The following is a 115,343-nucleotide window of genomic DNA, read 5'->3' on the forward strand; positions in this document are numbered from 1 at the left end:
AAATTAACCATTTTATAGCCATTGACACTTTACGGTCTGGTCTAATTTGCATTGGAATTTGAAATGTTGCCCCACCTACACGACGGCTACGCACTTCAACTTGAGGCATTACATTACTTAATGCATCTTTCCAAATTTCTAAAGATGTTTTCTCTTCATCTTGTTTCTTTTGTTCTACGATATCTAAAGCATCGTAAAAAACTTTAAAAGCTACAGATTTTTTACCATCCCACATTAAGTTATTCACAAAACGCGTCACTAACTGATCGTTAAATTTTGGATCTGGTAAAAGAACTCTTTTTTTCGCCTTTCTTTTTCTCATGTCTTTACATTAAAGTTTTTAAATTACTTTTTAGGTGCTTTTGTACCATACTTAGAGCGGCGTTGTGTCCTTCCATCAACACCTGCAGTATCTAATGCTCCACGCACTATATGATATCTAACTCCTGGTAAATCTTTAACCCTTCCACCTCTAACTAATACTATCGAGTGCTCTTGTAAATTATGTCCTTCTCCAGGGATGTAAGCATTTACTTCATTACCATTTGTTAACCTTACCCTTGCAACTTTACGCATTGCTGAATTAGGTTTTTTAGGTGTTGTAGTGTAAACACGTGTACATACTCCTCTACGTTGAGGACATGAATTTAAAGCAGCCGATTTACTCTTCTTAGTTATTTTGGTTCTTCCTTTTCGTACTAATTGCGAAATTGTTGGCATACTAAAATCTTGTTATTAATTATTTTATAATCTCTTAGGTTATTTCTAAGAGTGCGCAAATGTACAAATAATTTCTTGTTAATCAAATATGTAAATATTTTATTTTTACAATTTGTTTTTCATCATATATATAATGTATCTTCACATTATAATTTTTAATGATTTGAAACCGTATTTAAAACTTCTACTTTTAATAGTATTTACCACTATTTCTTACACACAAACACTTGCTCAAAGCTTTGAGCTAAAAATTCATTCAAAAAACAAAATAAATATACATTTAATAGACTCTATCAATTATAAAACCAAGCATTACAACAAAGAATCCATTTATAAAGAAATTGAAAATATTTCTAATTTATTATCAGCTAAAGGTTTTATAAATAATAATTACAACATCAAAGAAAACGATAGCATTATAAACTGCTATTTTGCATTAAACAAAAAAACAAATAAGATACATATATATTATAGCCACTTACACCTTCAGACAGAATTACTAAAAAAAATATCACCACACTATAACAATCAATATTTTGAAGCTACTACAGCAACAATAGAAAACAAACTAAACATTATAACAAACTATTATGAAGCTCAAGGATTTTCTTTTGTAAAAACCTCTTTAAAAAAATTAATATTAAAAAATAATATTATTGAAGCTAAACTAGACATAAAAACATCGCATAAAAGAAAAATTAACAACACCATAATAAAAGGATATGATAAATTTCCAAAAAAATATTTAAAACATTATTTAAATATTAATAAAAATACCATTTTCAACACAGAGTTCCTTGAAAAAACAACACAAGAAGTTAACACAATACCTTTTGTAACACAATTAAAAAACCCCGAAGTATTATTTACAAGAGATTCTACCAACTTATATCTTTATTTAAAGAAGAAAAACACAAATCAGTTTGATGGTATTATTGGTTTTTCAAATTCGGAAAATAATAAGTTTACAATTAATGGCTACATAAACCTTTACCTTAATAATATATTTAATAGCGGAGAACAAATTAACTTTAATTGGAAAAATAACGGAGATAAAAAAACAACATTGAATTTAGACTTAAACACACCCTATATATTAAAGAGTAAATTTAGCCTAAATGGAAATTTCAACATCTACAAACAAGATACATTATACAGTACAACAAACACAAAAATAGCTTTAGCATATAATTTCAATAAAAATCAATCGATAAGTGGTATTGCTTCTTTTGAAAAATCTAATGTATTGAGCTCTGAAAATTATAATGGAATTGAAACATTTGACAAAAATCTTTTCGGAATATCATATTTGTATCAGCCAAAATCGTATTTCTTAAAAAACAAACTAAAAATAGAGTTAAGTTATTTAATAGGAACAAGAAAAATCTATTCTACAAAAAACAGCCAATCTAAAGGTTTAACAATAGCTTCTTATTTATTTAACCTAAACACAAAAAATAAGATATTTATAAAAAACACTACTGAATTCTTAAACAATTCTAATAACAACAATCTATTAGAAAATGAATTATTTCAAATTGGAGGCGTTAACTCTATTAGAGGATTTGAAGATCAAAGCATTTTAACATCTTCTTACAACCTTACTAATTTAGAATATAAATTTTATACAAATTCCTCAAACTATCTATACACTGTTTCAGATCTAGGCTTAATTAAAAATCAGCTAAACAACACTTCTAACACACTTGTAGGATTAGGTATTGGCTATAATTTTAAATCTAAAAACAGTATTGTTAACCTAAATTATGTTCTTGGAAAAACAGAAAACACGCCTTTTAAATTTAATAATGCCAAAATCCATATTAAAATTTCTTATAATTTCTAAAAAAACTCGTTACTAAAACATTCTAATACTTTAATTTTAATAAAAATTCATCTAAAACTCGTTTTCTTTAAAAAAAGATCAATCATTTATATGCTATCTTAACATATCACTAAGGTATTTTAACATTATTTAAGAATTTATTACATAAAAGTTTGGTTTATTAACAAATTATTAAGATTTTTGAGCTAATTAATTCAAATAATTATATAATGAAAACAAAGTTTAATGGTTTATTAACACTACTAGTGTTAATAGTGCAATTTTCGTTTGCGCAAAAAAAAACTGTTACTGGAAATGTGTCTGATGCAAGCGGACCGTTACCAGGTGTAACAGTTATAATTAAAGGTACCAATACAGGTACTCAAACAGATTTTGATGGGAATTATTCAATCAACGCTAAAGAAGGCGACTACCTTAAGTTTAGCTATATTGGTATGGATACTGCTGAAAAGCTGGTCGGCACATCAAATATTATAAACGTTATAATGACGGAATCAGCACAAGCACTTGAAGAGGTTGTTGTGACAGCTCTTGGTATTCAAAGAGAAAAAAGAGAGGTAACTTATCAAACTCAAAAAGTTTCTGATGAATCATTAACAGCTGTCTCACCGACAAGAGCAGCATCTGCTTTAGCAGGGAAAGTTGCTGGTCTTCAAATTAATGTACAAGATAATGGTGTAAATCCAAGCTCTCAAATAATATTACGTGGATTACGTTCTATTAGTGGAAGTAACAGTGCATTAATTGTAATTGACGGCTCTGTATCAACTCAAGGAGCTTTTGATGATTTAAACCCTCTTGATATCGAAACCATTAGTGTACTAAAAGGAGCTACAGCTGCTGCACTTTATGGTTCTAACGCAGGTAATGGAGCTTTAATTGTTACTACCAAAAAAGGTAGCTACGGTGGTAAATTAAAAATAGGTATCAACACTTCTTATACTGCTGAGACTGTAGCATATCTTCCAAAATTCCAATCTGAATATGGAACTGGATGGGAAGGTGCTTATGACAATGTTGAAAACACTAACTGGGGACCTCGTTTTGACGGAACTTTACGTCAAATTGGACCAACATTCCCAGATGACTATGGTTTAGAAACACAAATGGTTCCTTATGCTCCTGTAAAAGATAACATGTTAGATTTCTACGAAACTGGAGATACTTTTAATAATACAATTTATTTGAGCGGAAGTAATGATGATAGTTCTTTCTACGTTTCTATTGGAGACCAAAGATCTGATGGTATTGTACCAGATGACACATACAAAAGAAATACTTTTAGAGTAAATGCTAGTAAAAAAATTGGTGAGGTTACTTTAACGGCAAGTACAAGTTTCTTTACCGATGAAACTGACGTTGTAGGTAGTACTATTGGAGATCAAGACAGACCTCTTTATTGGTTTATTTTAAATACTGCAACAAATATTCCTTTATCAGATTATAAAGATTGGGAAAACCCTTTATCATATGGTTACGCAGATAATTACTATAACGCATATTACCAAAACCCTTATTGGGCTATTGGAACAAATAGAAATACAGATGAAACAAGTCGTTTTGTAGGTAACTTCAATATTTCTTGGGACATTAAAGAATGGTTAAACTTTACTGCTAGAATTGCAGCCAACAACGCTTGGGGCAGTGGTAAAAACTGGAGAGCAGCACAAACTTATGATCCTGTTTTACAATCTGCAGCTGGTGCAGTTTCTTCTTTTGTTACTGATAGCGAATTTCAAAGTTCAATATACAATGGAGATTTCTTATTTAGCGGTAATTTTGAATTTGGAGACAACTTTACATTAAAATCTATACTTGGTGGTAATGTTTACCAATCTGAATACAGAACTAGTGCAATTAGAGCTAACAATTTAAGTATTCCTGATTTTTATGATATCTCAAACGGAACAGGTACACCTGTAACATCCGCTGATGGGTACGAAAAAAGAAGTTACGGTTTCTTTGCTGATTTAACTTTTGGCTATAACAATTACCTGTTTTTAAATTTAGCAGGTAGAAATGATTGGACTTCAACTCTTGCTTCAGATAGCAATAGCTACTTCTACCCATCAATAGGTCTATCTTTTGTCTTTACAGATGCAATTGAAGCTCTTCAAAATAATGATATATTAAACTATGGAAAATTAACATATAGTAATTCAACTGTATATTCAGATTTAGACCCATATAGAATTAACGAATCTTATTTTCAAGCTGATGGTTTCCCTTACGGCAGTGTAAATGGTTTTGAATTAACCAATACCTCTATAGATGCTAACATTGCAAAGGAGAGAATAAACACAAATGAAATCGGTTTAAATTTAGGTTTCTTTAACAGTAGAGTTTCTTTGGATGTATCTTACTTTAATACTATAACTTCAGACTTAATTACATTTACAACACCTTCTGTAGCCTCTGCTTCAAGTAGTTTTTTAACAAATATTGGAGAGTTAGAAGGAAATGGTATTGAAATATCTTTAGGTGGTACTGCACTACAAGCTAAAGATTTTAGCTGGGACATAAACGTAAACTATAGTAGCTCTGAAACTGTTGTTAATAGCATTAAACCAGGTCTAGATGAAGTTGCAGTTTCAACAACTGGACAATATGGTATATATGCCGTAGTAGGTGAAGCATTTCCACAAATAAAAGCAAATGTATATCAATATGATCCTGATGGAAGAATTATTGTAGATGCAACAAGTGGTCATCCTTTAGTTGAAACTGAACTTAAAAGCTTAGGTAAAACTACACCAGACTATATATTAGGGGTAAACTCTGTTGTTAACTATAAAGGATTTACACTTAGTGGTACTTTAGATTACAGAACTGGCCATGTTTATTACGAACAAGGATCTGATGCTATGGAATTTACAGGTAGATCTATTGCAAGTGTCTCATCAAATAGACAAGATTTTGTTATTCCTAATTCTGTAATAGAAACTAGCCCAGGAGTGTATACAGAAAACACAAATGTACAAGTATCTGGTGGACGTCAAAGTTACTGGACTGATGTTTATAATGATGTTAAATCTAATTATGTTAAAGATGCAACAGCTTTAAAATTAAGAGAGATTTCATTATCTTACTCATTACCTAATGCTATTTTAGAAAAAATAAAATTAACAAGAGTTACTTTTGGTCTAATTGGTAGAAATCTTTTTACCAAATTACCTGAAGAAAATAGATTCTCTGATCCAGAATTTAATAATACAAATAGTAATGCAATTGGTATTGGTGGATATTTCCAATCTCCTCCAACAAAATCTTTTGGATTTAATGTAAACGTGGAATTCTAAAAAAAGATATTAAAATGAAAAAATATATAAAATATGCAAACTTGTTAATAGTAATATTACTATTAACTTCGTGCGACGATTTTTTGGATGTAAATGTTGATCCAAACAACCCAACAGTAGTAACTCCAGAACTTGTGCTACCTGTTGCTCAAAAATACACCGCAAACCTTATTCAAGGAACTGACGCAGGAGGTAGAAGAGCCAATACAATTGGAAATATGCTAATGTATAATTGGAGTCAATCTGATGGCTTTGCTTGGTATCCAGATGAATTCAAATATAATGTAAGTTCATCATTTTATTCAGGAATCTTTTCTAATTCTTATACGCAAGCTCTTAAACAATATCAAATTCTTGCTGAATTAGATGAAACATACGATAATTATAAAGCTATTGCTATGATAATGAAAGCATATCATTTTCAATTACTAGTAGATTTTTATGGAGATATTCCTTACACTGAAGCCTTACTAAGAAAAGATAATGCTACACCTATTTATGATGATGCTGCATTTGTCTACAGCGATTTATTAGTGCAATTATCAGCAGCTATAGAACTTATTAATAACACAGGAAGCTCTGTAACACCAGGAACAGATGATATTATCTTTGGTGGAGAAATGTCTGATTGGGTTCGTTTTGCAAATACTTTAAGATTAAGAATTGCAGTTCGCGAATCAAATGCATCAGCTATTTCAGAAGCATTTGCTCAAAGTGAAGGTTTTATTACAAGTGATGTTTTAGTTAATCCAGGATACTCATTAGACGCAGGGAAACAAAATCCATTCTGGAATTTATATGGTGCAGACGAATCTGAAACAGTAACACTAACAAGTAAAGCAACATGTGCAACTGATTATGTCATTTCTTATTTACAAAATACAAATGATCCTAGAATTGACTATATCTATGAAAAACCAGAAACTGGACATTTAGGTGTGGTTCAAGGTTTATTAGATTATGATACTCCAATAGTAGATGCCTATGTTCCTGAAAATGTTTCAAACATTGGACCAGGATTACTTAAAAACGCATCAATGGGAGCTTGTATTTTCACTTTAGCAGAAAGTTATTTCAACCAAGCAGAAGCTTTGTTAAGTCAAGGTGGAGATGCAAAATCTTTATATGAAAGTGGTATTGAAGCATCTTTTGATTATTTAGGTGCTAGTGGTGCTTCAAGTTATTATTCACAACCTTCATCAAATGTAAGTTGGGATAGTTCTAGTAATAAATTAGAAGCAATTATAACTCAAAAATGGATTGCTACAAATGGTATCACTGCTGAGCAATCTTGGTTTGACTATACTAGAACAGGATACCCTTCTAATTTACCTATTTCAAGTCAAGCAAGTACAAGCGACAGACCTGTTCGATTATATTACCCAGCAAGTGAATTATCTTCAAATGGTGGAAATGTACCTTCTCAACCAGATGCATTTACGGCTAAGATTTTTTGGGCAAATTAATTTTTTAAAACATAGAATATTATGAAAAAAATAAAATATATATTAATTTTTATGATGAGCTTTGCGTTTTTGACGTCTTGCTTTGATGATGAAACAGGCCTTGAACTAAATGATGAAGGTAATAATGTAGCTGGTTTCACAAATACAACTGAAAATGTTTCTAAAATTTCCAGCGGTGAAGAGTACCAAATTGAATTACAAATGAAAGTATCGGGACCTACAATTTTAGATTTAACAAGTGATATTACTGTATCTTACGCAGCTACAGATGCCTCAACAGCAATAGAAGGTGTTCATTATAGAATTGACAATCCAACAACTACACTTACAAAAGCCAATAACTATTTAGGATACGGAAGTATTGTTATGTTAACAGAGGGTATTGATGCTCCTTTAGACGGCCCAAGTCCTATTTTGGTTTTACAAGCCACAACTACTTCAGGTGATGGCACAGTTGTAGCAAGTGGAAAACCTGTATCCGTAACTTTAAATTATGCGTGTGATTCTAATTTAGATGGAACTTATACTGAAACACAAGAATATTGGAGAGCAGGAGCTTTCGTAAGCTCAACCACAAGAACAGTTACTTTTACAAAAACTGGTGTTGGAGAGTATAGAACATCAGAAGTTGGACATTGGTCTCAAGCAAGCCTTGGCTACACTCCTGGATTTACATTTTACGATGTTTGCGGTGCCATTACCATTCCTGGACAAAATTTAGTTGATACTTATGGTAATTGGGTTGTAGGAGTCGCTGGAGCATCATCGGTAGATGACATAACAGGTGATATTTACATGGAATATGAAATCGAATACCCAGAAGGTACTGATGATAGGGTATATTACGTAACCTATGTTAAACAATAGTTTAATTATTAAATTTTAATAAAAATGAAAAAATATAAAATATATAATATATTGGGGTTATTGTTAGTTACATCGATATTCACATCTTGTGATTTTGAAACTGCAGAACAAGACCCTAGCGACATCGTAAGCCCTTATAATAAACCAACTGTAACAATAACAAGTGACGCAGGTACGGTAATTAATGAAGGAGAAACTGTCACCTATACAATTACATTTGACAAACCAATTGAGCGCTCTGTAACATTTACTCCATCTATTGGAGGAACAGCAGATGACCACGATTATAGTTTAGAAGCTGTTACCTTACAGCCCTACACTACTTCCGTTGAAATGCCAATTGAAGTTTTTGAAGATTACGAAATTGAAGGACAAGAAAGCTTATCAATTCAAATAGAAATTTTAGGAATAGCGGAAAGATACTTAGTTCATCCTGATACCGTAATTGAACCAATCGAATTACAAATCAATGACTATGTAGATACTAATAAATTAATTATTAATTTTGCTTGGGGCACTGAAGATGATTTTGATATTTTAACATATAGTGATACATCAACTTATCCTGAAACCCTTTGGGGAAATGGTGGCGCTACAAGTGCAAATCCTGAAATAGACTCATCTATTTGGTTAGACGATCCTGCAGGAACTTATTATGTAACAATTTTAGATTGGGGAACAGGAACTGATTGGGATTATACTTTTACTTTAGGTTTTCCTGACGGAAGTGTAGAAACAATTACAGGTACTTTTGATGGTACAAACTACCCTTATTCAAGTTTTATGGGACCTTCAGATTGGGGTTCACCAAATGCATATAAAATACTTAAAGTTGAAAATAATGGATCTAGTTTTGTGGTAACAAAGTTATAAAAAAACCATCTATACAAAAAAAAGGCTTTCCTCACGGAAGGTCTTTTTTTTATTTATAAATCTGTCCCGTCCTGAAATAGCGATACACTAAAACACAAGTGTAATGAAAACATCAGACAAATCAGGTACAGCAAAGCGAACTCAAAAAGATTACTCGCTTTCTTTTAAACTTCAATTAGTTGAAGAAGTAGAACAAGGATTTTTAACAAAAACCCAAGCCAAGCGTAAATATGGTATTCAGGGAGACGCTACAGTAACCAAATGGTTGCAAAAATATGGTAACTTTGATTGGTAAAACCAAGTTCCAAAAACGATATCAAAAACTCCAGAACAAAAAATACTTGAGCTTGAAGCTAAAATAAAGCTCCTTGAAAAACAGAAAGCTAGAGAGCAGAACGTGCTGATAAAAAGGTTATTATTTTCGATATGCTTGTTGATATGGCAGAAAAGGAATATGATATTCAAATAAGAAAAAATTACACACCCGACTTATCGACATCTTCAAAGAAGAATATAAAGAAACTTTAGTTTCTACCTGTGATTTGTTCGGGGTAAACAGACAGGTTTACTATAGATCCATAAAATCAGGACTTCATAAGCAGACTGTAGCACAAAAAGTTATCGTTTTGGTTCGTGATATTCGGATGCTAATGCCAAGATTGGGTGGTAAGAAATTATACTTTCTGTTAAAGGATAAATTATCACTATTAAAAGTAGGAAGAGATAAATTGTTTAGAATACTAAAAGCTAACCATATGTTAATAATACCTCAAAGAAGCTACCACATAATTACAGACTCTCATCATAGATTTAGAAAGCACAGAAACCTGCCTAGTATGACTGAAAAATATGATCCATATGAAAATGCAATTGCAGAGCGAATAAATGGAATTTTAAAACAGGAATTTAGTGTAGCACAGAAGATTCAAGATTTTAAAGTATAAGGAGAAACTGGTCAAAAATGCAATAGAAATATACAACAATATAAGACCTCATTTATCTAACAAAATGCTAACACCAATACAAATGCACGCACAAAAAAAAATTAAACCAAAACAATACAAATCAAAAAAGCTGAACAATGATGTCATTATTCAGCTTTAATTTTTAACTTTTATCCTTTTATAATCTGTATCGGTTATTTAGGACTAGACAAATCTTAACATATCTATAATTAATTTTAAAATAACCATATTCTTATTAAATAATTAATTAAATTTGAATATCTAAAAACCAGTATCTCATGAAAAATCTTAAAACTATTTGTTATTTAATTTTAATATTTATAGCAATACCAATGTATTCACAAGAAAACTGTAAAGTATTAAAAAAGGATATAAATTCAGAATACAGTGGTGAATGCTCTAAGGGACTAGCGCATGGTATAGGTATCGCTAAAGGAATAAATACTTATGAAGGCCAATTTAAAAAAGGATTACCTAGCGGAAAAGGTACTATAACCTATGCAGACGGAAGCTCATATACAGGAGAATGGAAAAAAGGAGAACGAAGCGGAGAAGGAAAATTTATAATAACTAGTAAAGGAAAAGACTCAATTGTAGATGGTCTTTGGAAAAAAGATAAATATGTTGGTAAAAAGAAAGTTAAAGAATTCGATGTAATTAAAAAAATAGCTGTAAGTAGATATACAATTCGAAAAATAAGTGACAAAGGTAATCAAGTAACCGTAAGAGTAAAAAATAACGGTATGTATGTAGCCACAACAAGTAATATTAATGGTTCAAGTGGTAATTTAGTTTTTAGCCAAGGAAGAGCTATTTTTGAAAACATAACTTCATACCCTTTTACATGTGATATGAACTATGAAACACCTAGCAAAATAGGAACCACTTCTTATACAGTTGAATTTCGATTTAAGATTTTAGTTGAAGGGGATTGGTTAGTTGAACTTTATCATTAATAGAATATAAGTTAAAACTAAATATAATTATCAATCATACCTATTTAAACAATACAATTAACTTAAAAATAAATTTAATTTAATATTATTCTCAGTTTTATAAATTATAAATACAAAAATAAATCATACATCATTTTTTTATTAAAAAAAGTTAATTATCCTTGGAATTAATTTAAAAACAAGTAGTTACGGAGACTATTCAGCCTGTAATTTTTAATCGTTCTAAATAAATCACCGTTTTTTTAACAATTTTAGAAGCAACCATACATTAAAAAAAACATCTAAACAGTGATAAAACCTCATAAAATTAATGAAATAACAACCTTAAATTAAAAATTTTATTATATTTGAGGCTTTTAAAATTTAATCTAAACAATTATACAATGAAAACAAAGTTTAATGGAATTTTAACGCTTTTATTAGCGCTTCTTGTACAAATATCGTTTGCACAAGATAAAACAGTTTCAGGTACTGTTTCTGACGAAACAGGTCCATTACCTGGAGTAAATGTTATTGTTAAAGGTACATCCAATGGTACCCAAACAGATTTTGATGGTAAATTCAGCTTAAAAGCAACTACAGGTGATGTACTTGTTTTTAGTTATGTTGGAATGACAACAATAGAAAAAACAGTTGGCTCGTCAAATACTATTAATGTAACTATGGCTGGCTCTAACCTTTTAGAGGAAGTAGTAGTTGTAGCTTATGGATCTCAAACAAAAAAATCTATTGTAGGTGCAGTTACAGTTGTTGACTCAGACATTATTGATAAGCAACAAGTTACTTCAGTAACTTCCGCATTACAGGGTAGTGTACCAGGAGTTAACATTATTAGTTCAGGTGGACAACCTGGAGACAATGCTACTATTAGAATTCGTGGTATTGGATCTATTAATGCATCACAAGACCCATTAATTGTTGTTGATGGTGCCGCTTTTAATGGTAACTTAAACACAATTAGCCCAGACCAAATTGAATCTTTAAACGTATTAAAAGATGCTTCTTCTACTGCGCTTTATGGATCTAGAGGTGCAAATGGTGTTATCTTAATTACTACAAAAAAAGGTAGATTAGGTACTCCAACAAAAATTAGTTTAAAATCATCCGTTGGTATTTCTGACCAAGCGGTTGACTATCATGACTTGATAAGTGCTGATGAGTATGCAACTTACACTTGGGAAGCTCTAAAAAATGCTTCACAGTATGTAGATGGTAACAATGCTACAGATGCTGCAGCTTATGCATCAGCAAATTTAGTACAAGAATTTGGTGGTTATAATCCTTGGGGAATAGCTAATCCTGTTGATACAAATGGAAACTTAGTTTCTTCAACTAAAAAATGGGAAACAGATTGGGCTGAACACTTATTTAATGATGCTGCAATTAGACAAGAACATGCATTAGCAATCTCTGGAGGTAGTGAAAGTACAACATACTATGTTGGTGCAAACTACTTAAATCAAGAAGGTTCTATTGAAACTTCAGAATTTGAACGTATTTCCACAAGAGTAAACTTAGATACAAAAGTTAACGAATGGTTAAATGTAGGGTTTAATACATCTTATTCAACTTCAACTCAAAACTATCCAGAACAATCAGGTAGTGCTTACCAAAGTGCTACAGCTTGGATTTTTGCGGTACCTTCAATTTACCCTTTAAATAGAAGAGATGCAAATGGGGATTTAGTTTTAGATAATTTTGGAGACACAATTTACGATTACGGTAATACTTTATTACAAGCTACAAATGGATCTAGACCTGCTTTAAGTGGTGAAAATGCAGTTGGAGCATTATACAGATATGATGTACAATATAAACGTGATAACTTTACTGCTAATGGTTATGCTAAAGTTGATCTTACTGAAGATTTATACTTTAAAACAAACCTTTCATATGAAAAATATTTATATGATTCATTTGAATATGCACACAATGAATACGGTTACGCTTCAAACGTAAATGGTAGAGTTTCTCAAGATAGAAACATTACATCTACTATTAACTGGATCAATCAATTAAATTACACTAAATCTTTTGATGACCACAATATTTCTATTGATGCAATCCACGAGTCTTATAAATTAAAAATTGATGCATTAGGAGCTCAAGGAACTGGTTTTTTACCAAATGTACAAGTATTAAATGGTAGTACTACTCCTGAAAGTGTTAGTGGTTACTTATCTGAAGAACGTTTAGAAAGTGTATTAGGTAGAATTGCTTATAATTACCAAGATAAATACTACCTAGAAGGTACATTTAGAACAGATGGTTCTTCAAGATTTGATGAATCAGTACGTTGGGGTAACTTTTTCTCTGTAGGTGGTTCTTGGGTAGTCTCTGATGAAGAATTTTTAGCAAATAATGATGTTATTAGTTTCTTAAAACTAAAAGCTTCTTATGGAGAGTTAGGTAACAACCGTGGTATTGGTTATTTCCCATACAAACAATTATTTAATACTGGTTGGAACCAATTAGATAATACAGGTGTTTTATTAGGCGGTGTAGCTGATCCATTTTTAAAATGGGAAAAAACAGCATCAACAAATGCAGGGTTTGATATTAGATTTTTACAAGATAGATTTTCTTTAGGTGTTGATTATTACTCTAAAGAATCTGTAGATTTAATTTACGATAAACCTCTAGCTCCTTCAACAGGGAATTCAAGCATAACAACAAATGTTGGTTCTATTAAAAATTATGGATGGGAATTTATGATTAGCTCTAGAAATATTCAAAAACAAAACTTTGAATGGACTACTAACTTAAACTTTTCTTTTGATAAAAATGAAATTACTGAGTTAACACAAGAAAGTTTTATTAGTGGAACAAAACGTTGGGAAGTTGGTAAATCTTTATATGAATTTTACATAAGAGAATACGCTGGTGTAAATCCAGATAACGGTAAAGCTATGTGGTATCAAGATGTTTTAGATGCTAATGGTGATGCTACTGGAGAACAAGTTACTACAGAAGTTTATGCTGATGCTTCAAGAAATTATACAGATAAATCATCTTTACCAGATGTAATTGGTGGTTTAACAAACTATGTTAGAGTTGGAGACTTTGACTTAAACATATTATTTAACTTTAGCTTTGGATCCTATATCTACGATTCTACTTATGCTGGATTAATGAGTGGTTTTGAAGATGTAAGGTCTGCATCTCCAGATATTGCAGATCGTTGGCAAAACCCTGGAGATATTACAGATATCCCAAGATTAGAAGCAGCTTCAAATGACTATAACTCAACTTCAGATAGATTCTTATTTGAAAACAACTATGTAAGATTAAAAGCACTTAACTTTGGTTACAATTTACCACAAAATGTTATAAATAACATTGGTTTATCTAAGTTAAGAGTATTTTTCCAAGGAGATAATTTATTAACTTTTGCAAGCCACGAAGGTATTGACCCTGAACAAAGTATTTCTGGTACTACAGATAATAGATCTTTTAATCAAAGAACTGTTTCGTTAGGTTTAAATTTAGAATTTTAAAAAAAAAGTAAATCATGAAAAAAATATTTATAAAATTTACAATTGTATGTCTTATTGCTATAACTGCTGTTAGTTGTGGTGATGACTACTTAAACGACCCTGTACCAACAGATGCTGTTACATCTGATGTTATATTTGGATCAAGAACTGGAGCAGAGGCTTTTATGTCTGGTATGCTTAGATTATTTAGAGCTCAGTACACTAACAATGATTCTGCTGGATTAAACTCAATTTATTACGCTCGTACAGTAAAAGGTAATGATGTAATACAAGGACCAACTTGGTTCCTTTACGACTACGAAAATGCTAATAGAGAACCTACTTACAGAAGAACTACATTTACTTGGAACTTCTGCTACGATGTAATTAATCAAGCAAACTCTTTTATTAATGGTGTTGAAGCTAGTGAATTGTCTGAAATTGATAAAAAAGAATTAATAGGACAAGGTAAAGTAATTAGAGCTTTATTCTATTTTCAACTAGCTATGGAATTTCAACATGCCTACAATTATGATCCTTCTTTACCAGCTCCTCCAATCTACACAGAGCTATCTTTAGATGGAAAACCAATGAGTACTTTACAAGAAATGTACGACTTAATAATTTCTGATTTAACAACTGCTGTAGCTGATTTACCTGATACAAGATTAGGAAAATCATATGTTAACAAAGCTGTTGCAAACGGAATATTAGCTAGAGTATACCAAACTACAGGAAACTGGAGTGGTGCTGAAAGTGCGGCCAATGCAGCTTATGGAGGAAACCCTTCAAGTGTACTAGATGCTGCTTCTTACCAAAACGGATTTAATGATATAAGTAATGTTGAATGGATTTGGGGAAGCCCTCAAAGTGCTGATCAAAGTAATTACTACTGGGGTGCTCCACATTCACATGCAGATCACTATACAACATCTTACCAAGGAACATTTTTTAATAATGATTTTGTAGATTTATTTTCTCCAACCGATGTTAGAAATATGTTTGAAAATGGATATGGAGTTTCTGAAGATAGCTACCAACATTATATTACAACTAAATTCTCTTTTACTTTTGATGCAGATCATCCAATTATGAGAACAGCTGAAATGATTCTAGTTGAAGCAGAAGCAAAATACTATAATGGTGATGAAACTGGTGCACACGATTTATTATGGGCACTTCAATCAAATAGAGATGCAAATGCAGTTAAATCTTCAAACACTGGAACTGATTTATTAGAAGAAATCTTAGTGGAAAGAAGAAAAGAATTGTATGCTGAATTAGGTGTAGAATGGTTTGATGCTAAACGTTACAGAAGAGGTATCACTAGAACTGGAAACCATAGAGTTGGTTCTTCAGCTAATTTATTACCTGATGATAAAAAATTCTTCTTAAAAATACCTCAAGAAGAAATTGACGCAAACGAAAATATTGATGCTAGCGTAAACGCTGACAGATAATATTTAAATAACTATATTTTAAAACCACCTCCTTCGAGGTGGTTTTTTTATTCAAACAATATACCTACATTTGCAGCATGGAAAACGAAGTTTCAAAAATATTTGGTATTAGAGCTGTTATAGAAGCAATTAATTCTGGAAAAACAATAAGTAAAATTTACCTTCAAAAAGGTTTAAGCGGTGCTTTATTTTCAGAATTAAATACACTTATAAAAAAACATAATATTGCTACAAGTTATGTGCCCATTGAAAAATTAAATAGGTTTTCTAAAAACAGCAATCACCAAGGTGTAGCAGCACAAATATCTCCAATAGATTTTATAGATCTTGAAACTTTAATTTCTACTTCTTTAGAAAAAACAGCTACTCCTCTATTTCTTTTATTAGATCAAATATCTGATGTACGAAATTTTGGTGCCATAATTAGAACTGCTGAATGTACTGGAGTAAATGGTATAATAATTCAAAAACAAGGAAACGCTCCTGTTAGTGCAGATACTGTAAAGACTTCGGCTGGTGCTGCTTTTAAAATGCCTATTTGTAAAGTTAACCATATTAAAGATGCTGTTTTTCAATTGCAAGCTGAAGAAATTCAAGTTGTTGCAGCTACAGAAAAAACTGACAATTTAATTTATGCTATTGATCTAAAATTACCAACAGCAATAATTATGGGTTCTGAAGATAGAGGAATCAATCCATCAATTTTAAAAATTGTAGATCAAAAAGCTAAATTACCGCTTTTAGGAGAAATTCAATCATTAAATGTTTCTGTTGCTTGTGGAGCATTCTTATATGAAGCTACTAGACAAAGATTGTAGTTAATAACTAAGAAGTTTTACTGTTTAATTTCAACTATTTATTCTTCTCTTTTGTAATTTTATATTCATAATTCACCGTTAATTTTTCATCAGTTACAGGTTCTTCTTCTGGTGGATTATAATTACCGTGTTCATCAAATAAATTTTCAAAATCTTTATTTTCCGTAAATTGAAATTTTTCTGGTTGTGGACCTTGCTTCCTAAAAAAGTAAGAAAAAATAAGCCCCACTAAAAAACCTGATAGATGTCCTTCCCAGGATATTCTTTCTTCTGTAGGAAAAATATACCAAACCATACTTCCATATAAAAAAACTACAATTAAAGACAATGCCGTTAATCTGTAGTATTTTCTAAAAATTCCGCTAAAAAATATAAAACTAACTAATAGATAAACTACGCCGCTTGCACCAATATGATATGAAGGCCTTGCAAAAGACCAGGTTAACAAACCTGTAAGTAACAAGCCTAAAATAAGTACCTTATTTGCAATGTTTCTATAGAAATAATATAAGCTCCCCAACATTACAAATAATGGAATGGAATTGTTAAATAAGTGCTTTGTAGAGCTATGTATAAAAGGCGAAAACAAGACACCTTTTAATCCACTTAAGGTTTGTGGATATATACCAAATTTATTAAAATTATAACCAAATTTAATCTCAATAAAATAAATAAACCACAACAAGCAAATTATTAAAATAGGAAATACAACTACTCCCCTATTATATTTAAAATTCTGTTGCTCCATAACTTATAAATAACAAATATAAGTCCATTCTATTTTAATCTGAAATATTGTCAGTAATTCTTATAAATGTTGAATTGTTTAATTATAGTTGAAAGGTTTAAAGGTTGGAAGGCTACTAAATTAGAAAGTTACGTCACTGCGAACGGAACTTTTGTGAAGTGAAGCAGTCTGTTTGTTTAGACCTAGAAATAACATACTAAATAAAGTTGATGAAATTGCTTCTGTTATACCGCCCTCTCAATTGATCTGTGTTTAATGTGTAATTGTTGTTCAACGTACCTAAACGAAATTCGAAAATCATAATTAAAAAATGCTACATAATTAGTATTTTTACAGAATGAATGAACCATTAGCTGAACGCATACGACCAAAAACTTTAGATGACTATATTAGTCAGCAACATTTGGTAGGTAAAAACGGTGCTTTAACGCAACATATTAAAAGAGGTATAATACCTTCATTAATTTTATGGGGACCTCCAGGAATAGGAAAAACTACCTTAGCAAATATTATTGCACAAGAATCTAAAAGACCATTTTACACACTTAGCGCCATTAGTTCTGGTGTAAAAGATGTAAGAGATGTTATTGCTAAGGCAAAACAAAGTGGTGGATTATTTACAGATAAAAATCCTATTTTATTTATTGATGAAATCCATAGGTTTAGTAAATCTCAACAAGATTCTTTACTAGGTGCTGTAGAAAAAGGTTGGGTTACTTTAATTGGTGCAACTACTGAAAACCCTAGTTTTGAAGTAATTCCCGCATTGCTTTCTCGCTGCCAGGTTTATATTTTAAATTCCTTCAGTAAAAAAGATCTAGAAGAATTATTAGAACGCGCTTTACAAACAGATATTTATATTTCAGAAAAAGATATAAAAATAAAAGAAACAGAAGCTTTGTTACGAGTTTCTGGTGGCGATGCTAGAAAATTATTAAATATTTTTGAATTGGTAGTAAATTCTGAAGAAGAGCCTATTGAAATTACTAATGATATGGTACTTTCAAAAATTCAAAAAAACACGGTTTTATACGACAAAACCGGCGAGCAACATTACGACATTATTTCAGCATTTATAAAATCTATTAGAGGTAGCGATCCTAACGGAGCTGTTTATTGGCTTGCAAGAATGATTGAAGGCGGAGAAGATGCCAAATTTATTGCTAGAAGATTGCTTATTTTAGCGAGTGAAGATATTGGAAATGCCAATCCTACTGCTTTAATTATGGCAAATAATACATTTCAGGCAGTAACTACTATTGGTTTTCCAGAATCACGAATTATATTAAGTCAGTGTGCGGTTTATTTGGCAAGTTCGCCTAAAAGCAATGCTAGTTATGAAGCCATAGGGAAGGCTCAGGCGTTAGTTAGAGAAACTGGCGACTTATCTGTACCATTGCATTTAAGAAACGCTCCTACAAAGCTAATGAAAGAATTAGATTATGGTAAAGAGTACAAATATTCGCATAACTATGAAAATAATTTTGCAGAACAAGAATTTTTACCCGACGACATAAAAAACACTACATTATTTGAACCAGGAAATAATCCAAGAGAAAATAACCTTCGAGCATTTTTAAAAACTAGGTGGAAAGATAAATATGGGTATTAGTTAATGGTTGCTGGTTATTAGTCAACAATCGAAATGTAATTAAACCTACATATAACATTTAAAAATTTTAATTTTATACCTATACAGATTAGAATTTTAAAACCTTACAGTTTTAAACCAATAGATTGCTGCAGTCGCATTTTCCATAACATTTGAAACTCACCATAGCAATAGCAATTAAAATAAGTTATTTAAAAATTCTTCAACCTTAAACCTCACAGTTTCAACTTTGCTACTTTAAACCTTTATAACCTTTTAAACTACTCAACTAAATACGTTTATATGTTTTTTTACCGTTAACCGTGTCTACATTTAAATTTCCATTAGCATCAACTTCAACTAATTGTGGTTGTTTAAAAGCACGCCATTTTATAATGTAAATATTTGGTTTTGAAGTTGTGTAAATAGTAGCAAGCTCTACATTTTCATCACCACCAGTAACAATATATTCATTGTTGCTTTTAGTAATATTACTTTTTCCCCAAGTATCAAGTAAATAGGCTCCCACTATTGAAGAAGCACGCTCTTTTTCTACTGTATCTACATTATATTTTGCCTTAATTTTTTCGCTAGTTAAGGTAGCTGTTGCTACAGTTTTATCTGTTTTTACTTCTTCAGAAATTTTTGATTCAGTTACTTTTGGCAATACTTCTTTAACTTCAGTCTTTTCTACTTCTTTAGTCTTTAAAGTTTTAATGGTACTACTACTTTCTGCTATAGAAGAAGTGGCATTATAGCTATAATTTAATGCTTCAATATCTACAAATGCCTCTCTTATAGTTGCATGATATGCTTTTTTATATTCTTTAATTTTAGATTTTGCCTGGTGTGTTGAAAAAATAGTATTATTATAACAATCTATTAAATCAATACTTATTGTTGTACTAAACATTCCAGAATCATCTTTTAAAATTGCTTTTAAAGCCATACATCCATTATTAGCTAATTCATCTGGATATATATCTGTTGAAAAGTATGCGGTAAAACCCGCTCTTTCAAACAAAAATTTAGTTAATGAATTAATTTGGTAGGCATCTTCACTTTTTTGAAATTCGTATTGTTTTGGAATAATTATATACTTATAATCATTGATACTTTTTTGGGCAAAAGTGAACGTGCTACTTAAAATTAATAAAAAAGCAACTAAACTAGATTTATTCATAATATATTTTTTAAAGGTATTTTTTTATTTCGCTTAACAAATTTACAGATTTAATGTTTTCTGAAACAGGTTCTTTGTTAAAATTACAAAATATAACATCTAAGCCTACATTTTTTGCTCCCATAATATCTGCTTCCCAATTATCGCCAATCATAATAGACTCTTTAGATGTTGCATTTGCCTTACTTAAAGCAAAATTAAAAATATGTGGATTTGGTTTTTTAACGCCTGCACTTTCGGAAGTTATTACTTGATTAAAATACGTGTCTAACCCAGAATTTTTTATTTTTTTTGTTTGTACTTCATTAAAACCATTTGTAATAATATGCATTTGATAATTTGGTTTTAGATACTCTAAAAGTTCATAAGTACCTTCAAAAAGCTGATTATTATCTGGTAAATACTCTATATAATCTTCGGCCAAATTGTCTATTAAGTTACTAGTAGCTTTAAACTTTATTATTTGAAAAGTATCTTTTAATCTACCAACTCTTAACTCTTCTTTAGTAACCTGCTCATTTCTATACAGTTTCCAATATTTTTGATTGATACCTCTATAATAATTTAGAAATTTTTCTAAATCTACTTTAACATTATGCTTTTTAAAAATTGTATCGAATGCAATATCAGAATTTGTTTCAAAATCCCAAAGTGTATGATCTAAGTCGAAAAATATGTGGTTTATTTTCATTTGATAAAAATATGAATATAATACAGACCTTAAAAACTATTTTAACCATTATATTTGTTAAAATTATGTTATTGAATAAAAAATTACACATATTATTTTTAAGTGGGTGGTACCCCTCAAGAGTTTCGCCTCAAAATGGAGATTTTATTCAAAGACATGCAGAAGCTGTGGCAACAAAACATAAAGTTACACTAATTTACGTAGTTACAGATGAAAATATAAAAAGTAAAGAACAAACTACTAACCTTATAAATAATGTGTTAACTAAAGTTATTTACCTTCCTAAAGCTTCTAATAGAATTTCAAAATTCTTTTCTTTTTTATATACTTATTTAAGAGAAATCAACTCAATTGGAGATTTTGACTTAACACATCTTAATATCACTTTTCCTAAAGGAATTATAGCATTGTATTTAAAATGGTTTAAAAACAAACCTTATATTATTTCTGAGCATTGGAGTGGATATCAATTACCATTAAACAAGTCAATTGGAATTCTACAAAAATTAACTACTAAAATAATAGTTAGGTATGCTAAGTATGTATGCCCTGTATCGCAAAATCTAACAAATTCAATGATTAAATTTGGTTTAAAAGGCAATTTTTATAATATCCCAAATGTTGTAGATACAACAATTTTTAATACTTATAAAAAGAAAACAGAACAATTTATTATTACTCATATTTCAGGCATGAATAATGAAATTAAAAATATAGCTGGTATTTTAAATACAATTAAAAAACTTGAAAACTACATTCCAAATATGAAATTTAATTTAATTGGTAATAACTCTAAAAATTATAAGAATCAAATTAAAAATTTAGGTATTAAAAATATTTATATTAAAGAACAAATACCCCATAAAAAAGTTGCTGAAATTTTAAAAGAGTCTAATGTTTCTATATTATTTAGCAATTATGAAAACCTACCTTGTGTTATAATTGAATCGTTCTCATGTGGAGTTCCTGTTGTATCGACAAACGTTGGAGGTATTTCTGAATTTTTCCCAAGCGAGTTTGGATATTTAATACAACCTAAAGATGAAATTGCTTTAGAAAAAGCAATTCTAAATATTTATCAAAAAAAATTAGTTCCAAATAAAAATGAAATGCATAAATATGCTGATGAAAATTTTGGAATTAATATAATCTGTAAATTATATTCTAATTTATATTATAAGACTTTAAAAAATATAAGTTGCTAAGTTTTATCTCAAATTTTATTAAAAGATCTGGAAATTACGTTTTTATTGCCACAATAATTTCAAGACTACTTTCTTTTCTTGCTTCGTGGATTGCCTTACAATTAATCCCTAGTAAAGAATTAGGGGCGGTAATATATGCTTTTCAAATAATTTCATTTATCATTCCTATGGCTGGAATGGGGCTAAATCAAGGTTTATTAAGATACGGGGCACTATTAAAACTTAATAAAGAAAAAAACAAATTATTTATTTATACGTTAAAATATGGAATTTTAGTTAGCTTTCTATTAATTGGACTTTTAATTGTAGGTTCTTTTTTAATTGATTTCAAATTAGAAAACACACGATTTTATCTTATTCTTTTAACATCTGCAATTACAGCTCATTTTGTTTTCGGATTAATAAAGATTCAATTTAGATTATATAAAAACAATAAATTATTCTCATATATAGAGGTTACTTATAACCTGCTATTGGTATTTTTTGTCACTCTTTTAAGTTACTATTTTAATGAATTTGGTTACGCTATTTCTTTAATAATTACCCCTATAATAACTTGTTTGTATTTTCTAAGTAAAATCAATATAAAATGGAATGAAAAGGTGAATCTTAAAATTATTAATTTTTCATTCTGGAAATATGGTTTTTTTGCTAGTCTTTCAAACGTAACAACTCAACTTCTTTTTGCTATTGATATTTTATTGATTGGAAGTATTTTAAATAATTTAGAATTAGTAACAGCTTACAAATACATTTCATTAATTCCTTTTAGTTTCTTGTTTTTATCACAAGTAGTAATAACAACAGATTTTGTAAATTTTACTGAAAAAATATATAAAAAAGAATATATAAAAAAATACATTCTAAATTATTTAAAATTGTTTATTCTTATTAGTTTCACTTGCTTTGGTTTTATTTACATGTTTGCACATTATATCCTGTTATTTTTCAATAAAGAATATATTCAATTTGAATCAACATTATTAACACTAACTTTTGGTGTTACTGGTATTTTAATTTTACGTGGAATTTTTGGAAATTTATTATCATCTATTGGAAAAGCAAGTGCTAATTTTATAATTACATCAATAGCTTTGTTAATTAACATTTTATTGAATTATATACTTATTCCAAAGTATGGAATATTAGGTGCTGCAATAACTTCAGCAATATTAATGTGGTTTACAGGTATTTTATCTATGTTACTATTTTTTTATTACTATACATTAAAATACAATCACATTAAATGACATTTTTATAAAAAAAAGCAGTATAAGATTCTTTTTCCGCCCCAAAACTTTTATAAAAACTAGCAACACCTTTAACCATAGAGCCTTCAAAGTCTAAAACTCTATCAGTATTTTCATATTTATAAATAATTTCATTTAGTATTAATGTAGTTAATCTTTTCTCTTTTCCTAAATCTGAAGTTATAGGAACTAAATTTGTAATTCTATTTTTATCAATTAGGAATAATATACTTCCTTCTAATATATTTTTTACATAAACTCCCACTAAATGAATTATTTTGTTTTTAGAATTTAACAATCTCTTTAATGTTTCAATTTGAGTTTTATTTATCTTATAATTATGAGAAACACTTAAATAAAAATCTAAAAATTCTTTTGGAGCAATATTGAAATTAATATTGTAATTTTCTTTAAAAACCCTCTTCAAATCTCTTTTTCTATTAGAATTAAACCCTTTATAAATATCCTCATAAGGTTTATTTAAAGGCAAGACATAATTTATTCGTTCAGTTACATTTTTATGTTGAAATTTATTTTCAGAATTAAATTGAATCGTTATTTTTTTAAATTTCTTAGGAATTGCTTTTATAAAATCTAATACTAATTTCTCTGAAATTGGATTTGGAGAGAATACACCTAATTGCTGTGTCCAAGCAGGCGGGTAAATATATTTTATAAAATATTTTTGTCGCCAAGGCAACGGCATAACAGCCTCATAATCATTCAAAACCAGTGCATCCCAATTATCAGCTACACAATCTAAATACCAACTAAATGCATAGATACGTGAATTTACAGAAGCTTTTATACACGTATTGTATTTAGATAAATTTAGTTCATTGTTTTTTAAATATCGAATCATGCAATTTAACTCAACATTTGTTTATAAATGGAGGTCCAACCTTGCCATCGCTCATTTTCGCTTAGTGTTTCATTATGAAATAAGCTCACAAAAGTTCCATTCACTTTTTGTACTTCTTCTTTTAGTTTTAATATTTCCTCTAAACTTTCTTTATTTGAAAGTTCCATATAATCTTTTAAAGTAACATCCATAAATGCAAACGGAATTATTTTTAAAGGTGTTTTAATTTCAAAATCTAAATCGTAAAAATAAAAAGGTGTACAAGTACTAGCTCTAAAACCAACTCTTTTTGCATAACCCATTGTATAATCTTCTAAAATATCTAAATCTATTAAATTTTGATACGTTTCAGGAATACTTAGCCTTAAATAATGCTGACGTGAAAAAACAATTGGTGTATTTGTTATATTTTCTAACCTTAACTTTTCTTTTTTTAACTTTTCTATATTTTTAAAAGCAAAATAAGATGGATGTAAACCAATTTTAGCATAATCTGCTACAGATTTTATAAGCGATTTAAATTTGCTATTATTAAATGAAATGTTTTTATCGAATGTAGTATAATCTCCTATTAAAAAGAAAAATAGGGTAGTGATATTATGTTCTTTTTTAAATTTTAACAACTCAGAAAATGTATCGTATGGATCTTTTCTTAGGTTTAAATGTGCCGATAAACGATGCCAAAAATTAACAAATTTAAAACCAACAATGTCTAACAAATACCCTCCTAAAGACCTAACAACACCTTTGTGTTTATAGGCAAATGCAGTATCTACATCTATTGTTGAAATTAATTTAAATGTTCTTTTTTTATAATTATAAGTTGGAAATTTTTCTTTTAAAAGTTCTAAAAATTTATATGCCCAAATATCTACTAATGGTTGCTCTAAAAAATTATTTTTAAAAGCAATACTCTCTTCAACAGGAAAACGCTCGTGTATATCTTGTACGTGAGGAAGGTACTCTTCGTACCTACTTATTAAATAAAAACTTGCAGCAAAAATATCAAAAGGAATACTTGATGCTTCTCCTGCTGGAAAAAAACAAGGAACATCATCCCAATTTAAAATATTTATATCAATATCATTAATTCCTTGTTCAAATAATAAATCATGGCTTCTAATAAAAAACTCTGAACCTAAAGGAGATTTACAATAGGTTATTTTTGGTCCATTGTGTGCAACAAATTCATCTACCTTAGTTGTAAAAACAACTGGTATTTGTAAAATTCTTACAAAAAAATGCTTAAAAATATAATTTACCCGCGGTGTAATTTTATGTGTATAAACTAAGAGCACTATTTTAATTTTTGGTTGTTGGTTGTTGATTTTTAGTTGCTAGTTGTTATAATTTTTGAATAGTTTATTGGTTTAGTCTATGTTATAGTAACTCAAGCTTCGACGCCGTTCAGTCGCCGTTTATAATTTCTTTCGTCTTCAGTATTTCTTCACTTTCAACTTTTTAACCGTTTAACTATTCAACTTATTTCAAAAAACTACATCAAACTTTCATCGGCAAAGCTAAAGTACGCATTTTCTGTTATAATTAAATGATCTAAAACTTTAATATCTAAAGTTTCTCCTGCTTTTTGTAATTTGGAAGTTATTAACTTATCGGCATTACTAGGCTGTAGTTTTCCTGAGGGATGGTTGTGACATAATATAATTGCTGTAGCATACAATTCTATAGCTTTTTTAAACACCAACCGTACATCTACTAAGGTACCAGTTAAACCACCTTTACTAGATTGTTGTTTGTATAATACTTTATTAGAATTGTTTAAAAAAATTATCCAAAACTCTTCATGTTGTAGCTCTCCAATTATTGGCTGCATAATACTAAAAACAGCTTTACTACTGGTTACTTTAGGTAATTCTAATGCTTCTTCTAACCTTCTTCTTCTGCCAAGTTCTAGAGCTGTAATTATTGAAATTGCTTTTGCTTCTCCAATTCCTTTAAATTTTTGTAAGTCTAAAACGGTTAGTTTTCCTAATTTATTAATACTATTATCTATGGAATTTAATATTTTTTTAGAGAGATCTACTGCGCTTTCATTTCTATTTCCAGATCCAATTAAAATAGCTATTAATTCAGCATCAGAAAGTGCTGATTTACCTTTTAACAATAATTTTTCTCTGGGTCTATCATCTTCAGCCCAAGATTTTATTGAAAGTGATTTATTATTGTAATTCATAAGCAAGTTTTACTCAAATATAACTATTTAAAAATAAATATCTAAAACAAAAAAAGAGAGCTATTAAAAAACAGCTCTCCTAAACTTAATTCAACTAATTTAAATTTCTTGTGTTATATATACAAACTCATTATAATAATAAAACACTCTATAAAATTTCTTAACACTTCAAATTAACATAATATTTAAGAAATAATTAAAATTTTTCGACAAACAACCATTCTAAAATGATGAATAAACGTAAAATAGACATTTTATGTTTTATTTGTTTTTAATAAAACTCTAATTACTGATATTCAAGACTCTAAATAATTACATTTCATTAAACCATTGAAAGTAGTAAACTAAAACCAGTAAATAAGAAGATTAATTAATTTTTAAAAATCTTATAACTACGTTTTTTTAATTAAAAAAATAGCCAAAACTCAGTTCCCTAAGTTTTGGCTATTTATACTTATAAAATCTTTTTATAAAGATTATTTACTTTAAATTTATTTAGCAAACCATAATTTAGTTGCTTGCACATCTTCTCCTTGTTCAGATACCGCTTGCGTATAATTAGGATTACTTTGCGCCCCACTACCATAACGCATACGTTGTGGATAATCACCATTTAAAGTTCCTAATTCGTAAATTATAGAATTTGAAACCCCTTGAGATAACTCTGTAGGGTATCCTGTATCTCTAACTACAGCCCATGCTTCAAAACCATCTGTATAACTTACTAACCAACGTTGTAAAGCTATTTTTTCTAGTTTTTCATCTAAAGTTCCTGTATTAATATTTGCTGCATCTTGAGTGCTTATATAGGTTTCTATATCACCATCAGAAATGTTCCAAATTTTCATAGCTTCTCTAATTCCATCAGCAAATAAAGTTTGAGGATCACCAGAACCTATTCCTTTTAATGCTGCTTCTGCTTGTAAAAAGTAAGCCTCTGCACTTGTCAAAACAATTTCTGGATAAACATCTTCACCTTCTCCCATTTTTTGAGTAATTAATTCTCCTGGTGCACTATACATATCTATTTTAACCATTGGTTGAATATCACTATTTAATCTTGTAGGCTGACCTATATATTGTCCTTCTTCAACATTAATTGTTGTAATATTTCCAGAAGTAGTTGCTGTGTAAACAGCTCCTGCTTCATCTAAAGCTCCCATTAAGAAATCTAATCTTTGTTGGTCATCAGCATCTGATATTTCAAAAGTAAATTCTCCTCCAACTGCTGGTGAAGCATAAATTGGAAGTCTTGGGTCTTGAGTATTCTTTAATTGGTTTATTAAAGTAGCTCCAACTGACCAAGAACCTCCACCTTTAAAATTATGCCATACATCTCCATATGCTGCAGCACTCCATTGACCAATAATATCGTCTTTTTCCATAAGTACACTTCCTGAAGAAGCATCTAATAGAGGAGTACTTAAAGCTGAAGTAATAGTACTTGAAGCAAAATCATCTCCTGGCGCACCTAATGCGCGCATACCTACTCTTAATTTTAATGTATTTGCTAATTTTTTCCATTTTTGTAAATCTCCTCCACAATATACATCATTTTCATCTACGTCATCTACACCAGAACCTGTTCTTTCTGAGTCTCCAATTATTGCCATTGCTTCATCCAAATCTGCAATAATTCCTTTATAAATATCTCTTTGAGAGTCGTATTTAGGAGTTAAGTTACCATCAATACCAGCTTCGCTATATGGTAACATTCCAAAAATATCTGTATACATTTGATAATACAATGATTTCATAATTAAACCCATTGCATACATTTTTTCATTTTCAAATTCTGCACCAGTTTTTGTTAAATCCATAAATCCTTTAATGTCTCCAAAGTAACCAGCTAACCAATCCCAAGCGGCATCTGTATAACCACTATTGTAAGTATAACCTAATCCATCATTCCACCAAGAAACATTACTTCCAAATGTAAAATGTCCAGCATATCTATCTACATGAATTAAATGCGCTCTCCAATATGCATAACGCCCCGGAGCATATAAAGTATGTTGTGGTTGCGTTATAAAAAATTTAGCACTTAAATCTGAAGATTCAAATCCTTGATTGTTTGTGTTTATTTCATCAAAATCTCCAGTACATGAAAATGTGAAGAACATTAAAACACTATATATTGTTATTTTTATATTTTTCATTTCAAAAATTATTAAAATTTAACGTTTAAACTTAAACCTAAACTACTTGTTGTTGGCAAGTTGTAGAACAATACTCCTTGTGCAAAATTACTTGTTGAATAACTTGCTTCTGGATCAAAATTATCACTTTTCTTATATAAAAAGAATAAATTTCTTCCTGTTAAACTTAAAGAAGCATTTTTAATAAATGTTTTTTCTAACATAGCGTTTGGAAAGTGGTATGATAAACTTACCTCTCTTAAACGTGCATTAGTTTGTTCAATTATATATTCTGAAGCAATACCACTTACAGCACCCCAATAATCTTGAGCACTAATATTAGTAGTATTTTGTGTTAAGACTCCATCATTATCCCAAACTCCATCAACAGTAATTCCACCTTCTCTGTATTGTAATGTTTTTTTAGAAACACCATTTGCATCTAATGCGGCGTCTGTACCTGAATATACTTCTCCACCAATTCTAAAATCAATTAAAAAGTTTAATGAAAAGTCTTTATAATTAAATGTATTACTAAACCCACCTGTCATATCTGGTTGGTAATTTCCTAATTTTGTTCTCTCTTCACTTGCTTGTGGACGTCCTGTTGATGTTAATAATAGTTGTCCATCTTCTGTAGTTTTCCAAGTTTTACCATAAATATCTCCAAACCCTTCTCCTACTTGAGCTCTTACATCAACTACTCCATTGTTAGTAGAACTAAATTCAAAATAGTCTTGACCATCAATTAAACTAACTAGCTCGTTTTCATTTTTAGCTAAGTTTAAAGAAACATCCCATCTAAAATCATCGTTCATTATTGGAGTACCTCCTATCATAAATTCAAAACCTTTATTTGAAACCTCTCCTACATTTTCTCTAAAATATGAAAATCCAGTTGCAGGATCTACTGGTACATCAAAAATTAAATCTTTAGATGAAATTGAGTAATATGTAAAGTCTGCAAATAATCTATTGTCAAAAGCTTTTATTTCAAAACCAATTTCAGATGAAGTTACATCTTCAGGTCTTAAGCTTTCGCTATATTTAATATTTGGAGTATTAACAGTAATATTTCCTAAATAACCACTAGAAGCAACACCGTATAAGTTTACAATTTGCTGAGGGTTGGTATCGTTACCTACATTAGCATAACTTAAACGCAGTTTCGCTAAGTTAATTTTAGAATTCTCTCCAAAATCAAACATTCTGTCTAATAACATACTTAAACTAGCAGATTTATAAAAATAAGATCTATTTTCACTAGAAAGTGCTGAAGACCAGTCATTTCTTCCAGTTACATCTAAATATACCATTCCTCTATATGCTAAAGAACCAGAACCGTAAAGAGAATTTACTTTCTTTTCAATTAAATCTGATTGACGAACACCTAATTTTAAAGCATCTGTATTTCCTATAAAGTATTTTCCAGGAATTTTAAAATCAGACCCTGAAATACTAGAAGATCTAACAGTAGAATGTAATGCATTTCCACCTACATTTAAAGCTAAGTTAAAATCGTCATTAAGATCGTCATTATACATTAATAAAAAATCGTAATTCGTTTCAGAACGTTCGTTAGAACCATAACTTATAGTACCTTGTGAGTAAAAATGATGCCCAACAGCATGGTAACCTTCAGTATCATGTGAAACTACATCTGTACCTACTCTAACAAATGCCTTAAAGGTATCTGAAAAATCATACTGAGCTTTAGCAAAACCTGAAAAACGTTTTCTTTTATCCTCGTTTTTATCTTCATAAAGAATCCAATAAGGGTTACCTCCACTATTTGTAGCTGAAAGCACACCATAACCTTCATCAAGGTTTTGATATGTTTTTAAATCGTTTATATCAATATTTCTATTTATACCGTATACATAAGCCATAATACCTTCAGTACCTTGAGAAATACGATTTTTAGCATCTTGTAAAAAATATGTTACTTTAGCATCTAACGTAAATTTGTCGGTAATTTTACTAAAACCTCTTAAATTAAAGTTATTTCTATCAACAGTAGAGTTTGGAACAATCGCATCCATTGAAGTATTAGAATAAGAAAAACGCAATGAAGAATTCTCGTTACTATTACTAATTGCTAGAGTATTAACAATACTAGATCCTGTTTCGAAAAAATCTTTTACATTATCTGGCTGTGCCACATAAGGTCTAGTTTCTCCATTGTAATATAACTGATCGGATCCATCAAATTTTGGCCCCCAAGAACCATTACTTTTTAATTCGGTTAAATCAGTAGCAAAAGCACCATCTTTACCAGCTCCATATTCATTTTGATATTCTGGTAAAAACAATGGGTTTTGGAAAGAAATATTTGAAGATAATGAAATACCTAATCCTTTATCTTGACTTCCTTTTTTTGTTGTAATTAAAATTACACCATTACTTGCTCTTGATCCATAAAGTGCAGCTGCGTTAGGTCCTTTTAATACAGACATAGACTCTATATCATCTGAGTTTAAATCTGAAATACCAGTACCTAAATCTGACTTACTATACTCTCCTGCACCGGATCCGTTTGCAGAACCAATACCTGAGTTGTCAATTGGCACACCATCTACCACATATAATGGTTGGTTATTACCTGTAATTGAGTTATTACCTCTAATTACAACCCTTGTTCCTCCACCTGGTCCTGAAGCAGATTGTGTAATAACAACCCCTGCTACTTTACCTGAAAGTGAATTTACAACGTTAGATTCTTTTGCAAGTGAAACTGAAGATCCATCAACTTCAGATACAGAGTAACCTAAAGATTTTTTTTCTCTTGAAATACCTAATGCCGTAACAACAACTTCATCAAGAGTCTCTGCACTTTGTACTAAAGCAACATTAATTGTTCTTTTTCCATTTACAGTAATTTCTTGGTCAGCATAACCTAAAAATGAAAATTGTAATACAGCTGTATCACTATTTACATCAATACTATAATTACCATCAAAATCGGATGAAACACCCGTAGACGTGCCTTTAATAATTACATTAACGCCTGGTAATGGTACTCCATCAGTAGCGTCAGTAATAGTTCCTGTTACCGTTTGGGCTTGCATACTAGCATTTGCCAGTAAACAAAAAACTAAAAACAGTTTTAGTACTTTTTGTATCATTTAGTATAAAAATTTGAGTTAATAATAGTTAAAGATAACTAAAATTTAACATATTTTAACTTATAATTTCGACCAATAACACATATTATTAGTTAAATGATATTTATTTTAACAATAAAAAAATGTTAAATATTTATGAATAAAATATTTATACTTAAAATAGAAATACTACTGAAAAAATATTGCACATTTAATAGTTAATTAACTATTAATTTTTTTTATAAAAACTGGTAAGTGGTCTGAAGGGTATTTACAATCTTTAGAATCGCTTAATACTGCATATTTTTCTACAGATACTTTAAATTTTTTTGAATTGTAAAAGATGGCACTATTCTCTCCTTTTACTTTTCCATCATCTCTACCAACTCCAATATAATTGTAACCAACCAAAATACTATCTAAAAATGTACTTGATGCTGAAGACCTTCTTTGAATTCCAAAAATACCTGGCTGATAATAACTTATTTGGTCAATTAAAAACATTTTCAGTTTAGACCAATTATTTTCTCCATAATTAGCATTTAGATACCGAATACTCTAGGGCATTATATTAAGTTTTTCTCGAGATTTTTCACAAAACGCAAGAACTATTAATACTAGTAAATAAGTAATTTTATTTATTGAGATTAGTTTATAATAGGTGTAAATTTTATTGCTTGTCCTCCACCTGCAGCTAATTCTAAATTTAAGATAGTATTAGAGTCAACTTCTTCTGAATAAATTTCAATTGCTTGTGGATTTGTTCTCCAATGTGCATTCTCACTATCTGCATAAATTTCAGCTATATATTTTTTAGTAGCATCTAAAAAGGATAATTCTATTTCTAAGGTCCTTTTATTTTCATCAGTACAACTTCCTAAAAACCAATTATCACTATTTTTATCTTTTCTAACAGTGGTTATATATTCTCCAATTTTACCATTTAATACTTTCGAGACCTCCCAATCAACTCCAAAATCTTCAATAAATTTAAAAGCTGGCTGATTTTTATAATTTTCAATTAAATCTGAAGCCATTTGCATTGGGCTATATAAAATAACAAATAAACTTAATTGTTTAGCTAATGTTGTATTTACTCTAGATGTACCATTATCTAAATCATTCCATTTTATTCTGTCTTTTGAATTTTTAAATAAAATATCAAATGTACCCGGAGTATAATCGAATGGCCCTGCCAAACCTCTTGTAAAAGGAATTATTGTATAATGTTCAGGTGGATTTCCAGAACTCCAAGCATTCCATTCCATTCCTCGAGCTCCTTCGCGTGTCATCATATTTGGAAAAGTTCTTCTAATTCCAGTTGGTTTTATTGGTTCGTGTACATTTATCATAATATTATATTTTGCAGCCTTTTCTACAACTTTTCTATAATGATTTACCATATATTGCCCGTGATGAAATTGTCCTTTAGTTTTTATTGCACCAGCATATCCTGTTTTTACAGCTTTTACACCTATATTATGATACAACCTTAAAACTTTATCTAAATTATCTTCAAAATAAGCCGCATCTCCTCCTGTTTCTACATGTCCAATAAACTGAACATTTTTTAAGTTTGCATAATATGCAATTTCATTTAAATTAAAATCTGGATAAGGTGTTAAAAAATCGAATGCACCTTTTTTACCCCAATTTTCCCAACCCGTATTCCATCCTTCAACCAAAACACCAGAAATATTATGTTCGGCTGCAAAATCTATATATTTTTTTGTTGTAGCAGTTGTAGCTCCATGTCTTTCACCTAAAGTCCAAGTACTAGTACCTAAATGCATTCCCCACCAAACACCAATATATTTCATTGGTTGAATCCAAGAGGTGTCTTCAATTTTATTAGGTTCATTTAAATTTAAAATTAAATTAGATGTCACTAATTTTTCTGCGCTGTCGGTTATTTGCAAAGTTCTCCAAGGCGAAACCATAGGTGTAGTAGTCTTTACTTTTATACCATCTGGCCAAGGAACCAAATTACTTTTAAATGAAAAATCTATAGCTTCATTTTTAAATAATGTCATGTCTGCATAATCTGTTAAATTAGCTTCATGAATACTAATAAACACATTGTTTGCTTCAAAAGTTATTGGTGTATTTGCAGTTTTAATTGAATTTAACGGAGCATTTTGAAATAATTGCTCATACGAATCAAAATTAGCTGGTGTAAACCAACCTTCATAATTTTTAGAAAAGTTAAACTCTGTCAATTCTTCAGCAATTAAAATATCTTTTAAATTTGCTTGCTCCGGAAGTTCATATCTAAATCCAATACCATCATTATACACTTTAAAAACAATATTCATTTTTCTAAAAGGCTCTACTCTTTCTTGAAGAAAAATTTTAAGTTGATTAAAATTATCTGTAATTACCTCATTTTTTCCCCAGACTTGCTTCCACGTGGTATTCGAATTTGATATTTTAAAATCACTTACAAAAAAATTCCCATTCATTGGTTTTGAATTTTCTAATAAGTAACCCAAGTTTGAAGGTTTAATAATTACCGAATCTTTAAAGTAAACTTCATAAGTTACATCTCCACTTTTAACATGGATTGTTACTTCAATATTAGTATCTGGTGAAGTTATTTCTAATTTTTTTTCATTGGTGCAACTTAACAACAACAATAAAAATAGTCCGATAATTATAATTTCCCTCATTTAAAAAACTTAATTAACTAGTAATCAAACTCTAAAAACCACAAAAAACACATTTTATCTAATGTAATTATGATGTTTCTATTTGTTTGCTGAAATAATTTTATATCTTGAAAGTAAAAAGGAATCTCAGCAACTTTTAAAAAATCTCAACTTTTTAATTTCTTATTTTAAAGATTTCTACGGAATTAATCCACTACTTCAAACTTTAGTTTTTGTAAATCTTGAGAGTTTCTACCAACCATAACTTCAAATTCTCCGGGCTCTACAACTTTCTCCATTTTTCGATTCCAAATGGCAAGTTCTTCTAAAGTTAATATAAATTCAACTTTCTTTGTTTCTCCCTTTTTAATATGAATTCTTTTAAACCCTTTTAATGTTTTTTTAGGAGTTGTTACACTGCTATAAATATCATTTATATACAACTGAACGACTTCATCTCCGTCATAATTTCCTATATTTTTAACACTAACACTCACTTTAATTTCACCATCTACATTAATTTTATCTGAACTTATAGAAAAGTCGGTATATTCAAAATTAGTATAACTTAATCCATAACCAAAAGTATATAAAGGATTTTCACTTTCGCTAACATACCTGTGTATTGCAGAAGGTTTTTGATTGTAATAAATTGGTAATTGCCCAACAGATTTAGGAATAGTAATAGGCAATCTTCCTGCAGGATTGTAGTCTCCAAACAATACATCTGCTACTGCTTTACCTCCTGATTCTCCAGGAAACCAAGCCTCTACAATTGCTGGAATATTATCATTTATCCAATTTATAGAAAGCGGACGACCGTTTAACAACACACAAACTACCGGTGTGCCTGTTTTTTGAATAGCTTTAATTAATTCTTCTTGCATTCCGTGTAAATCTAAGGTGGCTACATCTCTATTTTCTTCTACCAACTCTTTAGACTCACCTAATACAACAATTGCTACATCAGCATTTTTAGCAATATCTATAGCAGGCTGTAAGTCTACTTTTTCTAAATTCCAACGTAAATGGGCTCTGGCTCCCCAGCCACCTTCCCACATTTCTATGCGAACTTTATATTTCCTACCACCTTCAATATTCATTGGAGTAGTAACAATATTAGTACTTCCTTTTCTCCAATTATCGATAACTAACACATCATCAATCCACATTCTAATACCATCATCTGAACTTAAACCTAGCCATCCATCAAAAGATTTCTCTGCTTGTATAAACCCAGTCCATCTAATTGAAATTTCATCATCATTTACACCTTCACCTGGAGACCAAGGCCAATCGAAATCTAATTGCTTATCAATTCTTGTTAAAGCTGGTTTTCCTTCTAATTTTCTATTATTGAAATATTCTCCTTTCAAACCATTTTGAGATGTATCTGGAGTTAGTAAACTAGTTGAAGGAATTACTTGACCTTTTACTATTAATGGAACTCCTTCTTCATAAAAAACTTTTGTATTTGAACCTACAACGTCTTTTATCCCTTCTAAAACAGTAGTTGCAACTTTATTTCTTACCGAATAACCGCCTAATCTTGAAGCATCTGCATTTGGTCCTATTACTGCAATTTTAGTTAGTTTTTTACTAAGCGGTAACATTTCTTGTTTATTTTTCAATAGAACAATAGATTTATGACCTGCTTCTAAAACTATTTCTTGATGTTCTTTTGAATGAAAACGCTCTTTAATTAAGTTTGTATTTGTATATGGATTTTCGAATAAACCTAGTAAAAATTTAAGTCGCAAAACACCTCCAACGGCTCTATTTATTTGACTTTCTGTTAATTCCCCCTCTTTAACCAATTCAATAATAGTTTTTTGCCAAAAATCATTTGAAAAATCATAAAATTGCATATCTACACCAGCAGCTACTGCTTGCTTGATACTTTCTTTAGGAGAATCTGCAGCATAATGAGTAGTTTGAATATATTTTATAGCTCCTAAATCTGAAACTACAATTCCTTTAAACCCCCATTCTTTTCTTAAAACATCGGTTAGTAGCCACTCATTTGCAGCACAAGGAATTCCATCTAATTCCGAATAAGCACACATAGCTCCTAAAGCACCACCTTGTATATATGCTTTTTCAAATGCAGGTAAAAAATCTTCACGAGCTGTACGTTCCCCAACAATTACAGGTGAAGAATTACCTCCCGCTTGCGGATAACTATGCACTGCAAAATGCTTTGGTTCAGCAATTATAGCTCTATCTGAAGCTAATGTATCACCCTGCATTCCAGTTATCATTGCAAGTCCTATTTCACTTGCCAAATAGGTGTCTTCACTAAATGTTTCTGCAACTCTTCCCCAACGTGGCTCTCTTCCTATACCAAGTACAGGTCCTAATCCAAAATGAACTCCGTGTGCACGCGCTTCAGTTCCAATTACAGTACCTACTTTTTTCATTAAATCTGTATCCCACGAAGCTCCCATACCAATATTCATTGGAAACGCTGTTGCTCCTTCACCAAAATAACCATGTAACATTTCGCACATTATAAGTGCAGGAATTCCCCATCTATTACTTTCAATTACATTTTTTTGAAGCTCATTAATCATTTCTGCAGAATTTGGATAGATATCGTGGATAGCTCCTACTCCAAGATTTCCAATTCTTTCTGCTGTTTTTAATTTAGAAAATGCTTCACCTTCTTTAAAAAATTCACCTTTATACATATCCATTTGACGTACTTTTTCTTCTAAACTCATTTTAGAAAGTAAATCTTGTACTCTATCTTCAACAGATAATTTAGCATTTTGATAAGGGTATTGACTCTGAGCATTTGAATTGTGATAAAATCCAACTATCAAGAATAAAAGAAGGTATAAATTTTTCATGATTACATTAATATTATATTAAATAAACTAATTTTTAAAAGATTTTTAAATCTCTATTCCTCATAAGTAACATACGCTGAGACCAACCAATGATTTAATTTATCGCCATCGGCTGCTGTTGCTGGAATAGAAATTTTAACAGTATGTTTTCCAGATTTTAGATAACTTAAATCAATTTTAAAAGGCTTTACTGATGAACCAGGACACCAATTAGATCTTGATAAATCTGATGACGCTATTCGTTCTTCAATTTCTTTAACTTGATACGATCTGGTTTTAGAATCTATGTATGAAGCGGAATCTTTTTTTATCCATACGCCTGAAGTTGGGTTAAATCGTCTAAAAGAAGCGCAATCATCTCGCCAAGGAATGGTATCTAAGATAAGTTTATTATCTACAAAAACACTGTTCTTAATTTTTATAAACTCATCGCCTCCACTATGCCCACCGTGACCGGTAGTGGTGTAATACAATTTAACATTTTTGGCTTTTTTAGGCAATTCAAAAGTTTGTTCTAAAACTGTTCTTGCAAAAAAATCTGGTAACGATTGTCCGCTTACATACGGAACAGTATTTACCAAAGTGATTACTTTTTGAGTTTTTCTAGAACGATTAGAGTAATTTAATTCTAGGTCAACTTCATACCCCTCTGCGGTCCAACTATCAATCCAAACACCAACATAAAAAGTATTAGTTACTAAACTTTTTAACTGTGAAATATCTTGCTCCCAAACTACTTCTTTTTCCCAAGAAGGAATGTAAACAGGTCTTCTATATTTTACAGTATTATCGCTATAATATCCAACACCAAAAGGAGTCATAAAACGCAATAACTCTACAACTGGCTTGTAGGTATCAGTTGCTTTTACACCTTTAAATTTAGTATCTATTGTAGAAGCTATAGGAAATTCTTTATTCCCTTTTGAAATATCTATAATAGATAATTCATCTAAATTATTTACCACAAAACAAGAACCAGACTTATCCCAACGATCTCCATTTGAACGTACCGTTAATTTAATGCTAACATCTGTCCCTTTTTTAAACTTTGGAACCGATACTTTTTTATAAATTATTCTTCCAGATTGCAACCGTTCAACTTCAATATCTTTTCCTGGAGTACCATTAAAATTTATTGGCTCTTTTTTAAATACGGTGTAAGTAATTTCTTCTTGAGCATTTACTGAAAAAATTGCAGTAAACAACAATGTTATAAATAGTGTGTTTAATTTCATTAAAATGATTTTATTATTTAATATTTTAACTCGTACAATTTATAGATAACATCATACTTAATTGGCCACTGAGTGGAGTCTAAGTGTTGTTTCAGCATCACATAAAATATTTCTAACATGATATACGCCCTGAAACAAAATCAGGTTGACGGACTATTAATGATTCATTACCTATAATCAGATTTCAGTTATTTCAAAATAACTTTTAAACTGTTTCCATTTACCAATTCATTATGATTAATAAAATAGCTTTTATGTTTTTTACCGTTTAATAAAATTTGATTTATATATCCGTTATTATTTGTTTCTTTTTCAATAACCAGCTCACTGTTTTTATAATATTTTGAATCTAATTGAATCGTTATCTTATCAAATAATGGTTTTGTAATGGTGTATTTAGGTTCTCCTGGGGCAATTGGATAAACACCCATCATTGCATACACAACCCAGGTAGACATGGTTCCAGTGTCATCATTTCCAGGAATTCCATCAGATGTGTTTTTAAAATATTTTTTAACTAATGCTTCAACTGTTTTCTGGCTTCTCCATTCCTCACCTTTTACATAATTAAATAAAAATGGGTAGGCTATATCTGGCTCATTTGCCATATCAAATTGATTATCGTCAAAAACTTTTTGCAATTGATTGGTAAATGCTTTATTACCTCCCATTAATTTTTTAAGTCCTAAAATATCATGTGGAACCATAAAAGCATATTGCCAAGCATTTCCCTCGATAAAACCGACATTCTCTGTAAAGTTAGCTCCATCGTTAGGATCAAAAGGTTCGTACCAATTACCATTACTTAATCTTGGTCTTAATAAATCTATATTTTTATCAAACAGTTTTCTGTAAGAAATTGAGCGATTTTTATAACACTCATAATCAGCTGTTTTACCTAATTCTTTTGCTAATAACGCTATAGAATAATCGGCTGCATTGTATTCTTGTGTAGTTGAAACAGACCCACCATTATCGGTTGTTAAATAGCCTTTTTCAATATAATCTTTCAGTCCCGGACGTACTGGATTATTTTCAATCTGTTCAGCACTTTTTAGCATTGCATTATATGCCTTTTCTACATCAAAATCTTGAATCCCCTTTAAATATGTATCTGTAATTACAATACTTGCTGGATCTCCAACCATAGTAAATGTTTCTGTAGAATTTAATTCCCATTTTGGTAACCACCCATTTTCATCGTACATATCTAACATACTTTGTATCATATTAGACTGTTGTTGTGGATAGACTAATGACAATAATTGATGTACATTTCTATAAGTATCCCATAACGAAAAAACAGTAAAACGTGTACCATCGGTTTTCCCTATTTTACCTGTTTTAATTTCAGGATATTCACCATTAAAATCGTTTAATGTGTTTGGGTGAATTAAAGTATGATACAAAGCGGTGTAAAAAACTGTTTTATCATTTGTTGAACCGCCTTCAACCTTAATTCTAGAAAGTAATGTATTCCACTCGTTATAAGTTTCTTTATAAATATCATTAAATGTTTTATTCGACGTTTCTTTTTCAAGATTTTCGCGTGCATTTTCTATACTTACATAACTTACACCTATTTTAACTTCAACAGTTTCAATTTTATCAAAATTGTAACTAAAATAAGTTCCAATACTATCTCCAGCAACCATTTTTGTTGAAGCATCCATTAGCCTAGTTTTACCATTATAACCCATCCATTGTGCTTCTACACCTTTGTAAGTAGTAGGTTTTTTCCAAACACCAAATTTATCTGCTGGTTTAGAAAATTTAGCTACAAAATAAACTGGATATGCAGCTTCTGGACTGTTGTAACAAAATGAACCCACAGAACGCATTCCTTCAATTTCTGTTGAAGAAACCACTTGTACCATAGCCCCTTGTTCGTTAGTTAACCCTAAACCTAAATTCAATAAAATATTAGATTGCCCTTTTTGAAATGTAAATTTACTTACACCAACCCTTTTAGAAGTTGTAAACTCGGCTTTTACATTATATTTATCAATTTCTGAACTGTAATATCCTGCTTTTGAAATTTCATTTGAATACGTAGAACCATATTTTAAATGATCGGTTTCAAGTTCTCCCGTTGTTGGCATTAATAATAAAACACCCAAATCTGGACAACCAACACCGCTTAAGTTAACTTGACTAAACCCTGTTAAAAAAGTATTTTCGTGTACGTAGGGATTAGACAACCAACGGCTATCTTTTTCCAACGGTAAATTTGCTGGACCAGCAACATTAAACGGACTTATACTAGCCATTCCTCTAGGTGCAATTGGACCTGGAAAAGTTGCTCCAAAATTAGAAGTTCCAATAATCGGATTTACATAATCGACTGGCTCTTGAGCTTGCATTGTAAACACAATACAAAAACTCACTAGTGTAAAAATTATATTTTTCTTCATTATAATTATTTTTTTGAAGTGCTTAAAGAATACGGAACACTTTCTGAAGCAGTTCCCCAATTTACATTAGGTGTATTATTCATTTTAAATTCTAACACTCCACCATTTTGAATAGCATCAAATTTTATAAAAGTATTGTTATATGGTTTTCCATTTAAATTGGCTGCATCTATATAAAAATTACTTTCAGAATTGTTTTCTGAATTAATTTCAAAAGTGTTTCCGTTTTCTAAATGTAATGTTGCTTTTTTAAATAACGGACTTCCAATTACGTATTCATCTGCTCCTGGGGTTACCGGATAAAAACCTAAAGAACTAAACACATACCAAGCAGATGTTTGTCCGTTGTCTTCATCACCACAATATCCATCTGGTGTTGCAGAGTATAATTTGGTTAAAACATCTCTTACTTTCTCTTGAGCTTTGTATGATTGATTTGCATAATTATACAAGTAAATCATATGTTGAATTGGCTGATTACCGTGTGCATAATTTCCCATATTTGCGATTTGCATTTCTCTAATTTCGTGTATTGTAAAACCGTAATACGAAGCATCAAAAGAAGGTGGCATTTCAAAAACCTCATCTAATTTTGATGTAAATTGTTCTTTCCCCCCCATTAAGTTAATTAGTCCATCTATATCATGAAAAACTGACCAAGTATAGTGTAAACTATTTCCTTCGGTAAAAGCATCTCCCCATTTTAGAGGATTAAAAGGTGCTTGAAAACTACCATCTTCATTTTTACCACGCATCCAGTTAGTTTCTGGATCGAATAAATTTTTATAATTCATAGATTGCTTGTAGTATTTTTCAGCAATCTCAGTCTTCCCTAATTTTTCAGCCATTTTAGCAATGGTAAAATCGGCATACGCATATTCTAAAGTTCTAGCTGCATTTTCGTGAATTCCAACATTATAAGGCACATAGCCTAAAGTGTTATAATATTCTAAACCTGCCCTACCTACTGAGTTTACTGGCCTTCCGTCTGTAACTGTTGCATTTTTAAGCATTGCTTCTAATAAAACTTCTACATCCATATCTTTAACACCTTTTAAAAAAGCATCAGAAATAATTGGAGCAGAATTAGAACCAATCATACAATCTCTATGACCAGGACTTGCCCATTCTGGCAACCAACCAGATTCTTTATAAGTATTTGCCAAGCCTTGCATAATTTTTCCATTTAACTCTGGATACATCATATTAAAAAATGGAAAAACCGCTCTAAATGTGTCCCAAAAACCATTATCAGTAAACATATATCCCGGTAAAACTTCTCCGTTGTACGGACTGTAATGAACGACTTCATTATTGGCATCAAATTCATAAAATTTTCTTGGGAATAGTAATACTCTGTACAGACTAGAATAAAATGTTCTAATATTATCTATATTATCATCTTCAATTTCAATACGTCCTAATTCTGTTTCCCAAGCTTGTTTTGCTTTTTCTTTGGTTTGAGTAAACGTATCTGTACCAATTTCTCTTGATAAATTTAATTGAGCTTGCTCTGGACTTATAAACGAAGATGCAACTTTTACATGTACAGCTTCACCTTTTTTAGTTTTAAAACTGATAATAGCCCCTACATGTTCTCCTTCACTATTTTTTGAATTTTCTTGTAAATTCCAACCATCATTCCAAGTATGGTTTAGTTCAAAATCTTTATCAAATTCTGCAACAAAATAATTATGAAAATTATCTGGAACACCTCCACTATTATTTCTACAATACCCAATTATTTTACGTTCTTCTGGAAAAATCTTCACCATAGAACCTTTAAAAAAGGCATCTAACATTATGTATGATTTTTCAGATTCTGGAAAGGTAAATTTAAAATGCGCAGCTCTTTCTGTTGGTGAAACCTCAGCGGTTACATCATAATCCGCTAAATAAACTGAGTAATAATATGGTTTCACCGTTTCTGCTTTATGAGAAAACCATGATGCACGTTCATCTTCCTGAAATTTCAAATCTCCTGTTGTTGCCATTAATGAAAACGCTGCGTAATCGTTAATCCAAGGACTTGGTTGATGTGTTTGTTTTATTCCTCTAATTTTATATTCATCGTATTTGTAGGTCCAACCATCTCCCATTTTTGAAGTCATTGGAGTCCAAAAATTCATTCCCCAAGGTGTTGCAATTGCAGGGTATGTGTTTCCATTAGACAAACTAAATTCAGAATCTGTTCCCATTAAAGGGTTTACATAATCTGCCAAACTTTTATTCGTTTCAACTTTTGTTTCAGTTTCTTTTGTAACCGAAGTACAAGAGAACATAAATAAGCTTAAAATAAATAATAGATCGTATTTCTTCATAATCTTAATCAATTAAAATTTCATCAATAAATAACCAAGTTTCTCCTCCTTCTGGAGTTTGTTTTAAATTAGTTGCAATAACTTTTACAAATTGTGCTTTTTCAGTAGAGAATTCAATTTTAAATTCTTTTAACTCTGAAGTAGCGTTTTTAGCATAAGCTCTTTCTACACTTCCTACTTGCTTATAATTTTCACCATTTAAGGAAACAAATACTTCAATTTTGGTTGGATAATATATTCCAGGCCCTTGATTTTCCATAGAACCTACAATTACATTACTTATTGAAGTTTCTTTTTCTAAGTCTATTACAACCTCCATATCTTTACCTAACCAAGCTTGCCATTGACCATCGTGAAAGTTTTTTGTACCTCTTAACGTATTTACCAAAGTAAAATCTCCCGCTCCTTTATAATTGTTATTATAAATCTCTTTATAAGAAACTTTTTTACCGACAGCTCTATGAAATTTTATAATTTGATTAAATTCTTTTCCAATAGGCTTATTATTTTCAAATAAAGAAGCTTTTAAATTAGTAGTTTCTGTAATTTTAATAGGTTCTACATATTTATTTGAAGAGCTATTTAAATCAGTTCCATCTAATGTATATCTAATATCTGAGTTCGGAAATTCATTTTTCAATATGACCTCAACTGTATTTTCCTCTAGGTTTATTTGAGTATCAGCAGTTACTAGATATGCACTTCTAGCATAATTAATACCTAAAAACTCATACCTAGTAAACATGGTAGTAATTCTATTAGAAAAATCTTCCCAATTACGAGATTCTTTTGGAGACCAAAGCGTTTCAGACAAAGCTGCTAATCTTGGAAAAATCATATATTCTGAATGTGCTTCTGTTTTAATTTGTTCTGCCCATAAATTTGCTTGTCCGCCTAAAATATGTTTTGTTTCATCCTCGGTTAAATCTTCAACAATAGGGTCAAATTCATATACTTTACTTAAAGTTGTATAACCACCCCAAGCTAATGGTTCTTCGTTCTGTGGTCCTTGATAATGATCAAAATAACAATGAGAACCAGGCGTCATAATAACATCATGTCCTTGTTTTGCAGCTTCAACACCACCTTTTACACCTCTCCAACTCATAACCGTTGCTCTAGGAGCCAAACCACCTTCTAAAATTTCATCCCAACCAATTAAATTTTTACCTTTTGAATTGATGAATTTCTCCATTCTTTTTACAAAATAACTTTGTAACTCTTCAACATTTTCAAGTCCTTCGGTTTGCATTCTTTTTTGACAATGTGGACATTTTGTCCAATTGGTTTTTGTTGCTTCATCACCACCAATATGTATGTATTTTGAAGGAAATAACTCCATAACTTCTAACAATACATTTTCTAAAAATTCAAAAGTATTTTCTTTACCTGCACAATAAATTTCAGTTATTGGCCAAACACCTCCAGACGGTACTCCAATTGGTGTTTCAAAACACGATAATTCTGGATAAGAAGCAATAGCACTCATAACGTGTGCTGGCATTTCAATTTCAGGAATTACTTCAATACCATTAGCCGTTGCGTAAGCTACAATTTCTTTAATATCTTCTTGTGTGTAAAAACCACCATATGTAGCTTCATCTTCAGCAGTAGTAACTCTTCGAGCATCCCAATGTAAATCTTCTTGATCTAATCTAAACGCTCCTACTTCTGTTAATTTTGGATATTTTTTTATTTCAATTCTCCAACCTTGATCGTCTACCAAATGTAAATGCAATACATTCATTTTATGCATTGTCAAACGATCTATCGTTTTTTTTATGTATTCTTTTTTAAAAAAATGACGTGAAACATCTAAATGAAGCCCTCTATATTTAAAACGAGGTTGATCTTTAATTTCAACTGCAGGAACAATCCAATCAATAGTTGAAACTAATTCTTTACTTTCAATTTCTACAGGTAATAGCTGTTTTAACGTTTCTAAACCATATAAAAATCCATTATTACTGCTTGCGCTAACAATTATTTTATTGCTATTTATTGATAGTTGATAGGCTTCATTTTCAAGTTCTGAATTCGTTAAAAATTGTATGTAATTTTCACTTGGTACTTCTTCAATAATTTGAAGGTTAAATCCAATAGCTAATCCTATTTTATCGCTAAATTGTTTAGCAATCTCTTTTTGAAAAGCATTTGTTACAACAATTTGTGTGTTTTCAGTAAACTCAAATACACCTTGTTGTAAGTCTAATTCCATAGGTTTTGGAATTATATGAATATCACTTTCAACAAAAACCTTAGGCTTTGAACACGAAGCAATAGCAGCTAAGAGTAATACTAGTAAAAACGTTTTAATTAGTTTCATTTTATTAGCTTTTTAGTAGAACTATTTTTAATTATCCCAAGACATTTTAAATTGTGCATCTTCCATTCTATTCCCTTTTTCTTCATCGTAAACTGCATAATTAAATCCAGAACGCAAACTATAACCTGCGTGTTCTCCATTTTTATTTACAGCAATAAACCCAACTTGTAAATATTCCATATCCTTATGATTTTTATGCTTATTATAAATGCGTTCTACAATTTCTTTACAAGCTTCAAAAGGCGATTTACCTTGTCGCATTAATTCTACAACCATAGCACTTCCGGCTGTTCTAATTACAGCCTCACCTAAACCTGTAGCAGCTGCTGCCCCAACTTCATTATCTAAGAATAATCCTGCACCAATAATTGGAGAATCTCCTACTCTACCATGCATTTTCCAAGCTGCTCCACTTGTAGTACAGCCTCCAGAAATATTACCATCCTCATCCACTACTAACATGGATATTGTATCGTGATTTTCAAAATTTATTACTGGTTTGTATTTAGATTCTTCTATCCATTTTTTCCAATCTTTTTCTGCTGCTACAGTAAGTAAATTTTCTTCAACAAAACCTTCTGAAAGCGCAAATTGAAGTGCTCCTTTACCTGATAACATTACGTGAGGTGTATTTTGCAATACTCTTTTTGCTACTGAAATTGGATGTTTTATACCTTGTAAAAATGCTACAGAACCACAATCGCTGTTATGATCCATAATACAAGCATCTAAAGTTACTTTTCCTTCTCTATCTGGAAAACCTCCATAACCAACGCTTCTTACCTTTGGGTCAGCTTCAGGAATTTTCATTCCTGCTTCAATAGCATCTAATGCTGGTTTTCCATTTTTTAATTGCTTCCAAGTTGCTTCATTTGCCGGTAAACCGTGATTCCAAGTAGAAATAATTAATGGTTTTTTTTGGTTCTTAACCGCAACTTTTTCAGAAGTATCCCCTTCCTTTTCTGTAAGCTCTTTACAGCTTAAAACGGTACTAATTCCTAAGGTACCTAATGCTGCTTTTTTTATAAAATCTCTTCTTTGTGACATACTCTTGGGTTTAATTGTACACTTTAGAACTTAAAGCCATGGTGTTTTTAGAATTTTTAATAGGAAGATTTCCCATTGTAAAAATCAGTTTTCCACCATTCATAATTTCTTTATGTGTAATATAATTTTGTTCAATTATTTTACCATTTAACTCTATAGATTGAATGTATATATTTTCTGAACTATTATTTTTAGCTTCAACAGTAAATATGTTTCCATTTTCTAAATTTAAACTTGCTGCATCAACATTTGGCGAACCAAAAGCATAAACTCCCTGTGCCGGATTTACAGGATAAAAACCTAAAGCACTAAACACATACCAAGACGACATTTGTCCACAATCTTCGTTACCACAATGCCCATTTGGTTCATTTTTATATTGAGTTTCTAAAATTTCACGCACTAACTCTTGTGTTTTCCAAGGTTTTTCAATGTAGTTGTACAAATATGCCACGTGGTGACTAGGCTCGTTACCATGTGCGTATTGTCCAATCATTCCAGTACTAAAAATTGGTAATTTATCTTCAGGAAGTGGATTTAAAGAAAACATGGTATCTAATTTCTTTTCAAACAAATCATTACCTCCAATAATTTTAGTTAAACCTTCTACATTATGTTGTACAGACCAGAAATACTGCCAAGCGTTACTTTCACAAAAATAAGGTGAATATTCTTTTGGAATAAACTCTTTTACAAATTCTCCGTTCTTTAATTTAGGACGCATAAATGTACTTTGCGCATCATATACATTTTTCCAATTTTCAGAACGTTTTAAAAATGTATTGTAAGCTTCTGTTTTACCTAATGCTTTTGCAAATTGTGCAATACACCAATCATCGTATGCGTATTCTAGTGTTTTAGAAACCGACCAATTTTCGTGATGTTCGCCTACAGGCACATATCCAAGTTCCATATACTCATCAATTTGTCTAGAATTATCTGTTGCACTTGCAACACAAGCTTTAAAAGCTAATTCGCTATCAAAATTTTTAATTCCTTTAAAATAAGCATCTACAATAACAGGAACGGCATGGTAACCAATCATCATATTTGTTTCGTTTCCTTGCATAGACCATACTGGTAATAACCCAGTTTCTTTATAATGTGCTAATAAAGATTGAATCATATCCGAAGTTCTTTCTGGATGTAAAATGGTGTATAATGGATGTGCTGCACGGTATGTATCCCAGAGTGAAAAAGTATCATATCTATCAAAATCAACTGCTTTTGCAATACTATCATTCGCTCCTTTATAGTTTGAATTGTAATCGCTTAACAAGGTTGGCGCTAACATAGATTGATACAACATTGTATAAAAAATATGTTTTTTAGTAGTATCTGCTGTTGAAATTTGAATTTTTTGAAGTTCATTTTCCCATATTTCTTCAGCTTTAAATCTAATTTCATCAAAATTAAAATCAAGAGCTTCAATAGTTAATGACTTATGGGCTCCTTCAATACTTGCAGAAGAAACACCCGTTTTTAAAACAATTTGTTCTGCTTCTTCTGTTTTATAATTTAAAACAATTCTTGTATTTACAGCTGTAACTGGAGAAGTTGTTAATGAATTGTTTTTAAAAACTTGATATGATTCAAAAGGTTTAGACAGTTTAATTACAAAATATACACGTTGATCTTTTGCCCAACCTTTAGATTTTCTATACCCTTCAATAGTAGTATCATCAATTACATTTATATAAGTATCCATGGGTTTATCCCAATTTAATGCGTAGCCTAAATCTATATTAATTTGACTAGCATCATCTTTTGGAAATGTATATCTATGTACCCCAGTTCTTTTGGTAGCTGTTAATTCAGCTTTAATTTCATAATCTAACAAATCAACCGAATAATAACCCGGAGAAGCGGTTTCTTTATTATGAGAAAAACTTGAAAAAGGCTTAAAACTATTTTCTTTAATTCTTTTTGAAAATTTACTATTTGTTGGCATTACCAAAATATCGTATAAATCTCCAGCTCCTGTTCCAGGTAAATGCATATGTGAAAATCCAGAAATAATAGAGTCTTGATAATAATAACCTGCAATTCTATCCCACCCAGGAATACCAATATCCGGACTTAATTGAACCATTCCAAAAGGAACGGTTGCCCCTGGATATGTATTTCCAGGGCCATCTGTACCAATAAAAGGATTTACATATTCTATTAATTTTTCAGGTTTAGTTACTTTATCTGTACAGCTACCCAATAAAGTTAAAAAAACGATGCATATAAGTCCAAACTGCCTCATAAATTATTATTTTAAACTTTCTTTAGTTTCTTTAATTGCTTTTAAATATTCTTCAGTTATTGCCGGACCATCGAAAAAAGTAACTCCTTTTGCTCCATTATCTTTTGCTAAATGAATTGCTTGTTTTAACTCGTCAACAGATTTAAATGCTGGAATAAAAACCCCTGTATTTACACCAATTCCTTTATCTTTTACATCATCAACACCTTGTTTTGTAGCAAAACCAACCCAATCTACCTCTTCGTTATAAAATCCGTGATAAATCATAGGGTATACTTCATTAATTGTCCATTTATCCCAACGTTGACGCACCATATGGTCTGCCATTTCTGGATAAGGGAAAACCGCTGCCGTTAAATTTTTATTGTACTTATGAACAATTTCATAAGCATCGTTTACCACATCTCTTACTGCATTTAAACGAAATTGTTTCCATTCCATATCAATATCGGTATTTTCAATATTTCTTGGATTTTTATGATGTATTTTTTCAAACTTACTTACACACACGTCACAATAACAAAAATCGAATTCTGGTAATTCTTCATCTTGAACTAAATCGTATTTAGGTAATAAACCTATTGGTAAAAAAATATCTGAAAAACGAATATAATCTAAATGTACACTTTCAATTCCATCTACTTTAGCCAAACCTTCAACTAAACTTAAAACGTGGTTACGAGATTCTTCTCTAGTTGGACATAACCATTGGTAGTACCCTACATAAGGACGTGTATCGTAACAAGATTTTCCTTCTCTACTTACAGCATACCATTCTGGGTGTTGCATTGCAATACTATCTCCAGGGCGATTCATTGCCATAATCCAAGCATGAACTTTTAGTCCATTTTCGGTTGCAATTGGCGTAATTCTTTTTAATAATTCTGGATCTGTTCCTGTATTTATTAATACCTCATCAATACCAGCAGATTTATACTTTTTAAATTCTTTTGCGTACTCATCATTCGCTTTTTCTTTACTAGCTGAAATCCAAACCCCAAATTCAAAAGGGTTATCAGTTACAATGCCTTCTGAAGTTGATGCATCTGTTTTTTCTTTTGTGGTTTCACAAGAAAAAATAGTTATTATCAAGACGAAAAATAATAGTTTGTGTAGTTTCATATGTTAATATTTATTGATTTTAATTAGTCATATGTAATTCGCATTTCGACATTGGCGTTTACAACCAAATTTCGGTCATGCTCATTTCATAATAAATTTAATTTGAAATAATTTTACCGTTTTCTTTAATAGTTAATGTTTTTTTTGTAAAAGGGCTTTTTACTGAAATATTATAACCCGTTTTATGATTTTCTAGAGTTGGCTGTAATGTTTTATGATTTACAATAATTGCTTTATTAGTTAAACTATCTATTGTTGTTGCCCAAGTATTGTATTTTTCTCTGTAGTTTCTTTGTGCTTTATATAAATTATATAATTGCTGTTTTATGCTATCATCTTGAGGAATTGTAAATGTATCATTTGAGCCCACCTCTTTTGAAGAAAAATAAACATAACCCCATTTTTCAGGTTCGTGCATATTTATAACACCTTGTGGAGACCATACCCAATTGTATTCGTGCAATAATTTACCATCAGCATCCTCTTTTCTTTGATATTTTCCATCTTCCAACTGAAAATCCCAATTAACTCTTGAAAAATTAACTCTCCAATGTTTATTTTCAGGTACATTATTTTCGAAATAAGATTTTTTATAAGCTTTCCAAGGAATTGCCAATTCTAAAGTCCATCCTTTATCTTTATCTGTTGAATTGTTTAAAGTACCATCTACATTTACGGCAGATTTTAATCCTGTTAAGGTCCAATCATTTAACACAACATTTTGCTCTCTGTAAGGTTTTGTAATAAATAAATCCCACACAGTATTTAATGCATTAATTTCCAATTCGTAATAATTAAACGTATCACCGTCTGGATCTATAAAAACTTCAAAATCGTTATTATGAAAAATAATGGCATCGTGTTCTGTAATATCTGCCCAAACATGTGGTTCTTCCATTTTTGCTAAAATGTAAAAGTACATTTCATCCCACATCATTTTAACCTGTGTTTTGTAAGTTGGTTCTTTTACACCTTCAATATCTATAAAAGTATCGGACCATGCTATTTTACTCCAAGAAGTTTCTGTTGCCAGACCATCAACTTTAATAGTTTCAGAAGTTTTGTAAGCTACATAACTTTTAGGAACATTATTTTTTGATTGCGCACAACTCACTACTGTAAATAAGCAACAGGCAATAACTAATTTGGTAAATTTCATATTTAAAATTTTATAAACTGTTCTCTTTTGTGTATTTAATTAGTTCACTTATTTTTCCAAAAGCCATAGCTACAACTGTATCTGCAGCTCCATAATATACCGCTAACTTATCTTCTTTAATATCATGCAAAGCTGCACATGGAAATACTACATTTGGCACATCACCAACTTGTTCGTAATTTACATGAGGACCTAACAAATAAGGTTGTGTTCTATATGTTACTTGGTCTGGTTTATGTTCATCTAAAATGGCAGCTCCCATTGCATATCTAAATCCATTGCAAGTATTTATTACACCATGGTATAACATTAACCAACCTTCTTCAGTTAAAATAGGAATTGGTCCTGCTCCAATTTTTGTGCATTGCCATGCGCTATCTTCAAAAGGTGTTGGTTTCATTACCAATCTATGCTCTCCCCAATATTTCATATCTGGACTATAACTAATCCAAATATCTCCAAAAGGTGTATGTCCGTTATCACTTGGGCGGCTTAACATGGCATATTTTCCATTTATTTTTTGTGGAAATAATACACCATTTCTGTTAAAAGGTAAATAAGCATTTTCACATTGAAAAAATTCAACAAAATCGAATGTATAACCAATACCAATTGTAGGTCCATTATAACCGTTACACCAAGTAATCCAATACCTATCTTCAATAAAAACAACACGTGGATCGTATTTATAATCAGAATCTATCATTTCGGTATTTCCAGCTTGCATCTCTATTGGTTCGTGATTAATATCCCAGTCAATTCCATTTTTACTAAAACCTGCAAAAATATTCATTTGAACTGCTTTATTATCACATCTAAAAACACCAGCAAAACCATCTTTAAAAGGCACCACTGCACTATTAAAAATACTATTAGAGCTTGGTATTTGGTCTCTTTTTATAATTGGATTTTCTGTATATCTCCAAATTACATCAGTACTATCTTTAGGTTTATCTTGCCAAGGTATTGTATTCACTATATTGTATATTTTAAAGTTTATTTATTTTATTTTCAACTATTTAGTTAGGTAATTTTCTAACACGATCTAACCAAGTAAATTTAAGTATTATGGATGTGATAATAAAAACAACCAAAGATATCCACATTTTTGGGTAATCTCTAATCATTAAATAAATTGGCAATACAATCATACTCGATTGCCAAATAATTCCAATGGCACAATTCATCATATCTAACCAAAATTCTGAATTTTTTTCAGCTGTTTTATCATCTTTTTTTAATTCATTTAAAACGGGTTTCCAAAATCCCCAAGGATGTACATTTTTATAAAATGATTTTAGCACTTCCATATTTGTTGGAGCACTTAAATACGTTCCTAAAAAAGAACCCAACAACGAAAAACCAAATATAATTGGAAATAAATAAATAGCTGAAATATTAGATAAATCATAAAGCATTGAACCTTCTGTAAAATTACCCTTATTTTGATCTAATAAAAACTGCAAACTAGCAATAATTAAACCGGCTAACATTCCCCAAAAGTATCCCCAACCGTTAAAGCGCCACCAAATCCACTTTAAAAAATTTGCTGCTACATAACCACCAAAAAGTGCACTTGTAATCCACAATGTTAACGAGTTAATCGAATCTGCAAAAAAGCCCATAAAAACTCCTAAACCTACCACTATAAATGAAGCAATATGACTTGCTTTTACATAATGTTTATCGGTGGCTTCTGGCTTAAAATATTTTTTATAAATATCGTTTACAATATATGCAGGCCCTGCATTTACAAAGGCTGAAAAAGTTGACATAAATGCTGCTAACAATCCAGCTAACAACAGTCCTTTAATACCTACTGGTACATGAAAATTAATAACTCTAGGTAAAATAATTTCTAAATCTGCTCCTGTTAAATTTGGATTAGCGATCATTTCAGGAGCCAATACAACTAAGGCAATAACAACAACTCCTCCGATTAATAAATACCTTGGAATAAATAATATTAAATTTGTAAAACCAGCCATATACGCAGCCTCTTTAACCGTTTTTGTTGATAAAATACGTTGCATATCAAAACTAGGAGTTGGACCAGCAATACTTGCAAAAAATCCTTTAAATAAACTCATTCCAATTAAAGCACCAAACATTTTATAACCTTCAGAATCGACTAAATCGTTAAAAGCTTGGTATTTTGAACTATCCCAATGTGTATCTAATTCCCAACCAAAAAAGACATTTTTCCATTCGGATGTAATTACACTATTTATTTCTACATCACTAAATGCAAAAAAAGCATACCCCGCCACTAACACACCTGCAATTACCATAATACCGTATTGTAAAACTTCAGTAGCTACAACAGAAAACATTCCTCCTTTTATGGTATAAATTGTTGTAAGAAAAATAATAATTAAAGCATACGATTGTTCTGAATTAAAAAGGATAGAATTTCCTATTTGCAAGGTAAAATCCCAAGGTAAAATAACAGTCATAAACTTACCAACACCTTCAAAAAAGTAAGCTATAAAACCAATTGCTGCAACTACGGCAAAAATTGCCACAATTTTATGAGAAGCTCTACCAGCCTTATCATCTCCAAAACGAGTTAAAATCCATTCGGAACCTGTCATAATATTAGACCTTCGTATCCAAACGGCTAAAAACATCATTATAAAAATTTGATTCCAAATTGGCCACAACCACATTAACATAAAACTTTTAGCTCCGTAAAGAAAAAGCCAACCTACCATTAATGCTGTTCCCGAAATATCAAACATTCCAGAACCGTTACTTAAACCTAGAAAATACCATTTAATATTATTTCCTCCTAAAAAATAGGAATTTAAACCTTTTGATGCTTTTTTAGATACCCAAATCCCCACAAAAAGTGTTAGTAAAACGTAAATCGCAATTATTGATGCGTCAATTATATTCATCCTTATTAATATTCTTAATTAGTGATTCCCCAATTTTTATTTGGAGTATTTCCCATTACAAATTGAAGTGTACCACCTTGTAGAATTTGTTTATGGCTTATTGAAGTACTATTAAATACTTTTCCATTTAATGTAGCTGATTGAATATATATATTCTCATCTGAAACATTTTCTGCTTTTATTGTAAATGAAATATCTTCAGAAATTTTAATTGTTGAAGATTTAAATAATGGACTTCCTATTTGATACTCTCCAGAAGCTGGACTGTATGGATATAACCCCATAGAACTAAATATGTACCATGCCGACATTTGTCCGCAATCTTCATTTCCACTTAAACCATCTGGAGTTGTATTGTATTGTGTTTTTAGTATTTCGCGCACCCAATATTGCGTTTTCCAAGGTTTATTTGCATAATTGTACATATATGCAATATGATGACTTGGTTCATTTCCGTGTGCATATTGTCCTATTAAACCCGTAATATCTGCCGAAACATTATCTCCTGTAATTTCTGAAGACTCTGTAAATAGCTGCTCTAATTTATCTGTAAATTTATCTTCGTCACCATGTAATTTAATTAGGTTTTCAACATCATGCAAAACAAACCAACTATGTTGCCAAGCATTACCTTCTGTATATTCTGCATGCACTCTATGTGCTGAATATTTTGGATCGAATGGTTCTTTCCAAGCATCACCTTTTGCATTTTTACCACGCATAAAACCTGTTTCTGAGTCGTATAAATATTGGTATGCTTTAGAACGATTTAGAAAATACGTGTAATCTTCTTCCTTACCCAATTCTTTGGCTATTTGAGCTACACACCAATCGTTATAAGCAAATTCTAAGGTTATTGTAACAGATTCATCTAATAAATCGTGAGGAATATATCCGTATTTTTTATAATATTCTAAACCTCTATCATCTTGCATCATTGTGGTTTTCATAGCTTCATAAGCTTTATTTATATCAAAACCTTTAATACCTTTTACATAAGCTTCAGCAATTACTGGAATTGAGTGATAACCTGTCATGGTATTGGTTTCATTTCCATATAAGGTCCAAACTGGTAATTTTTTATTTGTTTGGTAATATTCTAACATTGTATTTATAATGTCTGAAACTTTATCTGGAGCTAAAAATGTTAATAAAGGTTGTTCTGCTCTAAACGTATCCCAAAGAGATAATGTTGAATATGCCGTATAATCATCGGCTTTTATAATTTCATCGTTTTCTTTTCTAAATTCATTATTTACATCGCTAAAAGTAACGGGAGCAACTTGCGTATGATACAATGCTGTATAAAAAATTGTTTTTAAATCTTCATTATCTGTCTCAATGGTGATATTAGATAAATTTTTATTCCAAATTTTAGAAGACTCATTTTTAACCGATTCAAAATCAATTATTTCTTTTGATAAATTTTCTAAAGCATTAGCTTCACTAACTGATGAAACAGCTACTTTCACCAAAAGTTCATTAGTATTTTCTGAATTAAAAAAGAGTTGTGCAAAAGCTTTTTCACCTTCAACAGTAGTTACATTACTTTTATAAGCACCATCATTTACCAATTGATATGTTTTTATTGGTTTAGAAAATTGTGCAACAAAAAACACTTTTTGATTTTTTGCCCAACCCGTAGAATGTCTATAACCCGAAATGGTGTTTTCATCTATTATAGTTATTTTTGAAGCCGTTGTTTTATCCCAATTAATAGCAAAACCTAAATCAATTATTACAGATTGTTCATCTTTTTCTGCAAAAGTATATTTATGGTAAGCAGTTCTTAAACTAGATGTTAATTCTACTTTTATATCAAAATCTTTTAACTTTACGCTATAATATCCAGGCGAAGCATTTTCTTGATTATGAGAATATAAAGATTTATAAGGAATATCATCTCTTGTTTTAACTTCTGCAGCTAAATCTACCTTTTTATTTATTGGCATTAAACGGATATCTGCTAAATCTCCAATTCCTGTTCCGCTTAAATGCAGATGGCTAAAACCAATAGTTATAGAATCTGAATAATGATATCCTGAACACCAATCCCAACTAGAAATTCCATTATCTGGACTAACTTGTAACATACCAAAAGGCACAGTTGCACCAGGGTAAGTATGTCCGTGTCCACCAGTACCAATAAAAGGATCAACAAACTTTGTAAGGTTTATTTGAGGTGTTTTCGTCGCTTCACTTTTAGAATTTTCACAAGAACTAATTCCTAATAAAATTCCTATTAAACAAAGTAGTTGTAGTTGCTTCATTTTCATCATTTCTCAAATTTTAATTTTTGTAATTTTAAATTTAGTTATAAATATTACTTATTTTAGTCATTTTGAAAAAAAAATTAGACGTACTACACATAAACAAGGTTAAACATTAAAAAAAGTTAAAAAAAACAATGTCGGTAACAAATTATAAAGCCACATCAATTTCATCTAAAATTCAAGAAATATCTTTAAGACATCATATAATATTTTGGTCTTTATATTTTATTTTTAACACATTCCGTTGGGGAAGTTATTTTGATGATTACCTATATTCTCTAAAAACAAACCTTATTGGCTTTCCAATACACATGACATTAAGTTATTTAAATGTATATGTATTTATGCCTAATTTTATATTTAAAAAAAAATACTTAACCTATATTACCTTACTTGTACTGTCTCTTTTTACCATGTTACTTGTAAAGTTTAATTTAACATATTACTTAGTAAGTGAAAATGTTTGGCCTGAAGGAACCGAAGTTATTAGCAAGTTAACCTTAAATTATTCTATAGATATGATGATTGGTGAACTGTATGTAATTACGTTTGTTACTGCAATTAAAATTACCATGGATTGGCTAAAGGAACATAAAAGAGTTACGGATTTAGAAAAAACACAACTAGAAACCGAATTATTATTTTTACGAACTCAAATTTCTCCTCATTTCTTTTTTAATACCTTAAACAATATTTATTCACTTTCTTTAGAGAACTCTAAAAAAACACCAAAAATAATTCTGAAACTATCAGAGTTAATGCGTTATTTTTTATATGAAACAAAAAAAAGTAAGCAAACTTTAGAAAAAGAAATTATTAGCATTCAAAATTATTTAGACTTAGAGCGTATTAGATTTGATAATAATTTAGAAGTAAATATGACTATTTCTGGAGATATATCAAACAAAAAAATTGCTCCAATGCTATTACTTTCCTTTATTGAAAACGCATTTAAACACGGTGCAAACAAAAATATAGGTAAAACTAAAATTGATATTGATTTTTTAATTAAAGATGATTTTCTTTACTTTACAATATCAAACCCAATACCAACTACAACAACACAGAAACAACATCAAGAAAAAACTACAGGTGGAATTGGTTTAGAAAATGTAAAAAAAAGGTTAGCTTTGGGTTATCAAAAAAAAGAATACAATTTAAATATTGAACAAAAAAACAATTTATTTATAGTGGCTCTTAAAATTAAACTAAAATGAAAACAACCTGCGTTATAATTGATGATGAACCCCTAGCAATAAATGTTATAAAAAATCATTTAAAAGAATTTAATGATATAGAGTTAATAAAAACTTTTACTAACGCTGTTGAAGCTTTATCTTTTTTTAAAAATAATGCGGTTGATCTTATTTTTTTAGATATAAATATGCCATTATTAGATGGTTTAAATTTTATAAAATCCCTAGAAAAAAAACCTCTTATAATTATTACAACAGCACATATTGAATATGCTGTAGAATCTTACGAATTAGATGTTTTAGATTATTTGGTAAAACCTATTCCATTTCCAAGATTTGTAAAAGCAATAAACAAAGTTTCTAAAAATTTAGAAAAACAAACAGTAAACAAACAACAACCTGAAAAACCATATTTTTTTATCAAAATTGATAAAAAGAAAATGAAAAAAATCTATTTAGATGAAATTTTAGTTATTGAAAGTTTAAAAGACTATTTAAAAATAACCACTGTTGACAATAGATTTATTATACACCAAACCCTTTCAAGTTTTACCAAACAACTACCTCAAGATAACTTTATACGCATACATAGATCTTATACAATTGCTATTGATAAAATTGATACTATAGAAGGAAATAGTGTTGAAATAGCTGGAGTTAGATATCCTTTTGGAAGAACTTATTGCGAAGAAGTAAAAAATAAAATTTTAAATTTATATTAAATTAACTTTATTAACTGATTTTAATGTCTAAAATCAATATTTTGAAAATAAGATATAATATCTTTGCATTAAATTTTAAGTCATGAAAATTATTATTGCTGGCGCTGGAGATGTTGGATTTCATTTAGCAAAGCTTCTTTCTTTTGAAGCTCAAGATATTTATTTAATTGATACCGATATTGAAAAACTAGAATATGCAAGTAATCATATTGATGTAATTACAAAAAAAGGTGACGCAACTTCAATTAAGCTACTAAAAGAAATTAATATAGATAAAGCCGATATTTTTTTAGCGGTAACAGAATCTCAAAATACAAACTTTACAATTGCTGTTTTAGCAAAAAAATTAGGTGTTAAAAAAACTATTGCCAGAATTTCTAATCACGAATTTACTCAAAGTTCTGAAATAGATTTTTCTGAAATTGGTATAGATAGCATGATTTCTCCTGGGGAATTAGCTGCAGATGAAATTAAAATGCTCCTAAATCAATCTGCTTTTAATGATACTATTCAATTTGAAAATGGTACCTTAAATATTTTAGGAAGCACTCTGGAATATAATTCACCTTTAATTAACCTAACAGTACAAGAAGCTAGAAAAAAATTTCACGATATAGAATTTATAACCATTGCTATAAAACCAGAAAACAGTAATGAAACAATAATTCCTAGAGGAAATACTGTATATCATGCTGGCGATCAAATTTATTTTTCAACACCAAAAGAAAGTATAAAAAACCTTTACAAATTAATGGGAAAAACCCAATTTGGAGTAAAACATGTAATGATTTTAGGTGGTGGAAAAATTGGAGTAAAAGCGGCACGAAACTTATGCGATAATAAATTTAATATTAAATTACTTGAAATTAATAAAACACGTGCAAAAGAAGTTGCTGAAAAGCTACCCAATGCATTAATTATTAAAGGAGACGGACGTGATGTTGAGCTTTTAGAAGAAGAAAATATTTCTGAAATGGATGCCTTTATAGCCGTAACAGGAAACTCGGAAACAAATATAATGTCGTGTTTAGTTGCAAAATCTAAAGGGGTTAAAAAAACCATTGCTTTGGTTGAAAACATGGACTACATCAATATTTCACAAACCATTGGAATTGACACCCTTATAAATAAAAAACTATTAGCTGCAAGTGCTATTTTTAAACACGTTAGAAAAGGAGATGTTTTAAAACTAGCCAACTTACATAATGTAGATGCAGAAGTTTTAGAATTTAGAGTAAAAGAAAATTCATCCGTTACAAAAAAACTAGTAAAAGACATAAATATTACCAAAAAAGCTGTTTTTGGTGGTGTTATTAGAAATGGTGTAGCGCATATGACTTTTGGAGATTTTCAAATATTAGCTGGAGACAAAGCAGTTGTTTTCTGCCTACCAGAAGCTATTCATAAAGTAGAAAAATTGTTTAACTAATTCATGAAAGGTCTTAATTTAAAAATTATTATTAGTTTTTTAGGATTAACTTCTATGTTAAACGGAGCATTTATGCTTTTTGCCGTTCCTTTTAGCATGTATTATGGAGAATCTGAAAAATGGGGAATACTACAAGCAGGATTATTAACTATTTTTATTGGATTTATCATATGGTTTTTTAATAGAAATGCAAAAAAAAATCTTGGAAAAAAAGAAGGTTATTTAATTGTTACTTTAGGATGGCTTATGCTAACCTTAACAGGAACATTACCCTATGTTTTTACGAACACCATACCGGTTTATACCAACGCTTTTTTTGAAACAATTTCTGGATATTCAACAACAGGATCTTCTATTTTAACCGATATAGAATCTATGCCAAAAGGAATTTTATTTTGGCGAAGTGCAACACATTGGATTGGTGGTATGGGAATTATTGTTTTAACAGTTGCAATATTACCTTTATTAGGAATTGGAGGAATGCAGTTATTTATGGCTGAAGCACCTGGACCCTCAGCAGACAAAATGCATCCTAGAATTACAGAGACAGCAAAAAGACTTTGGATAATTTATTTTATTTTAACCTTCACAGAATTTTTTCTTTTAAAAATTGCTGGAATGACTTGGTTTGATGCTATAAATCACGCCATGGCAACTATGAGTACTGGTGGTTTTTCAACAAAAAATACAAGTGTTGCTTATTATGATTCTTCACCCATAATTCAGTATATAATTATTATTTTTATGTTTATTGCTGGTGCAAATTTTGTACTCTCCTATTTTGCTCTAAAAGGAAAAATTAGAAAAGTTTTTAAGAGTGAAGAGTTTAAATATTACCTGTTCGGAACAATTATAGCTACCCTATTAATTACGTTTTTAATTGTAAACCATCAAGATGCAAATTTACAAACTAGCTTAAACCATACCTACCCTTGGGGTGTAACAGAAAATGCTTTTAGACATGCTGCATTTTCGGTAGTTTCTGTATTAACTACAACTGGTTTTGTTTCTGCCGATTTTACAATGTGGAATTCTATGGTAACTGCCATTATTTTCTCATTATTTTTTATAGGTGGTTCCGCTGGGTCAACAAGTGGTGGAATAAAAATAGTTAGACATATAATAATGATAAAAAGTAGTTTTTATGAATTCAAAAAATTATTACATCCAAATGCTATAATCCCCGTAAGATACGATGGAGCAAGCATACCTAAATCCATTATTTATAACATATTATCTTTTTTTGTATTATACATGTTAATATTTATTGGAAGCAGCTTATTATTAACCTTTATGGGCTTAGATTTTCAATCAGCTATGGGTGCTGCAGCTTCTTCATTGGGGAATATTGGTCCCGCTATTGGTTCAGTAAGTCCTGTAGATAATTTTGCCCATCTAACAATTTCTGCTAAATGGATGTGTTCTTTTTTAATGCTAATTGGTAGGTTAGAATTATTTACTGTACTTATTTTATTTACACCTTTCTTTTGGAGAAAATGTTAATTATTTTAAAGCCCTAAAATTTGTTTTCCTTCTTCTGAAATATTAGCAGTTGTCCATTTTGGTTCAAAAACAACTTTTACATTGGTGTGAATTGAAGCGTGCTTTTGAGCAATTATTTCTTTAATATTGGTAATAATAGTTTCACCTAATGGACACGATGGCGTTGAGAATGTTAAATCAATATTTACCTCTGCTTCTCCATCGTAATTTAGTTCATAAATTAAACCTAAATCAACAATATTAATTTCAATTTCTGGATCCATTACATTTTTTAATAATTCTAAAAGTTCTAATTCAAATTCAGTAATTTCTTGTTTATTCATTTTCTATAGATTTAACTTTATGGGTAATCATTTTAAATATATTCACATTGTATAAAATAGCAACCAGCAATAAAGCATAGCTTCCTATTTTAATAAGCAGCAATTGATTTATTAAAAAGCCTACTACAAACATTCCAATAAACACAAAATAGAGAACAAATTGAATGCTCGCTATTTTTTCCGAATACAATTCTCTTGGCAACGGTGTTTTGGTTTTCCCTACTAGTTTTTTATACTTATTTAACCAAATAATAAATGGTAATGTTTTATAGGTTTGACCTAAAATTAAGGTTGTAATCAATCCAAAAATAATGGAGAAACCATAAAAAGTTATAATTCTATACATAAATTCAACTTCAAAAGAAGCATTTAAAACTATAAAACCAATTAAAATAAATGGTACAAATACAGCTGCAATTGCAAGCATAGAATACTGCATACCAACATCTAATTTTTTACGTAATCTCTTTTTGTATGAATCATAAATAAAGGAAACAAAAAACAAAACTCCACCAATAATTAAGACTGAAATTAAATAATCTAATTCACTCTTCTGAAATAAAAACCAATTTAGTACAGCTACTAATAATCCGCCATTTATTAAATAATAAGCATATTTTAATTTCTGTTCTTTTAACTCGTGTGAAATTAAAAACATTGGAATTAAGGTTGCTCCTACTCCAATAATTAATAATACAAACCAACCAATTAAACCAACGGTTGCGTGTATTTTTAAATAATGAAGATGAATTTCAGAAAGAAAATTAAACTTAAAATTTAGGGCAATTATAGTTCCAATTAATTCGGTTATTAATAACCATAAAACAGCTGTAATTACAAAGGTGGATTTTATGTTTTTTAAGGTTGCACTTTTATAAGTTAAACCAACATTTACCACAAACAATAACAACGATAAAAACATACAAACCGAAGCGTAAGGCAATAATGTTACGTATGATGCTATCCAAAATGAATACGATAAAAACAACACGCTAAACCCTGAAAACCAAAAGGTGACTTTTGCTAATTTTTCGCTGTACAAAGCGGTTTCAAAAACCACTGGAATTAGTTGATACAATGCTCCAAAAACAATCATAGAAGCCCAACCTAAAACAGCAATATGCGTTATAGCAATTAACTTTGTGTTAAAGTAAGCTTGTAACAAACTTTCATCAGCCATAATCAATAACACCGCTAGAATTAATAAACTAATTGCCCCAAAAATAAAATAAGGAACAACTACACTACTGTGCGGCGCATTATTTGTTTGTAAGCCATTCATTAGGCTTTTCTAATTAATAGTTGAATATTATTCTCGTCAATTTTATTGTAAAAAATATCGAAATTTCTTTCTTTTAATTCAGGTAATAAAAATTGAGGCACTTTTTTATGATCTACCACCAAACAAAAATCGTTAGGTAATGTTTCTAACTTTTCTAAAATGGTTGTCATTGGTTCTGGCATTTCTAAATGACGCACATCTACATAGTCCATTTTACCAATGTATGTTTTATAAATATCGTCAAAATTATTTTCAGTTGTACAAGTAGATTCAACTGTATGCAACGCCACCTCTTCCACTTTTTGAAAATAGGTGTGCACTAAATCGCCTTTTCTTTTAACTTCGGTACTAAATCCTTTAGATTTTAATACATTAATTAATGGAATAGGCTCAAATGAATTTATAATTTCTAACGTTTGATTTTTTTCTAACAGTTTAATCTTCTGCATTATTTCTTTAAAAGGATCTTTTCCTTCTGCTATAATAGCACGAACATCAAAACTTACCAAGTTTATTTTATTTATACTAATTTCCTTAGTTAAGTCAGTTTCTACAACATTGTTTTCAACTTGAAACCCAATCTCTTTTAATTTATTTAAAAATACTTCAATAGTAACACCTCCAATTTTAGCAGCATCTGCTATTGTAACTCGTGGCGCTAGAGCTCGACGCAATAAAGGGTTCTTTAATTTTTTGAAATGCGAATTTATTGATGCAATAGTATCTATAACATCTTTATTTTCTTTAATGAGTGTAGATATCTTAGTTTTTTGAGAAACCTTCATCTTATTTAGATTTTGTCTAAACAAAGATATAAAAATAAAAGACTCTTTTATCTTTTATTAAAAAGTTATTTCAATAATTCTTTTAATTTTTTAAAATCCAACCCACCATAATCACCTGAACTCATAAGTAATAATGCGGAATTTTCTAAATTTTGATTGAATAAATAAGATCTAAATTCTTCTGGTTTTGTATAAATAATTATGTCTTCTCGGTTAAATGCAGTTTTAATTTGTTTTGCAGAAACTTCTTTCATTTTTTTAATTTCAACAGCGTGTGGAGAATAAAACACAACTGCAACATCAGCTTTATCTAAAGCACCTTCATATTCTTTTAAAAATTCTGCGTTTAAACTACTATAGGTGTGCAGCTCCAAACAAGCAATAACTTTACGTTCTGCATACTGATTTTTAACAGCAGTTGTTGTGGCTTTCACTTTACTTGGTGAATGTGCAAAATCCTTAAAAACTACAGCATTATCATTTTCAGCTATTTTTTCTAAACGCTTACTTGCTCCTTTAAATGAAGCGATAGCTTCATAAAATTCGTCTTCTCCAACCCCCATATGTTGACAAATCCACTTTGCTCCTGCCATATTTTGCAAATTATGTTTTCCAAAAAACTCTAAAGGCATTTCTCCTTCAGCAGTTTCTATATAAGTTGTACCATTTACAATTTTAAAATCTGGAGTTTTATATGGGTATTTTTTAATTGGACTTTCAGAATTTTCTACTACTTTTTTTACCTCTACATCCTCTTCATTATAAACCATAATTCCACCATTAATTAGTGAATCTGTAAAAATAGAAAATTGCGCTACATAGTTTTCAAATGTTGGAAATACGTTAATATGATCCCAAGCAATACCGCTTAAAAGCGCAATATTTGGTTTGTATAAATGAAATTTAGGTCGCAAATCTATTGGAGAACTTAAATATTCGTCTCCTTCTAACACCATAAATTCATTTTCTGAAGTTAAATGCACCATAGTATCAAAACCTTCTAACTGCGCGCCAACCATATAATCAACTTCAATTTCATGATAATTTAACACGTGTAATATCATTGAAGTTATAGTAGTTTTACCATGAGAACCACCAATTACAACCCTTGTTTTATCTTTGCTCTGTTCATATAAAAATTCGGGATATGAATATATTTTAACACCTAATTCTTTAGCTTTCAACAACTCTGGATTGTCAGCTTTTGCGTGCATTCCTAAAACAATGGCATCTAAATCTTTAGTAATTTTTTCTGGAAACCAACCAAATTCTTTAGGTAATAACCCTTTTTTTTCTAAACGAGATTTTGAAGGTTCAAAAATAGTATCATCACTTCCAGTAATTTGGTATCCTTTTTGTAGTAAGGCAATAGCTAGGTTGTGCATAGCGCTTCCACCAATAGCAATAAAATGTAAATTCATACGTGTTTTTAATTAATGTGGTAAAAGTACAAATACGTAATTTAATTTTATAAATTTAATAGTTTCAATTAACAATTATTTTGCGTAATTGTATAAATAAATTCAATATGAAAAAATTCACTTTAATAATTATGTCGCTATTTTTATTTTCTAACAATACTAATGCTCAAAAAAGTTATAATAATTACGACAAACTTTGGCTTAAAGTGACTCAATTTGAAACTGATAAACTTCCAAAATCTGCTTTAAAAGTTGTTAATGAAATTTATACAAAAGCAAAAGAAGAAAATAACAGCCCACAAATTATAAAAGCTTTATTACACCAATCTAAATACGCTTTAACACTTGAAGAAGAGGCTCAATTAACTATTATAAATTCATTTAAAACGGAAATTAACTCAGCTAAATTTCCAACAAAAAATATATTAGAAAGTGTTTTGGCTAACTTATATTGGCAATATTTTCAACAAAATCGGTATAAATTTTACAACAGAACAAAAACAACTGAAAAGGTTGATTTTGTAGATTTTAGAACTTGGGATTTACAAACCATTTTTACAGAAATTCATACACATTTTCAAAATTCTTTACAAAACGGATTGGTAGCTCAACAAACAGATTTAAGTCAGTTTGATGAAATTTTAAACCTTCAAAAAGATTCAAAAAAGTTTAGACCAACTTTATTCGATTTTTTAAACCATAATGCCTTAAAATTTTACAAAACTTCTGAAACAGCTATTACACAAGCTAATTATAAATTCGAAATTGACGATGACAAGTATTTTAATAATAACAAAGCATTTTCTCTATTAGAATTAAAAGCAAAAGACAGTCTTTCTTTACAATTAAACGCATTAAAAATATATCAAAATATACTTGCTTTTCATACTAAAAGCGGTAATATAGATGCTTTAATTTCAGCAGATTTAGAACGTTTAAAATTTGTAAAAAAGCATGCTATAGTTAACCAAAAAGATGAACATTTTTTAGTAGCACTGCAACAATTAAAAAATGAATTTTCTTTAAACGAAACAGCAACATTAATCGATTTTGAAATTGCTACTATTTATGCCAATGAAGCTTCTAAATATAACGCAATAAGCAATACCAAAAATCAATTTAAAAATATTGAAGCCTTAAAAATATGTGAAATTGCAATTGAACGGTTTCCTGAAAGTATTGGTGCAAAAAATTGCAAGCAATTAAAACAACGAATTTTAAAAAGCAGTTTAGATATAACTACCGAAAAACATATTCCAATAGAAAAAAATAGTAAGGTTTTAGTAAATTATAAAAATATTGAAAACCTATATTTTACAATTTATACTATCTCAGAAAACCAACTTTCTAGTTTTAATAAAATCTATAATAACAACGAAAAAATAGCTTTTATCAAAAAACTAAATCCATTAAACTCTTTTCAACAAACCCTAAAAACAGAAAACGATTATCAGCAACATGCTACCGAAATTTCAATTCCACCTTTAAAAAATGGTCAATACCTAATTTATGCATCTACTGTTAAAAGCGTAAACGAAGAAAGTCTTTTTGCCACTACTACAATCCAGGTTACAAATCTTGCCTTAATTGAAAATCGCTTAAATAACAATTATACGTACCAAGTAGTTGATAGAAATAATGGAAAACCTATTGCTGGTGCAAAAGTGAACATAAAAAACTACAATACCGGACGTTATAACAACACTATTAATAAAAATTATACAACCGACAAAAATGGGCAATTGAGTTTTACTTCAAAAGATTCAAATAGAAATGTTGTAATTTATATTAAAACCGAGCATGATGAAGCTCGTTTTGGTGATTATTATTTTAGTAATTACAACTACACGGAGCCTAAAAACAATATAACAATAAAAACATTCTTATTTACTGATAGAAGTATTTATAGACCAAGCCAAACAGTTTATTTTAAAGGTATTTTTATTGAAAAAGACGATGATAAATCAACACCTTACACAGACGAGTTTGTAACAGCCTCACTATATAATGTAAATAATGAAAAAATAAGCGAACTAAATTTAAACACCAACGAATTTGGTGCTATTAGTGGTGAATTTATACTACCAACCAACGGACTTTTAGGACAATATTCTATTCGGTTAAATCAATTAGGATATACTTATCAACGCCATTATTTTTCTGTTGAAGAATACAAACGTCCAAAATTTGAAACCAATTTTAACCCAATTACCGAAACCTATAAAATTAACGATAGTGTTATAGTTACAGGAAATGCTATGGCGTATGCTGGTAGCACAATTTCCGAAGCAAAAGTTACCTATAGAGTTTATAGAAAAGTAATCTACCCAAGATGGTTTTATTGGTACAGACCGTATTTTACTCCTTCAGAACCACAAGAAATCACCTATGGAGAAACCAGAACAGATGCCGAAGGAAATTACAATATCACTTTTAAAGCTTTAGCAGACAAAAGCATTGATAAAGAAAATCTACCAATTTTTTATTATGAAGTAACTGCAGATGTTACCGATATAAATGGTGAAACCAGAAGTGCCTCTACAGTAGTAAAAGTAGGTTATCACGCATTAACTGCTGAAATTAATATAGACAGCTCAATTGATAAAAACAGTAAAGAAAACCTACTAAAAGTTGAAACTAAAAACTTAAACAATCAAACTGTTTCAGCTAAAGGAAATGTAAAAATATATAAACTACGAGCTCCAGAAAACGTTTTAAGAAAACGTGTTTGGACTACTCCAGATTATCAATTATATACTTTTGAAGAATTTAAAACTAAATTTCCAAATGAAGCTTTTTCAAATGAAGATAATGCAGCTAATTGGAAAAAAGGCAGCCTTGTTTTTAATACCAGTTTTAACACCGAAAACAGTCCAGAAATTGCACTTAATAAAATTAAAAATTGGGAATCTGGCAAATATATTATAGAGCTAGAAAGCAAAGATAAATTCGGACAATTGGTTACCGACAAGCAATTAATTACAGTATTTAGTGAAAATGATAAACAAGTTTCAGATAAACAATTATTTACTATTTCTTTAGATAAAAGTAGCTACAAACCTAACGAAACTGTGACTTTAAAAGTTGGATCAGCTTCAAAAGATTTAACAGTAACTATTGATATTGAAAAAGATCATAAAATAGTTGACACTCAAATAATTCATTTAAATAATGAAATTAAAGCACTAAAAATTCCTGTAACAACAGATGATTTAGGCGGATTTGCAATTCACTATAGTTTTACAAATTTTAACGCATTTGAAAACGGTACATTGCCAATTGTAGTTCCATATCCTGTAAAAGAATTAGAAATAGAAACACTTACATTTAGAGATAAATTACAACCTGGACAAACCGAAACTTGGAGTTTTAAACTAAAAGGAAACAAAGGAGAAAAAGTAGCAGCAGAATTATTAGCAAGTATGTATGATGCTTCTTTAGATCAATTTAAACCGCATAATTGGCAATTCTATCCAATTTCACACCCTGTTTACTATGCACAAACAAACAGAAGAGCACATCAAAGTTTTCAAACTTCTCGATTCAACATTAATAATTTAAATAATGTCTACAACGGACAAATACAACAACATTTTGATGCCTTAAACTGGTTTGGTTTACGCTTAAACAGAAACCAAATCCTAATTAGAGGTGTTAGCTCAATGCAAAAATTTAAAAGTGTTAATAACAACGTAGTTGCTTCAGATATGATTATGGCTGTAGAAGAAAATGAAGAAGATCTTGAGGAAGTTGTTACAGTTGCTTATGGAACAAAAAAAGATGAAAATGAAATTTTAGAAAATAAAAAAACAGACGTTTCAACAGTAAAAATTCGTACAAATTTTAACGAAACTGCTTTTTTCTACCCTCATCTAAAAACAGATAAAGATGGAACTATAAGTTTTAGTTTTACAATTCCAGAAGCATTAACACAATGGAAATTACAGTTACTGGCTCATACCAAAGAACTAGCAGCTTCAACCAAAACATTGACAACCGTAACTCAAAAAGAGTTGATGGTATTACCAAATCCACCTCGTTTTTTACGTGAAGGTGATGTTCTAGAATTTTCTAGTAAAATTTCAAATATTACGGATAAAAATCTAAACGGAGTTGCTGAATTAATTTTAACAGATGCAATCTCTGGAAAGGATATTTCAACAGAATTATTTAAAATCGGCACTTCAAACCAACAAAATTTTACAATTAATGCAAAAGGAAACTCAAATTTAAGCTGGAAACTTCATATTCCAGAAGACATTCAAGCTGTACAATATAAAATTGTAGCAAAAGCTGGAGATTTTTCTGACGGAGAACAAAATGTATTGCCGGTATTATCAAACAGAATGTTGGTTACCGAAACATTACCAATGTGGGTTCGCAGCAATCAAACAAAAACTTTTACGTTAGATAAATTAGTGAATAGCGCTTCGACTCCGCTCAGCGACCGAACATTAAAAAATCACAAATTAATGTTAGAAATCACATCAAATCCGGCTTGGTATGCAGTGCAAAGTTTACCGTATTTAATGGAATATCCGTATGAATGTGCTGAACAAACATTCTCGCGTTATTATTCTAATACACTAGCAAGTCATATTGCAAATTCAAATCCACAAATACAAAAAGTATTTAATTTATGGAAAACAAGCGATGCGTTGGTTTCTAATTTAGAGAAAAATGAAGAGTTGAAATCTATTATTATTCAAGAAACTCCTTGGTTACGTGATGCACAAAGTGAAACCGAACAAAAAAAACGTATTGCTTTATTGTTCGATTTAAATAAAATGAAAAACGAACAAGAAATCGCACTCAATAAATTAAAACAATTGCAATTCTCTAACGGTGGTTTTCCTTGGTTTAAAGGAAGTGATTATCCTAATAGATATATTACGCAGCACATTGCTTCTAGTTATGGACATTTAAAACAATTAAATATTGTTGAAACTTCTGAAACTGATAAAATGATTGTTAAGGCTGTTGAATTTTTAGATGATGAGATTTTAGAAGATTATAACAAACTTTTGTCAGAAGCTAAAAAAATTAGAGAAAAAGAAAAAACAACAACAAAAGGTATAAAAGCTGAGCAAGAATATTTAGCTAAAAACCATTTAGGGCACACACAATTACATTATTTGTATATGCGTAGTTTTTATAGTGAAATTAAAATTCCTACAAAAGTTCAAACGGCAGTAGATTATTACACAAATCAATCTGCTACATATTGGACAAACTTCAACTTATATTCAAAAGGGATGATTGCTTTGATTCAGCATAGAAATGAGAATTCTAAAATTACTTCTGAAATAATAAAATCGTTAAAAGAAAACAGTATTACTTCTGAAGAATTAGGAATGTATTGGAAAAAAAATACACCAAGTTGGTTCTGGTATCAATCACCTATTGAAACACAAGCCTTACTAATTGAAGTGTTTTCTGAAATAGAAAATGACATAAAAATTGTTGATGAATTAAAAATTTGGCTACTTAAAAACAAACAAACCAATAGTTGGAAAACCACCAAAGCAACTACTGAAGCTGTGTATGCATTATTATTACAAGGAAGCGATTGGCTATCTATTAATGAATCTGTTGAAGTAACAGTAGGAAACAAAAAAATTGAACCTTCAAAATTAGAAAACGTAAAAGTTGAAGCTGGAACAGGTTATTTTAAAACTTCGTGGAGTGGCAATGAAATTACTTCAGAAATGGGAGAAGTAACGCTTTCTAAAAAAGACGAAGGCATTGCTTGGGGCGGTTTGTATTGGCAATATTTTGAAGATTTAAATAAAATAACTTCAGCAGAAACTCCTTTAAAATTGAGTAAAAAATTATTCTTGAAATCGAATACTGATACAGGAAAAGAGTTAACAGAAATTACTGAAACTTCTAACTTAAAATTAGGTGATTTAATTACAGTTCGCATTGAATTAAAAGTTGATAGACCAATGGAATTTGTACATATGAAAGATATGCGAGCAAGTGGTTTAGAACCTATAAATGTAATCTCTAGCTACAAATGGCAAGATGGTTTAGGTTATTACGAAAGCACAAAAGATGCATCAACTAACTTTTTTATGGAGCGTTTACCAAAAGGTGTGTATGTTTTTGAATACGATTTACGCGTAAACAATGCAGGAAACTTCAGCAACGGAATTACAACCATACAAAGTATGTATGCTCCAGAATTTAGCAGCCATAGTGAAGGAGTTAGAATAAAAATTGGAGATTAGCTGATGGTTGATGGTAAAATAATAATTTAGTTAACCTAAGCTTCGACTCCGCTCAGTAACTGATCACTAAGCGGAGTCGAAGTGTTATTTAAAATTGGTTGTCAGGTTGAGCTTGTCGAAATCCATTGTTATTTTGCAACAAATTGTTATATTTCGACAAGCTCAATATAACCTCTGCATTTATTTTTTATAGAGTTCTTCTTATAATTCAACTAAATTATTATTCAGAAAGAAGTTTAGAATCGTAATAATTAACATCCATAAGTTTTAATCTTTTAGTATGTTTTATTAAACGCTCTTTATAGTCTTCCCAATTTCTTAAAGAAGTTGGTGTCCAACCGATTTCAGAATGACCAATAATTCTAGGAAATACCATATATTCAATATCATCCATTGTTGTTATTGTCTCAGTCCATAAAGGAGATTCTATACCTAAAATATTTTCTTTTTTAACACCCTTAATAAAAGTATCTGGAGTCCATAAATAAGCGCTATCCAATTCTATATAACCAGCCCAATTTAAACCTATATTAGTTAAAGAATCGTACTTCATATCCAAATAAGTTTTTGTTGAAGGTGATACTATTACTTTTGAATTTTGAGCAACTCCTTTTTTAGCATTTTCTTCTTTTGCCCAAAATTGAACAATAGCCTCATTTTTAAGATCTGCATGTGCTATTTCATCCCAACCAATTACTGTTTTATTATAAGAGTTAACAATATCTTGAACTCTATTAATAAAAGGTATATAATCTTCCATATCTGTAACATGAGATTCATCTCCACCAATATGAATATATGGGCCAGGTGTTAATGCTACTAATTCTTTAACCACATCATCAATAAATTTATATGTAATTTCTTTACTTGTACATAAGGTGCTAAAACCAACTTTTATTCCTGTATATAATTCTGGAGATTTACCGTCACAATTTAATTCTGGATACGATGCCAATGCTGCATTTGTATGCCCTGGCATATCAATTTCTGGAATTACAGTAATATAGTTAGCTGCTGCATATGCCACAATTTCTTTATACTGTTCTTGTGTATAAAAGCCTCCTTCGCCTCCACCAACTTCAGTAGACCCACCAATTGTTGTAAGTTTTGGCCACGATTTAATTTCAATTCTCCAACCTTGATCATCAGATAAATGCAGGTGAAGTATATTAATTTTATAAGCTGCAAGTAAATCTATGTAACGTTTTACATCTTCAACACCAAAAAAGTGACGTGCAACATCTAACATTGCACCTCTATATGCGTACTCTGGATAATCTTCAATTTCTCCAGATGCAATAAACCACTGTTTTTCTTGTTTTTGTGTAGATTCTATTTCATCTGATAAAAGCTGACGCAACGTTTGAATTGCCCTAAAAACACCTTCTACAGTAACAGATTCTATAACAATATTTTTTTCAGAAATCGTTAATTTATAACCTTCACTCCCAAATTTAGTATCTAAATCACTTATTTTTAAATAAATGCTATTCGATTTTGAAGTCTCGGATCCGGTTTCTACCGCTAAATTAAAACCTGTAGCAGGATTTAATATTGAAACTAACGAATTCCCTATTCCTAATAATTCTTCTGAATCATTAGTTACAAAAATTTTAGTTTTAGCATTTAATTCAAAAGAACTTCCTGTTTCAGATACTGAAACTGGTTTTGGAAACAATACAGCTTCCGAAAGATTTAATTGTGGATTACCTGAACATGAAGTGATTAAAATTATTGAAAAGAAAAAGAATACTTGGTTAAATAGTTTAATATGCATCATAAAAAAATATAAATTAAATGACTGATTAAATTACAAATTTTTAAATAATTATCAATCCATTTTTTAAAATATTTTTTTTGAAGATACTTTTAAAATTCAAAAACTAAAATCTTATTATTAAAAATAAAAAAGCACTACTTAATTTTTATATTCTCAACCTCATCAATAGTATAAGATTCTGAAAAACCAAAAATTGTATATTTAATTTCGCCTTTATATTTTACTTCAATTTTTTTACTAAAAATACTACCAATTAAACCGCTAATATTCTTATTTGAAAAAATACTATCTGTAGGAATATTTACTTTTAACGGTATTGTAAATTCCTTTTTGGCTGGTACATCAAAATTTTCTGTTGCTATAGTTGCCATTTGATTACCATTTACAAAAACTTTAATTTCATCAGTTTTTAATTTACCACTAATATCATTTGGATTTTTAAACATAGCATCACCTTTTAAAGTAATATATGTTTTTGTAGATGCTGCAACTTTTATATTTGAAACACCTATAAATTCAGGCGCTTCCTTTACCGTACAACTATACAAACAACATAAAAGTACAAACACAAATATTTTCTTCATTATTTTTAATTTCTAAATCGCTGGTAAATTAAGAATAATTTATTTTTTAAAATTACCTTTTATTCAATTTAAATTTTTAACACTTAAACTTTTCAAAGTTATTCTATCTTTGCAAAAAAACATTAAAATGGACTTAAACCTAATTCCTAACATAAAACATACAACTAGTAATAACTTTTTTTTACTAGCAGGACCTTGTGCAATTGAGGGTCAAGAAATGGCGCTTCGTATTGCAGAACATATTTTAAAAGTTACAGACAAACTACAAATTCCATTTATTTTTAAAGGAAGTTTTAAAAAAGCAAATAGAAGTAGAATTGATAGTTTTACTGGAATTGGTGATGAAAAAGCTTTAAAAATATTACAAAAAGTTTCAGATACTTTTAATGTTCCAACTGTTACCGATATTCATACAAATGAAGATGCTGCAATGGCGGCTGAATATGTTGATGTATTGCAAATTCCTGCTTTTTTAGTGCGACAAACAGATTTAGTAGTAGCTGCTGCTAAAACGGGTAAAGTTGTAAACTTAAAAAAAGGTCAGTTTATGAGTCCTTCTGCTATGAAACATGCCGTTCAAAAAGTTAAAGATAGCGGAAACGAAAAAGCTTGGATAACTGACAGAGGAACTATGTTTGGTTACCAAGATATGATTGTTGATTTTAGAGGAATTCCTGAAATGCAACAATTTGCACCTACTGTTTTAGATGTTACACATTCTTTACAACAACCTAACCAAACAAGTGGTGTTACTGGCGGAAGACCAGATATGATTGAAACCATTGCCAGAGCTGGAATTGCAGTTGGTGTTGATGGCTTATTTTTAGAAACCCATTTCGACCCTAAAAATGCAAAAAGCGATGGCGCTAATATGTTAGATTTACAATATTTAGAAAGTTTGTTAAGTAACTTAGTAGCTATTAGAAAAACTATAAATAGTCTTTAATATTAAATATTTAACAAAATTTATTTCAGAATCTTATTAAATACAATTATTATAAGATTTTGAAATAAATTTAGGATTAGGGATATTTTTTAAATAAACCATGCTTTTTTACTATTTTCAACTGAAATAATTGCATCCTTTAAAAGCTGAGAAAACATTAACTCATCAAAATTATCTAAAGATTTTACTTGAAGCGAACGTACTTGCTTTCTATTATTGTAGTTTTTTAATTCTGGGTATTTTTCTTCTAAAATAATACCATGTACAAAAGCAACATCAACAAAATTGGTTCCTTTTAGCACATTTAAATACAATACTGGCTTTTTATCAATACAAAAAAAAGGAATTTTAAAACTATATTTCTCTTCAATTTGAGGCGCTACTTTTACTATTACACCTCGTAAATAAAGCATAATTGATTGATAAGGCTCAACCTGATTGTAAAAATATTCGTCTATAGGATTCATAAAAAAACACCAACTATATATTAAATTTTGTTGGTGTTTTAATTGTTTAATATTAATTTAAATTCTTATCCACATTTAGAATGTCCACAACTTTTACATTTTAAACAACCTTCTTCATAAATTAAACCTTCTGGATCTCCACATTCAGGACATTTTCTATCAACTGCTTGTGTACCATCTTCAACAAATTGTTTTAATGTACGAGCAATACCGTTTTTCCAAGTATTAATATTATCGTCGTACATATTTAAGTTATTAATTAAATCAACTACATAAGGAATTGGCATTCCGTGACGTAAAACACCAGAAATTAATTTGGCATAATTCCAATATTCTTTATCAAAAGTACGCGATAATCCTTCCATTGTAACCTTATAACCTTGTCTATCTTCAAATTGGAAATCGTATCGAGAACCTCCTTTTTTATCTTTATTTTTAATAACCCAACCTTCTTCTAACCAAGTTGGTAATAAAAATGCATCTTCTAACTTACCTGTAAATACTTCATAAGGTCTGTTATCTATTAATCCAACAACTGCAACCCATTTATCGTAATCATTTTGAAAACGAACTACTTTAGCTTTAATTTTTTTAGGTCGCTTTGGGAAAATAGTATTGGCATAGCATTCAGCATCTTTCTTTTCTTTTTTAGCATCGCTTGATACTAAAATTCCGCTTCTAGAACCATCTCTATATACCGTTATTCCTTTTAAACCTTTTTTCCAAGATTCTATATAAATATTTCCAACTAAATCTACTGGAACATCGCTGGCTAAATTAATTGTAGAACTTATTGAATGTGTAGTATATTTTTGAACTAAAGCTTGCATTTCAACACGTTTTTCCCAGTCAATTTCTGGAGCTGTTGCACCGGCATACGGACTTTTTTTAATATCTGTTTCGCCTGTTACTTCCATCCATTGTTTTAATTTACCATGGTACACTTCAAATTCTTCAAAAGCATCACCCATATCATCTACATAAGCAATTTTTGCATTTGCATCGCCTTCATTTACTTTTCTTCTACGTTTGTATGACAATAAAAATACTGGCTCAATTCCTGAAGATGTTTGAGCTAACATACTTAAACTTCCTGTTGGAGCAACAGTACTAATAGAAATATTACGTCTTCCATATTTCATCATTCTTTCATAAACATCAGGAAATTCAGCCTCCATCATTTGTACAAACTCAGAAAATTTTTCTATTTCTGGACTAAACACTTCAAATTTACCACGCGTAATAGCCATATCTATACTACTATCAAACTCACCTCTAAGTTTAGTTTTCATAATTTCATCAACAACAGCAATCGCTTCATCGGTATCAAACTTTTTACCCAACGCAGCCATACAATCTGCCAAAGCTGTAAAACCTAAACCAGTCCTTCTTCCTTTTTTACCAGTTTTATACAACAATTTCCAAGTATCAATTTCTACTTGCTTAATTTCATTTGGTTCTTTATCGTGCATTATTTTGTTGAAAATCTTATCAACTGCTTCCAATTCTAAATCAACCAAATCATCCATTAATCGTTGCGATTCATAAGTAACTTTATAGAATTTTTCAAAATCGAATGAAGCCTCTTTTGTAAATGGTTTATCAACAAAACTATATAAATTAAGTGCAATTAACCTACAACTATCTCCACCTTGCATTGCAATTTCTGAACAAGGATTTGTTGAACTATTTTTAAATCCAGGATACATTGAAGATGTTGAATAATAATGTTGACGATCCCAAAAAATTAAACCTGGTTCTGCTGTATTGTGTGCTGATTTAATTATAGTATTCCACAATTCTTTAGCTTTAATTGTTTTTGTATATTTTGGTGTTTTACTATCTATTGGCCAACGCAATGTAAATTCTTCGTCTTTTACAACTGCTACCATAAATTCATCAGACAACCTTAAAGAAATATTTGCACCTGTAATTTTAGATAAATCTTGTTTTATAGTAACAAATTCTTCAATATCTGGATGTGCAATATCCATAGTTAACATTAATGCACCTCTTCTACCATTTTGAGCAACTTCTCTTGTAGTGTTTGAAAAACGATCCATAAATGAAACCGCTCCAGTTGTTGTACCTGCAGAGTTTGATACTTGAGCACCTCTTGGTCTTAAATTTGATAAATCTACACCTACTCCACATCTGCGTTTAAATAATTGTGCCAATTGTTGATCGGTATAAAAAATCCCACCATAAGAATCATACACCGGAGGTACCACCACACAATTTGAAAGTGATGCAATTACATTTTTATTTCCTAAAGAAGACATTACACTTCCTTGTGGAATTATATATTTAAAATCTTTAAATAATTCGAAAACTGCGTCTTCAGACAAAAATTCTCGGGTTTTACCGTATTCAGAAAGTCCTTCTTTAGTTTTTTCAGTTTCTAAATATTTTTTTTCAATTCGTCCAAATTCAGCTGCCATTCTTTTGTGCATTTCGATTGGAGAAGCTTCTAAGTATTCGCCTTTTTTATTTTTTACCGCATACTTGTTCATCCAAGTAGTGGCTGCTAGCTCATCATTATTAAAATAAGATAAACAATTATCTAACACCTCTTTATAAGCATATACTTTCGGAAAAACCAACTCTTCTGTCATTTTCATTTTTTTAATTATTATACTTTTTTCAAAAAATAAAATTAATTCAATATTTAAAACTATTTCATCTTTTATTGAATTAGTTAATAACATTATATTGTTGAAAAGTTAATTTTTTTTATTGTAAAATGGGTTTTATTTTCCTTTAAAATTGAAAATAAGTAGTTTTATAAAAAAGAGCTGTATATAAATTTTAGTTGTAAAAAAAGCACCACTAAATACCTCTAAAAAAAATTGAAAACCTATATTTTATCACTTTGGAAGTTAAGATAAATGAAGATTTATTTTTTAGAATTTAAAGTAAAATTTAAATATAAAAATAGTCAAATTTTAAAGAAACGGATTGTTTTTATTAAACAAAATTCATGTTTTTTAAATTTTTAATTTTCTAACCAAATCTTCCAATCCATTTAATTTTAATTCATAAACTAAGCGCAACTGATCACCTAATTTTCCTTTTGGAAACCCTTTATTATTATACCAAACTATATAATGTTCAGGAAGATCTATTAAATATCTGCCTTTAAATTTTCCGAAAGGCATCATAGTATTTGCCAATTTTTCCAATTCGTGCTGTTGATTATTCCCCATCAACAAAATCTTGCAAATAATTAAAACGTTCCGTTAATTTTCCATTTTGAGTCATTCTAGCTCTTTCTAAAACACCATGATTATCGTTATTAAAAAATGCTGGTATTACATATTTTGAAAAACTTTCACCAAAACCTTCTGAAGCATCTTTAGGCAGCTCACAAGGTAAGTTATCAACTGCCATAACTGCAATTGCATTTTCATCTTTAAAATCAACTTCTTTTTCTGTTATAGGATTGTAACCATAAATTGGATCAGCAATTGTTGAAGGACGAATGGTTGATGCTACAGGACCATCAATATCACAACTAATATCTGCCACAACTTTTATATTGAATGCTTTATCTTTAGCATCTTCACGTGTATAAATATAAGGCGAACCATTTCCAAAAAAATGACAAGCAATGTACATATCTGCAACTTTTGCAAAACGCATAAAATTACTTTCGTACACAGATGGATTGTCAAAAAAATCTTGTTGATTTTTTGTTTGTCCATCTTTTCGTTTATTATAATCTAACACATCTATTTGAACAAATACTGGTTCAGAAAAGGTTTCATTTAAAAATTCTTTTACAGAAACTTCTCGCATACGCATACCCTTTAGCATTTCTTTTGCTCCATTTCCTACTCTACCTTTACCTGTTAAAACCACTTTAATATTAGGTAATTTAATTTTTTTTAGTTCGTGAATAAGCATTAATTGATCATGTAGGTTTTCAGCCTTAGGTAATTGAAATGTGTTATATTTTAAACCGTAAGTTCTAAATCCATTGTATGCCCCCACAATTCCAGCATACCTTCCAAAGGCAACTAAACGCATTTCTTTTTCATTTACAATCACTTCGTGGTCGTGCATTTCAATATTATTTGCCAAAATGGCTTGCAATAATTTTCTATTATAGGGTTGTTTTTTTATGGTATGAGAAAAGAAAAAATACTTTTTATTAGGAATTAAATGTTCTATTGGAACTTCTTTTACACCTAACAAAACATCACAATCCGAAACATCATCCACCACGCTAATACCCTGATTTACATAATCTTCATCGGTAAAAAAACGATTATCAGAACTTTCAACTTTTATAGAAAGTTTAGGGTATTTTTTTAACAATCGCTTACACTGTTTTGGTGCTAAAACTACGCGTCTGTCTGGCGGATTTTTACGTTCTTTTATAATTCCTAATTTCATAGTGTTAAATGGTATAAATATTGCTACTAAGATATTGTGAATTAAAGGAACTCACAAATAATTAATTTGATAGATTTTTTATACATTTGCGTTCCTTTAATGGAATTTGATCTTTGACTTATTGGGGACGACTGGTTTTGACTGCAAGGTCAATTAAACTAGAAGCATGTCGAGTAATGAAATAGCACTCGTAAATCTCAATTTCAATACTTTAAACGGCGAAGATAACTACGCTTTAGCTGCTTAATCCGAATTATAGTAGGATGAGCCTCGGCACACAAGGTGTGCAAGCTAAATGTCTCTTGAAAGCCTTGGTTAGCGGCGGTCAGCTAAGAGACATCGTAAAAGTTAACATAGATTTGCTATTGTTTCGCTAGCATTTTGAAACTAAAGAAACTAAGCCTAACGTAAATTGTTTTCGGTTAGCATTAGGACTAAAATTAAAAGAAAACTAAACATGTAGAAACTACTTTGGTTGCTTGTTTGGACCCGGGTTCGATTCCCGGCGTCTCCACTATTTTTATTTTAAAAAATTAATAATAAGCAAATTACCATTTTTACTTCTCAAAATTTTATACACTTTTATATTTTTAAATTACTTAAAGCTAGTTATAATAAGGCAAACACTCCTATTTCTTTTACATTTATTTTTATTAGATTTCATAAAAATATTACCTCACTAATAACACTACTTCTTTTATATTCTTCATTAAATAAACCATTAACAAAAAAAAACCACATAATAAACATACTATTATCTGTAATTAACACTATAAATTTTTATTAAATCTGAAAAAATAGTTCAGAATTTGCTCTAAAATTTATTCAAATAAATTAGTTTAAGTATATTCACGTTTTCCTACTTTTTGGAACAAATTATTTACACTAAAAACCAATGGATAATTACGGATTTCTATCAATTTTACCACCTATAATTGCAATTATACTTGCATTAAGAACAAAGCAAGTTTACGTTGCGTTACTTTTTGGAATATGGTCTTCATGGCTTATTATGAACGACTGGAATTTTATAAAAGGTACTATTGCGGCAATTGAAGGTATGGTTAACGTATTTAAATCTGAAGGAAATACCAGAACCATTATGTTTAGTGCACTAGTTGGAGCACTTTTACTATTTATTCAATACTCTAGAGGAGTTGAAGGTTTTGTAAATAAAATTAATATCCTAATTAATTATTTTGAAAAAAAACAAAGTGGTTACAGTAGAATTATTGTTCAAATTTTAGCCTTACTTACTGGTATTATTCTTTTTGTTGAAACCAGCATTAGCTCTTTAACCGTAGGTACACTTTACAGGCCAATTTTTGATAAATTGAAGATTCCAAGAGAAAAATTAGCTTATATAGCCGATTCTAGTTCTGCTCCTTCTTCAATTATAATACCTTTTAATGCTTGGGGAGCTTTTATTATGGGTTTATTAATTACACAAGGTATAGACAATCCGTTTTCTATGCTTATATCTTCAATTAAGTATAATTTTTATCCGTTTATAGCTATTGCAATAGTGATAATTATAATAATTTCTAAAAAAGATTTTGGTCCTATGGCCAAGGCTGAAAAAAGAACTAAAGAAACAGGAAAGGTTTTAAATGAAAATTCTAAGCCTATGATTTCTGAAACAATAACTTCATACAAACCAAAAGAAGGCATTAAAGCAAAAGCTTACAATATGATTATTCCACTATTTACTATGGTAGTAATGATGCCTCTAAACCTAGCTTATACCGGTTGGAATAATGTCGAAGAATACACTTCATTTTTTGACCATTTATCACAAGCTATTGGACAAGGTTCTGGATCATCATCTGTGTTATATGCTGTTATTACTGCCATACTAGTTGCTATGGTTTTATATAAAATACAAGGCATAATGAAGGTTGATGAAATGGTAGATTTAACATTAAAAGGTGTTAGTGAGTTAATGCCACTTGCCTTATTAATGCTTTTTGCTTTTGCCATAAGCGACGCTTGTAATCAATTAGGAACTGGACAATTTATAGCTAATTGGTCTAAAGAATGGCTATCTCCAGAATTTTTACCTGCAATTGTTTTCCTTATAAGTTCTTTTATTGCTTTTTCTACAGGAACTTCTTGGGGTACTTTTGCTATTATGATTGCCATTGCAATTCCAATGGCGAATATTCATGAAGCAAACGTAGGTCTTGTTATTGCTGCTACTTTAGGAGGTGGTGTTTTTGGAGATCATTGTTCTCCAATTTCCGACACCACAATTATTTCTTCTATGTCATCTGCAACAGACCATATAGACCATGTTAAAACACAATTACCTTATGCTTTAATTGGAGGTATGATTACCACCTTATTATACCTAATTATGGGTATATACTTTAGTTAAAAATAACTATTTTATTAAAATTATTTATATGTTGAAACTTAAATTTCTTTGCTTAGCGCTTATATTTATTTTAACTGGTTGTAAATCTGTTCAAGTTTCTAAAAAAATATCAAAACAACTCAATAGTTCTTTTTTTGAAAATCAGTTTGTAGGTTTATTAGTCTATAATCCTGAATCTAATAAAATTGTACACAGCTATAATGCTGAAAAATATTTTACTCCTGCAAGTAACACTAAAATATTTACCTTATATACTGGATTACACTATTTACCAAACAAAGTACCTTCATTTAAATATACCATTGAAAAAGATACTTTAAATGTTATTGGCACAGGAGACCCAACATTTTTACATTCATATTTTCAAGATAGCACCGCGCTGAAAATGTTTAATAATTATGAAAAAATAAATTTAACCGTTAATAATATAGAAGATAAAAAATATGGTCCTGGTTGGGCTTGGGAAGATTATGATGCCTATTTTAGTCCAGAAAAAAGTAGCTTTCCAATGTACGGAAATGTACTTTCTATTAATTATGACACTGAACTAAAAACTAGTCCTGAAGCTTTAAAAGATAGCGTGTATCTAAAACCATCTGGCTTTAAAAGAGCTTATAATTCTAATCGGTTTTATTACCAACCTAATCCGAACAAAACAAGAGAAATTCCAATGGTTATAGACTCTTTATTAATCAACAATTTATGGAATACTCTTTTACCAAACAAAGTTAACATTACTAATTACTCTCCAAAAAAAATGGAGCACATTGCATATAGTATAGAAACAGATTCGCTATACAAACGTATGATGCACGAAAGCGATAACTTTTTAGCTGAACAAATACTTATTTTAGCTTCTTCAACCGTATCTGACACGTTAAATTCTAACACTATAAGAAAAACCATTCTTGAAAATCAATTAAGCGATTTAAAACAACAGCCTAGATGGGTTGATGGTTCTGGATTAAGTAGGTATAATTTATTTACACCAACTTCATTTGTACAGGTTTTAACAAAACTTCATAATGAAATTCCTAAAGAACGTTTATTTAACTTTTTCCCTATTGGAGGTGAATTAGGAACTTTAAAAAACTGGTACGGAGGAAATCCAACACCTTACGTTTATGCAAAATCGGGTTCTTTTGGCAACAATTACTGTTTAAGTGGTTATTTAATTACAAAATCTAATAAAGTGTTAATTTTTAGCTTTATGAATAACCATTTCAAATCTTCAACAAATGCTGTAAGACAAGAAATTCAAACTGTATTAGAATTACTTAGAGACAATTACTAATTTAAACATGAATTATTTATAAATAAGAGCGTTTTTAAAATTAGTTTCTGAATCGTCAAGGTTAATTAAAAAACCATTGATAACTGCATATTTAATTTCTGCATCTTTTTTTAATAAAAATGTAGCATTTACACCTACCTTAATTTTTAGTTCAGGAGCTTTAAAAGCTGAATTAACCAAATGAATTGGTTTGTTTACAAATCTACTGTCTTTAGGTAAATTTTCAACTTTTAAATAGGTATAACCGTCTTTTAAAAGCTTATAAATATCTAAATCTTCAATATCTTTTATAGCTTTAAAAACTTCTGGATATACTTTTCCTGCTTCAATACTATAATTTTCAGCATCTAATGTTTCATAGCCAAAAAATGTTGATAAATCTCCCTGATCTGCTACACGGCCAACATTATAAAAGCTTGAATAATCTTCATTATCAACCTCTGCCCTATTAATTCCAATATCAATAATATAGTCTTTCCCTAATAAATTATAGGTTACCCCTTTAATTTTTAAATCTAATAATTTTCGATCGTTTTGAGGGATTTTTTCATAATCTTCAATTGAAATATCGTTATAACTTCCATTAGCTATTGTATAAATTGCAGCTAAGATTGACACATAATTTAGTTTTCTAATTTCTTGTTTTTCAACATCATTTTTATACCCACCAGATTCAATTAAAATAGCACTTGTCCCCCATTTTTGAATATTATCTCCAAAAGCTCTAGGTTCAAAATCATCATTATAACGTCCTACTTGCCCTGGTGCATATTTTTGAATAACAGTATTCATAAAAACGATAATTTTCATAGCATTTGCTCGTACTTCATTAATATCTTTCTCATAATTATAAGCAGGTGCTAAATAAGAAATAGTTGCTGTTTTATCTGTGCGTTCGGCGTTGTAATAAATACTTTGATCGTGTAAATTAAAACCGAAATCTGCATCAAGACTATCACGAACCTTTTTTAACACTCGACCTTCTGGAGACTGTAATCGTAAAGCATCTCTATTTATATCTATTCCCAAAGCATTTCTTCTGGTATATATTTCAGCACCATCAGGGTTTAACATTGGTAAAAAATGAAGTGTTAAATTACTTAGAAGTTCTTTTTTTTCATCAAAAAAATCATCACTATCAATAAAATTAAAAATATCAAAAATAGCCTGTGTTGCAGTAGGTTCATCTCCATGCATTTGAGACCATAAAAACACTGTTGTTTTTCCTGTACCAATGCTAATTAAATTTAAATCTTTTCCTTCTATCGACTCACCTACTTTTTTTACGGTGTATTTAGATTCTTTTTTTAGCTTACTAATTAACGGTTGTAAATCTTTATATTTTATTCTTCTATGGGTTAAACTTTCTTCTTTAAAACTATCATATGTTTTATATAAATTTGAAGTAAAATCGTCATTCTGACTAAAAATAATGCTAAAAAAAAGCATTGTAACACTTGTAAAAAGTAATTTCATAACATTCTATTAATATAATTTAAGCTTAATTAATAATTAAGATTTCTACCAAATTTATAACATTTTTATAACAAAAACCCGTTGTACTTTTTAATTTTAAATGTATACCATAGATAAGTTCTAGTGCTTTTAAAAATACACAACCAAAAACAATACAATTTTACTTATCGTAAATTGATTAAAATTCAAAAACACACTTTTATTTATACCCTTTTTTTAACTTTTCAGTTATAAATTCCATTGAAAAAACAGTACCTTTACAACTACACATTTTTACTTTTAAAATAATATCTACACGCATGAAACAACTATCATATTGTATTTTATTTGTCTTTTTTATACATATTAGCTGTAACACTACCGAGCAAACAACTGAAAAATCTAGCAAAACAACCATGTCTAAAAATTTAATAAAACCTCCATACCTTAAAAAAGGTGATACTGTTGCTATTCTTTCACCTGCAGGTATTTTAAAGAACAAGCAAGCCCAAATTGAACAAGCTAAAAAACTATTAAAAAGTTGGGGACTAAATGCTGTTTTAGGTGAAAACATCTTCAACCAAAACAATCAATTTGCTGGTACAGATGAAGAACGTACTTCAGATTTTCAAAAAGCTTTAGACAATAAAAACATTAAAGCAATTTGGTGCTCTAGAGGTGGTTATGGTTCTGTAAGAGTTTTAGATAAATTAGATTACAGCACTTTTATTAAGCACCCAAAATGGGTTATTGGCTATTCAGATATTACTGCTTTTCACAATCAAATTCATAATTTAGGTTTTGAAACCATACATGGTATGATGGGAATTAGTTTAAATAAAGACCTTAAATATTTAGAAGAAAATAAAAATTCGTTAAAAAAGGCACTCTTTGGCAATCAGCTTTCTTATACTATAGAAAGCTCTAATTACAATATATTAGGAGAAGCAACTGGACAACTTGTAGGTGGAAACTTAACACTTTTACACACAATGTTAGGTTCTAAAACCAGTATTAACACCAGTGGTAAAATCCTATTTATTGAAGAAATTGGAGAATATCCTTACCATATAGACCGTATGCTGCAAAGTCTAAAACGCGCTGGTTATTTTGAAAATTGCAAAGGTATAGTTGTTGGCGATTTTAGCAATATTAAAAAAAATAGCACACCCTGGGGATCTTCAATTGAAGAGCTTATTTTAAACGTTGTTAAAGAATACAATTTCCCTATACTGTTTAATTTTCCTGCCGGACACGAAGAAAAAAACGTGGCGCTTATTTTAGGAAGAACTGTAGAATTAAACATAAAAAAAGATGCATCAACTCTTATTTTTAAATAAATAATTTCAATACAATGCAATTAACTCTAAAACCTTACAATTTAAAATTACGCCATACTTTTACTATTTCAAGAGAATCTTACAATATCCAACCAAGTCTTATAGTTGAATTAAAAGATGGCGATTTTACCGGTTATGGTGAAGCTACTTCAAATCCATATTACAATATTACTATTGAAAAAATGATTGAAGATTTGACCACTTTAAAACCTTTAATTGAAGAAAGCTCAAATTTAACTCCTGAAATCTTTTGGAATACAATGTACCCGAATTTAAAACATGATATGTTTGCTTTATGTGGATTAGATTTGGCTTTTAACGATCTATTTGCACAAAAAAAAGGAAAAAAATTATATGAATTATGGAACTATACAACCGATAATAATCCGTTAACCGATTATACTATTGGTATTGATTCCATTGAAAAAATGGTAGCCAAAATGAAAGAAGTTCCTTGGCCTATCTATAAAATAAAACTCGGCACAAAAGAAGATATTCAAATAATTGAAGAGTTAAGAAAACATTCAAATGCAATTTTTAGAGTAGATGCAAACTGCGGCTGGTCGGTTAAAGAAACCATAAATAACTCCTATAAATTAAAAGAACTTGGTGTTGAATTTATTGAACAACCTCTAAAAGCTGATGAATGGGACGACCATAAAGAAGTTTTTACAAAATCTGTTTTACCTATAATAGCAGATGAAAGTTGCCAAATTGAAGAAGATGTTTTAAAATGCCACAATCATTTCCATGGTGTAAATGTAAAATTAGTAAAATGTGGTGGCTTAACTTCAGCCAAAAGAATGCTTTTAAATGCAAAAAAATTAAATATGAAAACAATGGTAGGTTGTATGACAGAATCTTCCGTTGGAATTTCAGCAATTGCACATTTATTACCACTTTTAGATTATGTAGATATGGATGGCGCAATGTTATTAGCGGAAGATATTGCTACAGGAATTACCATTAAAGATGGCATTATTACATACAGCGATTTAAACGGAACAGGAATTACTTTAGTTAAATAACTATGACAATTAACGAATTTCCAAGCAGAGAAATTACCGTAAACGATAAGCAATATTTGTATTTTGGAGGTACTTCATACCTTGGAATGGCTTCAAATAAAGAATTTCAAACCACTATTTTTGAAGGTTTAAAAAAATGGGGAACCTTTTACGGAAGCTCTAGAAGCGCAAATATAAAACTCGCTATTTATAATGAAGCCGAAAGTTATTTTTCAAAATTTTTAGAAGCTGAAGCTAGCCTAACAATATCTTCGGGAACTTTAGCTGGTAAAATGGTTGTTGATTATTTATCAAAAAGTACTAAAAAATTCTTTCATTATCCAAAAACACATCCTGCAGTATTACACCCAAATAGTTTGCCCTTATTTTTAAACGGAAACATAAATCCGCTATTACAAAATAATATTGCTGAAGACATTGTAATTACAACAGATGCCATTTTAGCCCTGGAAACAACTCCTACATCATTCGATTTTTTAGATGCAATTACACCTCAAAAAAACACGACTTTAGTTGTTGATGAATCACATAGTTTAGGTATTATTGGCACTGATGGAAAAGGCGTATTCTCATCAATAAAATCTGATAAAATACATCGGAAAATTTTAATTTCATCACTTGGAAAAGCCTTAGGACTTTCTGGTGGTATTATTGCTTCAGATAAGAATTTTGTAGATGCAATTAGAAATCAGACACTATTTGTTTCATCATCTGGAGCAAATCCAGCTTATTTAGAAGCTTTTCTTAAAAGTAAGCAACTTTATAAAAAACAAAGAACATTACTTTTTAATAATTTAGATTTTTTAGCAAGTATTTTAAAACAAAATGAAAGCTTTTATTTCAATAAAAATTACCCTGTAATTTATTCTACAAGCGATATTTTACATGAAAAACTATTGAAAAACAACATTATTATTGCTCGTTTTAAATATCCTACTTATGAAAACTTTATGAATAGAATTGTTATTACTGCTAATCATACTAAAAGTGATTTAGAAAAATTAGCGAAAACAATAAATTAAAATTATAAAAATGAAACATTATTATTTACTTTTTACTACAATGCTATTTCTTTCGTGTTCACCTAACATAGAAATAGTAGATAAACCTGTTATTTTTGATGAAGAAAGAGAAGCTTTAACACTTCAATACTTATCAGAAAGGTATGGAATAGACAATGGTACAACAGAAATTACTCCAAAAATGGTTGTGCTACATTGGACTTCAATTCCTACCTTAGAAAATACTTTTAAAGCTTTTGAAAAAAGCACAATAACTAGCAGTAGACCCGATATTAAAAGTTCTGGAAATTTAAATGTTTCTTCGCAATTTGTAGTAGATCAAGATGGAACAATTTACAGATTAATGCCAGAGACTAAAATGGCAAGACATGTAATTGGGCTTAATCATTGTGCTATAGGCATAGAAAATGTTGGTGGAACAAAAGATACTCCATTAACCGATGCGCAATTAAAATCTAATATTAAATTAGTAAACTATTTGGCTTCTAAATATGATATTGAATATGTAATTGGCCATTACGAATACACTAATTTTGTAGACCATGAACTTTGGTTAGAGAAAGATGATAATTACAGAACTGAAAAAATAGATCCAGGAAAAGAATTTGTAACCAATGTTAGAAATGGTGTTAAAAATCTGAATTTAAAACCTGTTCCTCAAAAATAAAGTTGATTCCTTAAAATAAGTTTAAAATAAAAAACTCAGGACCTAACATTTAAATTAAGTCCTGAGTTTTTTTTATAGTTGACACTATCCCAAAAAGTGTGTAAGTTAAAAATATTGGGTTTAGATTTTTCATTAAATCTGAACCCTTTTTTCAAATATAGTCAAAAATTGGTTAAGAATTATCCCCCAGTTATGAATTGGCATCGACCATTTTTTTGTTGCCTCTCTTACAGCTAAAAAAACAGATTTCATTACGGCTTCATCTGTTGGGAATGAGAGTTTATTTTTAGTGTATTTTCTTATTTTTCCATTTAAATTTTCAATAAGATTAGTGGTGTAAATAATTTTTCTAATTTCTAGAGGAAACTCAAAGAAAACAGTAAGTTCTTCCCAGTTTTCCTCCCAGCTTTTTATAGCGTAAGAATATTTATGACTCCATTTGTCTGAAAAATCTTTTAGAGCCGCACGTGCAGCTTGTTTGGTAGGTGCTCCGTAAATTTGCTTCATATCATTTGTAAACTCCTTTTTATCTTTCCAAACCACATATCTACAAGCATTTCTGATTTGATGCACAACGCAAATTTGTGTTTTAGATTCAGAGAATACATTTTTAATAGTATCGGTAAATCCGTTCAGGTTATCAGTTGCTGTAATTAAAATATCTTGAACTCCACGTGCTTTTATATCTGTTAAAACACTCATCCAAAAGGCTGCCGATTCATTCTTTCCAAGCCAAAGACCTAATACTTCCTTTTTGCCATCTCTACGCAAACCTACTGATATGTAGATTGTTTTGTTAATCACTTTTGAGTTCTCACGAACCTTAAAAACAATGCCATCCATCCAAACAATTAGATAAATGGACTCTAATGGTCGGTTTTGCCAAGCGATTATATCATCTGTAATACGGTCTGTAATTCTTGAAATAGTGGATGTAGAAACATTAAAATTATACAATTCATTTATTTGAGACTCAATATCGCTGTTGCTCATTCCTTTGGCATATAAAGATACTATAATGTTTTCAAGACCATCAACCATACTTTTCCTTTTAGGAATAAGCATTGGATTAAAGGAGGCGTCTCGGTCGCGAGGTACATTAATTTTTGATTCACCATAACTGGTTTGAATCTTCTTATTTGAATATCCGTTGCGAGTATTATCGGTTAAGGACTTTTGGTGTTTTTCGTAGTCTAAATGACTATCTAATTCGCCTTCTAGGATTTTTTCAATACCTCGTTTTTGTAAGGCACTTAAAAAGCTATGAAGCTCTTCTCCATTTTTAAATTGCTTTAAAAAATCATCGTTTAATAAATCTTCTTTTTTCATTAAAGTGTGTATTTAAAAGTTAAAATTAATTACTTAAAAAGTTATTTCCGAAATATTTTTTGCTTTTTAAGAAGCAAAATATTTCAGAATAACTTTTACACTTACACACTTTGTGAGATACTGCTTTTAGAAATTTTCTAAACAGCCTTTTTAATATTTTATTAGGAAGTTATTTTAACTTTCTAATTCTCTTAAATAGTTTAGTTTAACTTTCCAAACATCTAATTTTTCTTTATAAACATCTATTTGTTTACGTACATTTTTAACTAGAGGATTGTCTTCTGTTACATTAGAAATAAAGCCAATATTATTTTCTAATTGCTGTATTTCACGTACTGTTTCATCTATTTTCTTTCTTACAAATAATTGTTCAGAATCTAATTTTCTATAATTTTTTTGCTCTAAATAACTATTTACTAAGTTTTTAAACTTAATCATTTCAACATCTTGCTTTTCAATATCGTTATTATTGTCAACAACTTTGTCTAATAATTTATTAAATTTAACTTCAATATGTCTCATTTCATAAGGTACTCTTCCTAAATCGCGCCAATCACTTACATACTCATTTAACGTATCTATAGAAATTTCATCATCACTTCCAATTGTTTGTTTAATTGTACTTAAAAGCTCTTTCTTTTTATTTAAAACTTCTATTTGTTCTTTATTTCCAATGTCTTGATTTTTATGAAGTCTATCAAAATAATGGTTACAAGCGTCTTTAAATTCTTTCCAAAGTTTATCGGAATATTTTCTAGGAACATGACCAATTTTTTTCCAATCGGACTGAATTTTCTTCATTATTTCAGTTGTAGTATCCCAATCTTCACTGTCTTTTAAAGATACTGCCTTTTCAATTAAAGCTTTTTTTAGATTTAAGTTTTCTAAATGTTCTTTTTTTACATTTTTAAAAAACTTATTTTTTTCGATATTAAATTTACGAGTAGCTTCTTTAAACTTAGCCCATATTTGATCACTTTTAGCTCTTGGAACTTGACCAATACTAAAAAATTTATTGCGTAAAGCTTCTAATTCTTTTATACTTTTTTGCCAATCTGACCTTGTCTTATTTTTTGAAGTATCCAAAGCATCAATAGCAGCAATTACCTCTAGTTTTTTTTCGATATTCCCTTCAAACTTAGACTTCATATCTTTAAAAAACTCATGTCTATTGTCGTGAATTTTCTTAGTAATTTCACTAAAACGCTCCCATACTTCTTCTCTATGTTCTCTAGCAACAGGACCTATATCTTCTTTCCAAAGTTTATGCAAAACTTGTAATTCTTTAAAAGCTGCATTCACATCTTCTAATTTCAATAGTTCTTCTGCTCTATCAATTAACTTAAGTTTTTCTTCTAAATTATGTTTAAAATCTAAATCTCTTAAGTCGTTACTTAGGTGTAATAAATCATAAAAACGCTCAACGTGGTATTGATACGTTCTCCAGGTATCATTGTATTTTGCCCTAGGAATTGGTCCTATTGCAACCCATTTAGCTTGAACATCTTTAAACATTTTATACATAGTTGCACCTTCTGCATTATCTATTAAATGTTTTAATTTTTCTATTAAATCTAACTTTTCTTCTAAGTTAGCATTTAATTTAGCCTCTTGATTTGCATAAAACTCGTTCCTTTTAATTTTAAAATCATAAAGATAACTGTTGTACACAGATTTTATTGGATTATTATATTGAAAGTCAATAATATTTCCTCCTTCAGCTAAAAATTTTTCTTTTTCAGCTTTTAAAAGTTTCCCAAACTTAAGATTGAAAACACTTTTAATTTTGTTTACATTACTATTTATACTTTGAACCTGACCTTCTTTAACAAGTTTTCCTAATTCTGAAACTAAAGCTTCTAAGCTTAAGTTTTCATAATTTTCCATTTCAATTTCTTGATGTTCGCTTTCTTCGGAACTTTCAGCAATTTTAGTTTCAATTTCAGTAATTGCTTTATTTGAAGTGTCACTTTTTTTAATTTTAGGAGTAGCTTCCTCTTTTTTTACTGCAGCGTCAACAGCTTCTGTTTCAACTTCAGGTTTAATTTTAACTTCAGATTCTATTGTTGCTTCTACAGCTACTTCAGCTTTAGCTTCTAATTTATTTTCTGACTTAGAATCTTCAGATTGTTCTGTTAAATTATTTTCTTGTACTGGTAATTTTTCTTCTTGGTCTAACATATTATAATGTTTAAGGTTCAATAATTATACTCATTAATAATTTTAAATAATACTAAATAAAAGACTATTTAATATTAGATTCAAAGATACTATAAAAGTTGCGTTAAAGTTTCTACTTTTTATTATAAATTCCAGATTTCCCAAGATTTTTCTGCTTGAAGTTCAAGCATTTCGTAGCCGTTCTTAGTTATTGCTCCTTTACTTTTACCTTCAGATAAAAATTTGCTTTCAGCTGGGTTGTAAATTAGGTCGAATAATAAATGTTTATCTGAAATATATTGGTACGGAATGTCCGGAGCCTCTTCTACATTTGGATGCGTACCTATTGGTGTACAATTAATAATTACCGTGTATTCTTCAATAATTTGTTGATTTAAAACTGAGTATAAAAAATTGTTATCCCCTAATCTTCTAGATACAAATTTATATTCAATATTTAATTTTTCTAACGCATAAGCAATTGCTTTTGAAGCGCCTCCTGTACCTAAAATTAAAGCTTTAGTATGATGTGGCTTCAACAATGGTTTTATTGAATTTAAAAATCCATAATAATCTGTATTATAACCAACTAACTTATTATCTTCTGTTATTTTTATAGTATTTACTGCTCCTATTTTTTTAGCATCAGCATCAATTTCATTTAAATAACGCATTACAGATTCTTTGTAAGGAATGGTAACATTAATACCTCCATACTCATGTTCTCTATGGTATAAAAGAAATGGAAATTCTTCAATTTCTGGAATATCTAAGTTACTGTATTTTAAAGTTGTTAAACCTAGTTTTTTAAATTTTTCAGAAAAATATTTTCTTGAAAAAGAATAGGAAATATCTTTTCCTAACAATCCAAATTTTGTACGATTATTCATCAATATATTCTTTACGTTCTGCTCCATATTTATCAATAAGTAAAATAATTGCTGCCCCTACTGCTATAAAAAATATAGCAATCCAAGTTTCTTTATTTGAAAAATCTGGAAAATATCTTTCAAAATTTTCAATTATTTTATTCCCTTTAGCATCTAACATATTTATGCCATTTTCCATTTTATAAACTTCTTTTTTCCAAGGCCAAACTATACCCAAAGACCCCGCTATAAAACCTATTATTACAGCTGTTACAATTTGATACCAACGTTTTAACACATACCCTAAAATATGCGAAGTAACAACCAATCCAAATACCGAGCCCGCTGTAAAAGTTGCAACAATTTCTAGGTAATGTATTCTCTCCTCATTATCCATAAAACTAAAATCTCCTGTAAATACTTCGGTAAGTGTCTTAAATAATACTGCAACAGAATCTACTAATAACAGCACATAATTACCCATTAAAATAAGTATAAATGATCCTGATAAACCAGGAAGTGTCATTCCTGAAACTCCAATTATTCCACAAATAAAAACAAACCAAAGGTTATTATTTTCTTTTGCAGGACTCATAAAGCTAATGGCAATACCTAATGATACACCTATAATTACAGATACTATATTTTTTGTATTCCAATTTTCAAAATCTTTAGAGATATAGTAGATAGACCCTAATATCATTCCAAAAAAAGCACTCCAAACATACAATTCGTAGGTAACTAATAAATAGTCTAAAACTAAGGATACACTAAAATAACTAAACGTACTTCCTCCAAAAACTAACAATAAAAAAGTGGCATTTGTATAATTATAAAAACTTTTAAACCTACCATTTATAAGCAATAAAAGAGCTTTATAATTTATTTTTCTGAAGGAATAAATCATTTCTTCATAAAAACCCAATACAAAAGAAACTGTACCACCAGATACTCCAGGAACTTTATTTGCCGCACCCATTGCTAATCCTTTTAAGAAAAGGAAAAATTTATCCAGTAAATTACGTTCTTTAGCCATAAATTAATGTGATTTTGATAGTTTTGCTATTCTTTCTAATATAATAATTACTGCAAAACCTACAAGTGCCAATAATATTGCCATTGTTAATTGGGCATCTCCTTCAAAAGAAAACGGGGAAATACTTTGCTCATTAAATGGTACTTTTACACCATGTGAATTTGTTCGCCATGTTAGTGTTTCTTTCCATGGCCAAATTTTATTTAAAGATCCTAAAATAAAACCTGTTAAAACAGCTAATGTTAAATTTTTATAATGATTAAACAACCATTTTAACACTTTAGAAAAAGTTAACAAACCAACTACTCCTCCAGATATTACAATTGCTAACATTTTAAAATCTCTATCGTGTATAGCATCTAAAACTGGTTTGTAGGCACCTAATAATACTAAAATAAATGAGCCTGAAATACCGGGTAATATCATAGCACAAATTGCCAATGCTCCAGCTATAAACAAAAATAATGGTGAAGAATTTTCTGAAACTAAGGGCTGTAATGTAGTTATATAATAAGCTACAAGAGCACCAACCATAAATAACACTACTGCTAAAGCGCTCCATCTAGTAATTTGCTTTCCTATAAACAAAATACTTGCTAAAACCAATCCAAAAAAGAAAGACCAAACAAGTATTGGTTTATTTTCTAACAACCACGATATTAATTTAGCCAAAGATAGAATACTAATAAATATACCTATTAAAAGAGCTACTAAAAAATTACCATTTATTGTCTCCCAAAAAACCTTAAATCCCTTATTTTTTAATAATTTAATTGACGAAATTTTGATTGAACTAATAGAAGTTAATAATTCTTCATAAATACCAGAAATAAATGCTATTGTTCCTCCTGACACACCCGGAACTACATCTGCAGCTCCCATAGCCATTCCTTTAAGTGTTATTACTAAATAGTGAATAAAATTTCTTTGTTGCATTTGTTTTTTGTTAAAAGACAAATGTAATATTTTATAATGAAGTATTTTTGAAATCGCTTATTATATCTACAACTTCTTGTCTTTTAAAAACCTCTGGAAACACCTCTTTAATTTCATTATGATATTCAAAATCGATGTTCAAACCATTTATTAAGTGTTTTTTTGCTTTAGAAAAATCGTTAAACTGAAAATAAATAGCACTTAATCTATATTCTAATTCTGCAAAATCTTTAAAAACTTTTGAAGCTTTCTTTAAATTGATTAAAGCATCTTTATAATCACCTAAATAGCAAAGCACATCGCTTAAACCAACCCAAATTACAATATCAAAATCTTGCAATAAAATACAGTTTTGAAAACCTTTTACAGCTTCTTCAAAGAAATTTAATTTTAAATTAATTTCTGCATATTTTCTCCAATACAAACTATTTTTTTCATCTATTTCTATTGCTTTGTTAATATAAAACAACGCCTTATAATAGTTTTTATTTGAAATACTAATTTCGGCTATGGCTAACCATCCTTTATCTAATAATGGATCTTCGTGTACAGCTTTTTTATAAAATTGTATTGATAAAGTAGGTTTATTTAATTTTTCATAACATTCTCCAATTCTTAAATACACAAACGAAGTTGGATCGTCTAAATCTATTGTAATTTTATAATTATCAATAGCTTCTTTATAACGTTTTAATTCTTCTAAAGTTTTAGCTTTTTCTAAATACCCACCCACAAAAGTATCATCAATTAAAACTGCATAATCAAATGCTCGCAAGGCTTCTTTATAATTTTCTAATATAAAATATTGCCTTCCTAATTGATGCCAAGCAACTTCACTATACGGGTCTTTATCTATATATTTATTTAAATAATCTACTGCCTCTATATGTTTGCCCTGCATATCATAACAATAAATTACATTGTAAAGCGAAGAATAATCTTCAAAATCTACAGTTAAACATTTTGCAAAATTTAATCTAGCCTCATCAAAATTATCTAAAAACAAATATTCCATACCAATCATAGCTAAAATATCGGCTTCATCATCGGTATACAATAAAGCAATTTTTAAATAATCAATAGCTTGTTGATGCTTATCGTTTTTAGAAAAGATACTTGCTTGCTGCACATAAATTTCTTCATTAGTAGGTTCTATAGCTTGAAGCTCTTTTAATAAACTTGTAGCTTCATCAAACTTACCGTCAAAAATCATTAATTCTGCTCTTAATAATTTTAACAAAATAGAATTTGGGTGCTGATGTAAGCCCAATTTAATGGCTTTTTTTGCTAAAGATATTTTTCCAGAATCTATATAGTAATGTATAATTTCTTCAAACTCAACAGAATCAAAGAAATAAATACTATTTGTTTTTAGCATTGATTCAAATTTAGTCAACGGCAAATTATTTTCTCTAGGAGTTAAAGGCATATATAAAAATATATTAAATTACTACAAAAATAAAAGTACAAGAACAAATGCTTAATTTAATACTAAGTTCTAAATGTTTTTAACAAATTAATTAACAAAATGGTTTATATTTGTATTCCAAACAATGTTTGGTATTGCAATGAGCAAAAAAATTCTACTTAATTCTAAAGAAATTCACATTATTTTACATCGATTGGCATGTCAGCTAATCGAAAATCATAATAATTTTGAAAACACCGTACTTATTGGTATTCAGCCTAGAGGTATTTATCTAGCTGAAAGATTGGTTTCTATTTTAAAGGAAGATTACAACATCTCTAATGTAAAATTAGGGCAATTAGATATTACTTTTTACAGAGACGATTTTAGAAGACGTGGCGAACCTATAGAAGCTAATAAAACCAATATTAATTTTATTGTTGAAGATAAAAATGTTGTTTTTATTGATGATGTTTTATATTCTGGTAGAAGTATTAGAGCTGCTTTAACAGCAATTCAATCGTTTGGAAGACCAATTGATATTGAATTACTAGTGCTAATCGACAGAAGATTTAGCAGACATTTACCTATTCAGCCAAATTACAGAGGAAGACAAGTAGATGTTATCAATGAAGAAAGAGTTACTGTAAATTGGAAAGAAAAAGACGGTAAAGATGCCGTATATATTATAAATAATTAATTACATGAGTCAGTTAAGCGTACAACATCTTTTAGGTATAAAGCATTTAAAAAGAAGTGATATTGATTTAATTTTTGAAACTGCAGATCATTTTAAAGAAGTAATTAATCGTCCTATTAAAAAAGTACCATCGTTAAGAGATATTACTATTGCAAATTTATTTTTTGAAAATAGTACACGAACAAAACTTTCGTTTGAATTGGCTGAGAAACGTTTATCGGCAGATGTTATAAACTTTTCAGCAAATCAATCATCCGTTAAAAAAGGAGAAACTTTAATAGATACTGCAAACAATATTTTATCAATGAAAGTTGATTTAATTGTAATGCGACATTCAAATGTTGGTGCCTGTGATTTTTTGTCTAAACACGTAGATGCTAAAATTGTTAACGCAGGAGATGGCACACATGAACACCCAACACAAGCACTTTTAGACTCTTATTCTATTAGAGAAAAATTAGGAGATGTTGCTGGTAAAAAAGTGGTAATTGTTGGTGATATTTTACACTCTAGAGTTGCTTTATCTAATATTTATGCTCTTAAATTACAAGGTGCAGAAGTAAAGGTTTGTGGTCCAAAAACTTTAATACCTAAATATATTGAAAGTTTAGGTGTTGGTATAGAATGTAATATTAAAAAAGCTTTAGAATGGTGCGATGTTGCCAATGTTTTAAGAGTGCAAAACGAACGTATGGCAATTAATTATTTTCCATCAACCAGAGAATACTCACAATTATTTGGTATAAACAAACAACTTTTAGACAGTCTTAACAAAAAAATTGTTATTATGCACCCAGGACCAATAAATAGAGGTGTAGAATTAACAAGTGATGTTGCCGATTCTGGACAATCTATTATATTAAATCAAGTTGAAAATGGTGTTGCCATAAGAATGGCTGTAATTTATTTATTAGCACAACAAATTGAAAGGCATAAACAATAAAACAAGTAAATTACTTAGTTTATTTCCTGACCCAAAAACCAATCTTAAAGTTGAGCGGTATTTAAACACGTCCGCTAATAAAAAGTACACTATGAAAATAACAAAAACTAAAAAATATACAACCATAAAACCAACTGAAGAATCATTAACTATTTTTCTTAACAATCTAGAAAATAATTTATTAGATTTTAAAGATGAACATTTAATTTTAGATTTTTCAGAAAAAATTAACACTACACTAAAAGAATTATTGTTATTTTTGAAGATAAGTAACAAACACCGTGAAAACGGCACAAGTTTTGTTATTATTTTTGAAGGAATAGATATAGATGAAATTCCCGAAGAAATTAATATCGTACCAACTTTTACTGAAGCGTTAGACATTATAGAAATGGATGCGATTGAACGAGATTTAGGATTTTAAAAACAATAGGCTTATTGATGAAAAAACTACTTTTAATAATATTTTTATTGACATTCACTTTTTCTTACACTCAAGAAAAGGACAGTCATGCTATTATTAAAAAAAATGAACCTATTTCAACAACACTATTAGCTGTCACCGCTTCACCAAATCCATTAACAACCAGAACTCGCATTAAATTTACATCTACTAAAAATCAATTAGTAGAATTTACTGTTAAAAATCTAGTAGGAAAAACGGTTTACTTAGAAAAAGTAAATGCAAAAAGAGGAACAAATACATTTCAATTTAATCGTAATAATTTAAATAATGGAATGTACATATACTCTTTACAATCCGATTCTGAAATTATATCAAAAAGATTAGTTATTCGATGAGTTTAAAACTCACTATTTTAGGTTGTCATTCTGCTACACCAAGAGTAAATGCACACCCAACAGCTCAATATTTAGAAATTAAAAATCACAACTTTTTAATTGATTGTGGCGAAGGCACACAAGTACAACTACGTAAATACGGTATTAAATTTTCAAAAATTAAGCATATTTTTATTTCGCACTTACACGGCGATCATTTTTTTGGTTTAGTTGGTTTAATCTCTACGTTTAGATTGCTAAATAGAGAAACTGAATTACATGTCTACGGCCCAAAAGGTATTAAAGAACTAATAACACTACAGCTTAAACTTTCAAATTCTTGGACACATTATCCATTATATTTTCACGAGCTAACAAACACAGTAAGTGAATTAATTTTTGAAGATGACAAAGTTGAAGTACACACCATACCTTTAAACCATAGAATTTATACCAACGGATTTTTATTTAAAGAAAAGCTAGGCGAACGTAAATTAAACATGAATGCCATTGCTAAATATAAAGAAATTGAAATTTGTGATTATCAAAATTTAAAGAATGGAAGAGATTTTAAATTAACAAATGGCACTATTTTAAAAAATGAAGAACTAACATTAGAACCTGCAACTCCTAAAAGTTATGCTTTCTGTAGTGATACCACCTATCTTCCTAACCAGTTACCTCCTATAATTAAAAATGTAAACTGTCTATACCATGAATCTACATTTTTAAAAGACAAAGAGGATCTTGCTACAACTACTAAACACTCAACAGCCGAACAAGCTGCTAAAATTGCATTACAAGCAAATGTGCAACAACTTATTATTGGTCATTATAGTGGTAGGTATAAAAATATTGAAGTTTTTAAAACTGAAGCTCAAGAAGTTTTTAAAAACACACATTTAGCAGAAGCAGGAAAAGTTTTTGAAATTAACTAATTTTACAATTTAGCTCACCTATTTTTTTGATTTTTTTACACAATGAAAAAAGAACCGATTGCCATTCTAATCAACAACAATGTTGATAAAAGACATTTTATAGCTACCATTTTAGGTAAAAACGCTTCAGAAAAATTACATAAATACAACAATTTAAAAGGTTTTTTATTTTCAGACATTGCTATTAAAAAATATATTGAAGAAGAATATAAATACGATATTGTTAAAATAGCAACAAATAATAACAGAAAATTAAGTGAATTTTCAACAGGTGAACGTAGAAAAATATTTTTAAAATACTGTTTAAATCAAAAACCAGATTTTATAATATTTGATAGTATTTTTGATCATTTAGACAGGACTTCACAAATAGAATTAGCTGATAAAATTAAAGATCTTTCTAAAGATTTTGAAATAATTCAACTTGTTAATAGAACAGATGATATTCTCAATTTTATTGAAACAAAATACCAAATAGAAGACAATAATTTTAACTTACAACAACTTAAAACTAATAACAAAACTTATACTTCTATCTTTAAAAATGAAATACCAAATGCCTTAAAAAAAATCAAATTTGAAGAAGATACTCTTGTACAGTTTAACAATGTTTGTGTAAATTACAATAATAGACCTATTGTAAAAAACATAAATTGGACTGTTAAGAAGGGTGAATTTTGGCAGTTAATTGGTCCAAATGGAGCTGGAAAAAGCACTTTATTATCATTAATTACTGGAGAAAATCCAAAAGCTTACGGACAAGACATCTATATTTTTGGTCAAAAAAAAGGAAGTGGAGAAAGTATTTGGGACTTAAAAAAACGAATTGGCTATTTTTCAACTACAATAACAGAACTTTTCAATCGTAACCAAACTTTAGAACACCTAATACTATCTGGTTATTTTGATTCTATTGGTCTTTATAAAAAACCACAAAAAACACAACTATACACAGTAGAGCAATGGCTTAAGATCATTAAATTATCGGCTTATAAAAACACACCATTTCTTAAACTTTCATCGGGTCAACAAAGAATTGCTTTAATAATACGCGCTATAATTAAACAACCCCCTCTTTTAATTTTAGATGAACCTCTAGAAGGTTTAGATGATAAAAATACAACGTTGGTTACACAACTAATTAACTTACTTGTTTTAAAAACAGAAATAACAATACTCTATGTTTCACATAGAATGGAGCCTAGATTATTACCTAAAACTATTTTTAAACTTACCCCAAGTAAAGAAGGCTCTATTGGAGAAATCTTAAAAAAATAATTATTTGTCTTATATTAATAAGCTCCAATACTTAATAAAACTAACGTACAAGCCTGCTCAAATTTAATTGCATTATTGGCTAATATTTTTTCGAACGCAATATTTTCTGTTCCAGGATTAAAAATTACACGCTTTGGCTTTAAACTTACTATATAATTGTAATATTCTTCTTGATTTTTAGCATTTAAATAAAGTGTAACAGTATGTATGTTTTCAAAAGCTTCTTTAGTAGTAACTATATCAACATCTAAAATTGTTCCTTTTTTTATACCCAAGGCTTTTACTTCAACCTTATTTTCTAACAATTTTTTAACAGCTTTATTAGAATACCTACTAGGATTTATGGACGCTCCTATTACTAATGTTTTAAGACTCATTTAATAAAAATTATTTAACAATTTTTTAACTTTACTAATTACAACAATTAAACATTAAAATCGTCATAGGTATATAATTGTAATTTAAATTTTAAAAAAATAAAAGGGTATAGTAATTATTTGAATTAATCGACTTCACCCTCAAAAAAAAGCCTCTAAACTTGCATTCTGAGGCTTTTTTCTTTTAAATTATTACCATCTAATAATAACACTCCCCCAAGTAAAACCACTTCCAAAAGCAGCTAAAACAACAAGATCATTATCTTTAATTTTTCCTTGCTCCCAAGCTTCGGTTAACGCAATAATAACAGATGCTGCAGTTGTATTTCCATACTTTTGAATATTGCTATGAACTTTATCATCTGTTAATTTAAATTTCTTTTGAATAAATTGTGTGATACGCAAGTTTGCTTGATGCGGAATTAACATATCAATATCTGCAGCTTCTAAATTGCTTTTTGTTAAACCTTCTATAATAGCTTCAGAAAAACGAACAACAGCATGCTTAAACACAAAAGTACCATTCATATAAGGATAGTAAGACACGTCATTTTCATCGTTTTCTTCTAAAAGTTGTGGTACCCAATGCTTTATACTTGGGGCTAAAACAGTTAATTCTTCGGCATGTTTTCCTTCCGAATGCAAATGAGAAGATAAAATACCTTTTGTATTATCTTCTGTTCTAGACAATACTGCTGCACCTGCACCATCACCAAAAATTACAGAAACACCTCTACCTCTTGTAGTTTTATCTAATCCTCCTGAATGAAATTCTGAACCAACAACTAGAACATTTTTATACATACCTGTTTTAATAAATTGATCGGCAACAGACATTGCATAAATAAACCCAGAACATTGGTTTCTTATATCAACAGCTCCAACAGTACGCATTTCTAACATTTCTTGAATTTGAACGCCACAACCAGGAAAATAGTAATCTGGACTTAAAGTAGCAAATACAATAAAATCAATATCTTTTGAAGTTAACCCCGCACGCTCTATTGCAATTCTTGATGCTTTTGCACCCATTACAGCCGATGTATCTTCACTTCCCTCTTTAATCCACCTGCGTTCTTTTATACCTGTTCTCTCCTGAATCCAGGAATCATTGGTATCCATCATTTTGGATAAATCATCATTTGTAACAACGTTATCAGGCACATAATAACCAAGTCCTGTTATTTTAGAATTATACATATTTTTTATATTTTGTTATAGTATTTTCAAACCCTGTAAAACACTAATTCTTTTACAGCTACTACAATAGTAATTAAATTAATACTAAAAATAAACAGATTTCTTAGAATTTTTTAAAAAAAAGCAAGAATTATTTAATATTTCAAAAAACTTATTTTTTGATTAATATTTAGTATTTTAACATAAAAATTCCTTTTAACATTTTATTAATAAGATTGTTAGTCTTGTTTTATTAGATTTAACAACAATCAGTTTAAACAATTTTAATATGAAAAAAATACTTTTTACTCTAGTTTTATTTTGGGGAACATATATTTTTGCCCAAGAAGCACTCACCTATCAAAAACCTCCTCAAGAAATCTTAGAACTTGCTGAAGCGCCTTTAGCCCCATCAATGCAAATGGATGAAAAAGGTGAAAATTTTGTTTTTTTATACAGATCTAACTTCAAAAATATTGAAGAACTTTCTGAAACCGAAATGCGACTTGCCGGACTTAGAATTAACCCTAAAACTAACATAAACAGCAGACAGCGTTATTATACAGATATTAAAGTTAGAGTTGGAAAAACTGCTAAAGAAGAAAGAGTTATTGGCCTACCAACAAACGGACGCTACTCTTACTTCTCTTGGTCTCCTAACCAAAAAATGATGGCCTTTACAAATACCGTAAGTACAGGTGTAGAACTTTGGATATTAGATATTGAAGCTAAAGCTGCCAAAAAAATAACGGAGCCAAATTTAAATGCAAATACAGGTATGCCTTTTTCTTGGTTTAAAGACAGCAACTCCTTACTTGTAAAAACTATTTCTAAAGATAAAAAAGCCTTAATAGATACTAAAACCGCTGTTCCAACTGGCCCAACAATATCCGAAAGTGAACAAGGTATAAAAGCGCAAAACAGAACCTACCAAGACTTACTAAAAAATAAAAGTGATGAGTACAATTTTGAACAACTTGCACTAGCAGAATTATATAAAATAGATTTAAATGGAAACAAAACCCTTTGGAAAGAAAGCAATATGTATAGAGGTATGTCTTTTTCTCCAGACGGAAACTATATTTTAATAACAACTATAGAAAAACCATTTTCTTATTTAGTACCTTATCGTAGATTCCCGTCAAAAACAACAATTTACAACGCAGACGGAACACTGGTTAAAACAATGTTAGAAATTCCTTTAATTGAAGATTTACCTAAAGGATTTATGGCTGTTAGAACAGGTATCAGAAATTTAAGTTGGAGAGACGACAAACCAGCTACACTATATTGGTGTGAAGCTTTAGATGAAGGAGATCCTGCTAAAGAAGTTGCTTTTAGAGATGAAGTTTTTGAATTAAATGCACCTTTTAACGGTAAAGCAAACTCAATACTTAAAACAATTGGAAGATTTTCTGGAATTGAATGGGGAAATAACACAACTGCAATTGCCCATGATTACTGGTGGAATACTAGAAACACAAAAACTTATGTTTTTAACCCTTCAAACAACAATGTAAAACCTAAATTAATTTCAGATAGAAATTACCAAGACACCTATAGCGATCCAGGAAGTTTTGTTACTAAAAGAAATGAATACGGACGCTATACGCTAGCTTTAGACAATAACAAAGCCTATTTAATTGGAGATGGTTATAGCGAAGCTGGAAAATTTCCGTTTGTTGATGAGTTAAATTTAAAAAATTTAAAAACTAAAAGATTATACCAATCTAAATTAACAGATAAAGTTGAAGGAATTTTAGATGCTTTAGATATAAAAAAGGGTGAAATAATTGTTCGTATAGAATCTAAAAACGAATACCCTAATTATTATATTAGAAATATTAAAAAGAATTCAAAATTAATAGCCTTAACCACTTTTGAAAATCCTTTTAAAAGTATTCAAAATGTACATAAAGAAGTTATTAAATACAATAGATTAGATGGACTTGAACTGTCTGGAGTTTTATATTTACCAACAAACTACCAAGAAGGTAAAAAATACCCAATGATTATGTGGGCATACCCAAGAGAATATAAAGATAAAAGTAGCGCCGGGCAAAGCACTTCAAACTCAAACGAATTTACATACCCTTATTATGGCTCTATGGTTTATTGGGTAACTAGAGGGTATGTTGTATTAGATGATGCATCTTTTCCAATAGTTGGTGAAGGTGACGAACAACCAAATGACACTTTTATTTCTCAATTAGTAGCAAATGCAAAAGCAGCAATTGACGCTGTAGATTATTTAGGCTACATTGACAGAAATAAAGTTGCAGTTGGCGGGCATTCTTATGGCGCCTTTATGACTGCAAATTTATTAGCACATTCCGATCTTTTTGCTGCAGGAATTGCACGTAGTGGTGCATACAACAGAACATTAACTCCGTTTGGGTTTCAAAGTGAAGAACGCAGCTATTGGGAAGCTCCAGAAGTTTACAACCAAATGTCGCCTTTTATGAATGCACATACTATGAAAACCCCATTATTGTTAATTCACGGTGAAGCTGATAATAATTCAGGAACATATCCATTACAAAGCGAACGCTATTTTAATGCTTTAAAAGGACTTGGAGCTCCAGTTCGTTTAGTTATGCTTCCAAAAGAAAGCCATGGCTACAGTGCTAAAGAGTCTGTTTTACATATGCTTTGGGAACAAGATCAATGGTTAGAAAAACATGTAAAAAATAGAGTTGTTAAAGAAAATCAACATTAAAATAATTAATACTTAATTGTTTTTTGAAGGCTGTTTGAAAATAAGTCGATCGTCAACCTGAATTTATTTCAGGTTCTCATCCTGATTGACCATTTAATATGATGAGATACTGAAACAAGTTGAATATAACAGATTTAAATTACTTTTCAAACAGCTTTTTATTAGTACAACTTCATAATAAAATCAAGTGGTTTTCTTTTAATATTTGGTACATAAGTTTTTTCGGCTTGATAACCAACAGGCAACAATAAAAAAGCACGTTCATTATCTGGACGTTTCAATATTTTTTCTAAAAAACGCATAGGACTTGGCGTATGAGTTAATGTAACTAAACCTGCATTATGAATTGCTGAAATTAAAAATCCACAAGCCAAACCAACTGACTCATTTACATAATAATTTTGTTCTTTTTTTCCATTAGAATCATATTCAAAAGAATGCTTAAACACAATTATTAAATACGGTGCAGTTTCTAAAAAAGACTTATTAGCATCAGTTCCTAAATGTTTTAAATCATTCAACCATTCATCATTCATTCGTTCGCTATAACTTTTACGCTCTTCAACTTCAGCAGCAAGTCTTATTTCTTTTTTTAATTCAGCATCTTTTACAACACAAAAAGTCCAAGGTTGTTTATTTGCACCAGAAGGTGCTGTAGATGCTGTTTTTATTATATTTTCAATTACTTCTATTGGCACATCTTTATCAGAAAAATTACGTACAGACCTTCTTTTATTAGCCCATTCAAAATAACTCTTAGACTTATTCAACATTTCATTTTCAGAAAAAGTAGTTTGCTTATAACATATATGTTTATAGCCATCAATTAAAATATGATCATCCATAGTAAATTATTAATTTGCCTTAAAAGTAAACAAATTAAATATTTTTTAAGCTGGTTTTTTAAATCCATGCGGAACAGGTCTGTAAGTATAATAACTCAACACTTCAATTAAAGCACTTTCTAAAGCCTTATTAATTGGTAAAATTTGATTTCCTAAATTAAAATCAATTTGAGAAAGCTGCATATAATAATCCATAAAAATAGGAATAGAAACTCCATTTTCAATAGCATTAACACCTTTACCATAAGCCTTTGCTTTTCTTTCTTTTATAATTTTACAAGTTGCTAAGCGTAATTTACCATATTTATCTCGGGTTGCAGCATAACCAAAAAGTCGGCAAATTAAACCACGATATTTATAATTTCCACAACTTCCACTTGCATTATCAACTAAAGATAGTGGCAGATAAATAGTACAAATTGTACTTGTTTTTGCTTTTAACTGAACCAATGTTTCTTCTGCTTTTCCATTTAAAAATAAATTAAAAGCCCAAGGTAAAAACTCTAATGGAGAAGCTTCAACATCTAATTTTGTACAACATTTTCCGCAACCTTGTATGCAGTTTATATCAAATTGCGATTTAAAAGTAGAGATTTCGTTTTCAAGACAATTGAATAACGCTTCAACTTGCCTTACTTTACGTTCTACAGACATTTCTGTCTTTTTACGTTAAAATACTTATTAAAATTCATAACGCATTATATTAAAATTAAAGAAAGTGCCAGTTTGTCACTCTGGCTAGTTTGGTATTTTTTTTGACTACTACAATATTATAAAATTAAATTTAATAAAATTAAAAAAATATGGCAACTGGAAATATTAATGTAACTGCGGAGAATATTTTTCCTATTATTAAAAAATTCTTGTATTCGGATCACGAAATATTTTTACGTGAATTAATTTCAAATGCAACAGATGCAACTTTAAAATTAAAACACTTATCTACCTTAGGTGAAATTAAAGGAGATATTGGAAATCCAATCCTTGAAATAAAAGTTGATAAAGAAAAAAAGGAAATTAGAATTATTGACCAAGGAATTGGTATGACAGGTGAAGAAGTTGAAAAATACATTAACCAAGTCGCTTTTTCTGGTGCAGAAGAATTTGTTGAAAAATACAAAGACAAAGTTGAAGATTCTGGTATTATTGGTCATTTTGGTTTAGGTTTCTATTCTTCTTTTATGGTAGCAGAAAGAGTTGAAATATTTACTAAATCTTTTGTAGAAGGCTCTAAAGCTGTACGATGGGAATGTGATGGAAGCCCAAAATACACTTTAGAAGAAACAGACAAAACAGATAGAGGAACAGAAATTGTACTTCATATAGATGAAGATTCTTTAGAATTTTTAGAAGAAAGTAAAATAAACGAACTTTTAAATAAGTATAATAAATTTATGCCTATTCCAATTAAATTTGGAACGCGTGAAGAAAATTTACCTCTACCTGAAGATGCTGATAAAGATGCAAAACCAGAAACAATTACAGTAGATAATATTGTAAACAACCCTACTCCTGCTTGGACAAAAAGTCCTAGTGAATTAAAAGATGAGGATTACAAAGCTTTCTACAGAGAATTGTATCCAATGCAATTTGAAGAACCTTTATTTAACATACATTTAAATGTAGATTACCCATTTAATTTAACAGGTATTTTATACTTCCCTAAATTAAATAAAAGTGTAGATCCTACAAAAGATAAAATACAACTATACCAAAATCAAGTATTTGTAACCGATAATGTAGAAGGAATTGTTCCTGACTTTTTACAAATGTTACGTGGAGTAATAGATTCTCCAGACATTCCTTTAAACGTTTCACGTTCTTACTTACAAGCAGATGGTGCGGTTAAAAAAATCTCAAGCTATATTACACGTAAAGTTGCAGATAAACTAATTAGCTTATTTAAAAATGACAGAAAAGCTTTTGAAGAAAAATGGGATGATATTAAAGTTATTATTGAATACGGAATGCTTTCTGAAGAAAAATTCTTCGAAAAATCTGACAAATTTGCATTGTATCCAACAGTAGATAAAGAGTACTTTACTTTTGAAGAATTAATTGAAAAAATTAAACCTGCGCAAACAGATAAAGATGATAAAACAATTATCCTTTATGCTTCAGATGTTAAAGAACAACATAGTTACATAGATGCTGCAAAAGAAAAAGGATACCAAGTACTATTATTAGACTCACCAATTGTTTCGCATTTAATTCAAAAATTAGAAGGAAGCAAAGAAAATATCCAATTTACCAGAGTTGACGGTGATCATATAGACAACTTAATAAAAAAAGATGAAAATATAATAAGTAAGCTTTCTGACGAAGAAAAAGAAACCTTAAAACCTATTATTGAAGGTGCAATTCCAAAAGAAACTTATACTGTACAATTAGAAGCTATGGATTCTAATGCAAATCCTTTTATGATTACGCAACCAGAGTTTATGCGTAGAATGAAAGAAATGCAAGCTACCGGAGGTGGTGGGATGATGGGAATGGGAAATTTCCCTGAAATGTACAACTTAGTTGTAAATACTAATAATGAGTTGGTAAGTGAAATTTTAAATACAAAAACCAAAAAGAAACAAGAACGTCTTATTCAACAAGCTTTTGACTTGGCAAGACTTTCACAAAACCTTTTAAAAGGTGAAGAACTTACCCAATTTATAAAGCGTAGTTTTCAAATGGTAAAGTAAAAACCTCTAAGAATAAACACTTTAACATAGATTTAATAAATAGCCTCAACTACAATTGAGGCTATTTTTATTATTTTTGTGTTTAATACAACTAAATTTAAAGTAATTGGCATTTTTTTTGCTATTATGTAATTTAAAATCTAACAATGAAGGTTTCATTAAAAATATTTTTCAGTCTTTTATTTATAAATGCAGCAATTAATACAACTTTTGCGCAAGCTGATACTACAAAAATTAAAGACTTTAATAATGAAATTAATACAACTAAAAGCACAAATCAATTAAGAGCAAAATCCTTTGGTTCTAAAGTAAGTCCAAATAATCAAATAGATTTTAATTTAAATAAGCAGTTAAACACTACAGCAATTAACAAGCAATTAAATTCTGCTAAACCCAATAACAATTCTAATTTTTTAATGGAAAACTTACCTGAAGATAAAGATATTATTGGTAAAAAATATTTTAACAACAAAGATGTTACCCATAAAAAACTTAGTAGCGCTTACAGCCTAGGAACTGTAAAAAGCACCACAAAAAGAGTTAAAGTTGAATGCAGAGATTATAGTTACGTAGACGGAGATAGAATTAGAATTTATGTAAATGAACAACTTGTTAGTGATAATATTGGACTTAAAGGTAGTTATTACGTATATTATATCAATTTAGAAGAAGGCTATAATAGAGTCGATTTTCAAGCTATAAATCAAGGTTTCTCCGGCCCAAACACTGCTGAATTAAATTTATATGATGCAAATGGGAACTTAATCTCTTCAAAAGAATGGGCACTTGCAACAGGGGAAAACGCTACTTTAGGAGTACTTTATTACTAATAAAATTATGATATTAGCTGCTTCAGGAATTATTTTAGACAATAAAAAAATACTATTACTTAAACGCTCTAATTATACAGAAAGATACCCTGGATTTTGGGGATGTCCGGGCGGAAGGGCTGAAAAAGGCGAAACCGCGGAACAAAATGTAATTAGAGAAGTAAAAGAAGAGTGTAATTTAGATTTTACACCCACAAAAATTATTAAAACAGGTGTTTGGCAAGGCAAAAAATTCTATCGAATTTTAGGAAATTGGTCTGGTAAAATTAAAATTCAACAAGAAGAAGTTGCTGACTATAATTGGTTTACATTTTCCGAAGCCATAAAACTTGATTTATCTTTTGATTATAAAGAAATTTTAGAAACACTTCGTCAACAAAAATTGCTTTAAACAACAACAAACTAAAACCTAAAGTTATCAAAATATTACATTCGCATAGTGTTCCAAAAGGAATTGAAAAAGTAAGATTACAAGAGTACGCTCCAAAAATTTTTAATGCTTACATTCCTTCAAATAGTGGTGTAAAAAAAGCTATAAAAAAAGGTAGGGTTTTAGTTGACAATGAGATTGCAAAAACTGCAACATGGATAAGTTTTGGTCAAGTTATAAAATTAATTGAAGACCCAAATAAGCAACCAAAAGTATATAAATTTAATTTAGAAATTGTTTTTGAAGACGAACATATTGCTGTAATAAATAAGCCTGCAGGAATTACTGTTAGCGGTAATAAGTTTAAAACTATTGCAAATGCATTACTTTATAATCTCAGAAAAAGCACACAGTTAGATACGCTTACAATTCCAACCCCTATACATAGATTAGATAACCAAACCTCTGGTATTTTGTTAATAGCAAAAACCAAAACTGCCCAAATAGAACTTGGAAAACAATTTAAAAATCAAACAATAAAAAAACAATACAACGCTATTGTTATTGGTAAAACATCTACAAGTAAAACCATAAACACACCAATAGAAGAAAAACCTTCAATAACTAATTTTGAAGCAACAAACACCGTTAATTCTCTAAAATTCAAAACACTAACAGCTATAAAAGCGTTTCCAAAAACAGGAAGAACACATCAAATAAGAATACATATGGCTAGTATTGGAAATCCCATTTTAGGAGATAAGTTATATGGAAATCCAGCAACTATTCACAAAGGAAAAGGATTGTTTTTATGTGCATCTAAAATTACTTTTATACACCCTTCAACTAAACTACAAACAACAATAAAAATAAATTTACCTCAAAAATTCACTTCAATATTAACTAGAGAAGAAAGGCGTTGGAAAAGTTACAACACCCCTAAACTTTAACTAACATTAAATTAAACTTGTATGACTTTATTATGCAAACAAATCGTTTAAAGTTTTAGCCAATCTAATTCCAGCAACTTGTAACTGATTTCTAGCTAAATCAAAATAATCATACATATATCTATAACCTAATTTATCTCCAGGTTTAACAGAAGCGTAGACTTTAATTGCTTGTTGCTGAGTTTCATTTGCCCAATCTACAACAGTTCCTTTTTGCAAATATTTTAGTTGTTCTTTTGAAATTTTATTCGCATTTTTAGCCAATTCTGTGTAAGTCATATTATATTGGTTAATCATACCAGAATCCCAAAGCTTATGAAGATTTGTTCCTTCATGAAACCATCGTACTTGTATTGTATTTCCTCCTTTGTCTTCTGATTTACCAACGTGCATTGGCTGGTGTAAATCACCAATAAGATGCACTAACATTTTTAAATAAAACACCTTATCTTCTTTACTAGATGCATCATCTAAAAGTACTTCTTTGCATTTTAATATTCCAGACACCACATCTCCATCTGGATTTTTTTCAGAATCTTCATATTTAACATCTAAAGGCATATTTATATAATGCCAAGAATTAAACTTATCATACTTCTTATCAGATTTTATATCATCTCCAAAAGTTGAAACCAATGCCAAGCTTTCTCCATTTAGCAATTCTGCAATTTTTCGTTTTGTTTTTGGTTTTAAATAACTTTCAGCTATTTCTCCAATAGTTCTATGGCCAGTTGCACCCCAAATAGGATTTAAAGCATTTACATTTAAAGAACCAAATAAAAATACAATTAGTAGAAAACTAAATCTCATTATTTTCATTATTATTTTTTTTCAAATATAAAAATAATTGTTTGTTTAAAACTTTTAAATATTAAAAAAAATAATATATCTTTATGATATTATTTTAATATCATTTTAAACGCAAAACAATGACACTCGAAAAAACAAAAAAAATCTCTAGCGGTTATTTTATGCTACTGCTGTTAGTTATACTTGTTACCTTATTTGTAATAGGTATCTTACAAAGCAACCCCTATTTTATAATTTCTTCAATTCTTTTAATAATTGCAATTATTCCAGGGTTTATACTTGTAAATCCAAATACATCAAAAGTATTATTGCTCTTTGGTAAATACATTGGCACTATTAAAGAAAATGGTTTTTTTTGGGCAAATCCATTATACAAACAAAGAACCATCTCTTTAAGAGCCAGTAATTTTGATAGCGAACGTGTTAAAGTAAATGATAAACTTGGAAACCCAATTATGATTAGTACCATTGCTGTTTGGAAAGTAAAAGACACTTATAAAGCCGCATTTGAAGTTGATAATTATGAAAATTTTGTGCGCGTACAATCTGATGCTGCAGTAAGAAAATTAGCAAGTTTATACCCATATGATAATTTTGAAGATGATGGAAAAACTGAAGAAATTACTTTAAGAGCAAGTGTAAATGAAGTTAGTGAAGCTTTAGAAAAAGAACTTTCTGAACGTTTAAACATGGCTGGAATAGAAGTTTTAGAAGCACGAATTGGTTATTTAGCCTATGCGCAAGAAATTGCAAGTGCCATGTTAAAACGCCAACAAGCAACTGCAATTATTTCAGCTAGACATAAAATTGTTGAAGGTGCAGTTAGCATGGTAGAAATGGCTTTAGATAAATTAAATGAAAATAAAATTGTTGAATTAGATGAAGAAAGAAAGGCTGCCATGGTAAGTAATTTAATGGTTGTACTTTGCTCAGACAAAGACACTACTCCTATTGTAAATACAGGAACTTTAAACCATTAAAACAAGTACTACAAAAATAGATTTTGATTAAAATTTTTAAATTTATTTCAGTACCTTAAAAACTTGAAATCCTAAATTAATTTAAAGTATGAAAGTCTTTACCGAAAAACAAAAATTCAATCAATCCTTCGTCTATATAGGAATATCTCTCTGTCTAATAATTGTTGTTGCTTCAATAATATACGAATGGAAAAGATTTGCTAATGAAAGCCTAGGAGAGCAAATTGCAGCAATTATGGGACTCATAATTATACTTTTAGTAATTGTACTTTTCACTTTACTTAAACTAGAAACCAAAATTGATGAATATGGCATTAAGTATAAATTTTACCCTTTTCACCGCTCTTTTAAATACATACCATGGTCTTCTATTTCAAAATGCTACATAAGAGAATACAGCCCTATTTTAGAATATGGCGGTTGGGGATTAAAGAGTAGTTTTAAAAAAAATATAGGGAATTCTTATACAACAAGAGGTTCTATTGGTTTACAATTAGTACTTAAAAATGGAAAAAAAATACTTATCGGAACTCAAAAAAAAGAAGAATTAGAACGCGCTTTAACTGTATATAAACATAAATTAGAAACTAATGACTTATAAAATTACAACATTTTTAATCTTTTTCATCTCTGTTTTAACAGTTGCGCAAGAAAAAAACTACACAGAATTAGAAGTTAGCATACCTACTAACTCTGTAACAATTAATGGCACATTACTAACACCAAACACTTCAGAAAAAAAACCTCTGGTGATAATAATTCCAGGATCTGGACCAACAGATAGAGATGGCAACAATGCAATGATGAAAAATAATTCATTAAAATTTTTAGCAGAAGCATTAACCGCAAAAAGTATTGCAACGTATAGATATGATAAAAGTGCACTTTCTTATACAAAAGAAGAAATAGAAAAAATAGACACTCTAACTTTTGATACTTTTATTTATGAAGCTAAAAGAGTAATAGATTATTTTAAAAACACTGAAATGTATTCAAAAATAATAGTTGCTGGCCATAGCCAAGGAAGTTTAGTTGGCATGATAGCTTCACAAAATAAAGTTGACGGATTTATCTCTATAGAAGGTGCTGGAAGAAGCATTGATGAAGTTTTAGTAGAGCAAATAGAGTTACAAGCTCCCTTTTTAAAAGATGAAACTCAAAAAATTGTAATTGAACTAAAAAAAGGCAATACTGTTGACAAATTTAACCCTATGTTAATTTCACTTTTCAACAAACAAATACAACCTTTTTTAATGTCTTGGATGCAATACAATCCACAAGAAGAAATAGCAAAATTAGCTATTCCAATATTAATAATTAATGGTTCTAAAGACATACAAGTAAAAATTGTAGATGCAGAACTATTACACAAGGCTGCTCCAAAATCTGAATTATTTATTGTTGAAAATATGAACCATATTTTTAAAGAAATAAAAGGAGATTTAAATGAAAATATGCAATCTTATAACGATTCTAAATTACCAATTATGCTAAATTTTTCAGATAAAATAAGCACCTTTGCAAAAGATTTAAAATAAATTATGTCTAAGAAAAAAGCATTTGCGCTAAGAATAAATGAAGATATACTCAAAGCAATTGAAAAATGGGCAGCAGATGAATTTCGTTCTACAAACGGACAGCTAGAATGGATGTTAAATAAATGCCTAAAAGACGCTAAACGAATTCCGAAAAACAATAATAACAAAAATAATGTATAAAATTACAGTCACAAAAAACGAAAACCCACTTCTAAATGAAGTTATAGTCTCTAACAAAGCTCTTAATTTTGAAAGTAGTATTTTTCCTAATTTAGGCGCTTCATTACAAAAATTAAATTGTAATAATATTGAATTAATAGATGGAATTTCACCTGATTCTAACGGATTAGAAACCTATAAAAGCAAATATAATTCAGCAATATTATTTCCATTTCCAAATAGAATTACAAATGGAACTTATCAATTTGAAAATAAAAATTACAGCCTAGAAATCAATGAAATCGCTCTAAACAATAGACTACACGGTTTAGTATTTAACCAAAGTTTTAGCATAAAAGAACAAATTGTTACTGAAAAAAACGCTAAAATAGTCTTCAACTATAAGTACAACGGAGATATTGCTGGCTTTCCATTTCCATATAATTTAGAACTTACATACACATTTACAAAAGACAATGTAAACCTAAATTTTGAAGTATTAAACGAAGGAAAAACAGCCTTTCCGTTTGGTTTTGGGTGGCACCCATATTTTAAAGTTTCTAATTTAAAAGAAAGCACATTAGATTTTGAAGCAAAAACTCAATATTTAGTGGATAAAAATATGATTCCAACAGATGAAACACCTCTAAAATTTGAAACTCCACTACTTATTGAAGATACATTTTTGGACGACTGTTTTATTACAGAAAAATCTAGCACTTCATTAAAAACAGACGCATACAATATAGCTATAGATTTCTCATCAAAGAAACCAACTAGTTTTTTACAAGTATATACACCAGATACTAGAGATTGTATTGCCATTGAACCAATGACTTGCGCTCCAAATAGTTTTAACAATAAAAATGGCTTACTTACTTTAGAAGCTGATCAAAAATATACTTGGACAGTAGATTTAAACTATTCTATTTAAATAAACATCTTCTCAAATATAACTATTAAAATTGTTAAAATAATATTTTTCAAACCTAACAGGTTTTAAA

At 29.6% G+C, this 115,343-nt stretch carries 88 protein-coding genes and 1 other RNA gene (1 of these 89 only partly in view); 43 read left to right on the plus strand and 46 right to left on the minus strand.

Annotated elements, in window-relative coordinates:
* Positions 1-322, minus strand: the 5' portion of a protein-coding gene (rpsG, locus tag MKD41_RS07160) for a 30S ribosomal protein S7 (RefSeq protein ID WP_240244745.1). The gene continues 155 nt to the left of window position 1, outside the view; 322 of the gene's 477 nt are visible here — the first part of the coding sequence; the start codon lies at positions 320-322; the stop codon falls past the left edge of the window.
* Positions 323-345: 23 nt separating this feature from the next.
* On the minus strand, positions 346-720 hold the full coding sequence (gene rpsL / locus MKD41_RS07165; RefSeq protein WP_068206887.1) for a 30S ribosomal protein S12: 375 nt from the start codon (positions 718-720) through the stop codon (positions 346-348).
* A 163-nt stretch (positions 721-883) separates the two neighbouring features.
* Here rpsL and MKD41_RS07170 point away from each other — a divergent pair, with 163 nt between their 5' ends.
* The 11 genes from MKD41_RS07170 (at position 884) to rlmB (ending at position 16,746) form a co-directional block, all read left to right on the plus strand.
* The gene (locus MKD41_RS07170) at positions 884-2,566 is read left to right on the plus strand and encodes a hypothetical protein (protein ID WP_240244747.1); all 1,683 of its coding nucleotides are present in this window, start codon (positions 884-886) and stop codon (positions 2,564-2,566) included.
* Positions 2,567-2,775: 209 nt separating this feature from the next.
* Complete coding sequence (locus MKD41_RS07175) at positions 2,776-5,865, plus strand: SusC/RagA family TonB-linked outer membrane protein (RefSeq protein ID WP_240244748.1); 3,090 nt, start codon at positions 2,776-2,778, stop codon at positions 5,863-5,865.
* A gap of 14 nt (positions 5,866-5,879) precedes the next feature.
* Complete coding sequence (locus MKD41_RS07180) at positions 5,880-7,331, plus strand: SusD/RagB family nutrient-binding outer membrane lipoprotein (protein WP_240244749.1); 1,452 nt, start codon at positions 5,880-5,882, stop codon at positions 7,329-7,331.
* A gap of 21 nt (positions 7,332-7,352) precedes the next feature.
* Positions 7,353-8,198 carry a hypothetical protein gene (locus MKD41_RS07185; RefSeq protein ID WP_240244750.1) on the plus strand — a complete coding sequence of 282 codons (846 nt, stop codon included), beginning with the start codon at positions 7,353-7,355 and terminating at the stop codon, positions 8,196-8,198.
* Between the two features lie 24 nt (positions 8,199-8,222).
* Complete coding sequence (locus MKD41_RS07190; protein ID WP_240244751.1) at positions 8,223-9,071, plus strand: hypothetical protein; 849 nt, start codon at positions 8,223-8,225, stop codon at positions 9,069-9,071.
* A gap of 103 nt (positions 9,072-9,174) precedes the next feature.
* A complete protein-coding gene (locus tag MKD41_RS07195) occupies positions 9,175-9,366 on the plus strand; it encodes a transposase (RefSeq protein ID WP_240244752.1) in 192 nt (63 codons plus the stop codon).
* 460 nt (positions 9,367-9,826) lie between these two features.
* Positions 9,827-10,015: a hypothetical protein gene (locus MKD41_RS07200; RefSeq protein WP_240244753.1), complete on the plus strand. Its 189-nt coding sequence runs from the start codon at positions 9,827-9,829 to the stop codon at positions 10,013-10,015.
* 299 nt (positions 10,016-10,314) lie between these two features.
* Positions 10,315-10,992, plus strand: a complete 678-nt coding sequence (locus tag MKD41_RS07205; protein ID WP_240244754.1) for a hypothetical protein — start codon at positions 10,315-10,317, stop codon at positions 10,990-10,992.
* A gap of 383 nt (positions 10,993-11,375) precedes the next feature.
* Complete coding sequence (locus MKD41_RS07210; RefSeq protein ID WP_240244756.1) at positions 11,376-14,489, plus strand: SusC/RagA family TonB-linked outer membrane protein; 3,114 nt, start codon at positions 11,376-11,378, stop codon at positions 14,487-14,489.
* A 14-nt stretch (positions 14,490-14,503) separates the two neighbouring features.
* Positions 14,504-15,928, plus strand: a complete 1,425-nt coding sequence (locus MKD41_RS07215) for a RagB/SusD family nutrient uptake outer membrane protein (RefSeq protein ID WP_240244758.1) — start codon at positions 14,504-14,506, stop codon at positions 15,926-15,928.
* 77 nt (positions 15,929-16,005) lie between these two features.
* Positions 16,006-16,746: a 23S rRNA (guanosine(2251)-2'-O)-methyltransferase RlmB gene (gene rlmB, locus MKD41_RS07220; protein WP_240244760.1), complete on the plus strand. Its 741-nt coding sequence runs from the start codon at positions 16,006-16,008 to the stop codon at positions 16,744-16,746.
* A 34-nt stretch (positions 16,747-16,780) separates the two neighbouring features.
* Here rlmB and MKD41_RS07225 read toward each other — a convergent pair whose 3' ends face one another.
* On the minus strand, positions 16,781-17,494 hold the full coding sequence (locus tag MKD41_RS07225; RefSeq protein ID WP_240244761.1) for a rhomboid family intramembrane serine protease: 714 nt from the start codon (positions 17,492-17,494) through the stop codon (positions 16,781-16,783).
* A 337-nt stretch (positions 17,495-17,831) separates the two neighbouring features.
* Between MKD41_RS07225 and MKD41_RS07230 the strand changes: the two genes are divergently transcribed.
* On the plus strand, positions 17,832-19,106 hold the full coding sequence (locus tag MKD41_RS07230) for a replication-associated recombination protein A (protein WP_240244762.1): 1,275 nt from the start codon (positions 17,832-17,834) through the stop codon (positions 19,104-19,106).
* Between the two features lie 268 nt (positions 19,107-19,374).
* Here the strand turns inward: MKD41_RS07230 and MKD41_RS07235 are convergent, their stop codons facing one another.
* Positions 19,375-20,268, minus strand: coding sequence for a hypothetical protein (locus MKD41_RS07235; RefSeq protein WP_240244763.1), 894 nt, complete (start codon positions 20,266-20,268; stop codon positions 19,375-19,377).
* A gap of 10 nt (positions 20,269-20,278) precedes the next feature.
* Positions 20,279-20,959 carry a YjjG family noncanonical pyrimidine nucleotidase gene (locus MKD41_RS07240; RefSeq protein ID WP_240244764.1) on the minus strand — a complete coding sequence of 227 codons (681 nt, stop codon included), beginning with the start codon at positions 20,957-20,959 and terminating at the stop codon, positions 20,279-20,281.
* Positions 20,960-20,970: 11 nt separating this feature from the next.
* Here MKD41_RS07240 and MKD41_RS07245 point away from each other — a divergent pair, with 11 nt between their 5' ends.
* On the plus strand, positions 20,971-22,164 hold the full coding sequence (locus tag MKD41_RS07245; RefSeq protein WP_240244765.1) for a glycosyltransferase: 1,194 nt from the start codon (positions 20,971-20,973) through the stop codon (positions 22,162-22,164).
* Positions 22,158-23,414, plus strand: coding sequence for a polysaccharide biosynthesis C-terminal domain-containing protein (locus tag MKD41_RS07250; RefSeq protein WP_240244766.1), 1,257 nt, complete (start codon positions 22,158-22,160; stop codon positions 23,412-23,414). The genes MKD41_RS07245 and MKD41_RS07250 overlap by 7 nt, the downstream gene beginning before the upstream one ends.
* Here the strand turns inward: MKD41_RS07250 and MKD41_RS07255 are convergent.
* From MKD41_RS07255 to MKD41_RS07345, 19 genes are all read right to left on the minus strand, one after another.
* Positions 23,407-24,276 carry a hypothetical protein gene (locus MKD41_RS07255; protein WP_240244767.1) on the minus strand — a complete coding sequence of 290 codons (870 nt, stop codon included), beginning with the start codon at positions 24,274-24,276 and terminating at the stop codon, positions 23,407-23,409. The two genes, MKD41_RS07250 and MKD41_RS07255, sit on opposite strands and share 8 nt — an antisense overlap.
* Before the next feature lie 5 nt (positions 24,277-24,281).
* Positions 24,282-25,574, minus strand: coding sequence for a polysaccharide deacetylase family protein (locus MKD41_RS07260; RefSeq protein WP_240244768.1), 1,293 nt, complete (start codon positions 25,572-25,574; stop codon positions 24,282-24,284).
* 197 nt (positions 25,575-25,771) lie between these two features.
* Positions 25,772-26,470, minus strand: a complete 699-nt coding sequence (gene radC, locus MKD41_RS07265) for a RadC family protein (RefSeq protein WP_240244769.1) — start codon at positions 26,468-26,470, stop codon at positions 25,772-25,774.
* Between the two features lie 491 nt (positions 26,471-26,961).
* Positions 26,962-28,629: a SusD/RagB family nutrient-binding outer membrane lipoprotein gene (locus tag MKD41_RS07270; RefSeq protein WP_240244770.1), complete on the minus strand. Its 1,668-nt coding sequence runs from the start codon at positions 28,627-28,629 to the stop codon at positions 26,962-26,964.
* 11 nt (positions 28,630-28,640) lie between these two features.
* Positions 28,641-31,733: a SusC/RagA family TonB-linked outer membrane protein gene (locus MKD41_RS07275; RefSeq protein ID WP_240244771.1), complete on the minus strand. Its 3,093-nt coding sequence runs from the start codon at positions 31,731-31,733 to the stop codon at positions 28,641-28,643.
* A 201-nt stretch (positions 31,734-31,934) separates the two neighbouring features.
* The gene (locus MKD41_RS07280) at positions 31,935-32,216 is read right to left on the minus strand and encodes a hypothetical protein (RefSeq protein ID WP_240244772.1); all 282 of its coding nucleotides are present in this window, start codon (positions 32,214-32,216) and stop codon (positions 31,935-31,937) included.
* 143 nt (positions 32,217-32,359) lie between these two features.
* A complete protein-coding gene (locus MKD41_RS07285; RefSeq protein ID WP_240244773.1) occupies positions 32,360-34,381 on the minus strand; it encodes a glycoside hydrolase family 97 protein in 2,022 nt (673 codons plus the stop codon).
* A 185-nt stretch (positions 34,382-34,566) separates the two neighbouring features.
* A complete protein-coding gene (locus MKD41_RS07290) occupies positions 34,567-37,212 on the minus strand; it encodes a glycoside hydrolase family 3 N-terminal domain-containing protein (protein WP_240244774.1) in 2,646 nt (881 codons plus the stop codon).
* A 53-nt stretch (positions 37,213-37,265) separates the two neighbouring features.
* On the minus strand, positions 37,266-38,447 hold the full coding sequence (locus MKD41_RS07295; RefSeq protein WP_240244775.1) for a PNGase F N-terminal domain-containing protein: 1,182 nt from the start codon (positions 38,445-38,447) through the stop codon (positions 37,266-37,268).
* A gap of 188 nt (positions 38,448-38,635) precedes the next feature.
* The gene (locus MKD41_RS07300; RefSeq protein WP_240244776.1) at positions 38,636-40,861 is read right to left on the minus strand and encodes a GH92 family glycosyl hydrolase; all 2,226 of its coding nucleotides are present in this window, start codon (positions 40,859-40,861) and stop codon (positions 38,636-38,638) included.
* A gap of 5 nt (positions 40,862-40,866) precedes the next feature.
* A complete protein-coding gene (locus MKD41_RS07305; RefSeq protein ID WP_240244777.1) occupies positions 40,867-43,182 on the minus strand; it encodes a GH92 family glycosyl hydrolase in 2,316 nt (771 codons plus the stop codon).
* 4 nt (positions 43,183-43,186) lie between these two features.
* On the minus strand, positions 43,187-45,508 hold the full coding sequence (locus tag MKD41_RS07310) for a glycoside hydrolase family 20 protein (RefSeq protein ID WP_240244778.1): 2,322 nt from the start codon (positions 45,506-45,508) through the stop codon (positions 43,187-43,189).
* A gap of 27 nt (positions 45,509-45,535) precedes the next feature.
* Complete coding sequence (locus tag MKD41_RS07315; protein WP_240244779.1) at positions 45,536-46,555, minus strand: N(4)-(beta-N-acetylglucosaminyl)-L-asparaginase; 1,020 nt, start codon at positions 46,553-46,555, stop codon at positions 45,536-45,538.
* A gap of 10 nt (positions 46,556-46,565) precedes the next feature.
* Positions 46,566-48,806 carry a GH92 family glycosyl hydrolase gene (locus MKD41_RS07320; RefSeq protein ID WP_240244780.1) on the minus strand — a complete coding sequence of 747 codons (2,241 nt, stop codon included), beginning with the start codon at positions 48,804-48,806 and terminating at the stop codon, positions 46,566-46,568.
* Positions 48,807-48,812: 6 nt separating this feature from the next.
* Positions 48,813-49,928, minus strand: a complete 1,116-nt coding sequence (locus tag MKD41_RS07325) for a putative glycoside hydrolase (protein ID WP_240244781.1) — start codon at positions 49,926-49,928, stop codon at positions 48,813-48,815.
* A 97-nt stretch (positions 49,929-50,025) separates the two neighbouring features.
* Complete coding sequence (locus MKD41_RS07330) at positions 50,026-51,087, minus strand: carbohydrate-binding family 9-like protein (RefSeq protein ID WP_240244782.1); 1,062 nt, start codon at positions 51,085-51,087, stop codon at positions 50,026-50,028.
* 10 nt (positions 51,088-51,097) lie between these two features.
* Positions 51,098-52,063 (minus strand): glycoside hydrolase family 130 protein, encoded by a 966-nt coding sequence (locus tag MKD41_RS07335; RefSeq protein ID WP_240244783.1) that lies wholly within the window; start codon positions 52,061-52,063, stop codon positions 51,098-51,100.
* A 43-nt stretch (positions 52,064-52,106) separates the two neighbouring features.
* Entirely contained in the window at positions 52,107-53,987 is a 1,881-nt protein-coding gene (locus tag MKD41_RS07340) for a sodium:solute symporter family protein (protein ID WP_240244784.1), read from the minus strand.
* A gap of 14 nt (positions 53,988-54,001) precedes the next feature.
* Positions 54,002-56,257 (minus strand): GH92 family glycosyl hydrolase, encoded by a 2,256-nt coding sequence (locus MKD41_RS07345; RefSeq protein WP_371824295.1) that lies wholly within the window; start codon positions 56,255-56,257, stop codon positions 54,002-54,004.
* A gap of 137 nt (positions 56,258-56,394) precedes the next feature.
* Between MKD41_RS07345 and MKD41_RS07350 the strand changes: the two genes are divergently transcribed.
* The 4 genes from MKD41_RS07350 (at position 56,395) to MKD41_RS07365 (ending at position 61,110) form a co-directional block, all read left to right on the plus strand.
* Positions 56,395-57,477, plus strand: a complete 1,083-nt coding sequence (locus tag MKD41_RS07350) for a sensor histidine kinase (RefSeq protein WP_240244785.1) — start codon at positions 56,395-56,397, stop codon at positions 57,475-57,477.
* Positions 57,474-58,178: a LytR/AlgR family response regulator transcription factor gene (locus tag MKD41_RS07355; protein WP_240244786.1), complete on the plus strand. Its 705-nt coding sequence runs from the start codon at positions 57,474-57,476 to the stop codon at positions 58,176-58,178. Before MKD41_RS07350 ends, MKD41_RS07355 begins: the two co-directional genes overlap by 4 nt.
* A gap of 82 nt (positions 58,179-58,260) precedes the next feature.
* Positions 58,261-59,607: a Trk system potassium transporter TrkA gene (trkA, locus tag MKD41_RS07360; protein WP_240228452.1), complete on the plus strand. Its 1,347-nt coding sequence runs from the start codon at positions 58,261-58,263 to the stop codon at positions 59,605-59,607.
* Between the two features lie 3 nt (positions 59,608-59,610).
* Complete coding sequence (locus MKD41_RS07365; protein ID WP_240244787.1) at positions 59,611-61,110, plus strand: TrkH family potassium uptake protein; 1,500 nt, start codon at positions 59,611-59,613, stop codon at positions 61,108-61,110.
* A 5-nt stretch (positions 61,111-61,115) separates the two neighbouring features.
* On the opposite strand, the gene MKD41_RS07370 is transcribed toward MKD41_RS07365, so the two are convergent.
* The 4 genes from MKD41_RS07370 to MKD41_RS07385 form a co-directional block, all read right to left on the minus strand.
* On the minus strand, positions 61,116-61,433 hold the full coding sequence (locus MKD41_RS07370; RefSeq protein ID WP_240244788.1) for a metal-sulfur cluster assembly factor: 318 nt from the start codon (positions 61,431-61,433) through the stop codon (positions 61,116-61,118).
* Complete coding sequence (locus MKD41_RS07375; protein ID WP_240244789.1) at positions 61,426-62,715, minus strand: hypothetical protein; 1,290 nt, start codon at positions 62,713-62,715, stop codon at positions 61,426-61,428. Before MKD41_RS07375 ends, MKD41_RS07370 begins: the two co-directional genes overlap by 8 nt.
* Entirely contained in the window at positions 62,715-63,500 is a 786-nt protein-coding gene (locus MKD41_RS07380; protein WP_240244790.1) for a DUF2249 domain-containing protein, read from the minus strand. Before MKD41_RS07380 ends, MKD41_RS07375 begins: the two co-directional genes overlap by 1 nt.
* 65 nt (positions 63,501-63,565) lie before the next feature.
* Entirely contained in the window at positions 63,566-64,921 is a 1,356-nt protein-coding gene (locus tag MKD41_RS07385) for a UDP-N-acetylmuramate--L-alanine ligase (RefSeq protein WP_240244791.1), read from the minus strand.
* A gap of 107 nt (positions 64,922-65,028) precedes the next feature.
* On the opposite strand from MKD41_RS07385, the gene MKD41_RS07390 reads away from it, so the two are divergent.
* Positions 65,029-71,154 (plus strand): alpha-2-macroglobulin family protein, encoded by a 6,126-nt coding sequence (locus tag MKD41_RS07390; RefSeq protein WP_240244792.1) that lies wholly within the window; start codon positions 65,029-65,031, stop codon positions 71,152-71,154.
* Between the two features lie 220 nt (positions 71,155-71,374).
* Here MKD41_RS07390 and MKD41_RS07395 read toward each other — a convergent pair whose 3' ends face one another.
* The gene (locus MKD41_RS07395; protein ID WP_240244793.1) at positions 71,375-72,934 is read right to left on the minus strand and encodes a beta-N-acetylhexosaminidase; all 1,560 of its coding nucleotides are present in this window, start codon (positions 72,932-72,934) and stop codon (positions 71,375-71,377) included.
* Positions 72,935-73,068: 134 nt separating this feature from the next.
* Positions 73,069-73,518, minus strand: a complete 450-nt coding sequence (locus tag MKD41_RS07400; protein WP_240244794.1) for an LEA type 2 family protein — start codon at positions 73,516-73,518, stop codon at positions 73,069-73,071.
* Positions 73,519-73,645: 127 nt separating this feature from the next.
* Here MKD41_RS07400 and kdsA point away from each other — a divergent pair, with 127 nt between their 5' ends.
* The gene (gene kdsA, locus MKD41_RS07405) at positions 73,646-74,464 is read left to right on the plus strand and encodes a 3-deoxy-8-phosphooctulonate synthase (protein ID WP_240244795.1); all 819 of its coding nucleotides are present in this window, start codon (positions 73,646-73,648) and stop codon (positions 74,462-74,464) included.
* 89 nt (positions 74,465-74,553) lie between these two features.
* Here the strand turns inward: kdsA and MKD41_RS07410 are convergent, their stop codons facing one another.
* From MKD41_RS07410 to MKD41_RS07425, 4 genes are all read right to left on the minus strand, one after another.
* Complete coding sequence (locus MKD41_RS07410; protein ID WP_240244796.1) at positions 74,554-74,931, minus strand: DUF1801 domain-containing protein; 378 nt, start codon at positions 74,929-74,931, stop codon at positions 74,554-74,556.
* A 65-nt stretch (positions 74,932-74,996) separates the two neighbouring features.
* Complete coding sequence (locus MKD41_RS07415) at positions 74,997-77,552, minus strand: adenosylcobalamin-dependent ribonucleoside-diphosphate reductase (RefSeq protein ID WP_240244797.1); 2,556 nt, start codon at positions 77,550-77,552, stop codon at positions 74,997-74,999.
* A 366-nt stretch (positions 77,553-77,918) separates the two neighbouring features.
* Positions 77,919-78,137 (minus strand): DUF3820 family protein, encoded by a 219-nt coding sequence (locus tag MKD41_RS07420; RefSeq protein ID WP_240244798.1) that lies wholly within the window; start codon positions 78,135-78,137, stop codon positions 77,919-77,921.
* Positions 78,127-79,329, minus strand: coding sequence for an NAD(P)-dependent oxidoreductase (locus tag MKD41_RS07425; RefSeq protein ID WP_240244799.1), 1,203 nt, complete (start codon positions 79,327-79,329; stop codon positions 78,127-78,129). The genes MKD41_RS07420 and MKD41_RS07425 overlap by 11 nt, the downstream gene beginning before the upstream one ends.
* 123 nt (positions 79,330-79,452) lie before the next feature.
* On the opposite strand from MKD41_RS07425, the gene ssrA reads away from it, so the two are divergent.
* The 3 genes from ssrA to MKD41_RS07440 all read left to right on the plus strand — a co-directional run bounded on the left by ssrA (position 79,453) and on the right by MKD41_RS07440 (position 83,000).
* Positions 79,453-79,846: a transfer-messenger RNA gene (ssrA, locus tag MKD41_RS07430) on the plus strand.
* A 378-nt stretch (positions 79,847-80,224) separates the two neighbouring features.
* Positions 80,225-81,706 carry a Na+/H+ antiporter NhaC family protein gene (locus MKD41_RS07435; RefSeq protein ID WP_240244800.1) on the plus strand — a complete coding sequence of 494 codons (1,482 nt, stop codon included), beginning with the start codon at positions 80,225-80,227 and terminating at the stop codon, positions 81,704-81,706.
* 28 nt (positions 81,707-81,734) lie between these two features.
* A complete protein-coding gene (locus MKD41_RS07440; RefSeq protein ID WP_240244801.1) occupies positions 81,735-83,000 on the plus strand; it encodes a D-alanyl-D-alanine carboxypeptidase in 1,266 nt (421 codons plus the stop codon).
* 12 nt (positions 83,001-83,012) lie between these two features.
* Here the strand turns inward: MKD41_RS07440 and MKD41_RS07445 are convergent, their stop codons facing one another.
* Positions 83,013-84,476 (minus strand): M14 family metallopeptidase, encoded by a 1,464-nt coding sequence (locus MKD41_RS07445; protein ID WP_240244802.1) that lies wholly within the window; start codon positions 84,474-84,476, stop codon positions 83,013-83,015.
* 299 nt (positions 84,477-84,775) lie between these two features.
* On the opposite strand from MKD41_RS07445, the gene MKD41_RS07450 reads away from it, so the two are divergent.
* From MKD41_RS07450 to MKD41_RS07465, 4 genes are read left to right on the plus strand one after another with little or no spacing between them, the layout of a single operon-like run.
* Complete coding sequence (locus tag MKD41_RS07450; protein WP_371824289.1) at positions 84,776-85,795, plus strand: S66 peptidase family protein; 1,020 nt, start codon at positions 84,776-84,778, stop codon at positions 85,793-85,795.
* A 14-nt stretch (positions 85,796-85,809) separates the two neighbouring features.
* Positions 85,810-86,823 (plus strand): dipeptide epimerase, encoded by a 1,014-nt coding sequence (locus tag MKD41_RS07455; RefSeq protein ID WP_240244803.1) that lies wholly within the window; start codon positions 85,810-85,812, stop codon positions 86,821-86,823.
* Between the two features lie 2 nt (positions 86,824-86,825).
* Positions 86,826-87,845: an aminotransferase class I/II-fold pyridoxal phosphate-dependent enzyme gene (locus tag MKD41_RS07460; protein ID WP_240244804.1), complete on the plus strand. Its 1,020-nt coding sequence runs from the start codon at positions 86,826-86,828 to the stop codon at positions 87,843-87,845.
* 10 nt (positions 87,846-87,855) lie between these two features.
* Positions 87,856-88,512 carry an N-acetylmuramoyl-L-alanine amidase gene (locus MKD41_RS07465; protein WP_240244805.1) on the plus strand — a complete coding sequence of 219 codons (657 nt, stop codon included), beginning with the start codon at positions 87,856-87,858 and terminating at the stop codon, positions 88,510-88,512.
* 132 nt (positions 88,513-88,644) lie between these two features.
* Here the strand turns inward: MKD41_RS07465 and MKD41_RS07470 are convergent, their stop codons facing one another.
* The 6 genes from MKD41_RS07470 to MKD41_RS07495 form a co-directional block, all read right to left on the minus strand.
* Positions 88,645-89,841, minus strand: coding sequence for an IS256 family transposase (locus tag MKD41_RS07470; protein ID WP_240244806.1), 1,197 nt, complete (start codon positions 89,839-89,841; stop codon positions 88,645-88,647).
* A 174-nt stretch (positions 89,842-90,015) separates the two neighbouring features.
* The gene (locus MKD41_RS07475; RefSeq protein WP_240244807.1) at positions 90,016-92,022 is read right to left on the minus strand and encodes a DUF349 domain-containing protein; all 2,007 of its coding nucleotides are present in this window, start codon (positions 92,020-92,022) and stop codon (positions 90,016-90,018) included.
* 122 nt (positions 92,023-92,144) lie between these two features.
* The gene (locus MKD41_RS07480; RefSeq protein ID WP_240244808.1) at positions 92,145-92,891 is read right to left on the minus strand and encodes a shikimate dehydrogenase family protein; all 747 of its coding nucleotides are present in this window, start codon (positions 92,889-92,891) and stop codon (positions 92,145-92,147) included.
* On the minus strand, positions 92,884-93,906 hold the full coding sequence (locus tag MKD41_RS07485; RefSeq protein WP_240244809.1) for a DUF368 domain-containing protein: 1,023 nt from the start codon (positions 93,904-93,906) through the stop codon (positions 92,884-92,886). Before MKD41_RS07485 ends, MKD41_RS07480 begins: the two co-directional genes overlap by 8 nt.
* 3 nt (positions 93,907-93,909) lie before the next feature.
* The gene (locus MKD41_RS07490; protein WP_240244810.1) at positions 93,910-94,842 is read right to left on the minus strand and encodes a DUF368 domain-containing protein; all 933 of its coding nucleotides are present in this window, start codon (positions 94,840-94,842) and stop codon (positions 93,910-93,912) included.
* Between the two features lie 31 nt (positions 94,843-94,873).
* On the minus strand, positions 94,874-96,220 hold the full coding sequence (locus MKD41_RS07495; protein ID WP_240244811.1) for a tetratricopeptide repeat protein: 1,347 nt from the start codon (positions 96,218-96,220) through the stop codon (positions 94,874-94,876).
* Positions 96,221-96,410: 190 nt separating this feature from the next.
* Between MKD41_RS07495 and pyrR the strand changes: the two genes are divergently transcribed.
* From pyrR to MKD41_RS07525, 6 genes are all read left to right on the plus strand, one after another.
* Complete coding sequence (gene pyrR / locus MKD41_RS07500; protein WP_240244812.1) at positions 96,411-96,950, plus strand: bifunctional pyr operon transcriptional regulator/uracil phosphoribosyltransferase PyrR; 540 nt, start codon at positions 96,411-96,413, stop codon at positions 96,948-96,950.
* Positions 96,951-96,954: 4 nt separating this feature from the next.
* Positions 96,955-97,893 (plus strand): aspartate carbamoyltransferase catalytic subunit, encoded by a 939-nt coding sequence (locus MKD41_RS07505; protein ID WP_240244813.1) that lies wholly within the window; start codon positions 96,955-96,957, stop codon positions 97,891-97,893.
* 91 nt (positions 97,894-97,984) lie between these two features.
* A complete protein-coding gene (locus tag MKD41_RS07510) occupies positions 97,985-98,317 on the plus strand; it encodes a ribonuclease Z (RefSeq protein ID WP_240244814.1) in 333 nt (110 codons plus the stop codon).
* A 17-nt stretch (positions 98,318-98,334) separates the two neighbouring features.
* A complete protein-coding gene (locus tag MKD41_RS07515) occupies positions 98,335-98,694 on the plus strand; it encodes a T9SS type A sorting domain-containing protein (RefSeq protein WP_240244815.1) in 360 nt (119 codons plus the stop codon).
* Positions 98,691-99,611, plus strand: coding sequence for a ribonuclease Z (locus MKD41_RS07520; protein WP_240244816.1), 921 nt, complete (start codon positions 98,691-98,693; stop codon positions 99,609-99,611). Before MKD41_RS07515 ends, MKD41_RS07520 begins: the two co-directional genes overlap by 4 nt.
* A gap of 42 nt (positions 99,612-99,653) precedes the next feature.
* The gene (locus MKD41_RS07525; protein ID WP_240244817.1) at positions 99,654-100,889 is read left to right on the plus strand and encodes an ATP-binding cassette domain-containing protein; all 1,236 of its coding nucleotides are present in this window, start codon (positions 99,654-99,656) and stop codon (positions 100,887-100,889) included.
* 14 nt (positions 100,890-100,903) lie between these two features.
* Here MKD41_RS07525 and MKD41_RS07530 read toward each other — a convergent pair whose 3' ends face one another.
* The gene (locus MKD41_RS07530) at positions 100,904-101,266 is read right to left on the minus strand and encodes a CoA-binding protein (RefSeq protein WP_240244818.1); all 363 of its coding nucleotides are present in this window, start codon (positions 101,264-101,266) and stop codon (positions 100,904-100,906) included.
* Between the two features lie 192 nt (positions 101,267-101,458).
* Positions 101,459-102,466, minus strand: coding sequence for a 3-oxoacyl-ACP synthase III family protein (locus MKD41_RS07535; RefSeq protein ID WP_240244819.1), 1,008 nt, complete (start codon positions 102,464-102,466; stop codon positions 101,459-101,461).
* A gap of 268 nt (positions 102,467-102,734) precedes the next feature.
* Between MKD41_RS07535 and MKD41_RS07540 the strand changes: the two genes are divergently transcribed.
* Positions 102,735-105,164: an alpha/beta hydrolase family protein gene (locus MKD41_RS07540; RefSeq protein WP_240244820.1), complete on the plus strand. Its 2,430-nt coding sequence runs from the start codon at positions 102,735-102,737 to the stop codon at positions 105,162-105,164.
* 161 nt (positions 105,165-105,325) lie between these two features.
* Here MKD41_RS07540 and MKD41_RS07545 read toward each other — a convergent pair whose 3' ends face one another.
* Positions 105,326-106,009, minus strand: coding sequence for a nitroreductase family protein (locus MKD41_RS07545; protein ID WP_240244821.1), 684 nt, complete (start codon positions 106,007-106,009; stop codon positions 105,326-105,328).
* A gap of 45 nt (positions 106,010-106,054) precedes the next feature.
* Positions 106,055-106,663 (minus strand): YkgJ family cysteine cluster protein, encoded by a 609-nt coding sequence (locus MKD41_RS07550; RefSeq protein WP_240244822.1) that lies wholly within the window; start codon positions 106,661-106,663, stop codon positions 106,055-106,057.
* Between the two features lie 149 nt (positions 106,664-106,812).
* On the opposite strand from MKD41_RS07550, the gene htpG reads away from it, so the two are divergent.
* From htpG to MKD41_RS07570, 4 genes are all read left to right on the plus strand, one after another.
* Positions 106,813-108,702 carry a molecular chaperone HtpG gene (gene htpG / locus MKD41_RS07555; protein ID WP_240244823.1) on the plus strand — a complete coding sequence of 630 codons (1,890 nt, stop codon included), beginning with the start codon at positions 106,813-106,815 and terminating at the stop codon, positions 108,700-108,702.
* 146 nt (positions 108,703-108,848) lie between these two features.
* The gene (locus MKD41_RS07560) at positions 108,849-109,532 is read left to right on the plus strand and encodes a hypothetical protein (protein WP_240244824.1); all 684 of its coding nucleotides are present in this window, start codon (positions 108,849-108,851) and stop codon (positions 109,530-109,532) included.
* A 7-nt stretch (positions 109,533-109,539) separates the two neighbouring features.
* Complete coding sequence (locus MKD41_RS07565) at positions 109,540-109,923, plus strand: NUDIX hydrolase (protein ID WP_240244825.1); 384 nt, start codon at positions 109,540-109,542, stop codon at positions 109,921-109,923.
* Positions 109,924-110,021: 98 nt separating this feature from the next.
* A complete protein-coding gene (locus tag MKD41_RS07570) occupies positions 110,022-110,852 on the plus strand; it encodes an RluA family pseudouridine synthase (RefSeq protein WP_256451683.1) in 831 nt (276 codons plus the stop codon).
* Between the two features lie 30 nt (positions 110,853-110,882).
* Here MKD41_RS07570 and MKD41_RS07575 read toward each other — a convergent pair whose 3' ends face one another.
* Positions 110,883-111,671, minus strand: coding sequence for a S1/P1 nuclease (locus MKD41_RS07575; RefSeq protein WP_371824290.1), 789 nt, complete (start codon positions 111,669-111,671; stop codon positions 110,883-110,885).
* A gap of 110 nt (positions 111,672-111,781) precedes the next feature.
* On the opposite strand from MKD41_RS07575, the gene MKD41_RS07580 reads away from it, so the two are divergent.
* The 5 genes from MKD41_RS07580 to MKD41_RS07600 all read left to right on the plus strand — a co-directional run bounded on the left by MKD41_RS07580 (position 111,782) and on the right by MKD41_RS07600 (position 115,273).
* On the plus strand, positions 111,782-112,642 hold the full coding sequence (locus MKD41_RS07580) for an SPFH domain-containing protein (protein WP_240244826.1): 861 nt from the start codon (positions 111,782-111,784) through the stop codon (positions 112,640-112,642).
* Between the two features lie 88 nt (positions 112,643-112,730).
* Entirely contained in the window at positions 112,731-113,243 is a 513-nt protein-coding gene (locus MKD41_RS07585) for a hypothetical protein (RefSeq protein ID WP_240244827.1), read from the plus strand.
* The gene (locus tag MKD41_RS07590) at positions 113,233-114,180 is read left to right on the plus strand and encodes an alpha/beta hydrolase family protein (RefSeq protein WP_240244828.1); all 948 of its coding nucleotides are present in this window, start codon (positions 113,233-113,235) and stop codon (positions 114,178-114,180) included. Before MKD41_RS07585 ends, MKD41_RS07590 begins: the two co-directional genes overlap by 11 nt.
* Positions 114,181-114,183: 3 nt before the next feature.
* Positions 114,184-114,360, plus strand: a complete 177-nt coding sequence (locus MKD41_RS07595; RefSeq protein WP_240244829.1) for an Arc family DNA binding domain-containing protein — start codon at positions 114,184-114,186, stop codon at positions 114,358-114,360.
* The gene (locus MKD41_RS07600; protein WP_240244830.1) at positions 114,353-115,273 is read left to right on the plus strand and encodes an aldose 1-epimerase; all 921 of its coding nucleotides are present in this window, start codon (positions 114,353-114,355) and stop codon (positions 115,271-115,273) included. Before MKD41_RS07595 ends, MKD41_RS07600 begins: the two co-directional genes overlap by 8 nt.
* Positions 115,274-115,343: the final 70 nt, after the last annotated feature.

The organism is Lutibacter sp. A64 (genome assembly GCF_022429565.1).
In the GTDB taxonomy this organism is placed as follows: Bacteria; Bacteroidota; Bacteroidia; order Flavobacteriales; family Flavobacteriaceae; genus Lutibacter.

What these genes read in the sequence shown, in the direction of transcription:
- MKD41_RS07245 (WP_240244765.1), top strand. Translation starts at nt 20,971, where the DNA reads ATGAATATAATACAGACCTTAAAAACTATTTTAACCATTATATTTGTT.
- MKD41_RS07460 (WP_240244804.1), top strand. Translation starts at nt 86,826, where the DNA reads ATGACAATTAACGAATTTCCAAGCAGAGAAATTACCGTAAACGATAAG.
- MKD41_RS07240 (WP_240244764.1), bottom strand. Translation starts at nt 20,959, where the DNA reads ATGAAAATAAACCACATATTTTTCGACTTAGATCATACACTTTGGGAT.
- MKD41_RS07445 (WP_240244802.1), bottom strand. Translation starts at nt 84,476, where the DNA reads ATGAAATTACTTTTTACAAGTGTTACAATGCTTTTTTTTAGCATTATT.
- rlmB (WP_240244760.1), top strand. Translation starts at nt 16,006, where the DNA reads ATGGAAAACGAAGTTTCAAAAATATTTGGTATTAGAGCTGTTATAGAA.
- MKD41_RS07585 (WP_240244827.1), top strand. Translation starts at nt 112,731, where the DNA reads ATGAAAGTCTTTACCGAAAAACAAAAATTCAATCAATCCTTCGTCTAT.
- MKD41_RS07515 (WP_240244815.1), top strand. Translation starts at nt 98,335, where the DNA reads ATGAAAAAACTACTTTTAATAATATTTTTATTGACATTCACTTTTTCT.
- MKD41_RS07215 (WP_240244758.1), top strand. Translation starts at nt 14,504, where the DNA reads ATGAAAAAAATATTTATAAAATTTACAATTGTATGTCTTATTGCTATA.
- MKD41_RS07385 (WP_240244791.1), bottom strand. Translation starts at nt 64,921, where the DNA reads ATGAATTTACATTTTATTGCTATTGGTGGAAGCGCTATGCACAACCTA.
- MKD41_RS07275 (WP_240244771.1), bottom strand. Translation starts at nt 31,733, where the DNA reads ATGATACAAAAAGTACTAAAACTGTTTTTAGTTTTTTGTTTACTGGCA.
- MKD41_RS07315 (WP_240244779.1), bottom strand. Translation starts at nt 46,555, where the DNA reads ATGTCACAAAGAAGAGATTTTATAAAAAAAGCAGCATTAGGTACCTTA.
- MKD41_RS07400 (WP_240244794.1), bottom strand. Translation starts at nt 73,518, where the DNA reads ATGAAGAAAATATTTGTGTTTGTACTTTTATGTTGTTTGTATAGTTGT.
- MKD41_RS07490 (WP_240244810.1), bottom strand. Translation starts at nt 94,842, where the DNA reads ATGCAACAAAGAAATTTTATTCACTATTTAGTAATAACACTTAAAGGA.
- MKD41_RS07210 (WP_240244756.1), top strand. Translation starts at nt 11,376, where the DNA reads ATGAAAACAAAGTTTAATGGAATTTTAACGCTTTTATTAGCGCTTCTT.
- MKD41_RS07185 (WP_240244750.1), top strand. Translation starts at nt 7,353, where the DNA reads ATGAAAAAAATAAAATATATATTAATTTTTATGATGAGCTTTGCGTTT.
- MKD41_RS07530 (WP_240244818.1), bottom strand. Translation starts at nt 101,266, where the DNA reads ATGAGTCTTAAAACATTAGTAATAGGAGCGTCCATAAATCCTAGTAGG.
- MKD41_RS07470 (WP_240244806.1), bottom strand. Translation starts at nt 89,841, where the DNA reads ATGAAAAAAGAAGATTTATTAAACGATGATTTTTTAAAGCAATTTAAA.
- MKD41_RS07380 (WP_240244790.1), bottom strand. Translation starts at nt 63,500, where the DNA reads ATGAAGGTTTCTCAAAAAACTAAGATATCTACACTCATTAAAGAAAAT.
- MKD41_RS07355 (WP_240244786.1), top strand. Translation starts at nt 57,474, where the DNA reads ATGAAAACAACCTGCGTTATAATTGATGATGAACCCCTAGCAATAAAT.
- MKD41_RS07455 (WP_240244803.1), top strand. Translation starts at nt 85,810, where the DNA reads ATGCAATTAACTCTAAAACCTTACAATTTAAAATTACGCCATACTTTT.
- MKD41_RS07475 (WP_240244807.1), bottom strand. Translation starts at nt 92,022, where the DNA reads ATGTTAGACCAAGAAGAAAAATTACCAGTACAAGAAAATAATTTAACA.
- MKD41_RS07225 (WP_240244761.1), bottom strand. Translation starts at nt 17,494, where the DNA reads ATGGAGCAACAGAATTTTAAATATAATAGGGGAGTAGTTGTATTTCCT.
- MKD41_RS07345 (WP_371824295.1), bottom strand. Translation starts at nt 56,257, where the DNA reads ATGAAGCAACTACAACTACTTTGTTTAATAGGAATTTTATTAGGAATT.
- MKD41_RS07590 (WP_240244828.1), top strand. Translation starts at nt 113,233, where the DNA reads ATGACTTATAAAATTACAACATTTTTAATCTTTTTCATCTCTGTTTTA.
- MKD41_RS07480 (WP_240244808.1), bottom strand. Translation starts at nt 92,891, where the DNA reads ATGAATAATCGTACAAAATTTGGATTGTTAGGAAAAGATATTTCCTAT.
- MKD41_RS07180 (WP_240244749.1), top strand. Translation starts at nt 5,880, where the DNA reads ATGAAAAAATATATAAAATATGCAAACTTGTTAATAGTAATATTACTA.
- MKD41_RS07280 (WP_240244772.1), bottom strand. Translation starts at nt 32,216, where the DNA reads ATGTTTTTAATTGACCAAATAAGTTATTATCAGCCAGGTATTTTTGGA.
- MKD41_RS07565 (WP_240244825.1), top strand. Translation starts at nt 109,540, where the DNA reads ATGATATTAGCTGCTTCAGGAATTATTTTAGACAATAAAAAAATACTA.
- MKD41_RS07575 (WP_371824290.1), bottom strand. Translation starts at nt 111,671, where the DNA reads ATGAAAATAATGAGATTTAGTTTTCTACTAATTGTATTTTTATTTGGT.
- kdsA (WP_240244795.1), top strand. Translation starts at nt 73,646, where the DNA reads ATGGACTTAAACCTAATTCCTAACATAAAACATACAACTAGTAATAAC.
- MKD41_RS07560 (WP_240244824.1), top strand. Translation starts at nt 108,849, where the DNA reads ATGAAGGTTTCATTAAAAATATTTTTCAGTCTTTTATTTATAAATGCA.
- trkA (WP_240228452.1), top strand. Translation starts at nt 58,261, where the DNA reads ATGAAAATTATTATTGCTGGCGCTGGAGATGTTGGATTTCATTTAGCA.
- MKD41_RS07255 (WP_240244767.1), bottom strand. Translation starts at nt 24,276, where the DNA reads ATGATTCGATATTTAAAAAACAATGAACTAAATTTATCTAAATACAAT.
- htpG (WP_240244823.1), top strand. Translation starts at nt 106,813, where the DNA reads ATGGCAACTGGAAATATTAATGTAACTGCGGAGAATATTTTTCCTATT.
- MKD41_RS07340 (WP_240244784.1), bottom strand. Translation starts at nt 53,987, where the DNA reads ATGAATATAATTGACGCATCAATAATTGCGATTTACGTTTTACTAACA.
- MKD41_RS07310 (WP_240244778.1), bottom strand. Translation starts at nt 45,508, where the DNA reads ATGAAACTAATTAAAACGTTTTTACTAGTATTACTCTTAGCTGCTATT.
- MKD41_RS07190 (WP_240244751.1), top strand. Translation starts at nt 8,223, where the DNA reads ATGAAAAAATATAAAATATATAATATATTGGGGTTATTGTTAGTTACA.
- MKD41_RS07290 (WP_240244774.1), bottom strand. Translation starts at nt 37,212, where the DNA reads ATGAAAAATTTATACCTTCTTTTATTCTTGATAGTTGGATTTTATCAC.
- MKD41_RS07425 (WP_240244799.1), bottom strand. Translation starts at nt 79,329, where the DNA reads ATGAAATTAGGAATTATAAAAGAACGTAAAAATCCGCCAGACAGACGC.
- radC (WP_240244769.1), bottom strand. Translation starts at nt 26,470, where the DNA reads ATGAATTACAATAATAAATCACTTTCAATAAAATCTTGGGCTGAAGAT.
- MKD41_RS07510 (WP_240244814.1), top strand. Translation starts at nt 97,985, where the DNA reads ATGAAAATAACAAAAACTAAAAAATATACAACCATAAAACCAACTGAA.
- MKD41_RS07580 (WP_240244826.1), top strand. Translation starts at nt 111,782, where the DNA reads ATGACACTCGAAAAAACAAAAAAAATCTCTAGCGGTTATTTTATGCTA.
- MKD41_RS07420 (WP_240244798.1), bottom strand. Translation starts at nt 78,137, where the DNA reads ATGGGGAATAATCAACAGCACGAATTGGAAAAATTGGCAAATACTATG.
- MKD41_RS07450 (WP_371824289.1), top strand. Translation starts at nt 84,776, where the DNA reads ATGAAACAACTATCATATTGTATTTTATTTGTCTTTTTTATACATATT.
- MKD41_RS07435 (WP_240244800.1), top strand. Translation starts at nt 80,225, where the DNA reads ATGGATAATTACGGATTTCTATCAATTTTACCACCTATAATTGCAATT.
- MKD41_RS07440 (WP_240244801.1), top strand. Translation starts at nt 81,735, where the DNA reads ATGTTGAAACTTAAATTTCTTTGCTTAGCGCTTATATTTATTTTAACT.
- MKD41_RS07535 (WP_240244819.1), bottom strand. Translation starts at nt 102,466, where the DNA reads ATGTATAATTCTAAAATAACAGGACTTGGTTATTATGTGCCTGATAAC.
- MKD41_RS07595 (WP_240244829.1), top strand. Translation starts at nt 114,184, where the DNA reads ATGTCTAAGAAAAAAGCATTTGCGCTAAGAATAAATGAAGATATACTC.
- MKD41_RS07320 (WP_240244780.1), bottom strand. Translation starts at nt 48,806, where the DNA reads ATGAGGCAGTTTGGACTTATATGCATCGTTTTTTTAACTTTATTGGGT.
- MKD41_RS07195 (WP_240244752.1), top strand. Translation starts at nt 9,175, where the DNA reads ATGAAAACATCAGACAAATCAGGTACAGCAAAGCGAACTCAAAAAGAT.
- MKD41_RS07330 (WP_240244782.1), bottom strand. Translation starts at nt 51,087, where the DNA reads ATGAAATTTACCAAATTAGTTATTGCCTGTTGCTTATTTACAGTAGTG.
- MKD41_RS07525 (WP_240244817.1), top strand. Translation starts at nt 99,654, where the DNA reads ATGAAAAAAGAACCGATTGCCATTCTAATCAACAACAATGTTGATAAA.
- MKD41_RS07545 (WP_240244821.1), bottom strand. Translation starts at nt 106,009, where the DNA reads ATGGATGATCATATTTTAATTGATGGCTATAAACATATATGTTATAAG.
- MKD41_RS07365 (WP_240244787.1), top strand. Translation starts at nt 59,611, where the DNA reads ATGAAAGGTCTTAATTTAAAAATTATTATTAGTTTTTTAGGATTAACT.
- MKD41_RS07305 (WP_240244777.1), bottom strand. Translation starts at nt 43,182, where the DNA reads ATGAAGAAATACGATCTATTATTTATTTTAAGCTTATTTATGTTCTCT.
- MKD41_RS07230 (WP_240244762.1), top strand. Translation starts at nt 17,832, where the DNA reads ATGAATGAACCATTAGCTGAACGCATACGACCAAAAACTTTAGATGAC.
- MKD41_RS07395 (WP_240244793.1), bottom strand. Translation starts at nt 72,934, where the DNA reads ATGATGCATATTAAACTATTTAACCAAGTATTCTTTTTCTTTTCAATA.
- MKD41_RS07465 (WP_240244805.1), top strand. Translation starts at nt 87,856, where the DNA reads ATGAAACATTATTATTTACTTTTTACTACAATGCTATTTCTTTCGTGT.
- MKD41_RS07600 (WP_240244830.1), top strand. Translation starts at nt 114,353, where the DNA reads ATGTATAAAATTACAGTCACAAAAAACGAAAACCCACTTCTAAATGAA.
- MKD41_RS07390 (WP_240244792.1), top strand. Translation starts at nt 65,029, where the DNA reads ATGAAAAAATTCACTTTAATAATTATGTCGCTATTTTTATTTTCTAAC.
- MKD41_RS07540 (WP_240244820.1), top strand. Translation starts at nt 102,735, where the DNA reads ATGAAAAAAATACTTTTTACTCTAGTTTTATTTTGGGGAACATATATT.
- MKD41_RS07300 (WP_240244776.1), bottom strand. Translation starts at nt 40,861, where the DNA reads ATGAAGAAAAATATAATTTTTACACTAGTGAGTTTTTGTATTGTGTTT.
- MKD41_RS07485 (WP_240244809.1), bottom strand. Translation starts at nt 93,906, where the DNA reads ATGGCTAAAGAACGTAATTTACTGGATAAATTTTTCCTTTTCTTAAAA.
- MKD41_RS07295 (WP_240244775.1), bottom strand. Translation starts at nt 38,447, where the DNA reads ATGAAATTAAACACACTATTTATAACATTGTTGTTTACTGCAATTTTT.
- MKD41_RS07285 (WP_240244773.1), bottom strand. Translation starts at nt 34,381, where the DNA reads ATGAGGGAAATTATAATTATCGGACTATTTTTATTGTTGTTGTTAAGT.
- MKD41_RS07415 (WP_240244797.1), bottom strand. Translation starts at nt 77,552, where the DNA reads ATGAAAATGACAGAAGAGTTGGTTTTTCCGAAAGTATATGCTTATAAA.
- MKD41_RS07235 (WP_240244763.1), bottom strand. Translation starts at nt 20,268, where the DNA reads ATGAATAAATCTAGTTTAGTTGCTTTTTTATTAATTTTAAGTAGCACG.
- MKD41_RS07325 (WP_240244781.1), bottom strand. Translation starts at nt 49,928, where the DNA reads ATGAAACTACACAAACTATTATTTTTCGTCTTGATAATAACTATTTTT.
- pyrR (WP_240244812.1), top strand. Translation starts at nt 96,411, where the DNA reads ATGAGCAAAAAAATTCTACTTAATTCTAAAGAAATTCACATTATTTTA.
- MKD41_RS07270 (WP_240244770.1), bottom strand. Translation starts at nt 28,629, where the DNA reads ATGAAAAATATAAAAATAACAATATATAGTGTTTTAATGTTCTTCACA.
- MKD41_RS07370 (WP_240244788.1), bottom strand. Translation starts at nt 61,433, where the DNA reads ATGAATAAACAAGAAATTACTGAATTTGAATTAGAACTTTTAGAATTA.
- MKD41_RS07350 (WP_240244785.1), top strand. Translation starts at nt 56,395, where the DNA reads ATGTCGGTAACAAATTATAAAGCCACATCAATTTCATCTAAAATTCAA.
- rpsL (WP_068206887.1), bottom strand. Translation starts at nt 720, where the DNA reads ATGCCAACAATTTCGCAATTAGTACGAAAAGGAAGAACCAAAATAACT.
- MKD41_RS07410 (WP_240244796.1), bottom strand. Translation starts at nt 74,931, where the DNA reads ATGAATCCTATAGACGAATATTTTTACAATCAGGTTGAGCCTTATCAA.
- MKD41_RS07205 (WP_240244754.1), top strand. Translation starts at nt 10,315, where the DNA reads ATGAAAAATCTTAAAACTATTTGTTATTTAATTTTAATATTTATAGCA.
- MKD41_RS07175 (WP_240244748.1), top strand. Translation starts at nt 2,776, where the DNA reads ATGAAAACAAAGTTTAATGGTTTATTAACACTACTAGTGTTAATAGTG.
- MKD41_RS07495 (WP_240244811.1), bottom strand. Translation starts at nt 96,220, where the DNA reads ATGCTAAAAACAAATAGTATTTATTTCTTTGATTCTGTTGAGTTTGAA.
- MKD41_RS07375 (WP_240244789.1), bottom strand. Translation starts at nt 62,715, where the DNA reads ATGAATGGCTTACAAACAAATAATGCGCCGCACAGTAGTGTAGTTGTT.
- MKD41_RS07505 (WP_240244813.1), top strand. Translation starts at nt 96,955, where the DNA reads ATGAGTCAGTTAAGCGTACAACATCTTTTAGGTATAAAGCATTTAAAA.
- MKD41_RS07550 (WP_240244822.1), bottom strand. Translation starts at nt 106,663, where the DNA reads ATGTCTGTAGAACGTAAAGTAAGGCAAGTTGAAGCGTTATTCAATTGT.
- MKD41_RS07520 (WP_240244816.1), top strand. Translation starts at nt 98,691, where the DNA reads ATGAGTTTAAAACTCACTATTTTAGGTTGTCATTCTGCTACACCAAGA.
- MKD41_RS07200 (WP_240244753.1), top strand. Translation starts at nt 9,827, where the DNA reads ATGTTAATAATACCTCAAAGAAGCTACCACATAATTACAGACTCTCAT.